This is a genomic window from Hyphobacterium indicum (assembly GCF_003129605.1).
GTDB classification, from domain to species: Bacteria; Pseudomonadota; Alphaproteobacteria; order Caulobacterales; family Maricaulaceae; genus Hyphobacterium; species Hyphobacterium indicum.
Genome location: NZ_QBDX01000004.1, coordinates 1 through 112,227, shown reverse-complemented (window position 1 = coordinate 112,227; position 112,227 = coordinate 1). Strand labels below are relative to the sequence as shown.

113 protein-coding genes and 3 tRNA genes (1 of these 116 only partly in view) are annotated in these 112,227 nt (G+C 61.9%); 83 read left to right on the top strand and 33 right to left on the bottom strand.

Annotated elements, in window-relative coordinates; all coding sequences use genetic code 11:
- Positions 1-696: the 5' portion of a hypothetical protein gene (locus DBR16_RS08470; RefSeq protein ID WP_125184539.1), read on the bottom strand. The gene continues 315 nt to the left of window position 1, outside the view; the window shows 696 of its 1,011 coding nt (coding positions 1-696); its start codon is at positions 694-696; the stop codon falls past the left edge of the window.
- 215 nt (positions 697-911) lie between these two features.
- On the opposite strand from DBR16_RS08470, the gene DBR16_RS08465 reads away from it, so the two are divergent.
- On the top strand, positions 912-2,606 hold the full coding sequence (locus tag DBR16_RS08465) for a sensor histidine kinase (protein ID WP_109260837.1): 1,695 nt from the start codon (positions 912-914) through the stop codon (positions 2,604-2,606).
- Here DBR16_RS08465 and DBR16_RS08460 read toward each other — a convergent pair.
- Together DBR16_RS08460 and DBR16_RS08455 are read right to left on the bottom strand one after the other, a co-directional pair.
- Positions 2,592-3,446 carry a hypothetical protein gene (locus tag DBR16_RS08460; RefSeq protein ID WP_109260836.1) on the bottom strand — a complete coding sequence of 285 codons (855 nt, stop codon included), beginning with the start codon at positions 3,444-3,446 and terminating at the stop codon, positions 2,592-2,594. The two genes, DBR16_RS08465 and DBR16_RS08460, sit on opposite strands and share 15 nt — an antisense overlap.
- A gap of 29 nt (positions 3,447-3,475) precedes the next feature.
- On the bottom strand, positions 3,476-5,041 hold the full coding sequence (locus DBR16_RS08455; protein WP_125184538.1) for a hypothetical protein: 1,566 nt from the start codon (positions 5,039-5,041) through the stop codon (positions 3,476-3,478).
- 56 nt (positions 5,042-5,097) lie between these two features.
- Between DBR16_RS08455 and DBR16_RS08450 the strand changes: the two genes are divergently transcribed.
- From DBR16_RS08450 to DBR16_RS08440, 3 genes are all read left to right on the top strand, one after another.
- Positions 5,098-5,433 carry a DUF1491 family protein gene (locus DBR16_RS08450; protein ID WP_233347687.1) on the top strand — a complete coding sequence of 112 codons (336 nt, stop codon included), beginning with the start codon at positions 5,098-5,100 and terminating at the stop codon, positions 5,431-5,433.
- 68 nt (positions 5,434-5,501) lie between these two features.
- Positions 5,502-7,091, top strand: a complete 1,590-nt coding sequence (locus tag DBR16_RS08445; RefSeq protein WP_109260833.1) for a peptide chain release factor 3 — start codon at positions 5,502-5,504, stop codon at positions 7,089-7,091.
- Positions 7,088-8,290 (top strand): mechanosensitive ion channel family protein, encoded by a 1,203-nt coding sequence (locus tag DBR16_RS08440; RefSeq protein WP_233347686.1) that lies wholly within the window; start codon positions 7,088-7,090, stop codon positions 8,288-8,290. The genes DBR16_RS08445 and DBR16_RS08440 overlap by 4 nt, the downstream gene beginning before the upstream one ends.
- A 3-nt stretch (positions 8,291-8,293) precedes the next feature.
- Here the strand turns inward: DBR16_RS08440 and DBR16_RS08435 are convergent, their stop codons facing one another.
- The gene (locus tag DBR16_RS08435) at positions 8,294-9,412 is read right to left on the bottom strand and encodes a DUF2336 domain-containing protein (RefSeq protein WP_233347685.1); all 1,119 of its coding nucleotides are present in this window, start codon (positions 9,410-9,412) and stop codon (positions 8,294-8,296) included.
- Positions 9,413-9,528: 116 nt separating this feature from the next.
- On the opposite strand from DBR16_RS08435, the gene DBR16_RS08430 reads away from it, so the two are divergent.
- Positions 9,529-10,353 (top strand): ion transporter, encoded by an 825-nt coding sequence (locus DBR16_RS08430; RefSeq protein ID WP_109260831.1) that lies wholly within the window; start codon positions 9,529-9,531, stop codon positions 10,351-10,353.
- Positions 10,354-10,614: 261 nt separating this feature from the next.
- On the opposite strand, the gene pbpC is transcribed toward DBR16_RS08430, so the two are convergent.
- Positions 10,615-12,567 carry a multimodular transpeptidase-transglycosylase PbpC gene (pbpC, locus tag DBR16_RS08425; RefSeq protein ID WP_109260830.1) on the bottom strand — a complete coding sequence of 651 codons (1,953 nt, stop codon included), beginning with the start codon at positions 12,565-12,567 and terminating at the stop codon, positions 10,615-10,617.
- Positions 12,568-12,622: 55 nt separating this feature from the next.
- Between pbpC and DBR16_RS08420 the strand changes: the two genes are divergently transcribed.
- From DBR16_RS08420 to DBR16_RS08390, 7 genes are all read left to right on the top strand, one after another.
- Positions 12,623-13,078: a YcgN family cysteine cluster protein gene (locus DBR16_RS08420; RefSeq protein WP_109260829.1), complete on the top strand. Its 456-nt coding sequence runs from the start codon at positions 12,623-12,625 to the stop codon at positions 13,076-13,078.
- A gap of 181 nt (positions 13,079-13,259) precedes the next feature.
- Positions 13,260-13,652, top strand: coding sequence for a hypothetical protein (locus DBR16_RS08415; protein WP_161539448.1), 393 nt, complete (start codon positions 13,260-13,262; stop codon positions 13,650-13,652).
- On the top strand, positions 13,594-14,856 hold the full coding sequence (locus tag DBR16_RS08410; protein ID WP_109260827.1) for a DNA-packaging protein: 1,263 nt from the start codon (positions 13,594-13,596) through the stop codon (positions 14,854-14,856). Before DBR16_RS08415 ends, DBR16_RS08410 begins: the two co-directional genes overlap by 59 nt.
- Before the next feature lie 11 nt (positions 14,857-14,867).
- The gene (locus DBR16_RS08405) at positions 14,868-16,019 is read left to right on the top strand and encodes a phage portal protein (protein WP_109260826.1); all 1,152 of its coding nucleotides are present in this window, start codon (positions 14,868-14,870) and stop codon (positions 16,017-16,019) included.
- On the top strand, positions 16,016-16,246 hold the full coding sequence (locus DBR16_RS08400; RefSeq protein ID WP_109260825.1) for a hypothetical protein: 231 nt from the start codon (positions 16,016-16,018) through the stop codon (positions 16,244-16,246). Before DBR16_RS08405 ends, DBR16_RS08400 begins: the two co-directional genes overlap by 4 nt.
- A gap of 26 nt (positions 16,247-16,272) precedes the next feature.
- Positions 16,273-16,725, top strand: a complete 453-nt coding sequence (locus tag DBR16_RS08395) for an HK97 family phage prohead protease (RefSeq protein WP_109260824.1) — start codon at positions 16,273-16,275, stop codon at positions 16,723-16,725.
- A gap of 24 nt (positions 16,726-16,749) precedes the next feature.
- Positions 16,750-17,967, top strand: a complete 1,218-nt coding sequence (locus tag DBR16_RS08390) for a phage major capsid protein (protein WP_109260823.1) — start codon at positions 16,750-16,752, stop codon at positions 17,965-17,967.
- Here DBR16_RS08390 and DBR16_RS08385 read toward each other — a convergent pair.
- Positions 17,964-18,395, bottom strand: coding sequence for a hypothetical protein (locus DBR16_RS08385; RefSeq protein WP_125184537.1), 432 nt, complete (start codon positions 18,393-18,395; stop codon positions 17,964-17,966). The two genes, DBR16_RS08390 and DBR16_RS08385, sit on opposite strands and share 4 nt — an antisense overlap.
- 32 nt (positions 18,396-18,427) lie before the next feature.
- On the opposite strand from DBR16_RS08385, the gene DBR16_RS08380 reads away from it, so the two are divergent.
- From DBR16_RS08380 to DBR16_RS08240, 29 genes are all read left to right on the top strand, one after another.
- Entirely contained in the window at positions 18,428-19,012 is a 585-nt protein-coding gene (locus DBR16_RS08380) for a head-tail connector protein (RefSeq protein ID WP_109260821.1), read from the top strand.
- Positions 19,009-19,419: a DUF3168 domain-containing protein gene (locus DBR16_RS08375; RefSeq protein WP_109260820.1), complete on the top strand. Its 411-nt coding sequence runs from the start codon at positions 19,009-19,011 to the stop codon at positions 19,417-19,419. Before DBR16_RS08380 ends, DBR16_RS08375 begins: the two co-directional genes overlap by 4 nt.
- 11 nt (positions 19,420-19,430) lie before the next feature.
- Complete coding sequence (locus DBR16_RS08370; protein ID WP_109260819.1) at positions 19,431-19,847, top strand: phage major tail protein, TP901-1 family; 417 nt, start codon at positions 19,431-19,433, stop codon at positions 19,845-19,847.
- Positions 19,848-20,129: a GTA-gp10 family protein gene (locus tag DBR16_RS08365; RefSeq protein ID WP_109260818.1), complete on the top strand. Its 282-nt coding sequence runs from the start codon at positions 19,848-19,850 to the stop codon at positions 20,127-20,129. It begins immediately after the preceding gene.
- On the top strand, positions 20,126-20,317 hold the full coding sequence (locus tag DBR16_RS08360) for a phage tail assembly chaperone (protein WP_233347684.1): 192 nt from the start codon (positions 20,126-20,128) through the stop codon (positions 20,315-20,317). The genes DBR16_RS08365 and DBR16_RS08360 overlap by 4 nt, the downstream gene beginning before the upstream one ends.
- Positions 20,307-20,840 carry a phage tail tape measure C-terminal domain-containing protein gene (locus DBR16_RS08355; protein ID WP_109260817.1) on the top strand — a complete coding sequence of 178 codons (534 nt, stop codon included), beginning with the start codon at positions 20,307-20,309 and terminating at the stop codon, positions 20,838-20,840. The genes DBR16_RS08360 and DBR16_RS08355 overlap by 11 nt, the downstream gene beginning before the upstream one ends.
- Complete coding sequence (locus DBR16_RS08350) at positions 20,837-21,466, top strand: DUF2460 domain-containing protein (protein ID WP_109260816.1); 630 nt, start codon at positions 20,837-20,839, stop codon at positions 21,464-21,466. The genes DBR16_RS08355 and DBR16_RS08350 overlap by 4 nt, the downstream gene beginning before the upstream one ends.
- A 3-nt stretch (positions 21,467-21,469) precedes the next feature.
- On the top strand, positions 21,470-22,357 hold the full coding sequence (locus DBR16_RS08345) for a DUF2163 domain-containing protein (RefSeq protein ID WP_109260815.1): 888 nt from the start codon (positions 21,470-21,472) through the stop codon (positions 22,355-22,357).
- Positions 22,354-22,791 carry an NlpC/P60 family protein gene (locus tag DBR16_RS08340; protein WP_109260814.1) on the top strand — a complete coding sequence of 146 codons (438 nt, stop codon included), beginning with the start codon at positions 22,354-22,356 and terminating at the stop codon, positions 22,789-22,791. The genes DBR16_RS08345 and DBR16_RS08340 overlap by 4 nt, the downstream gene beginning before the upstream one ends.
- A complete protein-coding gene (locus DBR16_RS08335; RefSeq protein ID WP_109260813.1) occupies positions 22,779-26,660 on the top strand; it encodes a baseplate multidomain protein megatron in 3,882 nt (1,293 codons plus the stop codon). The genes DBR16_RS08340 and DBR16_RS08335 overlap by 13 nt, the downstream gene beginning before the upstream one ends.
- A 42-nt stretch (positions 26,661-26,702) precedes the next feature.
- On the top strand, positions 26,703-27,569 hold the full coding sequence (locus tag DBR16_RS08330) for a DnaJ C-terminal domain-containing protein (protein ID WP_233347683.1): 867 nt from the start codon (positions 26,703-26,705) through the stop codon (positions 27,567-27,569).
- 51 nt (positions 27,570-27,620) lie between these two features.
- Complete coding sequence (locus DBR16_RS08325; protein ID WP_109260811.1) at positions 27,621-27,950, top strand: PepSY domain-containing protein; 330 nt, start codon at positions 27,621-27,623, stop codon at positions 27,948-27,950.
- Positions 27,951-27,958: 8 nt separating this feature from the next.
- The gene (locus DBR16_RS08320) at positions 27,959-28,633 is read left to right on the top strand and encodes a response regulator transcription factor (RefSeq protein ID WP_109260810.1); all 675 of its coding nucleotides are present in this window, start codon (positions 27,959-27,961) and stop codon (positions 28,631-28,633) included.
- On the top strand, positions 28,630-30,012 hold the full coding sequence (locus tag DBR16_RS08315) for a sensor histidine kinase (protein WP_109260809.1): 1,383 nt from the start codon (positions 28,630-28,632) through the stop codon (positions 30,010-30,012). Before DBR16_RS08320 ends, DBR16_RS08315 begins: the two co-directional genes overlap by 4 nt.
- A 54-nt stretch (positions 30,013-30,066) precedes the next feature.
- Positions 30,067-31,392, top strand: a complete 1,326-nt coding sequence (locus DBR16_RS08310) for a hypothetical protein (RefSeq protein ID WP_109260808.1) — start codon at positions 30,067-30,069, stop codon at positions 31,390-31,392.
- A 41-nt stretch (positions 31,393-31,433) separates the two neighbouring features.
- The gene (locus DBR16_RS08305) at positions 31,434-32,087 is read left to right on the top strand and encodes a DUF938 domain-containing protein (RefSeq protein WP_109260807.1); all 654 of its coding nucleotides are present in this window, start codon (positions 31,434-31,436) and stop codon (positions 32,085-32,087) included.
- Positions 32,084-33,019, top strand: coding sequence for a tetratricopeptide repeat protein (locus DBR16_RS08300; protein WP_109260806.1), 936 nt, complete (start codon positions 32,084-32,086; stop codon positions 33,017-33,019). Before DBR16_RS08305 ends, DBR16_RS08300 begins: the two co-directional genes overlap by 4 nt.
- Positions 33,016-33,459 carry a cytochrome c maturation protein CcmE gene (ccmE, locus tag DBR16_RS08295; RefSeq protein WP_109260805.1) on the top strand — a complete coding sequence of 148 codons (444 nt, stop codon included), beginning with the start codon at positions 33,016-33,018 and terminating at the stop codon, positions 33,457-33,459. Before DBR16_RS08300 ends, ccmE begins: the two co-directional genes overlap by 4 nt.
- Positions 33,456-35,384 carry a heme lyase CcmF/NrfE family subunit gene (locus DBR16_RS08290; RefSeq protein WP_109260804.1) on the top strand — a complete coding sequence of 643 codons (1,929 nt, stop codon included), beginning with the start codon at positions 33,456-33,458 and terminating at the stop codon, positions 35,382-35,384. The genes ccmE and DBR16_RS08290 overlap by 4 nt, the downstream gene beginning before the upstream one ends.
- Positions 35,381-35,731 (top strand): cytochrome c-type biogenesis protein, encoded by a 351-nt coding sequence (locus DBR16_RS08285; protein WP_109260803.1) that lies wholly within the window; start codon positions 35,381-35,383, stop codon positions 35,729-35,731. The genes DBR16_RS08290 and DBR16_RS08285 overlap by 4 nt, the downstream gene beginning before the upstream one ends.
- Positions 35,732-35,808: 77 nt before the next feature.
- On the top strand, positions 35,809-37,032 hold the full coding sequence (locus DBR16_RS08280; RefSeq protein WP_109260802.1) for a bifunctional alpha/beta hydrolase/OsmC family protein: 1,224 nt from the start codon (positions 35,809-35,811) through the stop codon (positions 37,030-37,032).
- 113 nt (positions 37,033-37,145) lie between these two features.
- Positions 37,146-38,627, top strand: a complete 1,482-nt coding sequence (locus DBR16_RS08275; RefSeq protein ID WP_109260801.1) for a Do family serine endopeptidase — start codon at positions 37,146-37,148, stop codon at positions 38,625-38,627.
- A 25-nt stretch (positions 38,628-38,652) separates the two neighbouring features.
- The gene (locus DBR16_RS08270) at positions 38,653-39,324 is read left to right on the top strand and encodes a response regulator transcription factor (protein WP_109260800.1); all 672 of its coding nucleotides are present in this window, start codon (positions 38,653-38,655) and stop codon (positions 39,322-39,324) included.
- Positions 39,325-39,341: 17 nt separating this feature from the next.
- A complete protein-coding gene (locus DBR16_RS08265; RefSeq protein WP_109260799.1) occupies positions 39,342-40,763 on the top strand; it encodes a sensor histidine kinase in 1,422 nt (473 codons plus the stop codon).
- Positions 40,764-40,794: 31 nt separating this feature from the next.
- Positions 40,795-43,731, top strand: coding sequence for a bifunctional [glutamine synthetase] adenylyltransferase/[glutamine synthetase]-adenylyl-L-tyrosine phosphorylase (locus DBR16_RS08260; RefSeq protein ID WP_109260798.1), 2,937 nt, complete (start codon positions 40,795-40,797; stop codon positions 43,729-43,731).
- Between the two features lies 1 nt (position 43,732).
- Entirely contained in the window at positions 43,733-44,248 is a 516-nt protein-coding gene (locus DBR16_RS08255; RefSeq protein WP_161539447.1) for an EF-hand domain-containing protein, read from the top strand.
- A gap of 41 nt (positions 44,249-44,289) precedes the next feature.
- Positions 44,290-44,913, top strand: a complete 624-nt coding sequence (locus DBR16_RS08250; protein ID WP_109260796.1) for an RNA polymerase sigma factor — start codon at positions 44,290-44,292, stop codon at positions 44,911-44,913.
- Entirely contained in the window at positions 44,913-45,326 is a 414-nt protein-coding gene (locus DBR16_RS08245) for a hypothetical protein (protein WP_109260795.1), read from the top strand. Before DBR16_RS08250 ends, DBR16_RS08245 begins: the two co-directional genes overlap by 1 nt.
- The gene (locus tag DBR16_RS08240) at positions 45,323-45,868 is read left to right on the top strand and encodes a periplasmic heavy metal sensor (protein WP_109260794.1); all 546 of its coding nucleotides are present in this window, start codon (positions 45,323-45,325) and stop codon (positions 45,866-45,868) included. The genes DBR16_RS08245 and DBR16_RS08240 overlap by 4 nt, the downstream gene beginning before the upstream one ends.
- Here DBR16_RS08240 and DBR16_RS08235 read toward each other — a convergent pair whose 3' ends face one another.
- From DBR16_RS08235 to DBR16_RS08225, 3 genes are read right to left on the bottom strand one after another with little or no spacing between them, the layout of a single operon-like run.
- A complete protein-coding gene (locus tag DBR16_RS08235; protein ID WP_109260793.1) occupies positions 45,869-48,448 on the bottom strand; it encodes a PAS domain-containing sensor histidine kinase in 2,580 nt (859 codons plus the stop codon). It abuts the gene before it with no gap.
- A gap of 59 nt (positions 48,449-48,507) precedes the next feature.
- The gene (locus DBR16_RS08230) at positions 48,508-49,017 is read right to left on the bottom strand and encodes a response regulator (RefSeq protein ID WP_109260792.1); all 510 of its coding nucleotides are present in this window, start codon (positions 49,015-49,017) and stop codon (positions 48,508-48,510) included.
- Between the two features lie 56 nt (positions 49,018-49,073).
- Entirely contained in the window at positions 49,074-49,622 is a 549-nt protein-coding gene (locus tag DBR16_RS08225) for a hypothetical protein (protein ID WP_109260791.1), read from the bottom strand.
- Between the two features lie 109 nt (positions 49,623-49,731).
- Here DBR16_RS08225 and dusA point away from each other — a divergent pair, with 109 nt between their 5' ends.
- Both dusA and DBR16_RS08215 read left to right on the top strand, forming a co-directional pair.
- Complete coding sequence (gene dusA, locus DBR16_RS08220) at positions 49,732-50,727, top strand: tRNA dihydrouridine(20/20a) synthase DusA (protein ID WP_109260790.1); 996 nt, start codon at positions 49,732-49,734, stop codon at positions 50,725-50,727.
- Positions 50,724-51,545 (top strand): sulfite exporter TauE/SafE family protein, encoded by an 822-nt coding sequence (locus tag DBR16_RS08215; protein ID WP_109260789.1) that lies wholly within the window; start codon positions 50,724-50,726, stop codon positions 51,543-51,545. Before dusA ends, DBR16_RS08215 begins: the two co-directional genes overlap by 4 nt.
- A 4-nt stretch (positions 51,546-51,549) precedes the next feature.
- Here the strand turns inward: DBR16_RS08215 and DBR16_RS08210 are convergent, their stop codons facing one another.
- Positions 51,550-51,741, bottom strand: a complete 192-nt coding sequence (locus DBR16_RS08210; RefSeq protein ID WP_109260788.1) for a DUF1289 domain-containing protein — start codon at positions 51,739-51,741, stop codon at positions 51,550-51,552.
- Positions 51,742-51,834: 93 nt separating this feature from the next.
- On the opposite strand from DBR16_RS08210, the gene DBR16_RS08205 reads away from it, so the two are divergent.
- Complete coding sequence (locus tag DBR16_RS08205) at positions 51,835-53,115, top strand: NupC/NupG family nucleoside CNT transporter (protein WP_109260787.1); 1,281 nt, start codon at positions 51,835-51,837, stop codon at positions 53,113-53,115.
- A gap of 9 nt (positions 53,116-53,124) precedes the next feature.
- Here the strand turns inward: DBR16_RS08205 and DBR16_RS14175 are convergent, their stop codons facing one another.
- Positions 53,125-53,847: an acyltransferase gene (locus DBR16_RS14175; RefSeq protein ID WP_109260786.1), complete on the bottom strand. Its 723-nt coding sequence runs from the start codon at positions 53,845-53,847 to the stop codon at positions 53,125-53,127.
- Positions 53,848-53,875: 28 nt separating this feature from the next.
- On the opposite strand from DBR16_RS14175, the gene DBR16_RS08195 reads away from it, so the two are divergent.
- From DBR16_RS08195 to DBR16_RS08185, 3 genes are all read left to right on the top strand, one after another.
- Entirely contained in the window at positions 53,876-54,121 is a 246-nt protein-coding gene (locus tag DBR16_RS08195) for a DUF3253 domain-containing protein (protein ID WP_109260785.1), read from the top strand.
- A complete protein-coding gene (locus DBR16_RS08190; protein WP_109260784.1) occupies positions 54,118-54,699 on the top strand; it encodes a uracil-DNA glycosylase family protein in 582 nt (193 codons plus the stop codon). The genes DBR16_RS08195 and DBR16_RS08190 overlap by 4 nt, the downstream gene beginning before the upstream one ends.
- A gap of 117 nt (positions 54,700-54,816) precedes the next feature.
- Positions 54,817-55,887 (top strand): Leu/Phe/Val dehydrogenase, encoded by a 1,071-nt coding sequence (locus DBR16_RS08185; RefSeq protein WP_109260783.1) that lies wholly within the window; start codon positions 54,817-54,819, stop codon positions 55,885-55,887.
- Here DBR16_RS08185 and DBR16_RS08180 read toward each other — a convergent pair.
- The 4 genes from DBR16_RS08180 to DBR16_RS08165 form a co-directional block, all read right to left on the bottom strand.
- Positions 55,884-56,918, bottom strand: coding sequence for an ABC transporter ATP-binding protein (locus DBR16_RS08180; RefSeq protein WP_109260782.1), 1,035 nt, complete (start codon positions 56,916-56,918; stop codon positions 55,884-55,886). The genes DBR16_RS08185 and DBR16_RS08180 overlap by 4 nt on opposite strands.
- A complete protein-coding gene (locus DBR16_RS08175; protein WP_109260781.1) occupies positions 56,915-58,522 on the bottom strand; it encodes an ABC transporter permease in 1,608 nt (535 codons plus the stop codon). Before DBR16_RS08175 ends, DBR16_RS08180 begins: the two co-directional genes overlap by 4 nt.
- Positions 58,523-58,529: 7 nt before the next feature.
- A complete protein-coding gene (locus DBR16_RS08170) occupies positions 58,530-59,549 on the bottom strand; it encodes an extracellular solute-binding protein (RefSeq protein ID WP_109260780.1) in 1,020 nt (339 codons plus the stop codon).
- A gap of 144 nt (positions 59,550-59,693) precedes the next feature.
- Positions 59,694-59,768: transfer RNA gene (locus tag DBR16_RS08165), tRNA-Val, on the bottom strand.
- A gap of 253 nt (positions 59,769-60,021) precedes the next feature.
- On the opposite strand from DBR16_RS08165, the gene DBR16_RS08160 reads away from it, so the two are divergent.
- Entirely contained in the window at positions 60,022-60,276 is a 255-nt protein-coding gene (locus DBR16_RS08160) for a phosphoglycolate phosphatase (protein WP_109260779.1), read from the top strand.
- Here the strand turns inward: DBR16_RS08160 and DBR16_RS08155 are convergent, their stop codons facing one another.
- Positions 60,277-60,957, bottom strand: a complete 681-nt coding sequence (locus tag DBR16_RS08155) for an HAD-IA family hydrolase (protein WP_109260778.1) — start codon at positions 60,955-60,957, stop codon at positions 60,277-60,279. It abuts the gene before it with no gap.
- 110 nt (positions 60,958-61,067) lie between these two features.
- Between DBR16_RS08155 and glmU the strand changes: the two genes are divergently transcribed.
- The 5 genes from glmU to DBR16_RS08130 are packed head-to-tail and all read left to right on the top strand — an operon-like array spanning position 61,068 to position 67,331.
- A complete protein-coding gene (gene glmU, locus DBR16_RS08150; protein WP_109260777.1) occupies positions 61,068-62,411 on the top strand; it encodes a bifunctional UDP-N-acetylglucosamine diphosphorylase/glucosamine-1-phosphate N-acetyltransferase GlmU in 1,344 nt (447 codons plus the stop codon).
- A gap of 2 nt (positions 62,412-62,413) precedes the next feature.
- Positions 62,414-63,883, top strand: a complete 1,470-nt coding sequence (locus tag DBR16_RS08145; RefSeq protein WP_109260776.1) for an NAD-dependent succinate-semialdehyde dehydrogenase — start codon at positions 62,414-62,416, stop codon at positions 63,881-63,883.
- Positions 63,880-64,581 carry a ribose-5-phosphate isomerase RpiA gene (rpiA, locus tag DBR16_RS08140; protein ID WP_109260775.1) on the top strand — a complete coding sequence of 234 codons (702 nt, stop codon included), beginning with the start codon at positions 63,880-63,882 and terminating at the stop codon, positions 64,579-64,581. Before DBR16_RS08145 ends, rpiA begins: the two co-directional genes overlap by 4 nt.
- A 12-nt stretch (positions 64,582-64,593) precedes the next feature.
- Complete coding sequence (gene gor / locus DBR16_RS08135) at positions 64,594-65,970, top strand: glutathione-disulfide reductase (protein ID WP_109260774.1); 1,377 nt, start codon at positions 64,594-64,596, stop codon at positions 65,968-65,970.
- Positions 65,967-67,331: a class II 3-deoxy-7-phosphoheptulonate synthase gene (locus tag DBR16_RS08130; protein WP_109261804.1), complete on the top strand. Its 1,365-nt coding sequence runs from the start codon at positions 65,967-65,969 to the stop codon at positions 67,329-67,331. The genes gor and DBR16_RS08130 overlap by 4 nt, the downstream gene beginning before the upstream one ends.
- Here DBR16_RS08130 and DBR16_RS08125 read toward each other — a convergent pair.
- The gene (locus DBR16_RS08125; protein WP_109260773.1) at positions 67,328-68,314 is read right to left on the bottom strand and encodes a LysM peptidoglycan-binding domain-containing protein; all 987 of its coding nucleotides are present in this window, start codon (positions 68,312-68,314) and stop codon (positions 67,328-67,330) included. The genes DBR16_RS08130 and DBR16_RS08125 overlap by 4 nt on opposite strands.
- A gap of 99 nt (positions 68,315-68,413) precedes the next feature.
- Between DBR16_RS08125 and DBR16_RS08120 the strand changes: the two genes are divergently transcribed.
- On the top strand, positions 68,414-68,968 hold the full coding sequence (locus tag DBR16_RS08120; protein ID WP_109260772.1) for an LOG family protein: 555 nt from the start codon (positions 68,414-68,416) through the stop codon (positions 68,966-68,968).
- On the opposite strand, the gene gltX is transcribed toward DBR16_RS08120, so the two are convergent.
- The 6 genes from gltX to DBR16_RS08090 all read right to left on the bottom strand — a co-directional run bounded on the left by gltX (position 68,965) and on the right by DBR16_RS08090 (position 75,179).
- The gene (gene gltX / locus DBR16_RS08115) at positions 68,965-70,296 is read right to left on the bottom strand and encodes a glutamate--tRNA ligase (protein WP_109260771.1); all 1,332 of its coding nucleotides are present in this window, start codon (positions 70,294-70,296) and stop codon (positions 68,965-68,967) included. The genes DBR16_RS08120 and gltX overlap by 4 nt on opposite strands.
- A gap of 777 nt (positions 70,297-71,073) precedes the next feature.
- Positions 71,074-71,469, bottom strand: coding sequence for an endonuclease domain-containing protein (locus DBR16_RS08110; protein WP_109260770.1), 396 nt, complete (start codon positions 71,467-71,469; stop codon positions 71,074-71,076).
- Between the two features lie 131 nt (positions 71,470-71,600).
- Entirely contained in the window at positions 71,601-71,990 is a 390-nt protein-coding gene (locus DBR16_RS08105; protein ID WP_109260769.1) for a hypothetical protein, read from the bottom strand.
- The gene (locus DBR16_RS08100) at positions 71,991-72,524 is read right to left on the bottom strand and encodes a hypothetical protein (protein ID WP_109260768.1); all 534 of its coding nucleotides are present in this window, start codon (positions 72,522-72,524) and stop codon (positions 71,991-71,993) included.
- Between the two features lie 41 nt (positions 72,525-72,565).
- Positions 72,566-74,212, bottom strand: a complete 1,647-nt coding sequence (locus DBR16_RS08095; RefSeq protein ID WP_109260767.1) for an NAD+ synthase — start codon at positions 74,210-74,212, stop codon at positions 72,566-72,568.
- A 43-nt stretch (positions 74,213-74,255) separates the two neighbouring features.
- A complete protein-coding gene (locus DBR16_RS08090) occupies positions 74,256-75,179 on the bottom strand; it encodes a Gfo/Idh/MocA family protein (protein WP_109260766.1) in 924 nt (307 codons plus the stop codon).
- 140 nt (positions 75,180-75,319) lie between these two features.
- Between DBR16_RS08090 and DBR16_RS08085 the strand changes: the two genes are divergently transcribed.
- The 3 genes from DBR16_RS08085 (at position 75,320) to DBR16_RS08075 (ending at position 78,258) form a co-directional block, all read left to right on the top strand.
- Positions 75,320-76,201, top strand: a complete 882-nt coding sequence (locus DBR16_RS08085; RefSeq protein ID WP_109260765.1) for a DUF3667 domain-containing protein — start codon at positions 75,320-75,322, stop codon at positions 76,199-76,201.
- A complete protein-coding gene (locus tag DBR16_RS08080; RefSeq protein WP_109260764.1) occupies positions 76,198-77,190 on the top strand; it encodes an NADP-dependent oxidoreductase in 993 nt (330 codons plus the stop codon). Before DBR16_RS08085 ends, DBR16_RS08080 begins: the two co-directional genes overlap by 4 nt.
- 75 nt (positions 77,191-77,265) lie before the next feature.
- Positions 77,266-78,258: a hypothetical protein gene (locus DBR16_RS08075; protein ID WP_109260763.1), complete on the top strand. Its 993-nt coding sequence runs from the start codon at positions 77,266-77,268 to the stop codon at positions 78,256-78,258.
- Here the strand turns inward: DBR16_RS08075 and DBR16_RS13995 are convergent.
- A complete protein-coding gene (locus tag DBR16_RS13995; RefSeq protein WP_161539446.1) occupies positions 78,245-78,406 on the bottom strand; it encodes a hypothetical protein in 162 nt (53 codons plus the stop codon). The two genes, DBR16_RS08075 and DBR16_RS13995, sit on opposite strands and share 14 nt — an antisense overlap.
- Positions 78,407-78,655: 249 nt before the next feature.
- On the opposite strand from DBR16_RS13995, the gene DBR16_RS08065 reads away from it, so the two are divergent.
- Both DBR16_RS08065 and DBR16_RS08060 read left to right on the top strand, forming a co-directional pair.
- The gene (locus DBR16_RS08065) at positions 78,656-78,922 is read left to right on the top strand and encodes an HU family DNA-binding protein (RefSeq protein WP_109260761.1); all 267 of its coding nucleotides are present in this window, start codon (positions 78,656-78,658) and stop codon (positions 78,920-78,922) included.
- A 104-nt stretch (positions 78,923-79,026) separates the two neighbouring features.
- Positions 79,027-80,853 (top strand): ABCB family ABC transporter ATP-binding protein/permease, encoded by a 1,827-nt coding sequence (locus DBR16_RS08060; protein WP_109260760.1) that lies wholly within the window; start codon positions 79,027-79,029, stop codon positions 80,851-80,853.
- A gap of 16 nt (positions 80,854-80,869) precedes the next feature.
- On the opposite strand, the gene DBR16_RS08055 is transcribed toward DBR16_RS08060, so the two are convergent.
- The 5 genes from DBR16_RS08055 to DBR16_RS08035 all read right to left on the bottom strand — a co-directional run bounded on the left by DBR16_RS08055 (position 80,870) and on the right by DBR16_RS08035 (position 87,956).
- A complete protein-coding gene (locus DBR16_RS08055; RefSeq protein ID WP_109260759.1) occupies positions 80,870-81,223 on the bottom strand; it encodes a lipoprotein in 354 nt (117 codons plus the stop codon).
- Positions 81,224-81,535: 312 nt separating this feature from the next.
- On the bottom strand, positions 81,536-83,410 hold the full coding sequence (locus DBR16_RS08050; RefSeq protein WP_109260758.1) for a vWA domain-containing protein: 1,875 nt from the start codon (positions 83,408-83,410) through the stop codon (positions 81,536-81,538).
- A 58-nt stretch (positions 83,411-83,468) separates the two neighbouring features.
- Positions 83,469-86,672: an efflux RND transporter permease subunit gene (locus tag DBR16_RS08045; protein WP_109260757.1), complete on the bottom strand. Its 3,204-nt coding sequence runs from the start codon at positions 86,670-86,672 to the stop codon at positions 83,469-83,471.
- Entirely contained in the window at positions 86,669-87,736 is a 1,068-nt protein-coding gene (locus DBR16_RS08040) for an efflux RND transporter periplasmic adaptor subunit (RefSeq protein ID WP_161539445.1), read from the bottom strand. The genes DBR16_RS08045 and DBR16_RS08040 overlap by 4 nt, the downstream gene beginning before the upstream one ends.
- 144 nt (positions 87,737-87,880) lie before the next feature.
- A tRNA-Asn gene (locus tag DBR16_RS08035) sits at positions 87,881-87,956 on the bottom strand.
- Positions 87,957-88,209: 253 nt separating this feature from the next.
- Here DBR16_RS08035 and DBR16_RS08030 point away from each other — a divergent pair.
- Positions 88,210-88,551 carry a DUF962 domain-containing protein gene (locus DBR16_RS08030; protein WP_109260755.1) on the top strand — a complete coding sequence of 114 codons (342 nt, stop codon included), beginning with the start codon at positions 88,210-88,212 and terminating at the stop codon, positions 88,549-88,551.
- Between the two features lie 32 nt (positions 88,552-88,583).
- On the opposite strand, the gene DBR16_RS08025 is transcribed toward DBR16_RS08030, so the two are convergent.
- Positions 88,584-88,657: transfer RNA gene (locus DBR16_RS08025), tRNA-Cys, on the bottom strand.
- 141 nt (positions 88,658-88,798) lie between these two features.
- On the opposite strand from DBR16_RS08025, the gene DBR16_RS08020 reads away from it, so the two are divergent.
- The 5 genes from DBR16_RS08020 (at position 88,799) to DBR16_RS08000 (ending at position 95,620) form a co-directional block, all read left to right on the top strand.
- Positions 88,799-89,452, top strand: coding sequence for a protein-L-isoaspartate O-methyltransferase family protein (locus DBR16_RS08020; RefSeq protein WP_233347682.1), 654 nt, complete (start codon positions 88,799-88,801; stop codon positions 89,450-89,452).
- A 144-nt stretch (positions 89,453-89,596) separates the two neighbouring features.
- A complete protein-coding gene (locus tag DBR16_RS08015; protein WP_109260754.1) occupies positions 89,597-90,943 on the top strand; it encodes a TolC family outer membrane protein in 1,347 nt (448 codons plus the stop codon).
- A 96-nt stretch (positions 90,944-91,039) separates the two neighbouring features.
- On the top strand, positions 91,040-91,675 hold the full coding sequence (locus DBR16_RS08010; protein ID WP_109260753.1) for a DUF2497 domain-containing protein: 636 nt from the start codon (positions 91,040-91,042) through the stop codon (positions 91,673-91,675).
- Between the two features lie 69 nt (positions 91,676-91,744).
- Complete coding sequence (locus tag DBR16_RS08005) at positions 91,745-94,468, top strand: valine--tRNA ligase (protein WP_109260752.1); 2,724 nt, start codon at positions 91,745-91,747, stop codon at positions 94,466-94,468.
- Positions 94,469-94,633: 165 nt separating this feature from the next.
- Positions 94,634-95,620 (top strand): DUF3137 domain-containing protein, encoded by a 987-nt coding sequence (locus DBR16_RS08000; RefSeq protein WP_233347680.1) that lies wholly within the window; start codon positions 94,634-94,636, stop codon positions 95,618-95,620.
- Here DBR16_RS08000 and DBR16_RS07995 read toward each other — a convergent pair.
- A complete protein-coding gene (locus DBR16_RS07995; RefSeq protein WP_109260751.1) occupies positions 95,617-96,405 on the bottom strand; it encodes an exodeoxyribonuclease III in 789 nt (262 codons plus the stop codon). The genes DBR16_RS08000 and DBR16_RS07995 overlap by 4 nt on opposite strands.
- A gap of 33 nt (positions 96,406-96,438) precedes the next feature.
- Here DBR16_RS07995 and DBR16_RS07990 point away from each other — a divergent pair, with 33 nt between their 5' ends.
- Together DBR16_RS07990 and DBR16_RS07985 are read left to right on the top strand one after the other, a co-directional pair.
- Positions 96,439-96,810: a hypothetical protein gene (locus tag DBR16_RS07990; protein ID WP_109260750.1), complete on the top strand. Its 372-nt coding sequence runs from the start codon at positions 96,439-96,441 to the stop codon at positions 96,808-96,810.
- A 30-nt stretch (positions 96,811-96,840) separates the two neighbouring features.
- Positions 96,841-97,194, top strand: coding sequence for a hypothetical protein (locus DBR16_RS07985; RefSeq protein ID WP_109260749.1), 354 nt, complete (start codon positions 96,841-96,843; stop codon positions 97,192-97,194).
- 28 nt (positions 97,195-97,222) lie between these two features.
- Here DBR16_RS07985 and DBR16_RS07980 read toward each other — a convergent pair whose 3' ends face one another.
- Together DBR16_RS07980 and DBR16_RS07975 are read right to left on the bottom strand one after the other, a co-directional pair.
- Positions 97,223-97,924, bottom strand: a complete 702-nt coding sequence (locus DBR16_RS07980; RefSeq protein WP_233347678.1) for a nitroreductase — start codon at positions 97,922-97,924, stop codon at positions 97,223-97,225.
- On the bottom strand, positions 97,894-98,223 hold the full coding sequence (locus DBR16_RS07975; RefSeq protein ID WP_109260748.1) for a HesB/IscA family protein: 330 nt from the start codon (positions 98,221-98,223) through the stop codon (positions 97,894-97,896). Before DBR16_RS07975 ends, DBR16_RS07980 begins: the two co-directional genes overlap by 31 nt.
- Before the next feature lie 83 nt (positions 98,224-98,306).
- Between DBR16_RS07975 and DBR16_RS07970 the strand changes: the two genes are divergently transcribed.
- The 16 genes from DBR16_RS07970 to DBR16_RS07895 all read left to right on the top strand — a co-directional run bounded on the left by DBR16_RS07970 (position 98,307) and on the right by DBR16_RS07895 (position 112,121).
- A complete protein-coding gene (locus DBR16_RS07970) occupies positions 98,307-99,497 on the top strand; it encodes a deoxyguanosinetriphosphate triphosphohydrolase (RefSeq protein ID WP_109261800.1) in 1,191 nt (396 codons plus the stop codon).
- A 73-nt stretch (positions 99,498-99,570) separates the two neighbouring features.
- Positions 99,571-100,380, top strand: a complete 810-nt coding sequence (locus tag DBR16_RS07965; RefSeq protein ID WP_109260747.1) for an SPOR domain-containing protein — start codon at positions 99,571-99,573, stop codon at positions 100,378-100,380.
- Positions 100,377-101,390 carry a beta-N-acetylhexosaminidase gene (gene nagZ, locus DBR16_RS07960; protein ID WP_109260746.1) on the top strand — a complete coding sequence of 338 codons (1,014 nt, stop codon included), beginning with the start codon at positions 100,377-100,379 and terminating at the stop codon, positions 101,388-101,390. The genes DBR16_RS07965 and nagZ overlap by 4 nt, the downstream gene beginning before the upstream one ends.
- Positions 101,387-102,190 carry a segregation and condensation protein A gene (locus DBR16_RS07955; protein WP_109260745.1) on the top strand — a complete coding sequence of 268 codons (804 nt, stop codon included), beginning with the start codon at positions 101,387-101,389 and terminating at the stop codon, positions 102,188-102,190. Before nagZ ends, DBR16_RS07955 begins: the two co-directional genes overlap by 4 nt.
- Complete coding sequence (gene scpB / locus DBR16_RS07950) at positions 102,187-102,957, top strand: SMC-Scp complex subunit ScpB (protein WP_109260744.1); 771 nt, start codon at positions 102,187-102,189, stop codon at positions 102,955-102,957. The genes DBR16_RS07955 and scpB overlap by 4 nt, the downstream gene beginning before the upstream one ends.
- A gap of 76 nt (positions 102,958-103,033) precedes the next feature.
- Complete coding sequence (locus DBR16_RS07945; protein WP_109260743.1) at positions 103,034-103,273, top strand: twin-arginine translocase TatA/TatE family subunit; 240 nt, start codon at positions 103,034-103,036, stop codon at positions 103,271-103,273.
- Between the two features lie 9 nt (positions 103,274-103,282).
- Complete coding sequence (gene tatB / locus DBR16_RS07940) at positions 103,283-103,738, top strand: Sec-independent protein translocase protein TatB (RefSeq protein WP_109260742.1); 456 nt, start codon at positions 103,283-103,285, stop codon at positions 103,736-103,738.
- Positions 103,735-104,550 (top strand): twin-arginine translocase subunit TatC, encoded by an 816-nt coding sequence (gene tatC, locus DBR16_RS07935; RefSeq protein WP_109260741.1) that lies wholly within the window; start codon positions 103,735-103,737, stop codon positions 104,548-104,550. Before tatB ends, tatC begins: the two co-directional genes overlap by 4 nt.
- A 102-nt stretch (positions 104,551-104,652) precedes the next feature.
- Positions 104,653-105,930, top strand: coding sequence for a serine--tRNA ligase (gene serS / locus DBR16_RS07930; protein ID WP_109260740.1), 1,278 nt, complete (start codon positions 104,653-104,655; stop codon positions 105,928-105,930).
- Positions 105,927-106,715, top strand: a complete 789-nt coding sequence (gene surE / locus DBR16_RS07925; protein ID WP_109260739.1) for a 5'/3'-nucleotidase SurE — start codon at positions 105,927-105,929, stop codon at positions 106,713-106,715. The genes serS and surE overlap by 4 nt, the downstream gene beginning before the upstream one ends.
- Positions 106,712-107,359, top strand: coding sequence for a protein-L-isoaspartate(D-aspartate) O-methyltransferase (locus DBR16_RS07920; protein WP_109260738.1), 648 nt, complete (start codon positions 106,712-106,714; stop codon positions 107,357-107,359). Before surE ends, DBR16_RS07920 begins: the two co-directional genes overlap by 4 nt.
- A gap of 76 nt (positions 107,360-107,435) precedes the next feature.
- Complete coding sequence (locus DBR16_RS07915) at positions 107,436-108,416, top strand: M23 family metallopeptidase (RefSeq protein ID WP_161539444.1); 981 nt, start codon at positions 107,436-107,438, stop codon at positions 108,414-108,416.
- Between the two features lie 83 nt (positions 108,417-108,499).
- A complete protein-coding gene (gene yajC, locus DBR16_RS07910; RefSeq protein ID WP_109260736.1) occupies positions 108,500-108,877 on the top strand; it encodes a preprotein translocase subunit YajC in 378 nt (125 codons plus the stop codon).
- Between the two features lie 6 nt (positions 108,878-108,883).
- Complete coding sequence (secD, locus tag DBR16_RS07905) at positions 108,884-110,467, top strand: protein translocase subunit SecD (RefSeq protein ID WP_109260735.1); 1,584 nt, start codon at positions 108,884-108,886, stop codon at positions 110,465-110,467.
- Positions 110,468-110,477: 10 nt separating this feature from the next.
- Positions 110,478-111,446, top strand: coding sequence for a protein translocase subunit SecF (secF, locus tag DBR16_RS07900; RefSeq protein WP_109260734.1), 969 nt, complete (start codon positions 110,478-110,480; stop codon positions 111,444-111,446).
- Between the two features lie 63 nt (positions 111,447-111,509).
- Entirely contained in the window at positions 111,510-112,121 is a 612-nt protein-coding gene (locus tag DBR16_RS07895; protein WP_109260733.1) for a urate hydroxylase PuuD, read from the top strand.
- Positions 112,122-112,227: the final 106 nt, after the last annotated feature.

Below are 112,227 nucleotides of genomic sequence, written 5' to 3'. Positions count from 1 at the left end.
CGGCCGCGGCGTGCTTTCGAGGAACAGGCCGGAGGCCGCGCCGATATCGGCTTCGCTGAAGAAGCTGGTTGTGAACAGATCATTGGCCAGCGGTGCCGAAACATCGTCAGCGGCGCGGAGGGCGGCCAGACGGTTCTGCCGGTCGCGGGCGATGGCATTCGCCCAGCGCTCGTTCTGGAGACTGTAGGCGGACTGACGGTATTGCTCACCAAGCTCCCTGATTTGGGAGGAATCCGCGTCAATGGCTTCGAGGACGGACTCGCTGGCCTGGTCGGCATAGCGGAAGGCGCCGGCATAGGCCGGATCATTGGCGAGGGCGGCAATGGCGGCGTCGCGGCCGTAATAATCGGCGACATCGCGCACATCATCCAGGAATTGCGGATGCTGCTCGGCGATCAGCGAGGAATAGGCCAGCCAGGCGCGGACCAGGCGTTCGCGCGCCAGATAGACGGAAATTTCGTCCATGGACTGATCAAGCACGGCACCCGAGGTGATCTCGCGGTCGCGGATATTGCCGAGGGTGCGGTGAAATCCGGCATACTGGCTGGCCGAGCGGAGCACGATGTCATTATTGACGTCCGGGGCGGTTTCTACCGCATCCAGCCGCAGCACGGGCTGTTCACCGGCCGGCGGCGTGCTGCCGTCATCCTGAAGAAGGGAGACCATGGCCATCGCAGAAAACAAGATATTAAGCACGATCGAACTCTCCTATGCCCACAGGCGGGATTTTCCCTATCTTGAACCGAGTAGGGCGCAAGCGCCAGTCACCCGCAGACATTCTTTCATCAAGGCTTGATGAAGTGTTGCGTTAACGATTTCCGGCCCCGGATTAACGTCTTGTTAAGTGGGGGCGACAAGGTTTGATGTGCGGCCATTTCCTGAGTCGCGACAACCGGAGGCCTTCGCCGATAATGCGTTTGATCAACCCGCTCCTCCGATATGGCGGACTATTGGCGCACCTGACATGGGTGGGCGTTCTTCTGGCTGTTGCGCCCCTGATCATCAACGCCTCGCCCGCCCCCATGCCGGTGGCCATGGCAGGGATCGCGGCGGGTCTGGCGCCCGGTCTGGCCGGGCTGCTGCTGGCGCGGCAACGCACGCCGGCCTTTGGCCGGCTGGTGCTGGCCTTGCTCTGGGTTTCACTGGCCGCTTCCATCACCGCGGCGTCCGGCGGCCTGTTCGGGCCCGCGGCGCTGGCTTTCCTGCTGCCGGTTGCGTCGGCCGCCTCCTATGCCGACCGGCGGACAGTGGTGGAATCGGCGGCGCTGGCCGGGCTGACGGCGCTGCTGTCGGGCGCGCTGCAGCTGGCCGGATTCCTGACCGCCCCGCCGGGCGCTCTGATGGTGTTCGCGCCGGGCTTTCTTGCCGCCGCCTCTTTCATTACTATTGCGTTCTCGCTCTCTGCCTTGCGTGGATTGCGGTCCCGCAGCCTGTTGCGCGCCCTTGCCGCAAAGCATCTCGTCCGCAGCCGTGCCTTCGAGCAGGCACCGCTGGCGCTGGTGGCTGAGAAAAATGGCGAGATCATTGCCTGTTCGCGGGTGACGCGCGATCTGATGCCGGGAATGCCGCCGCATATGGATGGCGTGCCGGTCTCCGACCTGGCCTTTGACGCTGACGATTCCGCCGCTTTCCGGCTGGCGGCTGACCAGACACCGGCCCGGGCCGAAATCCGCGGCGCAAGCGGGCGGCCCGAAGCGGTGCAACTCTTCCGCTCGGACGGCGGCGTGATTGCCATTGTCTCGACCGATGCCTTCGACAGCCCGGTCCGGGCGGCCAACGAACAACTGGTCATGGAGCGCGACACGGCGCTGGCCGAAACCCATGCCAAATCCGAATTCCTGGCCTCTGTCAGCCATGAGATCCGCACGCCGCTCAACGCCATCATCGGGTTTTCCGACGCGATGAAGTCGCGGTTGTTCGGGCCGGTGCCGGCGAAATATGCCGAATATGCCGAGCTGATCCATGAAAGCGGGCGGCATCTGCTCGAGCTGATCGGCGATGTGCTCGATCTGTCCAAGATCGAGGCCGACAGCTATTCGCTGAGCCATGAGGCCTTTGATGCCGGTGATGTCATCGAGCTGTGCACCCGCATGCTGTCGCAGCGCGCCGAGGACGCCGGCGTGACGATCGAGCTGGATGCCGCCGGGCCGATCCCGGTCCGTGCCGACCGCAAGGCCTTGCGCCAGATCCTGCTGAACCTGCTCTCCAACGCCATCAAGTTCACACCGCGTGATGGCGTGATCGTGGTGATGGCCAGTGCCCAGGGTGGCAATCTGACACTGGCGGTCGGGGATAGCGGGCCGGGCATTGCACCGGCGGAGCTGGCGCAGCTGGGTCAACGCTATATGCAGGCCTCGACAACGGAGCAGACGGTGGATCGCGGCTCGGGCCTCGGCCTGTCCCTGGTCAAGGCGCTTGCCGAAATGCATGGCGGCGAGATGACGATCAAGAGCGCGCTCGGCGAGGGCACAACCGTGTCCGTGACATTGCCGGTCATCCGGCAGGTTGACGGGGAAGACACCGGGCGGGAGGATTCGCTTGAAGTGCATTCGCGCATCCAGCGGGCCCAGCAGGCTGGGCAATCGCTGGCGTCATCGGCCGGCTGAGAGCACCGGCGAGGATCTGACAAAGGCGAGCGCGGCGGCAAAATCGCCAATCCCGACATATTGCGAGGTGACCAGATTTCCCTGGGCATCAAAGGCCTCGATCAGGGCCGCTTCACGCGGGTCCAGCCGCGCAAAGGCGGCCAGCGCCTCTTCGCTGAAGCGGAAATAGGCAAGGTCCTCATCCGACCAGCGTGACGCCGGGAAAAAGCTGGTCTTGCCTTCAGCAGGCGGCAGGTAATCTGTCCAGGCGGGCATGCCCGCAACGTCCAGCAAGCCGCCCAGGCTGGGATCATGCAGCGCCGGTGCGAGATCGGGATTGCGCACATGCAGGGTCACGGCAGCGATTTGCGAAGTCAGATTTGCCGCAATTGTGAGGGCATGGACCTGTTCTGTATTATAGAGCCCCACGCGCAGGGGATGCTCTGTGGCAGGCAGGATCTGCGAGATCACCCAGCTGTCATAGCCATAGGGCCGGCTGGCCTGCCAGGGATTGGGCGCGCCGGCATAATTCTGGAACCGCTCGCGCTGCCACCCGGCGAAAGCCGAGCGGATATCCGCAGCAATGGCGAGCGTGGCGTCGCTTGAGCAGGGCTGGTTGGCCGCATTGCGTGTGATCTGGTCATAGGTGTGGTCGATCCGGTCGGCGCGATAACCGGCGCGGAGCAGATCGCCGCGGGCCTGCAGATATGCCCCTTCCAGCGCCAGGCGCTGATTGTCCGAAAACAGGCTGCAGCGGTCATCCAGCGCGCGGGCGAGGGCGCGCTGCGCAAAGATGTCACGATCAGTCTGGGCGTCCGCTCCGGCACTCAGCAGTACCAGAGCCGCAATTGCGGTCCGCATGGGTCACTCCCGTTATTCGGGAGTGAAGACTACTTCCAACCTCTTGATTTGTCGTGAACGCGGCGGCGGCGCCAGGCCCCGCGCAGGACAAACAGCAGGGCCAGGAGGAACAGGATGGCGGCGATTTCGCGCATCGAGAACTCCGGCAGGCCGAACCGTTCGGCCAGGGTGGGCGTTCCGGCAATGGAATAATCATAGCCGGTGACGCCGCTTTCATTCCACAAGGCGGCCCGCCCGGACAGGGCTGACCAGTGAGCGGACCGGGACAGGATTTCGGACGCGCGATTGAATCCGTCTTCCTGCGGCGAGGTGAAGCCGGCAATCCAGCGCGTCGGATTGGCCGGGTCAGCAAACACGGTTGCGACGCCGGAAGGGCGGACCGCCGCGTCGGCATAGGCTGCCGAAGACAGGCGCAGACCGGTCCGCTGCCCGGATTGTTCGGCTGCGGCCCGAAGCGCCGTACGGAATTCCACGGGAGCGCCGTCCAGCAGGTTCCGGTCGGACATCGCCGCCGTGCCGATGAAGACCATGTTGCGGCTTTCCGGCGCCATTTCGCTGTCGGCCCCATACCATGAATAGATCCATGCCGTGCCGTGGGCGAGCGCCGTCCGGGCCATGATCGACATGGCGGCCAGCCGGCCGGTGCCATCGGGCTCGGTAATGATGACGGCTGTGCGCGCGCCGCGGCCATCACCGAAAGGCAGGCGGGCCTGCGAGTATTCGCGCAAAGTTGCGCCATCGGCTTCAAGGCGCGTGTGTTCTGTACCGATTGCTGCAGCCGTCAGGGCATCCGCGACCCTGAAGGAAGTGCCAGCCTGACGGATGGACCGGCTGGCAAATAGCCGCGCGGCGGTTTCCATGTCCTGCTGGTGGCGCCCGGCGATAACGAAATCCAGATCACCGCCGGTAAAGCGGATTTCAGCCCCGGCCAATCCGGCATCCACGTCATATCCGATACGGACGCCGGCGGCATCCGGTGTGTCCACGAATTCCGGTGCCCGGCCCATGCGCATGGCGACGCCCTGCGCAATCACCGCTTCCAGCATGACGTCATTCGGGCGGTCCTCGATATAGACTGCGCCCACGGGCGGAATGTCGGATGACAGCAGCGCTTCGATATCCCCCAGCGATGCCGGTGCGCGTGCGGTGTCATAGGCGATGCGGAGCCGCGAATGGGCTCCATCAACTGTCCAGCCTGCACCTTCATCATGTTCCAGGGCCAGGCTGACAATATTGGTGCCGTTGCGGAGCACGTGCTGTGGCAGCGCGATTTCCGCAGTAAAGGGTTCGCTGGCCGGTTCAATCCGGACAGCCCGGCTGTTGTTGACGATAACGATCAGGGCCGGGCTGTCAGCGCCCTGAGCGGTCAATCCCAGGTAAAGCCGGCCGTCCAGGGGGGTGATTGTCGGCGCAAGCGAGAATTGAACGAGACCGTCCCCGGTGTCGCCTGTAATACTTAAATTGTTGATTTGATGTATTATATTGCTCAGTGGCACTTCATGGACAGAGCCCGGTGCAGGCTCCTCAGCCGCGGCAATAGCGGCCTGCAGGCCGACGGCGATCGCGAAAACCCAACGCAAAACTCGTACTGTCATGATACGCTCCCCACCCATTCACACTTTATTAAGCAATTGGCTTGCCATCAATGGAAATGAATCGAATTCGTACAGAAATCTGGGTGCAGGCCCTGCTCAGACGCGCAGAGGTTGAAGGTGCGATGGGCGGTGTGGTGCGCAAAGGCGATGTTGATGCCGGCGCCGTGCTTCTGCGCGTGTCGCGTCTGGATGGTACCTCCAATTTCTATGTCCCGGCGCGGGATATGGATGGCCAGCAGATCTGGATTCAGCCGTTGGGGACGGATCCGGTGGAGGACAGCCGCCTGAATGCCTATTGCGAGCGGCGGCTGGAAGATGATCCCGATATCTGGGTGGTTGAAATCGAGGACCGCAAGGGCCGCCATTTCCTGACCGAGCCGGTCGAAGCCTGAGTTGAGGCTTGCCACATCCGTCCGGGCCTATTAGGTCCGCGCATCACAACACAAGACAAAGATCCGATATGAGCGCGACTTCATCGAGCGGTGAATGGGCCAAGAGGCGCACTTACGCTATCATTTCCCACCCGGACGCCGGCAAGACCACGCTGACCGAAAACCTGTTGCTGGCTGCCGGGTCGATCCGGATGGCCGGGCAGGTGCGGGCGCGCGGCGAAAACCGCCGGACGCGTTCGGACTGGATGAAGATCGAGCAGGATCGCGGGATTTCGGTCTCTGCGTCGGTGATGACCTATGAGCATCGCGGACTCACCTTCAACCTGCTGGATACGCCGGGGCACGAGGATTTCTCCGAGGACACCTACCGGACGCTGACGGCGGCCGACAGCGCCATCATGGTGCTGGATGCAGCGCGCGGTGTGGAGCCGCGGACGCTGAAGCTGGTGGAGGTGTGCCGGCTGCGCGACATTCCGATCCTGACCTTCATCAACAAGCTCGACCGCGAAGCGCTGGCACCGGAAGAATTGCTGGACGATATCCAGGACAAGCTGGCGCTGGATACCGCGCCGATGCAATGGCCAGCCGCTTCCGGAAAAAGGTTCGGCGGGGTCATGGACCTGATGACCGATGAATTCATCCCGTTCCGGCCGGATGAGAGTGAAATGTCTTCGGGCAAACGTGTTCCCGCGGCTGATGCGGAGAAGCTTCTCAGCCCGGACGTCTTCGCGGAATTGCAGGAAGGTACGGAAATGGCGCGCGAGCTGTGCCCGGACTTCAACCCGCAATCCTATCGGGAAGGGCATATGACGCCGGTCTATTTCGGATCGGCCTTGCGCCGCTTCGGAATTGTCGAATTGCTGGATGCGCTGGCGGACATTGCGCCGGGGCCACAGACCGAGAAAGCCATTGTCCGGAAGGTTGCGGGCGAAGTGACGCCGGACGGCAAGGAAGTGTCGGGCTTCGTGTTCAAGGTCCAGGCGAATATGGATCCGAACCACCGCGACCGAGTGGCCTTCCTGCGTCTGGCCTCCGGCCGGTTCAAACGCGGCATGAAACTGAAGACCGACAAGGGCAAGTCTCTAACGGTGTCATCTCCGATCATGTTTTTTGCGCAGGACCGGGAAATTGCGGACGAGGCCTTCGCGGGCGATGTCATCGGCATCCCCAATCACGGGCTCCTGCGTGTCGGGGACAGTCTGAGCGAGAGCGGGGAGATCCTGTTTGCAGGCATTCCCAATTTCGCGCCGGAGATTTTGCGCCGCGCCCGGCTGGCCGACCCCTTGAAAGCCAAGCATCTGAAAAAGGCGCTGGAATCGCTCGCCGAGGAAGGCGTGACCCAGCTCTTCCGGCCGGTGATTGGCGGCGATTTCATCGTCGGTGCCGTGGGACAGTTGCAGATCGAGGTGATGGCCGAGCGCGTGTCCGCCGAATACGGGCTGGATGTGACGTTCGAGGCCGCCCCCTATGAAACCGCGCGCTGGATCAGCGGGTCCGATGCCGATATTGAAAAGTTCGCGGACCGGCACAAGAGTGCGATTGCCGAGGATATTGACGGCGACCCGGTCTTCCTCGCGAAATCGTCATGGGAAGTCAGCTATTCAGAAGAAAAATGGCCGGACCTGAAATTCCTGCGAGCCAAGGAGCGGAACAGTTGAGCGCCTCATCCGGAACACTGATTGATACGGCACTGGGCAGAGCCAATGAATTCTGGGCACTGGTCGTCGATGTCTGGAATACGAGCTTTCTGGGGGCCAGTGTCGGGCAGGGCCTGCTGGCGATGGTGGCGGTCATTGCCGCACTTTTCCTGCGCGGCATCGTCTCCCGCTGGCTCGTTTTGGTCCTGCGGCGGCTCGTGAAGAAAACCACCAATCAAATCGACGATGCCATCGTCGAAGCCTTGGCCGGCCCTTTTCAACTGGTCCCGGTCATCATCGGACTGTTCATCGCCACCACCATTCTGGGGCTTGGCGGCCCGGAATCCGTCGGGTCGCGGCTGGTGCAGTCGCTGGTGGCGATCACGCTTTTCTGGGCCATGCACAATGCGGTGACGCCGGTGTCCCGCAGCCTCGATTTCGTCACACAGGCCCTGACGCCGGTGATGATCGACTGGATGACCAAGTCGCTGCAGATCCTGTTCATCATTGTTGGTGCGGCGGCGGTTCTGGAAATCTGGTCGATACCGGTCGGCCCGATTATTGCGGGTCTCGGCCTGTTCGGCGTTGCCGTCGGACTTGGCGCACAGGATTTGTTCAAGAATCTGATCGCCGGTGTCCTGATCCTGACCGAGCGCCGCTTCCTGCCGGGGGACTGGGTGCAGGTGGATGGCGTGGTCGAGGGCACGGTCGAGAAAATCAATTTCCGCTCGACCGTGGTCCGCCGGTTCGACAAGGGACCGGTCTATGTACCGAATTCAAAACTGTCCGATAATGCGGTCACCAATTTCTCGCGGATGACACACCGCCGGATCAGCTGGGCGATCGGGGTCGAATACAAGACGACCACCGAGCAGCTCGCCTATATCCGTGACAAGACACTGGAATACATTCTGACTCATCCGGAATTTGCCAAACCGCCGGAGGTGACCACCTTCATGCGGGTGGATGCGTTCGGTCCCTCGTCGATCGATTTCAAGCTCTATGCCTTCACCATCACGACCAACTGGACGGAATGGTTGCGGATCAAGGAAGCGCTGGCTTTCGAGCTGAAGAAAATCGTGGAAGAGGCCGGCACCAGCTTCGCCTTCCCGTCACAGACCATCTATGTCGACGACGGCTCCGAAGTTTTCCTGCCGCCGGAACACAAATCCGCCCCGCCGCGGCTTGAACAGCCCGAAAATGCCGGCGGTGAAAGCTAAGGCTCAGGCGGCTTCGGCGTTCTTGCGCATGGCCATGAAGCGCATGGCGCGCTGGGCTTCGCGTTCCGAGAGTTCATCGTAGATGCGGCCATATTCGCGCGCATCACGCAGCGCGTCGCCCTTGCCGGCATTGCGCATGACGGACAGGGTCACAAACAGTGTCCGGTCAATTCCACCCGCCTTGCAGAGCAGGCAGAGCGGGTCGATGCCCGGGCATTCCAGCGCCCGTTTTGCGGTGCCAAGATCGGTATCCGTCATGACTGCCAGGCCCGCCGCGCACCGCATCAGCTGGCCTTCGCGCAGCAGGCGGACGAGCAGGGCCCCGTCGAGCTGACGGCGCAGTTTCATGGCATTGACGTAGCGCTTGGCTTCATCGGCTGTCTTGTCGTTCGAGAGGCGGGCTTCGAGGCGCGCATGCGAGGCATCTATTGCCTGTTGCAGCTCGTCCGGATCCACGCCATCGAACTTTTCCAGAATCCGGTCGCGGAGACGGGCTTCCACCACGGTCAGCAAGTCATTCAGGAGATCGGTCGGCGTTTCCTTGCGGGCGACCAGCGGCGCGTGAAAATCCGGATTGGTCTCCGCGCGTTCGGTGATGTTTTCAAAGGCCGCCCGGGACAGTTGGGCGCCACTGTTTTTTACCAGCGAGACGACGGTATCGTCATTGCCGCGGCGGACGATGGTATCGGCGACGGCTTCGGGAATGGATTTGCGTGTGGTCAGAAGTTTCAGATGCGATTGCCCGGTGGATTCGGCGATGGCGACCAGATCGTCCTCGGTCAAGGTATTCGATTTTCTGAGAATGGGCGCTGCGACGTCAATGACATCGCGCGCCAGCTGCATGATCAGGCCATGTGGTGCATGCGCGCTGTCGGCAAAGCGCTCGGCCAGTTCGGCGCGGGCATCCTCGGCGGTGTCCTCCGCCAGCCGGGAGAGCACGCCATCATATTGGTCAAGTTCGGCCGATCCCTTCGCGGGGACATCATCGAAAAACAGGTCGGTGACCTCCCGCAGAAGCTCACGCCGTCTTTCACTGGATTTCTCGCGCGCAAGGTCGACAAGTTTGTGAAGATTGGATTGAACCGCCATGACGCCCGCCAGAATCTGTCTTGTGCAGATCATCCCGCCAATCGGTAAAGAAACCGTGGGCGCATGTGGTTAATGCGGCGCGCCGGTGCAGGATTGCGCAGGGCGCGCGTCGGAGATAATGAGGCGTCCGGGAATCGGGAGCGGACCAAATGACAAGCAATGTGCAATCAGGCTGGCGGGCCCGGCTGGTTACGTTTCTGGAAACGCCCTTCGTCCTGAATTTCATCACCGGGCTGATCCTGGTCAATGCGGTGACGCTGGGTCTTGAAACCTATCCGGTTGAAATCCCCGTTCTCGCAGATGCCCTGCCACTGGCCGACACGGTCATCGTCTCGGTTTTCGTGATCGAGTTGCTCTTGAAAATGGTGGCTTACGGGCCGCGCTTTTTCCGATCCGGCTGGAACTGGTTCGACCTGATCATTGTCTCGGTATCGCTGGTCCCCGATGCCGGGGCCTTCACGGTTCTGCGGGCGATGCGCATCCTGCGGGTCTTCCGCCTGTTCTCGGTCATGCCGGACATGCGCAAGGTCGTCGAGGCGCTGATGAAAGCCATTCCGGGCATGGGGGCGATCCTCGCCGTGCTGGCGCTGATGTTCTATGTCGCGGCGGTGATGGCGACCAAGCTGTTTGGCGGATCGTCCGAGATGTTCGGCACGCTCGGGGCCTCGGCCTTCACGCTCTTCCAGGTGATGACGCTGGAAGGCTGGGCCATGGATGTCGCCCGTCCGGTGATGGAGCAATATCCCTTCGCCTGGCTGTTCTTCCTTATCTTCATCGTGCTGACCAGCTTCGCCGTCCTCAACATGTTCATCGCGGTGATCGTGGACTCGCTGCAGTCCAAGCATTTCGACGAAGAGGAGGAGCGGGCGGCGCAATCGGAAGCCGAGGCGCAGGAAGACCGGCAGGTCATTCATGACGAGCTGAAGGCGATCCGTGCCGAGCTGGCGGCGCTGCGCGCGGAGATGAAGCGTTAGGGTCAGGACCTGTTAATTTGACTGGAATGGCGGCCGGGATGACGAGAGATGCGAGGAAAAGCCCGAAGAGCGGGGCCGCCCCCCGGTCGAGGGCTTTGACAAAGCAGATCGACGTCAGCATGGCCGTCCTTCGGACCGGGCTGATCTGCACGGGCTACTGTGTCGCAAACCCTTGAAAGGCATTGGCCTTCCGGCGGGTTTCCTCCTCGTATCCGCACAAATCCGCTCCGGCCATTGCAGCCAGATTAGCAGGTCCTGACCCTAGGGAATGGCCGCGACTTCGGCCTCGAAAGCGTTCAGCAATTCGGAATAGAAGGCGGCGAGTTCTTCTTCATGGGCGGAGCGCTCGCGCGGCGCCGGGGCCGCCAGCGGCCGCACCGGAAGGCCGTCATGGGCGGCGATCATGAAATCCCGCCAGATGCGCGCCGGCAGGCCGCCGCCGGTGACATCATTGGTGGGCGTGTCATCATCATTTCCGACCCAGACACCGGCGATGTAATCGGCCGAAAATCCGAGAAACCAGGCATCGCGGAAGGACTGGCTGGTGCCGGTCTTCCCCGCTGTTGGCCGCTCCGGCAGGCGCGCCGCCACGCCGGTGCCTGACAGCACAATATCCTGCATCATGGTGGACAGGGTCAGCGCATCGGCCTCTTCGACCACCTGTTCCGGTTCGGCCGGCGCGGGCTCCCAGAGGATGTCGCCGCGGGAATTGGTGACGCGCTCGAGCAGGCGGGCCGGGTGGCGTTCGCCGGAGTTGGCGATTGTGGCGTAGGCGGCGGTCAGTTCCTGCAGGGTGACCTCGACCGCGCCCAGCGACAGCGCGGGCAGGGCTGGCAATTCGGTCTCGATGCCGAGGCGTGCGGCCATGTCGACGACGGTTTCCGGGCCGATTTCATCGATGATCTGGGCCGAGACCGTATTGATTGATCGCCGCAGCGCTTCCTGCAATGTCACGCGGCCGCGATAGGTGCCGCCGAAATTCTGCGGCTGCCAGCCTTCCAGATCGACCGGCTCGTCATAATAGACGCTGAAAGGCGATGCGCCTTCCTCGATGGCGGCAAGATAGACGATGGGCTTGAAGGCCGAGCCCGGCTGGCGGCGGGCCCGTGCGGCGCGGTTATACTGGGATTGCAGATAATCGCGGCCGCCGACCATGGCGCGCACAGCCCCGTCCGGTGTCATGGCCAGCAAAGCGGCCTCGCCTGCGCCCTGCGCCTCGCTTTCCTCGTCCATGCGTGTGGTCAGGGTGCGATGTGCCGCTTCCTGCAGTGCGGGATCAATCGTTACCTGGATAATGGCGTCGGCGGGCAGCTCCCCCAATTCGGCTTCGGCGAGCTGAACGGCCTGGTCAAAGATGAAGCCGAACACGGCCGGGTCGCGATAGGTTTCCGGTTCGGGCGCAATCGGGGCGGCGGGATTGGCTTCGGCCCCGGCGCGTTCTTCGGCGGTGATGAAGCCGGCCTCCTCCATGGCGGCGAGCACGATGGCGGCGCGCTCGCGGGCAGCGGCGAGGTTGCTGGTCGGATCGAGGCGGCTGGGCGCTTTGGGCAGGGCGGCCAGCATCGCAGCTTCGGCCAGTGTGAGTTCGGCGGCAGACTTCTGGAAATAGCGCCGTGCTGCGGCTTCGATACCGTAGGCCCGGGCGCCGAAATAGATGCGGTTGAGATAAAGCTGCAGGATTTCGTCTTTCGACAGGCGGCGCTCCAGCTGCCAGGCCAGCCGCATTTCCTGGATTTTGCGCCGCATCGAGCGCTCCGGCGTCAGCACCAGATTCTTGACGAGCTGCATGGTGATGGTCGAGCCGCCCTGCACCGTGGCCCCGGCCCGCAGATTGGTGAAAACGGCCCGCAGCGTTCCGCGGAAATCGACACCGGAATGGTCGTAGAAGCGCCGGTCCTCGATCGCGATGAAGGCCTGGCGGACATGGTCGGGCAGGTCATCCAGCTCGACCGGTGAGCCATAGAGCGGGCCACGCACATCAATCACCGCGCCATTCATGTCCAAAAGGGTGATGCTGTGCTCGCGGCGCGTGTCGGCCAGGACGGACAGGTTTTCCGGCAGGGCCGGCATGTCCGAAAACGCCCACCGCCAGAACACGCCGCCAATAATGCCGGCGAGGATGACCGTGGCCGCAAAGCCTGCTGTCAGCGCCCATGCCAGACGTTCGCGCTTGCGGCGTTTTTCCTCTAGAAGGTCGGCTCTGAAAGCGGTCATCCGGATTTCCCCTGCCGGGTATCAGCCCGCACAAAGTGGCAAGGTTTAGGCGAATATGTCCAACGCCCCCTTCTGGAAAGTGAAAACACTGCAAGAGATGAGCTCTGCGGAATGGGAATCGCTGTGCGACGGGTGCGGTAAATGCTGTCTGGTCCAGCTTGAGGACGAGGACGGGGACCGCGTGCTGACCTCCCTGTCCTGCAAGCTCTATGATGGCGCGACGGGGAAATGCCGCGATTATGCCAACCGCTCGGCGCGGGTGCCCGATTGTGTGCGGCTGACACCGGACAATGTCGGACAACTGGCCTGGATGCCGAAAACCTGCGCTTACCGCCTGATCCATGAAGGCCGCGATCTGCCGGACTGGCATCCGCTGGTGACGGGTGATGCGCAATCCACCTTCAAGGCCGGCATGTCGGTCCGCGGGCAGGTGACCAGTGAAATGCGGGTGGATGAGGCTGATTACGAGGCCTTCATCCGCGACTGGCCGGGCGAAAACGGGGATAAATAGGACGCTATCCCGCCGGACGGATCCGGAAACCCTTATTCATTCAATGGGCTGAAATTTTTTCCGGCAAAACCATCCGGAGCGCGCGGTGGCCGGGCTATAAAACGGCATGGTCAGAGAAATGACGGCAAGGCGGCTCGACCGCGCGGCCTGGGAAGTGTTGGCCCGCCAGTATGAGGCCGGCGTGAGTGTCGATGCGCTGGCAACGTCAACCGGTCTCAGTGCATCACGTATCCGCCACAGGATTGCGGAATGCCGGCAGGATGATGCGGCTCTGCGTGCTGAATACTACCGTCAAGCGATGCACCGTGAATTGGTCCGGGCCGAATCCGAATTGCTGAAAGGCAGCGTCGAGTCCGCGGTCAAGCGGATGCGGGCGCTGAACATGCTCATGAAACTGGAAAAAGACTTGAAACGGGCGGCTGAACCGGAAAGCACGCCCGTGGCGGAGGCCGGGGAATTTGTGGACATCAGGGCGGAACTGGAATGCCGATTTAATCGTCTCCGGGCCGCCAGAGATGGAACGCGAATTTCTGGACTCGCTGACGAAGCCAGAGAAAACAGTCCTCAAACATGACTGGCCGTTCTGGGCCCATAGCGGACAACTACCGCCCGATGGAGACTGGAATATCTGGCTCTTCATGGGCGGGCGGGGTGCGGGCAAGACACGCGCCGGCGCGGAATGGATACGGGCGCAAGTCGCCAGCGGCTGCCGCCGCATCGGGCTCGTTGCGCCAACCCTGAATGACGCGCGCGAAGTGATGATTGGCGGGCCGTCGGGTCTCGCCCGCATTGGCCTGGAAGAGGAGCGGCCGCGCTTTGAAAGCTCGCGACGGCGGCTGATCTGGCCCAATGGCGCGGAAGGCTATGTGTTTTCGGCTGAGGATCCGGACAGTTTGCGCGGGCCCCAATTTGACACCGCCTGGGCCGATGAGTTTGCGGCGTGGAGCTATCCGCAGGCAACGCTGGATACGCTGCGCATGGGACTGCGTCTGGGGACAGAGCCGCGCCTGGTGATTACCACCACGCCGCGGCCCATTCCGGCGCTGAAAACCCTGGCCGGACAAGCCAATGTGGCCATTACTCATGCGCGGACAGAGAAGAATGCGGGCAATCTGGCCGCCGGTTTCGTGGCCGCCATGCAGGCGAGTTATGGCGGGTCGCTGCTCGGGCGGCAGGAACTGGACGGGATACTGATCGAGGACCCGGACGGGGCGCTTTGGACCCGCAAGGACATTGAAAACGCCTGCGGCGGCGAGGCGGCCGACCCGCACCGGATCATTGTCGCGGTTGACCCTCCCGCGACCGGACAGGTCCATGCGGATGAATGCGGCATCATCGTTGCGGGCGCGTCGGGCGAAGGCAGGGATCGAACAGCCATCATATTGGCCGATCGCTCCTTCGGCCCGGCCAAACCCGCGGCCTGGGCAGATGCCGTGGCGGCCACCTATGACGGGTTTGAAGCCGATTGCGTGGTCGCCGAATCCAATCAGGGCGGCGACATGGTTGCGGCCGTGCTGAAAGCCGCCCGCCCCGGCCTGCCGGTGAAGCTGGTTCATGCCAGCCGCGGCAAGCGGACCCGCGCCGAACCTGTGGCGGCGCTCTATGCCGCCGGCCGGGTGAAACATGCCGGGCGCTTTGCGGCGCTGGAAGACCAGATGTGCGCCTTCGGCGCGCCGGACACGAGCATCAAGAGCCCGGACCGTGTGGATGCGCTGGTCTGGGCGGTGAGCGAATTATTGCTGAACCGGCCGGGCGCACCCCGGCTGCGGCGTCTTTGAGGGACGACACAATGCTGAACCAGCTGGCCCGGACCTTCGGGCTGACCACAAAATCGTCTGCGGCAAAGCCTCTGATCGCCCTGTCTTTCGGGACGCGGGCGGCGTGGCCGGCGCGCGATTACGCCTCGCTGTCGAAGGAAGGCTTTGCGCGCAATCCGGTGGTGCATCGCTGTATCCGCCTGATTGCGGAAGCTGCCGCCTCGACACCGCTGACGATGCAGACGGGCGGCGGGGCGGCGCACCCGCTGTCATATCTGCTGGAGCAGGCCAATCCGGATCAGAGTTTCACCGAAATGCTGGAGGCGCATTACGGCTTTCTGCAGATTTCCGGCAATGCCTATCTCGAGCTGGCGGCGCTGGATGGCGTACCGCGCGAAATGTTCACCCTGCGCCCGGACCGGATGCGGATTCTGCCCGGCAAGCGCGGCTGGCCGGAAGGCTGGGAGTATTCGGCCAATGGAAGAAAAGTGACGTTTGCGCGCGACAGGGCCAGCGGGCGCTCGCCCATCCTTCACATGCGGCTGTTTCACCCGTCGGATGATCATTATGGCCTCAGCCCGCTGGAAGCGGCGGCGGCCTCTGTGGATGTGCACAATGCGGGCGGCGCCTGGGCCAAGGGATTGCTGGACAATGCGGCGCGGCCGTCCGGTGCGCTGATCTTCAATACCGGGGAAGGCGCGAACCTGACCGATGACCAGTTCGACCGGCTGAAGGCGGAATTGTCCGACGCCTATACCGGCCCGGCCAATGCCGGGCGGCCAATGTTGCTGGAGGGCGGGCTGGACTGGAAGCCGATGGCATTGTCGCCAGCGGATATGGATTTCATTGAGGCCCGGCGGGAAGCCGCGCGGGAAATTGCCCTGGCCTTTGGCGTGCCGCCCCTGCTGCTCGGCCTGCCGGGAGACAATACCTATGCCAATTACAAGGAAGCCAATCTGGCCTTCTGGCGGCAGACGGTGTTGCCGCTGGTGCGCAAGACAGCGCGGGCGCTGACCGGCTGGCTCTCCCCCTGGAGTGAAGCGCCGCTGGAGATCACAGCGGACACGTCTGCCATACCGGCGCTCTCATCGGAACGGGCTGCCGACTGGGCGCGGATCAGCGCTGCCGACTTCCTGACACCGGACGAAAAGCGCCGCCTGCTCGGCCTGCCGGAGGCCTCATGACGGGCTGGCGGCTGGAAAGATCGGTGACGCTGGGCGTGGTCTTCGCGCTCGCCATGCAGACCGGCGGGGCGCTGATCTGGGCGGGGGCGGCAGGCGAACGCCTCAATCGTCTGGAAGCCGAGGCCGAGCTGCATGAAGCGGCGAGTGAACGCCTGGCCCGGCTGGAAGAACAGATCGGTCAGGCGCGCGAAGCCCTGAGCCGCATCGAACGGCGTCTGGACGACTGACGCCGCCGGAATTTCTGGAGACAGTGATGGATGAATTCACCGCAGCGGGCGAGCCGCTGCGCATTGAAGGCCATGCGAGCCTTTTCGGGCTGGCGGATCTCAACCGGGATGTCGTGCGGCGTGGTGCGTTTACGCGTGGCCTGCAACGGCGCGGCTACAAAGGTGTGCGCATGCTGTTTCAGCATGATGCCGGCGAGCCCGTCGGTGTGTGGGACGAGATCCGTGAGGACGGGCAGGGCCTGTTCGTGCGCGGCCGGGTGCTGCGTGCCGGGCCGCGCGGGCGGGCGGCAGCGGAGCTGATCCGCCAGGGTGCGGTGGATGGTCTGTCCATCGGCTTTCGGACCGAGCGTTTTGCGCCGCGAACGGGCGGCGGGCGCGAGCTTCTTCAACTGGATTTGTGGGAGGTCTCAATCGTGACCTTCCCGATGTTGCCGCAGGCGCGCCTTCGCGTCGCGGCGCCCGCGGCAATTGCCGCATAACCATCGTCAATCAAGAGGATTTACATGACGAAGGAAACCAAGATGGCGGCGCCGTCGGCGGAAACCCGCGCGGCGCTGAGCGAAGTATTGTGCGCATTCGAGGCGTTCAAGGACGCCAATGACCGGCGCCTGGACGAGATCGAGGCGAAAGCGGCTGCTGATCCGCTGCTGGACGAGAAGGTCTCACGTATCGACGCGGCCCTGAACCGGGCCCAGGACCGGCTCGACCGGCTGGCGCTGGACGCCTCACGCCCCGGCCTCGACAGCAAGGGGGCTGACGAAACCAACGCTGCCTGGGACAGCTATATGCGCACGGGCGAGGCCGGCAAGCTGATCGAGGGCAAATCGCTTTCTGCCGGATCCAACAGTGATGGCGGTTATGTCGCTCCTGCGGAGACCGAAGCGCTGATCGACCGGCTGCTGACCTCGGCCTCGCCGATCCGGGCGATTGCCAGCGTCAAGCAGACCACGGCGCACACCTTCAAGAAGCCGGTCAGCCTGGGCGGAGCGGCCACCGGCTGGGTGTCGGAAACGGCGGCGCGTCCGGAAACGGACAGCCCGACGCTGGACCTGCTCGATTTCCCGACCGCAGAGCTCTACGCCATGCCGGCCGCGACCAGCCAGCTCCTGGATGATGCGCTGGTGGATATCGACCAGTGGCTGGCCGAAGAAGTGCAGGATGTCTTCGCCGCGCAGGAAAGCGATGCCTTCATCAATGGCAATGGCACGAACAAGCCGAAGGGCTTCCTCAGCTACACGAAGACGGCAGATGCCTCGGCGGTGTGGGGCGAGATCGGCTATGTTGCGACGGGCGTGGACGGTGATTTTGCCGCCAGTGATCCGGCGGATGATCTGATTGATCTCATCTATGCGCCGAAACCGGGCTATCGCGCCGCGGGCCGCTTTGTGATGAACCGGCGCACGGTCTCGGCGGTGCGCAAGTTCAAGGACTCCAATGGCGATTATATCTGGCAGCCCTCGCTGACCGAAGGCGGGCAGGCGACGCTGCTGGGTTATCCGGTGACGGAAGCCGAGGACATGCCGGATATCGGCTCGGACGCTTTTGCCATTGCCTTTGGTGATTTCCGCCGCGGTTATCTGGTGGTGGATCGTCAGGGTGTTCAGGTCCTGCGCGACCCGTATTCGGCCAAGCCCTACGTCCTGTTCTACACCACCAAGCGTGTCGGCGGCGGGGTGCAGGATTTCAATGCGATCAAGCTGTTGAAGTTCGGGCTGTCCTAATCACTGTCCGTGTTCCGGGGCGGGGCTTTGGCCTCGCTGCCGGGCGGTGGGTCATCTTTGGACCGTACACCCATGTCGATCAGGCGCTGGCGGAGCCCCGATCTCGGCTGTTCGACCGACCTGGCCGCCGCCGCCCGGTCGGCTCGCCGCCGCTTTGATTCTTCGACTGTTAGTAAGCCAAACCAGCGGGTCCGTATGCGGTCCTCGGTCCGGCCGAATAGGCGGTTGAGGCTGAAGCCGATGCCGAAAAAGACGACCAGAGTACCGATGGCGGCCCCCTCGAAGCCGATCCAGGGGAACCAGCCATAAAAAAGAATTCCTAAGGCGATTACCGGGATCGCCAGCACAAAGCCAAATATCTCGGCGAGTGCATGTGCCAGAAACGATAGTACCGCCTGTCGTGGACCATCCCTTCGGGAAGCTTGCACCGTAGAATCCGGATCATCTGAAAGAGGCAAAAATGACTCTCCAACTCGTCACGCCGCCGGCGGTCGAGCCCGTCACGCTGTCTGACGCGAAAGCGTTTCTGCGGATCGGGACCGGCCATGAAGACGACCTTGTATCGCAATTTATCGCGTCTACACGTATGCGTGTCGAGGCCGAAACGGGCCGGGCACTGATTTCGCGAACGTATCGCGAGACGCTGGATGCCTGGGACGTACCCGGACGCATTACCGATAGCGGGCGACAGTTTCGCCTGCCCCTGCCGCCGCTGATCTCGGTGATTTCGGTCACCACTTTCGCCGCTGATGATGTGGCCAGCGTATGGGATGCGGCGAACTATTTCGCCGATACCGCGTCCGATCCCGGGCGGATTGCTGTCCGGTCCGGTGATTTCCCCCGGCCCGGGCGCGCGGTGGCGGGCATCGAAATCCTGTTCGAGGCGGGCTATGGCGCGAGCGCCGATGATGTGCCGGAGGCCCTGCGCGAGGCCGTGATGCGGCTGACCGCTGATGCCTATCTGAACCGCGACGGCAATGGCGACCGGCCGCTGCCAATGGCTGTGCAGAGCCTGCTCGCGCCTTATCGGCGGGTGCGGCTATGAGCGCGGAGGCGGCGTTTCAGGACGCCTTGCTGGCGCGCCTGGCGGCGGATGCCGGCGTGAAAGCCGCTCTGGGCGATCCGGCGCGGATATTCGATGCCGCACCGGAGGGTGCGGCCTTTCCCTATCTCAGTGTGGGGCGTGGGGTCAGCGAGCCCGCCGGGGCCAGCAATACGCAGCTGATCGCGCACCGGCTGACCCTGCATCTGTGGACGCGGGACACCGGCCGGCGGGAGACCAAGGAGATGCTCGGCGCCATCCGCGCGGTTGTGGATGACGCCTCATTTGTCCTCGCCGGCGGGTTCACGCTGATTTCCTGCCGCATCGTCTATGCCGACGTCTTCCGCTCTGCCGACAACCGCCTGGCGCATGGCGTCTTGCGGGTGCAGGCCATCATTCAAGTCAATTGACGGAGTCTCTAATGACCGCACAACGCGGAAAAGACCTGCTGCTCAAGATCGGCGATGGGGGTTCGCCGCCAGATTTTACCAGCGTGGCGGGCTTGCGCGCCCGGACAATCACGCTGAATGCGCGAACGGTGGACGCCACCACGTCCGACAGTCCCGAGGGCTGGCGCGAGCTGATCGCCGGGGCGGGCGTGAAATCCTGCGCCGTGACCGGGGCGGGCCTGTTTGTCGATGCCGCCGCGGACGAGACGGTGCGGCAGGCCTTCTTCAACCAGACCACGCCGGACTGGCAATTGGTGATCCCGGATTTCGGTGTGATCGAGGGTCCGTTCCAGATTGCCGCCCTGGAATATGCCGGCCGCCATGATGGCGAAGCCACCTATTCCCTGTCGCTGGCCTCGGCCGGCGCGCTGACCTTCACGGCGGCCTAGATGAATCCGGCCCGCGGCGAGGTTTCGCTGACCATTGATGGCGAGGCGCGTACGCTCTGCCTGACGCTGGGCGCGCTGGCGGCCATCGAGGCCGGGCTGCGGTGTTCCGGATTTGCCGAGCTGGGCGCGCGCCTGAAACGCCTGTCCGCAGCCGACCTGATCCTGGTGGTCCAGGCCCTGCTGACCGGCGGGGAGGGCGTGGTGCTGGATCTGTCGACCGCGCGGATTGATCCGGCGGAGGCCGCCCGGGCTGTCGCCGAGAGCTTCGAACGGGCGCTGTGACCACGATCCCGTTTGATGACTGGCTGCGGTTTGCCGTGCTGCGCCTGGCCATTCCGCCTTCGGACTTCTGGCACCTGTCCCTGACGGAATGGCGGGTGCTGACGCAATCGGCCTCAGCCCCGCCCTTGCGGCGGGACGAGTTGTGCGCCCTCCTGAAATCCCATCCGGACAAGACCCATGACATATGACGACGACGAAGCGGAGCGTGTGGCGGAAAATGCTGCGCGGGCGGGTGCCGCATTGGAAGCCCTCGCCAATGGTCCGGCCCGTCGGGCGGCCGATGCGATGAGCGATGCCTTTGACCGTGCCGGGCAGAGCATCGAGACGGCGCTGACGCGGGCTGCGCGGTCGGGAGAGCTGAGCTTTTCCACCATGGTGGATGCGATCCTGCGCGATCTTTCCCGCATTGCCACGGAGCGCTTTGTCACCGCCCCCATTGACGGGCTGGTGGATCAACTGGCCAGCCGTCTGCCCTTCTTTGGCGCGCGGGCCGAGGGCGGTCCGGTTCAGGCGGGCGGGGCCTATCTTGTCGGTGAACGCGGTCCCGAGCTTTTCACGCCTTCCAGCGCCGGCCAGGTCGGCGGTGCGGCGCCGATCCATGTCACCATCAATCTTCAGGGCCGCGCGCCGGCGGAAGCGGTCACGCGTTCGGAAACGCAGATTGCAACGGCCCTGGCGCGCGCGGTCCGCAAGGGAGCCGCCAGACTATGAGCCCTCAAATCCATGACGTGCTGTTTCCGTTTTCCGTGGCACTGGGCGCGCGGGGCGGGCCGGAGCGGCGCACGGACATCGTGACGCTGGGTTCGGGCCGGGAGGAACGCAATACGCCCTGGGCGCATTCGCGGCGGCGCTGGAATGCTGCGCCGGGCATCAGGACATTGGCGGATGTCGCAGCGCTGACGGCGTTTTTCGAGGCGCGCCGGGGCCGGCTTTATGGCTTCCGCTTCCGCGATCCGATGGATCATGCCAGCGGTGAGCCGGTGTCACCTACCGACCAGCCTCTGGGCACGGGCGATGGCGACGCCCGTGTTTTCCAGTTGATCAAACGTTATGCGGATGAGGCTTCCGCCTATGACCGCCTCATCATGCGGCCGGTTTCCGGCAGTGTGCGGGTTGCGGCAGACGGCGTGGAACTGACCGCCGGGATTGATTTCACGGTGGATGTTGAAACCGGCGAAGTCACTTTCGCTGATTCACCGGCGGCCGGGACCGCCCTCACAGCCGGTTTCGAATTCGATGTCCCGGTGCGCTTTGATACCGATCGGCTGGATATCTCGCTGGACGCTTTCGAGGCGGGCGAGATTGCCGATTTGCCAATCTTGGAAATCCGCGCCTGAGCCATGCTGAATATTCCAACGGAATTGCAGGCCCGGCTGGATGCCGGGGCGACGACACTGGCCTGGTGCTGGCGTGTGGAGCGCCGCGACGGACACGTGTTCGGTTTCACCGACCATGATGGTGATCTGGTCTTTGATGGCGTCACCTATCGCGCGGCGACCGGTTTGAGCGGTGCCGATATCGACACCCGTCTGGGCCGCGAAAGCGGGTCTGGCGAAGTCAGTGGCGTGTTTGAGGATTCTGCCCTGACGGAAAGTGATCTCGCGAATGGGGTGTGGAGCGGTGCGCAGGTGCAGATCTACCGCACCGACTGGTCGGATGTCTCCTTGCGCGTCAAGGTCTGGACCGGTGAACTGAGCGAGGTCCGGCATGATGGCGTTTCGTTTCGTGCGGATCTGAACGGTCTGTCGCGGCGGCTGGAGCGCTCTATCGGACGGATATATTCGCGCCATTGCGACGCCAGTTTTGGCGATGCCCGCTGCGGTCTGGATGCCAGCCTGCCGGCCTATCGCGGTACGGGCATGGTGACCGGGCAGGGGCCGGCCGGCTTCGTCGTTTCCGGGCTTTCCGGTTTCGCTGATGGCTGGTTTTCATCCGGCTGGCTCGACTGGACCAGCGGCGCGGCGAGCGGCCAACGCCTGCGGGTGATTTCGCACCATGTCTCCGGAGACCAGGTTCTGATCGGGCTGGAGGGTGATACATCCGCGTCCGGAACAGGCGATGGCTTTGTCATCACTGCCGGGTGCGACAAGCGCCATGCGACCTGCCGGGACAAGTTTGCGAATATTCTCAACTTTCGCGGCTTTGCCTTCCTGCCCGGCAATGACGTGCTGATGGCTTCTCCCGCCTCAGACAAGCGCCGGGACGGCGGATCGCGCGGCCTGTCATGATCCGCAATGCGGTTGTGGCTGAAGCGCGGTGCTGGATCGGCACACCCTATCATCATCAGGCGAGTTGCCGCGGTACCGGGTGTGATTGTCTGGGGCTGGTGCGCGGTGTCTGGCGGGCGCTTTACGGGGCGGAGCCCGAAACACCACCGCCCTATCCGGTCCGGCACCCGGCGGGAGAGGCGCTGATGGTGCCGGCCCTCGGGCGCTGGCTGATCGAAATCCCCCGCGACAAGGCCATGGCCGGGGATGTTCTGGTCTTTTCTTGGCGCCATTCTCAACCGGCGCGCCATTGCGGCATTCAATCGGCCGGACACCACTTCATTCATGCGCACTCGCGGCGCGCTGTTGCCGAGACCCGGCTGACGCCCTGGTGGCGGCGTCATTGCCTGGCTGCCTTCTCGTTTCCGGAAAGTGACTCATCATGGGCCAGCTGATTCTGGGCTCGATCGGTTCTGCCGTGGGCCAGCAGGTTTTGCCGAAGGGATTGTCTGCCTTCGGGCTGCACCTGTCCGGACAGGCCCTTGGCGGGTTTGTCGGCGCACAGGCGGGCGGATGGCTCGACCAGGCGCTGTTCGGGCGGGACCGCGTGTCCGGTCCGCGGCTGGATGCCTTGCCCGTGCAAGCATCGACGGAAGGTGCCCCCATTCCTCTCGTTTTCGGCCGCAGCCGGATTGCCGGGCAGGTCATCTGGGCCTCGCGGTTTTCCGAGCACCGGAGCTCCGAAGGCGGCGGCAAGGGCGGACCGCGCATCAACCGGTTCAGCTATTCGGTGAGTTTTGCGGTCGGCCTGTGTGAAGGGGTAATCGACGGCATCGGCAATATCTGGGCGAATGGAGAGCTACTTGATCAGAGTGAGCTGGGATTTCGCCTCTACAGGGGCGATGAAATCCAAACGCCGGATCCGCTGATCGTGGCCATAGAAGGCACAGAAAATGCGCCGGCCTGGCGCGGGCTGGCCTATATTGTCTTCGAAGACCTGCCGCTCGAGGCTTTCGGCAATCGTATTCCCAACCTGTCTTTTGAAGTGTTCCGCTCCCCGCAAGCCCAGACTGGCGCGGCGCGGCTGGAGACCCGGATCGAGGGCGTCGATCTCATCCCGGCTTCGGGCGAATTTGCCTATGCAACATCATCTGTGCTGCGGGATGACGGGCCGGGCCGGCAAAGCTGGCTGAACATCAATAATGCGCGTGGCAAGCCGGATTTCCTTGCTGCCATTGACGATCTTGAAGCCCGTCTTCCGAATTGCCGGTCCGTGCTGATCGTGTCGGCCTGGTTCGGCACGGATTTGCGCTGCGGTGACTGCACCATCCGGCCCGGCGTTGAAACGCGTGAAACCATCACCCGGCCCTATAGCTGGTCGGTGGCCGGCGAAAACCGCAGTTCGGCCTATCTGATTTCCCGCATCGATGGACGCCCTGTCTATGGCGGCAGCCCGGCGGATGCCTCACTGATAGAGGCCATTACCGAATTGAAGGCGCGCGGATTTTCGGTCTCCCTTTACCCCTTTATCCTGATGGACATTGCGCCCGGCAATGGACTTGCCGATCCTTATGGCGGTGCAGTGCAGGCGGCGTTTCCATGGCGCGGGCGGATCACCTGCCACCCGGCCATCGGTGAAACGGCCAGTGTTGACGGGACGGGCGCAGCGCGCGATCAGGTCGAGGCCTTCTTCGGCACCGCCGCTGCGGCGGATTTCGCCGTCAGTGGTCAGACCGTCTCCTACACGGGACCTGCGGAATGGGGATTTAGGCGTTTCATCCTGCATCATGCGGCGCTGGCTGCTGCTGCCGGCGGTGTTGACGGCTTTCTGATCGGTTCGGAAATGCGCGGCCTGACCACGATCCGGGGCGAGAGCAACAGCTTTCCGGCGGTAGAGCAGTTGACGCATCTGGCCACCGAGGCGCGACAATTGCTCGGAGCGGGCACGCGTCTTTCCTATGCGGCGGACTGGTCGGAATATTCCGGCTATCAGCCCGCCGACGGGTCCGGCGATGTCTTCTTCCACCTGGATTCCTTGTGGAGCGCGCCGGAGATCGATGCCGTTGCGATTGACTGGTATGCGCCCCTGTCCGACTGGCGCGACGGCGACACGCATCTCGACCAGGCGGCGGCGCCTTCCATTCATGACCCGGACTATCTGGCCGGTAATGTCGAAGGCGGAGAGGGGTATGACTGGTTTTATGCCAGCGCCGCGGACCGCGATGCGCAGACCCGTACGCCGATCACCGACGAGGCTTATGCAAAGCCCTGGGTCTTCCGTTACAAGGATATCCGCAACTGGTGGGCCAATACCCATCATGACCGCCCGGGCGGCGGTGAATCCGCAGCGCCAACGGGCTGGGTGCCGGAATCCAAACCGGTCTGGTTTACCGAGCTGGGTTGCCCGGCGATCGACAAGGGTGCCAATCAGCCCAATGTCTTTGTGGATCCGAAAAGTTCGGAATCCTTTCAGCCCCATTTTTCCAGCGGGGCGCGCGATGATCTGATCCAGCGGCGCTATATCGAAGCGCTGATTGAATACTGGTCGGCGGATGGCGGCCATAATCCGGTGTCGTCCGTTTATGGCGGCCCGATGATTGCCCCGGACCTCATCCATGTCTGGACCTGGGATGCGCGGCCTTTTCCCGATTTTCCGGCGCGTGGCGATATCTGGTCGGATGGTGCGAACTGGCGGCTGGGGCATTGGCTGAACGGCCGGGCCGGGCTGGCGCCGCTGTCCCTGATCGTTGAGGAGCTGACACGCCGGTGCGGTCTAGATGCCGATTCCGGCGCTCTGGACGGGCTGGTTTCCGGTTTCGTGATCGACCGGCCGATGGCCGTGCGGGAAGCCTTGCAGCCGCTGATGACCGCCTTCGGCTTTACCCTGGCGGACCGGGCGGAGGGACCCGCTTTCATTCGCTTCGGGCCGGCGTCCGATGCGGTTCTGGAAAACGACTCGCTGTCATTGCCGCCCTCAGGCCGGGCCGTGGAGATGAGCCTCGTGCAAAACGGCGAACTGCCGCGCGATGTCCGTCTGCGTTATCAGCGCGATACGCCGGACTATCGCCCGTCCAGCGTCTATGCGCGGACAGAGACCGATGATCTGGAAGCGGTCGCCGATCTTAGCCTGCCCTTGCTGGCGGATGAAAGCACGGCTGAGGGCTGGGCGCGAGATATTCTCGGCGAAGCACAGGCCGGAGCGGTGCAGTGGCAATTTTCCCTGCCGCCTTCGCGGATCGCGCTGGAGGCGGGCGATGCGGTCACCATGGATGGCCGGGATATCACGCTGGATGCTGTGACCGGCCTTGGCGAAAGACAGGTTGAAGCGTCCCGTCATGTGGCACGGACACCGGGATTGGCAGGGGCGCTGCCCGGGCAAGCGGCGGATCTGGTTCAGCCGCCCCCGCAGCCGGTCCTCAATCTGATCGACCTTGCGCCGTTGCCGGGAGAACGGGTGGCGCGCGGGGGATTGCTCGCCGCGGCCTATTCGGCCCCCTGGCCGGGGCAGGTTCAGATCTGGAGCGCGGCAGACAATGTCTGGCAAGAGCGGCACGTGCTCGACACCCCGGCGATTTGCGGCACCGTCATTTCCGCGCCGGATGATCTGCCTGAGGGGCGCTGGATAGAACAACAGCCCCTGATGGTTGAGCTTTCAGGCGGCCAGCTGGTGTCAGACAGCGCATCGGCGGTCCTGGCGGGCGGGAACCGGCTCGCGATTCAGGGGACTGATGGCTGGTTCACGCTGCAATTCCGTGATGCAGAACTGACCGGTGACCGTCGCTATCGGCTGACCGGATTGCTGGCCGATAGCGCAACCGGTTTCTCCGGATTGCAAGCCGGTGCGCCCTTTGTGCTCGCCGATCGCGCAGTAGAGACGTTGGCGCTGCAGCCCCATGAGCGCGATCTGGACCTGACCTTCATGGCTTTGCCCGCCGGCGTGATGCCGGATGACAGCCTGCATGAAAGCCTTGTGGCCACCTATCGCGGACGGGATGTCCAACCCCTGCCACCCGCCCATCTGAAGGCGCGGCGCATTGCGGAGGGTTTCCGCCTGACCTGGATCCGGCGGGCCCGGTTTGGCGCGGATGACTGGGTCTCTGCCGAAGTCCCGCTGGGTGAGGACAGCGAGCGCTATCAGGTAGAGATTCAGACGAATGGCAGTGTGCATCATTTGGAAGCGGTCGAAGCGGCAGCGCTCGATATATCCATCGCAGACCTGGAAAGCTGGATCGGGTCTCCCTTGCCCGCCTTCGAGGTGGACGTCCGGCAGGTCTCCGCCCGGTACGGACCCGGAGCGGCGTCACGCCTGACAATTACACCATAGCCAGCTTGCCAATCCGCGCGCTTTCCGGCAGCTGTGAGGTTGATGAGCGATCCCTATAAAATTCTGGGCGTGTCCCGGTCCGCTTCAACTGAAGAAATCCGGTCGGCCTACCGCAAGCTGGCCAAGCAATTACACCCGGATGCGAATCCGGGGGATGCGGCCGCCGAGGACCGCTTCAAGAAGGTCAGCACCGCCTTCCGCCTGCTGTCGGATGCAAAGAGGCGTGCGCAATATGATCGCGGCGAAATTGATGCCAATGGCGAGGAGGTTGCGCCGCATCACCATTTCCGCTCTGCGCGCCGCGGCCGCCAAAGCGGCGAATTTACCGACATCTTTTCCGATCTTTTCAGCGATTTCGGCGCGGCGTCGCCGCGTGCGCAACGGGGCGGCGATCTGTCTGCCGCGCTTGAAATCGACTTCGTGACGGCGGCCCAGGGCGGCAATCAGCGCATTCATCTTCCCGATGGCCGCAAGGTAGATGTCAAAATCCCGGCCGGTGTCGAGGATGGCAAGGTGCTGCGGCTTGGCGGGCAGGGCCAGAAAGGCCAGCAGGGCGGTCCTTCGGGCGATCTTCTGATCACCCTGTCGATCAGGCCGCACCGCTGGTTGAGCCGAGACGGGGACATGATCCGCCTGGATCTGCCGGTCACCGTGCAGGAGGCCTCGCTGGGCGCCAAGGTGCGCGTCCCCACATTGCAGGGTGCGGTCGATGTGAAAATCCCCCCGAATTCGACATCCGGCACGCTGCTGCGACTCAAGGGGCGCGGGATCGCGCGGAAAGGAAAACCGGCGGGAGACCAGATTGTGCGGCTTATGGTCGATGTGCCGGACGATGCAGCTCTGCGGGAATTTCTGTCCGGCTGGACACCCCCGGCGGGATACAACCCTCGCAAAAATGTCAAAATCTGATTATTTGTTCATTCAGCGCGCGTTCAGTGACGAGAGGGCAGATTGCCGTTCATGAACAAGAGACACTTCATAACGGCTGGTTTGGCCCTGCTGCTTTCGGTTTCCGGAGCCATGCTGCCCATGACTGGCGCGCATGCGCAGGACATGCGGAATAATTATTCCGCCGGTCAGGCCCGTGATGCGCGCGATTCGGGCGATGTATTGCCGGCCCTGCAGGCGATCTCGATCGTGCGCGGGCGCTATCCGGGCTCGGAAGTGCTGAATGCGCAATTGCGTGGCGGCGCATCGCCGCAATGGGTTGTGACGATTTTGACCCGGGAAGGCCGCCGCGTTGACGTGATCGTTGATGCGCGTACCGGCCAGATCCTTGGCGAGCGATAGAGGAAGACATGCGTGTACTCGTCGTAGAAGATGATCCGGACCTCAACCGCCAGCTCAACCGGGCGCTGACGGATGCCGGCTATGCCGTTGATGTCGCAACCGATGGCGAAGAGGGCCACTTCCTGGGAGACACCGAACCCTATGATGCGGTCGTGCTGGACCTCGGACTGCCGCAGATTGATGGCGTCACCGTGCTGGAGCGCTGGCGGCAGGAAGGACGGGTGTTCCCGGTGCTCATCCTTACCGCCCGCGACCGCTGGAGCGAAAAAGTGGCCGGCTTTGATGCGGGCGCAGACGATTATCTGACAAAGCCTTTCCATACCGAAGAATTGCTGGCGCGATTGCGGGCCTTGACGCGCCGCGCCGCCGGGCATGCCTCGTCCAGCATTGATTGCGGCGCGCTCTCGGTCGATACGCGGGGCGCGCGGGTCTTTATCGACGGCGCACCGGTCAAGCTCACTTCGCACGAATTCCGTCTGATCAGCTATATGGCCCATCATCAGGACCGGGTGATTTCCCGCTCCGAACTGGTGGAGCACATCTATGATCAGGACTTCGACCGGGATTCCAACACGATCGAGGTCTTTGTCGGGCGCTTGCGCAAAAAGATCGGGCAGGATCGCATCGAGACCGTCCGTGGTCTCGGCTACCGGCTGATCGACCCGGACGCCAAGGCCGCGTGAAGACCCGTTCCAGATCGCTTTTCCGCCGTCTGGTGTTGACGGCCACCGTCTGGACGCTTGTTGCGCTGATCGCCGTCGCGCTGGCGCTGACCACGCTGTTCCGGAATTCCGTCGTGCGGACTCTGGACGACCGGCTGGAAGCGGTTGCCCTGACGGTTATCGCCACGGCGGAGCGGGCTCCTTCGGGACGTGTCGCACCTGCCCAGCCTCCACTCGACAGCCGGTATAACCGCGCTTTCCAGGGACTGTACTGGCAGATCAATGCCGTGGAAGATGGCCAGGCCGGTGAGGTGCTGGGTGAATCCCAGTCGCTGCTGGACGAGGTCATTCTTATTCCCCCGTCAGCCTTTGCAGACGCCATGGCTGATTTTGGCCAGCCAGTGCCATACAACACCAAGGGGCCGGACAACCAGTTGCTGCGGGTGGTGATACAGGCGGTCGAATTGCCGGGCGATGTCGGCCGTATTCTGGTCGCCGCCGCCGAGGACCGCCGCCCTGCGGATGCCGAAGTTCGCCGGTTCGCTGTCGTTTCAATCATCATTTTCCTGATATTCGGGATCGCTCTGGCGGCGGGGGTCATCGTGCAGGTCCGGATCGGCCTCGCCCCCGTCTTCAAGATGCGGGATGCCGTGGCCGAGGTGCGCGAGGGCCGGAGCGAGCGGGTGGAAGGGGATTTTCCGGTGGAACTCCAACCGCTTGGTGTGGAGCTCAATTCCCTGCTCGACCACTCACGCGAAGTGGTGGAACGTGCGCGCACCCATGTCGGAAATCTGGCCCATGCGCTGAAGACGCCGATTGCCGTATTGCTGAACGAAACCGCCGGTGATGACGGGGAGTTGTCGTCGCTTGTGCGCCGGCAAACCGAGACCATGTCGCGGCAGGTGGATCACCATTTGCGCCGCGCCCGGGCGGCGGCCCACGCCAAGGCGATCGGCGCGCGGTGCGAGGTTGCACCGGTCATTGATGACCTGACGCGCACGCTGAACAAGATCTATTCGCGGCAGTCCAAATCGATTTCCGCGTCCTACGAACCGGATCTGGTGTTTCGCGGGGAGCGGCAGGATCTGGAAGAGATGGTCGGAAATCTCTGTGACAACGCCTGCAAATGGGCAGCGGCCCGGGTGCGGGTGACGGCCGGTGCCAAGGCCGATGGGCAGATATTCCTGAAAGTTGAAGATGACGGTCCGGGCATGGATGCCGAACAGCGGCAAGCGGCGCTGAAACGCGGGGTCCGGCTGGACGAGGAAACTCCGGGGACGGGCCTGGGCCTGTCCATCGTTGTGGACCTGGCGCGGGTCTATGGCGGGGAGCTGAAGCTGGGTGTCTCCGACCTCGGCGGATTGTCGGCGGAACTGAACCTGCCCGGCCGCCAGCGCTAAAGGGCGATTAACGATATTCTTCTAGCATGCCCGGCTGAAAGGCCCGTGCACACTATGAAGCCGTTAACGGAAAAACAGCTGAAAAGCCTCTCCGCGTTATGGGCGGGATTGCCGGATCATGTCCGCAGGCAACTGCTTGTGGCGGCCGGCGATAAAGGGCGTCTGGCCGAAACGCTGAAAAGTCTGGACGCCCGGCGCAGCGGCGGTGATTGCCAGGGTGATCGCCACAAACTGTTATTCCGTGTGTTTGATGATGTTACGGGGCACGCGTCCGACCCTCCGACGCATTCGCGATTCACCGAAGAAACCCTGTCCGTGCTGGACGCTGAAGCCGGTCTGGAATCGCTGCAAATGCCCGCTGATCCAGGCGATCCGGACGCCATGCAATCCTGGCGCAATCAGGCGGCTGAACGTATCGAGGCGCTGATCGCGCAGGCAGAAACCGACAAATCCCTGAGGACCAGGCTGACGGAGGTCTTGGGCACGGATTACGCCTCGCTGATTGTGGATGCCGCCTGTCTGCTTTCCCATGACGCCCAGCTGACCGATGCGCTCAAGCCATTCGACAAGAAAATAACGGACTTCTTGCCAGAGAGCGTCACTCAGGCACGGGATGCATATGACCGGATATGTGCCGATGCGCCGGACGCCAGCCTGTGGTTCCTCAAGATTCTCACCGCGCGTCTGACCCGGACGGCCCAAATATTCCGCGTGGTCGAGAAAATCGGGCGGCGCAGCGATGATGCGCTCGTCTCCAAGACCGACCTCGCCGATGTCGGCGACCTGGTTCTTGCCAATGCCGACTTTTATGCAGGAAAATTCGATCAGCCTCCCGCCACTCTGGACGAAGCCGAGATGGCCGGGCGTGCCCTGGAAGAATTCGCCAAGATATCTGTCGGGATGACGCGAGAATTCGGTATCCGCAAGGATGGCCGCTGGGGGAAGACGCTTTTTGCGACACGCGCCAAGGCTTCGAGCGCGCTGGACGAGTTTTTCAAGCAGGTCGAGAAGGAATTTGTCCGGGCCATCCCGCATGTCGCCAAGGGGCATCGTGGCCTCGCCAGGCCGGGATCAATGCCAAAGGAAGAGCGAATTCTGAAAGCGGAAGCGGCTTTGCGGTTTCTGGCACTGGCATCGGAATGGTCATCGCAGGCCGCTGTGGGCAGCGCTCAGAAACATGCCGCTGACTATGTGCGCCAGGAGCTGGATGATGCGGCCCGTGCCTATCTCGAAATTCTGCGGGCGGCAGAGGGTGAGGATGCCGGCAAAGCGTCCGCTGCGCTCGACCTCATCGTGCGTTACATGCACGCCTTCAAGGACGATGAAAACGCTGATCTCATCCAGCGGCGGAGTGTCGCGGTTCGCGCAAACGCAGCCTGAATCGGCTTGCTTTGGCTGCCCGTCCTGCCTATCCCGCAGGTATGGATAAACGCCCCCCGGAAAAACCGATTGCGATGGAATTGCGGGAATCCGCCGATGAGAAGCTGTATTCTCCGAGCGCCGCCCGCAATTCTGCACTTATTGCGGATGTTTTGAGCCCCGTTCTTCCACCTGATGCGAGTGTGCTGGAGATCGGATCGGGCACGGGCGAGCACGGGGAGGCCGTCTGCAGCACAAGGCCGGATATTCAATGGACTCCAAGCGATCCGGATGAGTTGTCGCGGCGCAGTCAGGCAGCTCGCGCGCGGGAGACGAGCGGCCTGAAGGCACCGCTTGAGCTGGATGTATCGGCAGTCGGCTGGACACAGGGGCTTCCTGCATTTGATGCCCTTGTGTGCTGCAATGTGATTCATATTTCTCCCTGGGAGACCGCCGAAGGACTGGCCCGCGGCGCGGCTGACATTCTGGTGCCGGAGGGGCGGATTTTTCTTTATGGACCGTTTCTGGAGGGAGCAGACACTGCGCCGTCCAATCTGGAGTTTGACGCCAGCCTGAAGGCCAGAAATCCGCAATGGGGCGTCCGGGCGCTCCAGGATGTCACTCAGCTGTTTGAGCAGAACGGGTTTCACCTGGAAAAGCGGATCGCAATGCCGGCCAATAATCTGTCCCTGATTTTCAGGCGGGCGCAAAGATGATCCTGCTTGCCATCATACTGGCGGTGACCGCTTTCGTTTTCGCGGGTTTTGCCGTCTGGCCTGCCGCGCGCCTGCGGCCGCGCTGGCTGGCCCCTTCCATCCTTGCCGGGTTGGCGGGTGTGGCGGGCGCGACCTATTTCGCCGGGGCACAGCCGCAAGCGCCGGGCGTGCCCTATCAACAAGCGGCCGCCGAACGTATGGCCACAAATCCTGAAGCGCTCGGGCAAGCTGCCCAAATGGAGCGCTTGAGGGACATCCTTCGCACGGATGAAACCGATGCTGCGGCCTGGGCGCAACTGGGCCGCATGCTCGCACGGTCGGAGCGCGAACTGGAAGCCATCAATGCGTTCCAGCGGTCCTTGCGGCTGGAATTGAATGCGCGAACGCTGTCCGACCTCGGCCAGACTTTCATAAACCTGAATGATGGTCAGGTGACCGATGAAGCGCGGGCGGCTTTCGAGGAGGCGCAGCGTATGGACGCGGCCCTGCCGGAGCCCGGATTTTTCTTCGGCCTGCAGGCATTCCAGTCCGGTGATATCGATGCTGCGGAGACGATCTGGCTGGATCTGATCGCCCGTCTGGATGATCGTGACCCGTATAAAATCCTGATCTCCGAGCAGGTATTCCAGCTCTTGTCTCAGCCGCAGGTGAATGCCGAGGCCGTCGAAGCTGCTGCGGCATCAGAAGACTTTGATCCACGGCAGCGTATTGCCGATATGGTGCAGCGTCTGGAAGCGCGCGTCGCTGCCGGTGACGCCGGTTTTGCCGATCATCTGCGGCTTATCCGGGTGCGCGGAATGCTGGGCGATAATGAGGGCGGAATGGATGCCTTGCAGGCGGCGCGAGACCGGTTTGCCGAACGTGAGGGGGCCATGACCATTCTCGATTTGCTGGCAGCTGCGCTGCAAACGGATGAAGGACAAGGTGAATGAGAGCCCGGTCGCAAAGATTGATTATGGTCGCCATTGCCGGTGTGATTCTGGTAGCAGCCGTCGGGCTGGCGCTGATCGCACTGCGTGACGCGATCGTGCTGTTCTACAGCCCGAGCGAGGTTGCCGCGGAGCATCCCGGATTCGGAGAACGCATCCGCATCGGTGGCCTCGTGGAAGATGGCAGCGTCGAGCGCCCGGCCGAAGGCGGCGCGAATTTTGTCGTGACGGACGGGGCGGCCACGATCCGCGTCGTCTATGACGGATCCTTGCCGGATCTGTTCCGGGAAGGTCAGGGTGTCGTCGTGGAAGGGGCCTTCATACCGTCCGGCGATTTCGAGGCCAGTACGGTGCTGGCCAAGCATGATGAAACCTATATGCCGCCCGAAGTGGCCGAGGCGCTGCGTGAAAGCGGTGTCTGGCAGGGAGAGGGTGAACAATGATCGCCGAAATCGGGCGTTTTCTGGTCGCGCTGGCGTTCGCATTGTCCATCCTGCAATTGCTGTCCGGATGGCGGGCCGCATCCACTGGATCTGCGCCAGCCATGCGGATCGCGGCGCGTTCGGCCTATGGTGCGCTTGCGGCGGCCGTGATCGCTTTCGGGCTGTTGATCATCCTGTTCCTGCAATCGGATTTCTCGGTCGCCTATGTTGCCGGGCACAGTCATGTCGACAAACCGCTCTTCTACAAGATTGCGGCCGCTTGGGGCGGGCATGAAGGCTCGATGCTGCTCTGGTGTGTGATGCTGGTCGGTGTCGGCGCGGCGCTGGCCCGCTTTGCGCTCCGGCAGGACGAGCAGCTGAAAAACCGTGCTGTCTCGATCCAGGGCGGATTGCAGATTCTCTTCCTCGGCTTTCTGGCCTTCGCCTCCAACCCGTTTGACCGCTTGCTGGACGTTCCTGTGCAGGGGGCGGACCTCAATCCGATCCTGCAGGATCCGGCGCTCGCCATCCATCCGCCCACGCTCTACATCGGTTATGTCGGCCTGTCGGCGGCTTTTTCGCTGGCCGTGGCGGGGTTGATCGAAGGACGCGGCGGCCGTGCCATAGCAGCGGCATTGCGGCCATGGTCGCTCTTTGCCTGGACAGCTCTGACGGCCGGTATCGCGTTGGGGGCGTGGTGGGCCTATTACGAGCTGGGCTGGGGCGGCTGGTGGTTCTGGGATCCGGTGGAAAATGCCAGCTTCATGCCTTGGCTGGTCGCCGCGGCCCTGATCCATTCGGCCATCGCCACCGAGAAGTCGGGCAATTTTGCGGGCTGGACCGCTTTTCTCGCCATCATGGCGTTCACGATGTCGACCATGGGGGCCTTCCTGGTGCGTTCGGGTGTTCTGACATCGGTGCATGCGTTTGCGCTCGATCCCGAGCGCGGCCTGTGGATCCTGGGCATCATGACGATCCTCGCGGGCGGAGGGTTGACCCTGTTCGCATTCCGGTCGGGCAGGCTGGGTCATGGGGACGGGTTTGCGTTGACCAGCCGGGAAGCCTTTATTGGCGTCAACAATCTTCTGCTCGCCGCCGTCGCCGGAACCGTCCTGTTCGGAACGCTGTACCCGCTGGTCATGACGGCATTCGGCGTTAGCGGTGTGTCTGTCGGCGCAGCCTATTTCAATGCGACCGCAACCCCGTTTCTCGCTGCGCTCCTGATATTGCTGCCCATCGCCCCGTTCCTGCCCTGGAAAAAGGACGGTTTCAGCCGGCGTCTGGCCGTGCGCTCGACGCTGTGGATATTGCCGGGTGTGCTGGCTGGATTGTGGGCGTTTCTGATCGAAGCCTCGCCGGTGGCCATCGCTGCAGCGGCTTTTGCCGGCTGGACGCTGGCCGGCGTTGTAACGGATCTCTGGTACCATCGTGTTCTGCAGGGCGCGGCAGCCCGTTTTAGCCTGACAGGCCGGGTTCTGGCGCATGCCGGGGTTGTCGCCGTGGCGCTGGGTGCGGTGGCCGATTCCACGGGGCGGCCCGAGACCGTGCGGGCGCTGGCCGAGGGCGAGCAGATCGAAATCCCGGGTTTTACCCTGACGCTTGACGGAGTGCGGCGCGCGGATGGCCCCAATTACCTTGCCGACGAGGCGCGGATCGTTGTTGAAAACGGGCGCGTCTCGGAATTGCTTCCGCAGCGGCGTTATTATGCTGCGGCGGACACGACCACCCGGGAAGTTGCGATCCGGTCCGGCCTGGGCGGCGATCTCTACGTCTCTCTTGGCGAACCACGGGCCCGCGACAGTGGCGAAATCGCCTATGAAGTACGGGTAACGTTCAATCCGATGGTCTGGCTGCTCGGACTGGGCGCCATCATGATTGTGCTGGGCGGCACGTCGGCCTCTATTGGCCGCGCCATGAGCCGGCGGCAGAAGGGGATGGTGTCATGATCCAGATGCTGGCTGCCGTGCTGTTACTGCAATCTGCCGAGCTCACGCCGGCCCAGGAGATGGAGGCCGCGCATCTGATGCAGGAAATCCGCTGCGTGGTGTGCGATGGCCAGTCCATTGCCGATTCCGATGCCGCGCTGGCGCAGGATATGAGGCTCTTCGTGCGGACCCAGATTGCCGCCGGGGCCGAGCCCGATTCTGTCCGGATTGCCCTGGCACAGCGATATGGCGATGAAGTGCTGATGCGGCCGCGGCTGACGCGGCAGACCCTTCCTCTCTATCTCGCGCCGCTGGTGCTTTTGCTGGCTGGTGGCGTGCTGATCGGCCTGGCGTCGAGGAAGCGCTGACGAAGGCGTTATCGAGGATTGACTTGCAGCGTGCAGCAATAGCGCCCAAATCCTTCTTCAGGACCGAGGAGTTATTCATGCCGCAATCAAAAAAAGTCGAATTCAAGGGGGCGATGGGCGACACGCTGGCCGCAAGGCTGGAGCTGCCCCAGGGCAAACCCCGCGCCTATGCCCTGTTTGCGCATTGTTTCTCCTGTTCCAAGGATGTCCATGCGGCCTCGCGCATTGCGCGCAGGCTGGCCCAGGAAGGCATCGCCGTCCTGCGGTTTGATTTTACCGGTCTGGGTCAATCCGAAGGCGATTTTGCCAATACCAATTTTTCCTCGAATATCGATGACCTCGTCAAAGCGGCCGAACATCTTGCCAGCGACTATGAAGCGCCGGCCATACTGGTCGGTCACAGCCTGGGCGGCTCGGCTGTGATTGCCGCCGCCCACCGGATCCAGTCGGTCAAGGCGGTCGCCACGATTGGCGCGCCGGCGGATGCGGATCACATTGTTGGTCAATTTGGTGATTCCGTGGATGAAATCGAGGAAAACGGAAAAGCGACTGTATCGCTGGCCGGCCGGGCCTTCACGATCAAGAAGCAGTTCCTCGAGGACATTTCCGGCCATACGCTGGAAAATGCGGTGCGCGATCTGAAACGGCCCGTCCTGATCTGTCATTCTCCCATTGATGAGACAGTCGGTATCGAGAATGCGTCCCGCCTCTTCGTCGCGGCCAGACATCCCAAGAGCTTCCTGAGCCTCGACGATGCGGATCACCTTCTGACGCAGGAAGCGGATTCCCATCATGTGGCCGACGTCATCTCGGCCTGGGCCGAAAAGTACGCCGCTCCCGATCCGCTCCCGGCCCCTCCCAAAGCGGTGAAGGATGGCGTCGTTGTTCAGGAAACCGGGCTGGGACAATTCCAGAACTGGGTGGTCAATCAGGACTTCGCGATGCTGGCCGACGAGCCGGCCTCGGTGGGCGGCGATAATTCAGGCATGACACCCTATGGCTATGTGTCGGCAGGGCTGGCCGCCTGCACCTCCATGACGCTGCGCATGTATGCGCGCCATAAAAAGCTGCCTCTGGAGCGGGTGACGGTGACCGTCGTGCACAACAAGAGCCATGCCGACGATTGTGAAAGCTGCGAAAAAGGCAAGGATGCGAAGATTGATGTGTTCGAGAAAACCATCCGGCTGGAAGGCGATCTGGATGCTGATCAACGCCAGCGGTTGATGGAAATCGCGGACCGGTGTCCGGTTCACAAGACGCTGCATTCCGAGGTCAAGGTGCGTTCCAAACTTGCCGATTGAGTGAGGCGGTCTACCATTCGTAATGTTTTCGTAAGAAAGCGGACATCTCGAAGATATCCGTCGCGGCGCAGACTTTGTGCCGACCTATAAATCCGCAAGAGGACCGAAATCAGATGTTTTCAAGACTTCGCCTTGTATCGATGCTTCCCGCCACGGCTCTGGCCCTCACCCTGACCGCGCCGGTCTCGCTGGCACAGGATGAGCCCGCCCCGCGTTTTTCCGCGGCCGTCCCTGCCGGAGCCCCGATGTCCTTTGCCGATCTGATCGAAGAGGTCAGCCCGTCTGTGGTTTCGATCAATGCGAGAATCACGGCCCCCATGGGCATGCAGGGCGGTGTTGTCCCGAACATGGAGGGCATGCCGCCGCAATTCCGCGAATGGTTCGAGCGCCAGTTCCCGAATCAGCCGCAACAGCCGCGTGAAGGCCGTTCGCTCGGGTCCGGCTTCTTCATCTCGGCCGAAGGCCATATCGTCACCAATAATCACGTGGTCGAGAACGCCACAGAGATTACGGTGGCCCTGTCAGATGGCGAGGAATATCCGGCTGAAGTGATCGGTACCGATCCGCTGACCGACATTGCGCTGCTGCGCCTCGATACGGATGAGGAAATCGAGTTTTCGTTTGTGACCCTGGACCGCGATCCCACGATCCGCGTGGGTGACTGGGTTGTCGCCGTTGGTAATCCCTTCGGTCTTGGCGGAACGGCAACAGCGGGGATTGTCTCGGCCACAGGCCGAGAGCTTCCGACAAATGTTTATAACAACTTTCTTCAGATTGATGCGCCGATCAATCGCGGCAATTCCGGCGGCCCGACCTTCAGCCTTGATGGTGAGGTCGTGGGCGTGAATTCGCAGATATTTTCGCCGTCCGGCGGCAATGTCGGCATCGGCTTTGCCATTCCGTCCAATATCGCCGCGAATATTGTCGATCAGCTGCTGGCGGACGGGCGCGTTGCCCGCGGCTGGCTGGGTGTCCAGATCCAGAATGTGACCGATGATATCGCTGAAGGCCTCGGGCTGGACGAGCAGCGAGGCGCTTTCGTCTCCTCCATTGTCGCTGGCGGCCCGGCCGACCGTGCCGGATTTGAACGCATGGACGTCATCACCGCCGTGAATGGTGAGAGCGTTGAAAGCTCCGCGGATCTCACCCGCCGTGTGGGCAGTATCGGTGCCGGCACGGAAGTGACCTTCAACGTCATCCGCGAGAATGACGAGATTGTCCTGCGCGCGACATTGGGCGACCGGCCTGCCGAGACCGATCTGGATACCATGCAGCAAAGTGGTGTGATCGAACCGGAGACGGCTTTCTTCGGCATGCAGGTCCGTCCTGCTGATGATGAGATGGCGGCGCGCCCCGGTGTGGAATCCGATCGCGGCCTGGTTATCGTCGCGCTCCAGCCCGATAGCGAAGCCGCGCAGAAAGGCTTGCGTACAGGTGATGTGCTGCTCGAGGCCGGCGGTGAAACGCTGACGGACGTGGATGATTTGCAAGCGGCCATTGATGACGCCCGAGAAGATGGCCGCAGCGCTATTCTTGTTCTTGTTCAGAATGCGAGCGGCCAGCGCTATGTCGCGCTGACTCTGGACCGCGTCTGAGGCTATCAGCAGAAAGGTTGGGACAATGCGTATTCTGATCATCGAGGATGACCGCGAAGCGGCAAACTATATCCGCAAGGGCCTCAAGGAATGTGGCCATGTGGTCGATCATGCGGCCGACGGCGAGGAAGGCCTCGCCATGGGCCGCTCGGCAGAATACGACATTCTTGTCGTCGACCGCATGCTGCCGAAGCTGGACGGGCTCTCGGTCATTGAATCCCTCCGGGATGAGGGCGTGTCCTCACCAGTGCTGATCCTGTCCGCGCTGGGCGAGGTGGACCATCGCGTCGAAGGCCTCAAGGCCGGGGGCGATGATTATCTGGTCAAACCCTATGCCTTTGCCGAGCTGCTGGCCCGGGTCGAGGCCCTGGCACGGCGCCGTGATCCGGAAACCGTCCGGACCAAGCTGGTGGTCGGAGACCTGGAAATGGACCTTCTGGCCCGGACGGTTGTCCGCAGCGGCGAGGAAATTCTGCTTCAGCCGCGTGAATTCCGTCTGCTTGAATTTCTCATGAAGCATTCCGGTCAGGTGGTCACGCGGACCATGTTGCTGGAGAAGGTCTGGGATTACCATTTCGACCCCCAGACCAATGTGATTGATGTCCATATTTCGCGGCTGCGCTCGAAAATCGACAAGCCGTTTGATGAAGCATTGCTTCACACGGTACGCGGGGCAGGGTATCGCCTTCAGGCATAAGCCCGGAGCGCGAGATCATGGAACGGCGCCTGCCGTCATTCGTCAGAACGACCGCTTTCCGCCTGACTCTTCTGTCGGCGGCGCTGTTTGCCCTGTCGAGCTTTCTGATTCTGGCATTCGTCTACGCCGCATCGGCGGGAGCCGCCCTGCGTCGGACCGATGCCGTCATCGTCGATGAGTTTGTGGCTATCGAGCGCCGGTACGAAGACTCCGGCATTGATGGCGTCAATCGCTATATCCTGCAGCGCACGGTTGGCGGCAGCGACTTTCTCTACCTCCTGATCAATCCGAATGGGCGGCTATTGTCCGGTAATCTGAACGGTATGCCGGATGTCGAGCCCGACAGTGAGGGCTGGCTGGATTTTGTTTATGGGCGGGCGCCTGCGGGGGATGCCGACGAGGCGCGTGACAGCCGCCGGGCCCGGGCCCGGTTGTTGGAAATCGGCGATGGGTATTCGGTTTTTATCGGCGTTGATTTTGAAGACGAGGACCGGCTGATTGGCCGCATGTTGCGCGCGATCCTTATTGCCTCGGGACTGGTCATCGCGCTGGGTATCGCCTCCGGCGTTGTCGTCAGCCGCCGTTTTTCGCGCCGCCTCGATGCGATCAATACCGTGGCCCGGACTGTGAAGGGCGGCGATCTGTCGCCGCGTGCGCCGCGCAATGGTTCAGGCGATGAACTCGACGAGTTGTCCGCGAACTTCAACGCCATGCTGGAGCGCCTGGAAGAGTTGATGCACCGGATGCGCAATGTCGGGGATTCCATCGCCCATGATTTACGCTCTCCGCTGACCCGCATGCGCAATCGTATGGAAGATGCCCTGCGCGAGGGCGGCACACGGCAGAGCCGTCAGGCCGCGCTGGAACAGGCGCTTGCAGACTCTGATGAATTGCTGGGCGTCTTCAATGCGATCCTCAGTATTTCGCGTATCGAGGCGGGTGACCGGCGGGAGTCTTTCGAGCGGTTTGACCCTGCGCCGCTGGTGTCGGATATGGGCGAGCTCTACGAGCCGGTGTGCGAGGACAGCGGTCACAGCTTTGGCATGCAGGTCGAGCCAGGCCTGGAAATTTGCGGCGACCGGAGCCTGTTCTCACAGGCAATGGCCAACATGCTGGACAATGCGGTGAAATACACACCGGCCGGCGGTGCCATTCAGTTGCGGTTGCGCCGGTGCAGTGATGGACGGGCCGAGATTTCCGTGACCGATACCGGACCGGGAATACCCGAGGCGGACCGGTTGCGTGTCACGCAGAGATTTGTGCGGCTGGAAAAGTCGCGCAATCAGCCCGGTTCCGGTCTCGGGCTTAGCCTGGTCAAGGCGATTGCCGATGTTCATGGTGCTGAATTGCATCTCGAGGAAGGCGCTGGCGGCATTGACGGTCACGGGCCGGGCTTGCGCATAGCCATGATATTCCCGGCCAGCGAATTGAAGGCTTGAATTTCGGCGCGAAGCAGTAAGGCTTTCGTCCATGGCTCATGCTGACACCCTCTTTTCGCTCCGGGCGTTTGATGGACCTGCCGCCGATCTGGGCGAACGGCCGTGCCGGTATCCTGATGGATTGCCGGCTGCGGAAGCGCGGTTTCTTGATACTGTGTTTGCCAACTCCCCCTATCTGGCCCGGCTGGCCCGGAGCCGCGCTGCGCTGCTGGCGCAATTGGCGGAACAGGATGTGCAGACCATTATTGGCGGCCTGACGGCGGATATTGACGGTCTGGCAAGACAGGCCTCCGGCGAGGCCGCGCTCGCGGCCGGTCTGCGGCAGATCAAGGGCGATGCGCATTTCGCGCTGGGTCTGGCCGAAATCTCCGGCGCGATCGAGGTGATGGATGCCGCCGCTCTGCTGTCGGGATTTGCCGATGCCTGTATCCGGGGCGGGCTGGCCGGGCTCGTGCGTTTCGGTGCCGAAGCGGGAAAATATGACGCGTGGACCGATCCGGCCAATCCGTTACCGGGCGTGTTTGTGCTGGCGCTTGGAAAGCTGGGTGCGAGTGAGCTCAATTTCTCGAGCGATATCGATTTGGTGGCGCTTTATGATCCGGATCACCTCTCCGGGCCGGTCGCCGAGGATCCCGGCAAGCGTCTGCCGCGCCTGATCAAGGCGCTTGTCCGCTTGCTGGAGGAGAATACGCCGGATGGATATGTTTTCCGCGTGGATTTGCGGCTGCGGCCGGACCCGTCTGCCACGCCGCCCATCATGTCGATCACGGCGGCGATGAATTATTATGAATCGCTCGGGCAGAACTGGGAGCGCGCGGCTTATATCAAGGCCAGACCCTGTGCCGGAGATCAGGAAGCGGCGAAGGCATTTCTTGCGGACATGCGGCCCTTCATCTGGCGGCGGACGCTGGATTATGCCGCAGTTGAAGACATTCATTCGCTGGCGCGGCAGATCCAGTCGGTCGGTGACCGCGCACGCATCCGTCCCGGCGGTCATGACCTGAAGCTTGGCCGGGGTGGCATCCGGGAGATCGAATTCTTTGCTCAAGTGCCGCAGCTGGTGATGGGAGGGCGCATGCCGGAACTGCGGCTGACCTCGCCATACAAGGTGCTTTCGGCACTGGCCGCTGCCGACATTGTCGACACCGGGAGTGCCGAATCCCTGCAGGCCAATTACCGCTTTCTGCGGAAAGTGGAGCACCGTATCCAGATGGTGGCCGACGAGCAGACACAGACCTTGCCGGCCGATGATTCTCACCGGACAGCCATTGCCCATCTGGCCGGACTTGGATCGCTGGCCGAGCTGGACTCTGCTGTCGTCGAAACACTGCAGAGCGTACACGCTGCGTTTTCGCGTCAATTCTCGCATGAGGACAGTCTGGCGGATGAATGCGGCAGTCTGATCTTTACGGGCGTGGAGCCGACGAAGGAAACGCTGGAGACGCTGTCCGCGCTGGGGTTCCAGTTTCCCGACACGGCCTGGTCGCGGATGAATTCCTGGCTCGCCGGAAAAGCCCGTGCCCTGCGCACCAACCGTGCCCGTCAGGTTCTGACGCGAGTGGCACCGCGTCTCCTGCGGGCGATGTCGGACACAAGCGAGCCGGATTCGGCCTTCACACGTTTCGCAGCTTTCATTGAAGGCTTGCCGATGGGCGTCCAGCCTTTGACCATGCTGGAGAACGAGCCGGATCTGGCGCGTGAACTTGTTGCCATCATCGGGCTTGCCCCGCGCATGGCGACAACGCTGGCGCAACGGCCGGCTGTCATGGATGTCATGCTGGATGCCCGGTTTTCCCAGCCCTTGCGCAATGATGATCCCGATGAGCAGGCCAGGCGCATGGCGTTCCAGATGTCGGAAGCCAGGGATGCAGAGGACGCCATGAATCGCGGCCGCCGGCTGGTGCGGGAGGAGCGCTTCCGTATCGGATCGCAATTGCTGGTCGGGCGCGCGGATGCGGAATCCGCCGGCGAGGCGTTTGGACGGCTGGCAGACATTGCGATCCATGCCATGGCCGATGTTGCGCTGGAACAGGTTACTGACCGGTACGGCCCGCCTCCCGGTGAATTTGCGGTGCTGGGCCTGGGCAAGCTTGGCAGTCATGAACTGGCCGCGGATTCCGACCTCGACATCATGATGATCTATGATCCGGCCGATGGGCGGGAGAGTGATGCTCCGGCCTTTTTCACCCGCCTGACCCAGCGCCTGGTCAGCGCACTGTCATCTCCCACGGAAGAAGGCAGCATGTACGAAACCGACATGCAGCTGCGGCCATCCGGCAAGGCCGGGCCGGTCGCCGTGCGTCTGTCCAGCTTTGGTGAGTACTACCGCGAGAGCGCATGGACATGGGAAAGAATGGCACTGACCCGCGCGCGCGTAATCACCGGATCACCGGGAATGAGTGATCGAATAGCAGCCGATATTGAAATAGCGCTGACCTACAAGCTGGATCCGCGCCAGATCGTCGATGACGCGCTTGATATGCGCCGCCGTATGGAGCGTGAAAGGCGGGCAAAGGGCGCCTGGGACGTCAAGCGGCGGCCCGGCGGCATTCTGGACATAGAATTCATCGCCCAGACGGGACAGCTCCTTCTGGCGCAACAGGGCCAGTATCAACGCTGTGCCAATACGGCTGCCCAGATCACATCCCTGGAATCGGCAGGATTGCTTACTGCCGCCGAAGCACAGTCCTTGCGCCAGACCATGCGATTATGGCTCAACCTGTCGCAGATTATCCGGACCGCACACGGCAGCGGATTTGATCCCAATTCCGCGTCGAAAGCCTTTGCACAGCGATTGTCCGGGGTTGCGGAACAGGCCGACATCCATGCGCTCGGCGAGCTCGTGGAGACGCGTGCAGATGAAGTCCGCAGGATATTCGAAATCTGCCTCGGGAAAATGCAGGAGGATGCGACGGATTGCGCGCCGCGGTTCGTTGAATGGAGTGCGAGGCCACAATCTGGAGACTGACATGAAATCCTCCCTCATACTTGCCGGGATTGCCGGCACACTTGTTTTTGCCGCAGCTGCAGATGCGCAGCATCGCGGACATGGCGGTCAGGGCGGCCACGGTCCGGCCCGGGCGCTGATGATGCTTCAGGCGGCAGATGCCAATGGCGACAATTCCGTCACGCGTGCCGAGGTCGATGCGCTGCAGGCTGAAATGTTCGAATGGATGGACCGGAATGGTGATGGCGTATTGTCCGACGCTGACCGGTCGCCCATGCACCAGCGGCTCGCCGCCCTGCATGAGGCATCGGGTGAAGCGCGCGGCCGCCGTCACGGGCGCATGGGCCGCGGGCATCAGGATCGCGATGCCAATGGCGATGGCGAGGTTTCGCGCGAGGAATTTCTCGGCGGTGACAACCCGATGTTCGAGCGTCTGGATGCAAATGATGATAATGTGATCACGCCAGACGAACTCGATGCGGCCGTCGAATCCGGCCGTAATCGCCGTGAGAACCGCATCTTCTGGTGGCGTGACTAACCGACCGTGTGCTGTGCGGGGAGAAAGGGTGCTGATCACGTATGCCTAGACCCCCACACGGCACACATCCGGTTGATTACGAGGCTGATGCGGCGCTGATGCGCCGGATCGCTTCGGGCGACAAGACTGCCGGACGGGAATTGATGGAGCGGTCGCTGGGTCAGGTTCTGGCCATTGGCCGCCGGATATTACGTGACCCGGTCGAGGCCGAAGATGTTGCACAGGACACTTTCATTCGTGCCTGGAAGGCTGCGCCGGACTGGCAGCCGGGTCAGGCAAAGCTGGAAAGCTGGATGTGCCGGATTGCAACCAATCTCTGCCTGGACCGCTTGCGCAAGAAGCGTGAGGCCCTGATGGAATCGCCGCCAGAATTGCGGGATGGCGCCGTGACGGCAGTTGATGCTCTGATTGCAAGCGAGACCGGGCTGTGTGTCATGGCCGCCATTGCGGCGTTGCCGGAGCGGCAAAGACTGGCGCTGGAGCTCTGCCATTTTCAGGATTACAGCAATATCGAAGCCGCGGATAAGCTGGAAATCAGTGTGGACGCGCTTGAATCCCTGCTGGCAAGAGGCCGGCGGAAATTGAAGGCAAAGCTGATGCCACAGCGCGAAGAATTGATGTCCAGCCTGTCGGAAGCGGCAGGATCAACGCCGGAGGTGATGTGATGGACAGGAAACGATTTGAAGATCTGGCGGAAATCTGGGGCGGTGAGCTGTCGCGCTGGCCGGACGCGTTCCGTGCGGATGCGGACACTTTCCTGCGCGCGGAACCGGCTGCTGCCGACATTCTGTCGGACGCATCAGAACTCGACGATTTGCTGGAGACCGCCAGGCACGCCGATGGCAGTGAATTGCTCGCACACCGGATCATGCGGTCTTTCCCGAAGCCGGCTTTCGATGCTGACTGGCGGCGCCCGGCCATGGCGGCCGCGGCTGCGCTTGTGATCGGGATGGCGGGCGGATTTGCGGGCGGTGCCTTTGTTCCGGCACCGTTCAGCGATGAAACCTCGATTGAATATGCCGATGCCTTTGACGGTCTTGAAGAAGACTGGTCGGCGCTGGACTGGAGTGATGCATGACACGCGCTTTGCCCTGGATCATTGCCTTGCTGATTTCGCTGACGGCGAATGGTGTAATGACCGGCCTGGTCCTGCACCAGGTTGTCGGTGGCCCGCGTATCGGGACCATTTTGCCACATGAGGGTCACCGCCCGCCTCCCCGAGGTGAATGGCGGGGCGAGGGACGAGGCTTCAATATCCGCGCCTTCATGCACAATTTGCCGGCTGAACAGCGCGAGATTGCGCGGCAACGCTTCGAGCAGGATCGCGAACTCATCCGTCAGTTGATGATGGACGCCCGCGCCGCACAACTGGCGGCCGAGCAGGCCCTGTCGGCCACGCCATATGATGCAGCGGAAGCTGCCGATGCGCTCAATCAGTTACGTGAGCAGCGCTTTGCCATCGAGCGTGCATTTGAAGCCATTGTGCTGGATGTGGTGGCGGACATGCCACCAGAGCAGCGTCTGCAGGCGCTGGACGCCGGCCGGCGCGGTCCGCCAAGGCATGGCGGCGGCCGCCACGGGGCTGATCGGCCGGGGGCGCCGCCGGGTGGCGGTTTCTGATCAGGCGGCGTCAGTTTCGGTGTCCCGGAATCTGTAATCTGCTAAGTCATCGTCGTCGGCATTTCCGGTTTCGCCGCCGTCAAACGGCACGATAATGGTGACCGTGGTGCCTTCACCGAGTTCGCTGTCAATCTTCATTTCGCCGCCATGCATCTCGACCAGGGACTTGGACAGGGCGAGGCCAAGCCCGGTTCCCTGATGACTCTTGGAGTGCTGGCTCTCGATTTGCTCGAAGGGCCGGCCGAGGCGCGGCAGGTCTTCCTTGGGAATGCCGATGCCGGTGTCGGCGACCTGCAGGGCGAGGCGGCCCTGATACTCGAAGCTGCGGACAGTGACGCGGCCTTCCTCGGGGGTGAATTTCACGGCATTGGAGAGGAGGTTGAGAATGACCTGCTTGAAGGCGCGCGGATCGGCCGTCATGTCCGGTATGCTGTCGTCGAGCTCGATGATCAGGCGGATGGATTTCTCGTCGGCGCGGGCCTTCACGAGCCGCGTGCTCTGCTCGACAATATCGGCAAGGCTGACCGGCTCCTTCTGGAGCTGCATCTTGCCGGCCTCGATCTTGGACATGTCCAGGATATCATTGATCAGCGACAGCAAATGCTGGCCGGAGGTGTGGATGTCTTTCACATAGTCGACATAGCGATTATCGCCCAACGGGCCGAACATTTCGCGCAACATGATTTCCGAGAAGCCGTTGACGGCGTTGAGCGGCGTGCGCAATTCGTGGCTCATATTGGCGAGGAATTCGCTCTTTGACCGGTTGGCTTCCTCGGCACGGATCTTTTCCTGCTCGTATTTGTTGGCGAGCTCGGCGATGCGTTGCTGGTTGCGGCGCACGTCTTCCACCGTATTGCGCAAGCGTTGTTCGGAATCCTTGAGGGCGCGTTCCTGGTTTTTCAGATCAGTGATATCGGCTCCGACACTGACGAGGCCGCCATCACTGGTCGCGCGTTCGGAATAGTGAAGCCAGCGGCCATCCTTCAATTCCATTTCATAGGCTTCACCGGAATTGGTTCCGCCCTGCACCGAACGGATGGCCCGGCCAGCGCCAGCTTCGACATCGCTGTAGGACATTCCGGGCTTGAGACCATTTTCCGTAAAATCGAAGAAGTCGCGGAATTTGCGGTTCCACATCACCAGACGGCGCCGCGGATCCCACAGAACAAAGGATTCCGACATCGACTCAAGTGCGGCTCGCAACCGGTTTTCTGCCGCCGCGACCCTGGCCTGCGCGCCCTTGCGTTCGGTAATGTCGATGGCGACACCGACCAGCCTGTCAGTCGTGCCGTCCTGCATTTCGCCCCAGGGGCGGCCGCGCAAATGAAACCAGACCGGCAGGCTGCGGGCCTGGGCTTCGATGTCGATATCCCCGGCCTTGCTGGAGCCGCGAATGGCGGCGGCAATGCGTTGGCGGTCATTCTGGTTGAACAGGGACAGGAATTCAGATCCGGACAGCATCATGGCTTCATCCCGTCCGATGATCCGCGCAAAGGAATCCGTGAGGTAGACCGTGTCACGCTTGCGGTCCCAGTCCCAGACACCGCATCGCGCGCCCTCGATGGCCAGGCGGAAGCGTTTCTCGCTATCGCCCAGGGCCAGGCGGGCCGATTTGAGGCTGTTCATCTGTGTCGACAACGCGGCGGAAAGACCGATCGCGAAAATGACCGGCGCAACAAACAGCAGACCATAGAGAATGCGGGTCCGTGTCCATGCTCCCTGATTGATATTCGGCGTGCCGATAACGGCGACCGTCAATCCCTCAAAGGGGAGGGGGGCTGCCGCGAGCACCATTTCGCGTTCGCCGATCCGGACATCGGTCAGTGCTTCTCCGCTCTGTGCGATCTGGCGCACCGTGCCGTCAGGAAGGCCGAAACGCCGGGCCAGAGGTTCGGCAAACAGCCCATCCGAGCGCGGCGGCTGCATGGCCAGCGCGCGTCCATCCTCGCCGATCAATATCGCAACATGTGCCGGATCGGCCGTGGGCAGGAGCGCGGCCGGATCGAGCCGCAACAACACAGCGCCGACCTCACCCGACTGGGTCAGTACCGGAATGGCCGCCGCAATTTCCGGAAGGCCGTCAGCATTTGAAATCACGGATGTCAGACCAGACGGTGAAGTCAGGGCCGTACCGGTCAGTGATTGAAGCTCGCCCGGAACATCCTGACCTGGGGCCAGATAGACGGCTTCGCGTACAGCATTGATGGACCGGACCGGCTCAAGCCTCTGGTTCAAGATTGCCGGGAAATCCTCGGCCGGGATTTCACGTGCATCGGTGATCGCAACACTGACCGCGGTCAGTGTTTCGCGGAGGACGGCGGTCGCTCCATCGGCACGGTAGATCGCTTCGCGGGAATGCCTTTCCTGCGCATCGAACCGGGTGGCCACGCTTTCCTGATAAAGCTTGAAGCCGATCACGCCGCCGAACATGGCGGTGAAGAGAATGACGGAAAGGACGATCCAGACGACACCCCTGCCTTCGCCCGAGAAGCTGGCGGCCTGCGGCGTCGCGGTCTTGGTTCGCGGTGCAGGGCGAACTTTTCTGGCCTTTGCAGGCGGGGCTGAATCGCGGCGAATCATTCCGCCCAGATTAGAGACCCAACCGGCAGGCTGTCGACCGGCAATATCGAGCCAGAAAATCAGGCGACGTTGGGCTGTGCCGGGTCGTCGGACCGGCGCTCCGGTCCCTTGTACTTGTCTGGATCGTGACGGCGGCGGTCCGGGCCAAAGAATACCTTGGTGCGGACAAAGGGCCGCGCCCGGTCAATGACCGCGCCGATCTTGCGATAGAGATCGGTTGCCGTGATCGGTTTTGCACAGAATTCTGTTGCCCCTGCATCGCGCGCTGCAAGAACGCGGGTTTTTTCGGCATAGGCGGACAACATGATGATCGGCATGAACGGATTTTCCATGCGGTTTTCATCGCGCATGTATTTGATCAGTTCGAGCCCGTCCATTCCGTCCATCTGGAAATCGAGTATCGCGATGTCGATGGATTCATTCCTGAGAATCTCGAGCGCTTCCTGACCCGAACAGGCATCATAGATCTTGTGGACACCAAACCCGTTCAGCAAAGTGCGGACGATCTTCAGCATGTGCGCATTGTCGTCGATAATCAGGAATGAAAGTTTGCTCAGATCTGCAGGCATCTGTCCAACCGTAGCTCGTTGAAAGATCCATTTAGCACGAAACGGTTAGGCTGACGTTAAGCAGCGCGCGAAGCCGTATTTACACTATCTGATGGCCGTGACTTGATCCGCTTTATCGTATCCCGGGCAAACTCAACGAGGTTTCTGAGATCGTCAGGCATGTCGTCCGGCTTTTCAGCCTGCTCGGCGAGCTTTTCGGCCAGCTTCATCAGCGCCGGGGCGGCGGTGATCAAACGGGCCTGAAATTCGATCATTTGCGGATCACGATCGTATTCAGCGCCCGGAACCCGCCATCCACCCCAGTCCTGCTTATCGGTCACGACAATCGGGAAGGTGCCGGGAAAGGGATGATGGGCGCATTCATCTGCCGATTGCCACTTGTTTCTTGCCCGCATCAGACGCCAGCGGCCGGCTCCGGTATCGTCGCGCTCTTCTTCAGCCAGTTCCTCGGCCGAAAAATCGCGGCCAAGTCCGCAATCATAGGAAATTCGTACGGGCTCATCCATGCCCTTGACCCAATGCGGTTTGACCTGCTCGATCAGGGCCCAGGTGCCTACCGGGCGCACGAAAACGCGCTGATGCTTGTGAAAGACGGCTTTGGCCATGGCGGTCTGCTCCAGTCACTCGGAACAAGACTATTCGACCAGCCTTAGAACAGCGTTAAGCCGTCTGTACGGTTTGTTGATTTTGCCGGCGCGCGCTATGTGAGCGCAAATGACAACCGCAATCATTCCCGACCGCCGCTTTTGCGTGGCACCGATGATGGACTGGACGGACCGCCACTGCCGGTCGTTCCACCGTGTCCTGACCCGTCATGCCCTGCTTTATACGGAAATGGCGACCAGCGCCGCCATCATGCATGGCGATGTCGAGCGCCTGATCGGTTTTGATCCAGCCGAACAAGCTGTGGCATTGCAATTGGGCGGATCTGATCCCGACGAGCTGGCAAAGGCGGCGCGCACTGGCGCGGATCGCGGCTATTGCGAGGTCAATCTCAATGCCGGCTGCCCGTCTGACCGCGTGCAATCGGGGCGGTTCGGTGCCTGCCTGATGCGCGAACCGGAACTGGTGGCCGATTGCCTGCAGGCAATGAAGGAAGCCATTGCCATTCCGGTGACGCTGAAATGCCGTATCGGGGTGGATGACCAGGAGCCGCGCGACGCTCTGCCGGATTTGCTGTCCCATGTTCAGTCACGCGGCATACGGAGTGTTATCATCCATGCCCGCAAAGCGTGGCTGAAGGGATTGAGCCCCAAGGAAAACCGCAGCATTCCGCCGCTGGATTATGATCTCGTGCATGAGATGAAAGCCGCTTTTCCGGATATGGAGATCATTCTCAATGGCGGGCTGGAGACGCTGGAAAGCGGGTTGGCGGCACAGGGAAATCTTGACGGCATCATGCTCGGCCGGGCAGCCTATCACACGCCGTGGGAATTGGCGGGGGTGGATCATGCGGTTTATGGCGCAGGAAATCCGGTGACATCGCCGGACGCGGCAGTGGCAGCCTATCTGCCCTATATCCAGCGCCAGCTGGAGGCCGGCATGCGCCTGCATTCCATGACACGCCACATGCTGGGCCTGTTTCACGGGCGGCCGGGGGCACGGCAATGGCGGCGTATCCTGTCTGAAAATGCGGTCAGGGACGGTGCCGGCCTCGACGTGGTCCGTGAGGCTTTGGCGGCCACACAACCAGCCATGGCCTCTGCATGAGCGGCGAACTGATCGGGCTCGCCGGTGCGCTGGTCGCCACCGGATTGTTTGCGGGTCTGATCGCCGGAATGTTCGGCATCGGCGGCGGCGTTGTGATGGTGCCGGCCTTCTATTTCGTGCTGGGCGCGCTGGGCTATGAGGACGGGCCGCGTATGCATATGGCGGTGGGCACGTCGCTGGCGGTTATTGTCGCAACCTCGCTGCGCTCGGTTGCGGCACATGCCCGTCACAATGCCGTCGACTTCGATATCCTGAAGACCTGGACGCCGTGGATTGTCGCGGGGGCGCTGATTGGCGGTTTTGTGGCTGACATCATTCCCGGCCGGGGCCTGACCGGGCTGTTCGGGTTTGTGGCATTGCTGTTATCAGCGCAATTCTTCTTCGGCCGTCCCGACTGGCGGCTGGCCGAAACGATGCCGGGCGGATTTCTGCGTGCAGGACTGGGGGCGTTGATTGGCGGCCTGTCTTCGCTTCTCGGGATTGGCGGCGGTGTGTTTGGCGTTACCCTGATGACGCTTTGCGGCAAGTCCATCCGTCAAGCCGTTGCGACGGCTGCCGGTTTTGGTGTGGCCATCGGCGTACCGGGCGCACTCGGATTCATCATCTGGGGCTGGGACGAGCCGGGCCGGACGCCAACATCGCTCGGCTATGTCGATGGGCTCGGATTCCTGATTCTCGCCGCATCCGCCTTTTTTGTGGCCCCTGTGGGCGCAAAGCTGGCGCACACCCTGCCGGAAAAACTGCTGCGCCGGTTGTTTGCACTCGGACTGATCGCAACCGCTTTCAGCCTGCTGCGCGAGGCTTTCGCCGGCGGTTAAATCGTCAGGACGATCCGGCTTTCTTTTCCTGATATTGCTTTTTTCGCTCGGGTAATTCAGCGCCAATTGCCTGGCGTTCGGCATCTGAAAACCGTGTCCATTGCGCCAGTTCCGGCAAGGTACGGAAACAGCCCACGCAAATTTCCGCGTCCGGATCGACGAAGCAGACCTTGATGCAGGGTGTCCAGATACTCATTGGCCAATTGTCTAGCGCGGCCAGCCGTGCGCGCAAGCATTGCCCGCCGGCCGGAAGAGCGAATAGGTTGCGTCATCCGGTTGGGGGGATTCCATGGAAGATCTGGGTCTGCAGCTGCGCAGCTTTTTCGGCCTGTTCGCTTTCATCGCGATATGCTGGCTGTTGGGGCCGCGAAAAGCGATACCCGTGAAGCTCATTGCCGGCGCCTTGTTGCTGCAATTCCTGATCGCAATCATCCTCTATTCCTTTGCGCCGACCCGCGCCTTTCTGGGGTCGCTGACCGGTGTCGTCCAGGCACTCCAGGCGGCCACGATGGAGGGCGCGGACTTCGTGTTCGGCTATCTGTCAGGCAGCACTGCTCCCTTTGTGGTCGATGAGGCCAATGCCGGCCGCGCCTTTATCTTCGCCTTCCAGGCCCTGCCGATGGTTATTGTCCTGTCGGCGCTTTCCGCGCTTCTGTGGCGGTGGCGCATTCTGGAATTCGTGGTCCGCGGATTTGCCTTCGCCTTCCGCAAGACGCTGGGATTGTCCGGTGCAGCGAGCCTCGGGGCTTCAGCCAACATCTTTCTGGGCATGACCGAATCTCCCTTGCTGATCCGGCCGCGCATGCCGCAGATCAGCCGCAGCGATCTGTTCCTGATCATGACGGTGGGCTTTTCCACCGTCGCCGGATCGGTGATGGCGGTCTATGTCGGCCAGCTCAGTGGCGTCATCGACGGCGCGGCCGGTCATATTGTGACGGCCTCGCTGATCTCCATTCCGGCAGCCGTTCTGCTGGCCCGGCTGATGCATCCCGCCGACGCTGATGGCGACGAGGACAGATCGTCCGAAAAAATCCCGACCACCGTCTATCATTCATCAATGGACGCCCTGACGACGGGTGTGACCGACGGCGTAAAACTGTTCATCAATATCATCGCCATGTTGCTGGTGTTCATCGCGTTGGTCGCTCTGGTGAACATGATGCTCGGCGCCTTGCCGGACTTTGGCGGCGCGCCGCTTTCGGTGGACCGCATCCTGGGATGGGTCTTCGCGCCCATTGTCTGGCTGGCCGGCATACCCTGGTCCGAGGCGACGGACGCCGGAGCGGTGATGGGGCTGAAAACGGCGCTCAACGAGATCATTGCCTATGAACGCCTCGGCTCGCTAGGTGATGCGCTGTCGCCGCGCAGCTATCTGATCATGACTTATGCCGTGTGTGGCTTCGCCAATTTTTCCAGCGTGGGCATTCTGATTGGCGGCATGATCGCCATTGCGCCAAGCCGCCGCGAGGACATTCTCGGCCTCGCGCCGAAAGCCCTGATCTCCGGGACATTCGCCACCCTGATGACCGGTGCGGTGATCGGTGTGCTGCCACAAAGCCTGTTTGGCTAGGGGCGGACCCTAGTCGCCGCGGCGCGGAAAGAATTTCGACCTTAGCCAGCCGAGCGTGGAATTGCCCGCGAGCGCCTTGCGGTAGGAATCGTCCATGAATTTCGAGAGCGTCCGGCTTTCACCCACGAGGTCGAGCCGGGTTTGCATGGGTGTGTTTTCATCCAGCATTTTCACGATCCGGGCGGGTGCACCCGCGACGACCGCAAAGGCCGGGACATCCCGTGTCACCACGGATCGTGCGCCGATCACGGCATTGGCGCCAATCGTGACGCCCTTGCCGATGAAAGCGCCATCCCCGACCCAGACATTGTCACCCAGCGTCACAGGGCGGCCCTCGGGAGCCGGATCGACGCGGTTATAGAGCCCGTGCCAGTCGCTATCGGTCACCGTCGTGTTGGCGGCAAACAGGCAGGCATGGCCGATCGTGATGGATTTTGTTGCCTGGATGCGGGTGCCCGGTGCGATGAAGACCGCATCGCCGATCTCAATATTGCCACCCTGGTCCGACGGGGACCAGACGGTCAGCCGCACATTCTGATCAGCGGTGGCGACAATATGCACAGCCGTTCCGACGGAGATGTTCGGACCGAATACCTCGATATGCCAAGGCTGGGTCAGCTTGGCCGCCGGGCCGAGACGAACGAAATGCGGGGCAAGAAAATGCCGCGCCCAGGCGTTTTCAAAACTTTCCCAGGCGGCGTGCATCCAGTAGGGGCGGTGATCTCTTCGCATTCCGGTTTCCGCAGGCTAAAAAGCGCTCATGAATGATGACACGGTCGATACCGCCATCCTGTCTCTTGTAGAGGCGAGGGGCGTTGGCAAGTCAATCTGCCCGACTGAGGCCGCGCGGATTCTTGATCCTGAAAACTGGCGCAGCCGGCTGAATGCCGTGAAACAGGGTGCGATCCGTCTGGCCCATGCCGGCAAGGTCGATATCCTGCGAAAGGGCAAGCCTGTGGACCCGGCCAACTTCAAAGGGGTCTACCGCATTGCGATGAAAGCATGAGCGCACTTGCCGCATTACTGGATGACATCCGTGCCTGCCGGGCCTGTGAAGGCGAAATTCCCGAGCCCCGTCCGGTGCTCCAGGTCTCCGGCAAGGCCAGGATCCGGATAATCGGTCAGGCGCCGGGGACCCGCGTTCACGCGTCCGGCCGTCCGTTCACCGACCCCTCCGGCGAGCGGCTGCGGTCCTGGCTGAAAATCAGCGAGGCCGATTTCTACAATCCCGACATTCTGGCGATCACGCCGATGGGATTCTGCTTTCCGGGGCTGGACAGCAAGGGCGGTGACAAGCCGCCGCGGCCGAGATGTGCCCGTCTGTGGCAGGCCGCGCTGGATGAACAGCTGCCTGACGTCCGGATGACCTTCCTGATCGGCGGCTACGCGCAGAAATTTGTGCTGGGTGATGCCTTCAAGGGCACGGTCACGGATACGGTCGCAGCGTGGCGGGATTTTGCGCCGCAATATGTGCCCCTGCCACACCCTTCCTGGCGCAATAATGCATGGCTGAAACGTCATGGCTGGTTCGAGTCGGAATTGCTGCCGATGGTGCAGCGCAATATGGAATCTCTCCTGAAATAGGCGCGTGAACTGCTTGCCGTACAGGTCAAGGAAAGCTATCCCGGCGCCGCCTCGCGCCACTTCTCCCCCCCGGCTGGCGCGATACCGGAAAAGACCGGCCAGAAGACGGATTGATTCATGAGCGTTTTTGAACACCCTTCTTTCGACAATCACGAAAAGGTCCTGTTTGCAACGGACGAGAAAACCGGGCTGAAGGCGATCATTGGCGTGCATTCGACGGCGCGTGGGCCCTCCTGCGGCGGGTGTCGGTTCTGGACGTATGACAATTCGGCGGACGCCCTTCAGGATGCGCTGCGGCTCTCTCAAGGCATGAGCTATAAAAACGTCATGGCCGACTTGCCGATTGGTGGCGGCAAGAGCGTGATCATGAAGCCACAAGGCAATTTTGACCGCGATGCGCTGTTTCAGGCCTTTGGCCGTGCTGTGGAATCCCTGAACGGGAATTACATCACCGCCGAGGATGTCGGTGTCAGCCCTGACGACATGATGAGTGTCCACAAACAGACCAAATACGTTACCGGCCTGCCGGAAGGCAAGGCGGCATCGGGTGATCCGTCACCGACAACGGCGGACGGCGTCTTCAGAGGTATCCGCGCTTGCGTCAAGCGCGCCACCGGTTCGGAAGATCTCAATGGTCTCCGTGTCGCTGTCCAGGGCGCTGCCGGGCATGTCGGCAGCTATCTGTGCGAGCATCTGTCCCGGGCGGGCGCTGAATTGATCGTTGCCGACATGAATGTCGACGGCCTGAAAAAGCATGTGGACAATTTCGGCGCGGTTATTGTCGACAAGGACGCGATCTATGATCAGGAGGTGGATGTGTTCGCACCCTGCGCTTTGGGTTCGGTGATCAATCCGGAGACGATAGACCGTCTGAAGGTGAAGATTGTTGCAGGTGCTGCCAATAATCAGCTCGCCACACGGGATATGGGTGCCGCCCTGCAAAAGCGGCGCATCCTCTACGCCCCCGATTACGTGATCAATGCCGGCGGCATCATCAATGTGATGGGCGAAATCCGCGGTGATTTCGATCCGCAATGGGTGAAGGGCAAGCTGGCCGGCCTTGAGGCGACGCTTGGCGAAATTCTCGACCGCGCTGAAAATGAAGGCCGTCCGTCCAACGATATCGCGGACGAGATGGCGCGCGCCCGTCTGGAAGAGGCCGCTGCAGCAAAAGCGGCCGCCGCCTAGGCTGGCAATACCGAAATCGCGGTTTCATCAAGGGCGAGGCGCAAGGTCTCGCCCTTTTTTATGGGATGGGCGAGCGGGAGTTCCGCAATCCAGCGGCCCCCGTCGGAGGCGGTGGCACGAAGGCGCTGTCGGCCCTGGCTGATGCGGATGTCCTCGACCGTGAATTCGGCACCTGTTTCGGATTCCCGCAAGGCTTCCGGTCGGACGAGCAGGTTCACACTCGCGCCGTCTTGCATGTCCGGTATCGCAATATCACCGAACAGGGTGGCGATCCGGTTTTGGTCAACCGTCCCGGTCACGACGTTGATATCTCCGAGCAATCGGGCCGATGAAATCGAAACCGGACGGCAATAGACATCGGCTGGCGAACCCGACTGGATGATGCGGCCATCTTCCATCAAAAGCAGCGTATCAGCGGTTTCAAAGGCTTCATCGGCATCATGTGTCACGATCATGGCGGCGGCGCCGGCCTCGCGGATGACCTTCATGGTTTGCTCGCGCAAATCGGCGCGCAGCCGCCGGTCGAGGCTGGAAAAGGGCTCATCAAGAAGGATGATGTCGGGACGCGGCGCAAGGGCACGGGCGAGCGCGACGCGCTGCTGCTCGCCGCCCGACAATTCATGCGGATAGGATTGTGCCAGCGCACTGATCTCGGCCTGGCTGATCAGTTCCGCGACCCGTTCACGAGCGGCGTCTTTTGCAAGGCTGCCCTTCAAGCCGAAGGCGATGTTTTTCTCGACGGTGAGGTGAGGAAAAAGCGCATAGTCCTGAAAGACGACCCCCACGCGGCGCTGTTCGGCCGGCGTGATGTGTTTTCCATCATCCCATCTCTGTCCGCCGGAGATGATGCTTCCAGCTTCCAGCGCTTCCAGACCGGCAATGCTGCGCAATAGCGTCGATTTGCCAGCGCCGGAGGGGCCGAGCACGGCACAGACCTGGCCGCAATAGAGGTCCAGATCGACCCCTTTGAGAATTGGATTGCCGCCGAGCGACTTTTCTGCGCCGCGGACCGACAGGACGGGTTGGCTCATCGATCAGCTCCCCGTGTCAGGGAACGGGCGGCGAGAATCATTGCCGGAATGGTGGCCAGAACGATGATCAGGGACGGCAGCGCCGCCTGTCCCAACCGCTCATCCGAAGCATAATTGTGGGCGATCACAGCAAGCGTGTCGGTATTGAATGGGCGCAGAATCATGGTGGCGGGCAATTCCTTCATCACCTCAACGAACACCATCAGGGCGGCAATGCCAACGCCGCCGAGTATCAGTGGCCAGTGGATTTCAGCCGCGATCCGCCGGCGGCGGGCGCCGAGCGTTTTGGCGGCCTCATCCAGACGGTGCGTGACCTGTGCCAGCGCTGTCTCGGCGGGAGCGATCGCGACAGCTGCAAAGCGTGATAGATAAGCGAAGACAAGCGCGCCCGCAGTGGCCGTCAGGAGGACCGGAAAACGTCCGCCCCAGAGGCTATCGAGAAGGGCTTGGAGACCGGCAAACAGGACGAGCGCCCCCACCGCCGCGACCGCACCAGGTGCGGCATAGCCCAGGCTGGCCAGCCGTGCGGACAAGACACCGAATGCCGTGCCGCTGCGTATGGCATAGGCCGCGCCCAGTCCCAGCAGGGCGGCGAGGATGGCGGTTATGCTGGCCAGTGTGAGGGAATTGGTGAGCCCGTCCATCACGCCGCGGGCTGCTGGCTCGGTCAGCGCCAGATAGAGCAGCCGGCCTAGGGGGACGACCAGGCCGAACAGGATGGGCAGCAGGCAGGCCAGATTGGCCATGATGCTCTTTGTGCCGGTCAGCCGGAGAAGGTGTGGTTGACGCCGTCCGCCGCTGGTCTGGCCGAAACGGGCGCGGGCTCGGCTCTGCCGTTCGAGCGCGAAGGCCAGATAGGCAAACAGCGCGAGTACGACGGCCAAACGGGCGGCATCCGCAACCGATCCGGCCCCTGCCCAGGCACGGACCACGCCAACCGTCAAAGTGGGGGCGCCGAGATGCGCTACGGCCCCGAAGTCAGCTATGGACTCCATCGCCACAAGGGCGAGCCCCGCGGCCAGTGCGGGCCGGACGAGTGGCAGGGTGATGCCGGTCAGCGTCTGCCAGCGTGAGGCTCCGAGCGTACGCGCCGCGTTCTGCATATCCGGATGAAGTTCCGAGAAAGCCTGCCGCGCGATGAGATAGACATAGGGATAGAGGGTCACGGCGAAGACAAATCCCGCCCCAAGGGGGCCGCGCACAACCGGCAGGAGGTCGGCGAGGCCGGTCAGCCCGGCCTCCCGCAAGGGCGTCTGAAGCGGTCCGGCGGCCTGTGTCAGATCCAGCCAGCCATATGCCGCGACGTAGGCCGGTACCGCCAGGGGGAGGGCCAATGCCCATGCGAATATATGGCGTCCCGGAAAATCGAGACGGGCGATCATCCACCCTGCCATGGTGCCGATCCCGCCGGCCAGGATCATTGCGGTCGAGGTGACCACAAGTGTGTTCAGCACATAGCCCGTCAGACGTGTCTGCAGCAGATGGAGCAGATAATCGCCCCAGGGCGCGGTGAGAGCGATCCAGGCTACGGCCAGAATCGGTCCGGCCGCCACAAGGGCGGCCAGACTGCCAAAAACTGCGGGACCGGGTCCTGACGATCTCATTCAAATCCTAGGGCCAGCCGGCGCGGTCGAACACGCGGCGGGCGGCTTCGGCATTATCTCCCAGTGTCGACATGTTGAGCGTATCCGCCTGAAAGCCCATCAGTTCGCGGACGGCCGGGTTGTCGAATGCGGCGCCCTCGACCGCCGGGAATTCATTGGTGAGCTCGGCATAGGCCCGCTGCCCGGTTTCACTCAGGAGGAAGCGGATCAGCGCTTCCGCATTCTCGGGGTGAGGGGCGTTGGCGGCAATTCCTGCGCCGGAGATGTTAACATGAGTGCCGTATTCACCGGCCGGAAAGATCAAGCCGATGCCATTGGCGACACTCAGATCATCAGAGTTCTCCGAATTCGCAAGCCGCAGATAATAGTAATGATTTACGACCGCGACATCGCATTCACCTGCATGAATTGCTTGCAGCTGATCGGTGTCGCCCCCCTGAGGCGGACGGGCAAAATTGGCCACGACGCTGCGCGCCCAAGCTTCTGCCACCGCCTCGCCATGGTGAGCGATGATGGAGGCCAGCAGTGACTGGTTATAGGCATTGTCCGAACTGCGGATGCAGATCCGCCCCTGCCAGCGCGGATCGGCCAGATCCATATAGCTGGTGATTTCGGAAGGGTCGACGCGATCCTCGGCATAGGCAATGACACGTGTACGAAGCGCGAAACCGACCCAGTGACCATCGGGATCAATAAAGCGTTCCGGCACACCTTCCGCAATCGTGGAATAATCGGTCCGGGCGAACAGGCCGGCGTCCTCTGCGCGTTGAAGCCGCGAGGCATCGACGGTGATCACGACATCTGCGGGACTTCGGTCGCCATCCGTTCGGATGCGTTCGATCAAAAGATCGCCGCTGGCCTCGATCAGATTGACTTCAATGCCGGTCTCTTCGGTGAAGCGGGCATAGGCAACCTCATCCGAATCATAGTGGCGGGCGGAATAGACGTTGACGACTTCGGTATCAGCGGGCTGGCTGCAGGCCGCCGCCGTAAAAGCGACAATCGCTGACAAAATCAGGCGGGTCATGGATCACTCCGTAATCTCTGATCCTGTCCCTTACATTTTTGCGAATGTTTCGCAAGTAGTTGGCCTGCGGCGAATTGCAGCGTTGCGGTAAAAGAGTCCGGCCAGGCTGTCCAAATGGCGGTTAATACAGGCTTTAAGGCGGAATGGTGGGCGATGCTGGGATTGAACCAGCGACCCCTGCCGTGTGAAGGCAGTGCTCTCCCGCTGAGCTAATCGCCCATTCCAGAGCCGCGGCGTATAGGCCGCAGGCCCCTTGCTGGTCAAGCGTCACACACAATTGATCGGCGCATTTCTAAATTTTTCTAAATAATTGGCCGGAACGGCTTGACGCGGCGACATGAAATCGTCATAGAGCCCGCCAGCCTGTTAGCAGGTGGTGCGGAGAGGCAGTGTTTTTCACGCAGTCTCCGTTTTCCAAGAGGGGAGCGCACGTAACCCAGGCGGGAATGGCCCGCCGGTTCGGAGTATCGCTATGAGTAATGACCTCTGCACGCCGGAAGGCGCGCGTCGACTGAAGCAACGGATCGAAGCCTACTGGGCTGACCGGGGCTATGATGTGAATATTGAACTGGTGGATGCCGGTTTCATGCCGGCCATGCGGTCGGCACGGACCGATGTCCGCTCGAACATGGTCAATGGCATGCCGCGCCGTCAAAGCGCCGCCAATGATTCGACGCCCGATCGTCGGACCGCCAATGACCGGCTGCCGGAACTGCGCTCGGCCTGATCACCGGCCTTGCCAGAGCTTTTCCAGCGTTTCGGGCAAGCTTCTGAAATCATCGAGTACCGCATCTGCGCCCAGGGCGAGATGCGGTATTTCGCTATATCCGTGGGTCAGTATGACGCACGGAATGCCCGCAGCCTGTCCGCAGGCGGCGTCGGTAATGGAATCGCCGATCAGCGCCAGATTGGGTCCGGCATCACCGACCGCGCTCCAGAAATGGGCGGCATCGGGCTTTTTCGCCTCGGTCCGGTCGGGTCCGATGATGCGTTCGAAATAATGCGTCAGGCCGAGCGCTTCGATCAGGGCATCTGCCAGCTCGCTGGGCTTGTTGGTGCAGATTGACAGCCTCGCACCACGTGCATTCAGCTTGTCTAGTACCTCCAGACTTCCTTCGAAGGGGCGGCTGAGATCGGCAATGCCTGACCGGTAGACCTTGATGAAGTCGGCGACGCGGTGATCAACACCGGCCGAATCGATTTTCCGGTCCTGGGCTGCGTAAGCGCGTTCGATCAGTACACGGGCTCCGCGCCCGACCATGGCGCGGACATCCGCCAGCGCGACATTGTCCAGACCGTCTGCCGCCACGACTTCATTCAGAGCCCGCACCAGATCCGGCGCGGTATCCACCAGTGTGCCATCCAGGTCGAAGGCAATTCCGGCCCCCTCGAAACAGTCCGACATCATTTCTGATCCTCAAGTCTGCGATCTCCCCCAAACGGGCGGTCGCTTCCTGTATTTGAATGGTCTATAGCCCGATAGCCCATTTGCAATGTCGCAGGGATCAGGAGCCGCATATGACCGCACCGCGCGCCGCTATCATTCTCGCCGCCGGCCTTGGTACGAGAATGAAATCCGATCTGCCAAAATGTATGCACCAGGTCGGCGGACGGCCGATGCTGGAATGGTCGATAGATCTGGCGAGGAAAGCCGGTGCCGAGCGGGTGGTTACAGTCTATGGCAGGAAGTCGCCCCAGATTGGCGCGTTGGGCGAGGCGAACAATACGCTGACGGCGCTGCAGGACCCGCCCAAGGGAACCGGTCATGCGGTGCAATGTGCCGAGAGCGCGATGGCCGGCTTTTTGGGCAATGCTATCGTGCTGTATGGCGACACGCCCCTGATCACGCCGCAAGCGGTGGAGAAGGTTTTCGCCGCACTTGAATCGGGTGCCTCGGTGGCGGTGCTGGGCTTCACCCCGGAAGATGCCGGTGCCTATGGACGGCTGGTTGTGAAGGACGGCGTGCTCGACCGGATTGTGGAGTACAAGGATGCCAGCGAAGAAGAACGCGCCATCGGCTTTGTGAATTCCGGTGTGCTGGCGGCGCCGGCGCCTTTATTGTTCGAATTGCTGGGCGAAGTCACCAACGACAATGCCAATGGGGAATACTATCTCACGGACGTTGTCGGGCTGGCGCGCAAGCGTGGCCTGAAAGCCGTCGCTGTTGAAGGCGATGCGGCCGAAGTCCTCGGCGTCAACTCGCGAGCTGATCTGGCGGAAGCCGAGGCAAGCTGGCAGACCCGCCGCCGCGGCGAAGTCATGCGCGATGGCGTCACGCTGACCGCGCCGGAAACCGTTTTCCTTGCTCATGACACGGTCATTGGCCGCGATGTCATTATCGAGCCGAATGTGGTTTTCGGCCCTGGCGTGACGGTCGAGGATGGCGCGACAATTCATGCCTTTTCGCATCTTGAAGGGTGCGTGGTCCGCGCCGGGGCAGACATCGGTCCGTATGCACGGTTGCGGCCGGGCGCGGATATCGGAGCCGGCGCAAAGATCGGCAATTTTGTCGAAGTGAAGAAATCCACATTCGGCTCCGGTGCAAAAGCCAATCACCTTGCCTATATCGGGGATGCGGATGTCGGTGCGAATGCCAATATCGGTGCGGGAACCATCACCTGCAATTATGACGGTTTCGGCAAGCACAGAACCCGGATCGGCGAGGGGGCCTTTATCGGCTCGAATTCCTCGCTGGTGGCCCCGGTCAACATTGGCAAGGGGGCTTATACCGGTTCGGGGGGTGTGGTGACCGAGGATGTGCCTGATGATGCCCTGGCGTTGGGACGCGCCAAACAGGTCAACAAGGACGGCTGGGCGTCGCGTTTTCGCGCGGCGATGCAAAAACGCAAAGCGGAGCGGTAATCATGATATTGTCCGACCGGTTGAAGGACAAAAGCCTTTACAAGACCCAGTCCTACTACGGAGGTGAATGGCATTCCGGCCCAGATACATTTGCGGTCGATAATCCGGCCAACCGGTCGAAGCTGGCCGATGTCGTGGATGTCGGTGCTGATGGCGCAAAGGCTGCGATTTCGGCGGCGGCAGCCGGGTTCCGGGTGTGGCGCAAGACCTCGCCCTTCGAGCGCACGCGCATCCTGTTGAAATGGTATGAGCTGATCAATGAAAATGCCGATGATCTGGCAACACTGATCACGTCCGAAATGGGCAAGCCCTGGGCCGAAGCCAAGAGCGAGGTGGCCTATGGCTCGGCATTTATCGAATGGTCGGCGCAGGAAGCGGTGCGCATTCACGGGGAAACCGTCACCGTGCCGTTTCCCGGCACACGAGGCTGGACAATCCATCAGCCGGTCGGCGTTGTGTCCTGTATCACGCCGTGGAATTTCCCCTCGGCCATGATCACGAGGAAAGCCGCGCCAGCTCTGGCGGCGGGCTGTTCGATTGTCATAAAGCCGGCCCCGGAAACGCCGCTGACGGCGCTGGCGCTGGCCGAGCTGGCGGACCGGGCCGGATTTCCCGCCGGCGTCTTCAATGTCATCTGCGGCGATGCGGAAAGGCTCGGGCCGGTGATGACCGGATCGCCGGAGGTCCGGATGATCGGCTTCACGGGTTCGACGGAAGTGGGCAAGCTGATCATGCGGCAGGCCGCCGATGGCGTAAAACGCGTGGCGCTGGAGCTTGGCGGAAATGCGCCCTTCATCGTCATGGATGATGCGGATCTGGAGGCAGCGGCCACGGGCGTGGCACAAGCCAAATTCCGGTCCGGCGGGCAGACCTGTGTCTCCCCCAACCGGATTATTGTTCAAAGCGGTGTGGCCGATGCTTTCCTCGACCTGCTGGAAAAGAAGATCGCGAAGATCAAGGCGGGCGACGGTTTTGAAAGCGGCGTGGATATCGGCCCGCTGATTCATGACGAGGCGGTCGCGCGCGTTGATCAGCTTGTAAAGGATGCTGTGGCCGGGGGCGCCCGTATCCGGGTTGGCGGGCAGCCGCTGGCCGATGAGCTGGGCGGTTCGTTCTATGCGCCGACCCTTCTGGAAGGCGGCAATTTCGATCAGGCGATTGCGCGCAACGAGATTTTCGGTCCCGTGGCTTCGGTCTATCGCGCGGACGACGAAAAAGAGATCATCGAACTCGCCAATAACACGCCTTACGGGCTGGCCGCCTATCTCTACACACGGGATATCGGCCGCGTCCACCGCATGTCGGAGGGCCTCGATTACGGCATGGTCGGCGTGAATGCGCCGATGGTCGGCTCGGCCTCCACCCCGTTTGGCGGGATGAAGGAATCCGGCATTGGCCGCGAGGGTGGCAAGTGGGGAGTCGAGGAATTCACCGAGCTGAAATATGTCCTGCTCGCGGGTGTGAATTCGTGAGTGCCTCAGAGCAGAAGGCCAATGCGGCCGCCGCCGCGCTGCAATATGTCAGCGACGGGATGACGGTCGGCCTCGGCTCCGGCTCGACCGCCGAACTCTTTGTCCAGTCGCTCGGCGAACGTGTACGCGGCGGGCTCAACATTGTCGGCGTGCCGACATCGGAACAGACGGCACAGCTGGCGGAATCGGTGGGGATTGGCCTGAAGCCGATTGACCATGTGGACCGTATTCACGTGACCGTCGATGGCGCCGACGAGGTTGATGGGCGCTTTCAACTGATCAAGGGCGGCGGCGGATGCCTTTTGCGCGAAAAGATTATCGCGCACGCTTCGGATCTGATGGTCGTCATCATCGATGAAACCAAGCTCAAGGCTCAATTGGGCGCGTTTCCGCTGCCGGTGGAAGTGGATCCCTTCGCTTTCACCATTACCGCCAAGAAGATTTTTGATGCCTTGCGGGCGACCGGCATTTCGCATGGCGATGTGAATTTGCGGCGGCGCGGCGACGGGCTGGAGCCTTTCATCACGGATGGCGGGCACTACATTCTCGACTGTGCGTGCAAGGCCATTCCCGATCCGGCCGGGCTCGCGGACCGGCTGGTTCACATTCCCGGTGTTGTCGAACACGGTCTGTTTATCGGTCTGGCACGGGTGGTGATCGTCGGTGAAGATGGCGGCGCGCGGGTTATGGAATTGTAGGCGGAAATAGTTTTGACAGATTTTGACTTCGACCTGTTTGTGATCGGTGCCGGCTCCGGCGGCGTGCGCGCAGCGCGGATGGCCGCCCTGCGCGGCGCCCGGGTCGCGATTGCCGAGGAATATCGCGTTGGTGGAACCTGTGTGATCCGTGGCTGTGTGCCCAAGAAATTCCTTGTCTATGCCGCAGCCTATGGCAAGGCCTTCAAAGAAGCGGCGGGCTATGGCTGGAGCGTGGGCGAAGTCCGCCATGACTGGGCGAAGCTGTGTGCGAATCTGCATGATGAAGTCGACCGGCTATCGGGCATTTACTGGAAAAACCTGTCCAATTCCGGCGTCGAGATCTTTCAGGACCGGGCCGAGCTGGAAGATGCCCATACGGTCCGTCTGATTGCCGGCGGACGCACGATTTCTGCCAGGTATATTCTGATTGCGGTTGGCGGAGCCCCGGCCCGGCTCGGCATCGAGGGCGACGAGCTGGCGATCTCGTCCAATGAAGTCTTCCTGTTGAAGCAGCGCCCGCAGCGTATCGTCATTGCGGGCGGCGGCTACATTGCCTGTGAGTTTGCCCAGGTCTTTGCGGGGCTTGGCTCCGAGGTTTGCCAGATCTACCGGGGCGATACGGTCCTGCGCGGCTTTGACGATGATGTTCGCGCGCATATTCATGACGAGCTGAAGCGCTCGGGTGTAAGGGTCATGACCCATGCCAATATCACGCGGATCGAGGAAGCCGGTGACGGGGCGCGCCGTGTTTATACCGATACCGGCGAGGAACTGACCGCAGATGTTGTGATCCAGGCGGTCGGCCGGGTGGCGCACACCCAGGGGCTGGGGCTGGACAAGGCCGGTGTCGAGACGGCCGCAGACGGGGCCATCATTGTCGACAAATTCTCGAAAACCAATGTCGATAATATCTATGCGGTCGGCGATGTGACCAACCGGATCAATCTGACTCCGGTGGCCATCCGCGAAGGCGCGGCCTTTGCCGCGACCGTCTTCGGTGACGACCCTACCGCCTTTGACCATGCCGATGTCGCCAGCGCGGTCTTCACCCAGCCGCCAGTCGGCGTGGTCGGCCTGACCGAGCACGAAGCGCGCAAGGCCTATGGCGCGGTGGACATCTACAAGGCCACCTTCAAGCCGATGAAAAATGCCCTGTCCGGGTCGGAAAGCCGGATGCTGGTGAAGCTGGTGGTCAAGCAGGACGATCAACGCGTTGTCGGCGTCCATATGGCCGGCGATGACAGCCCGGAAATCATCCAGGCGGTCGGTATTGCCGTGAAAGCCGGTTTGACCAAGCAGCAATTTGATGCGACCTGCGCGGTGCATCCGACTGTCGCCGAGGAATTGGTGACGCTGAAAGACAAATGGACACCGCCGGAAATTACATGAGCTGGACACCTGCCTCCTGGAGGGACAAGCCCGCCGCCCAACTGCCGGATTATCCCGATGCCGACGCGCTCAAGCGGGTCGAGGCCGAGCTGGCGGCGAAACCGCCACTGGTCTTTGCCGGTGAAGCCCGCCGCTTGCGGCGTCAGCTGGCAGATGTGGCCGCCGGCAAGGCGTTCCTGTTGCAGGGCGGGGATTGCGCGGAGAGCTTCAAGGAGTTTTCGGCGGACAATGTGCGCGACACTTTCCGCGTCATTCTGCAGATGGCGGTCATCCTGACCTTTGCGGCGGCCAAGCCGGTGGTCAAGGTCGGCCGCATTGCCGGACAATTCACCAAGCCGCGCTCCAATCCGATCGAGACCCAGAATGGTGTTGAACTGCCGAGCTATCGCGGTGACAGCGTCAATGACATGGCGTTCGAGCCTGAGGCACGGCGGCCGGATCCGCAGCGCCTGATCCGCTCGTATGAGCAATCAGCGGCCACCATCAATCTGTTGCGGGCCTTTGCATCCGGCGGTTTTGCCGATCTCGGCAATGTCCATCAGTGGACGCTGGAGTTTGTAAAGGATTCGCCTGCCAGCGACCGCTATACCGAGCTGGCCGGGCGGATTTCCGAAGCCCTAGCTTTCATGCGCGCTTGCGGCGTGACGGGGGATGCCGCGCGCAGCCTGGAAAGCGTGGACTTCTACACCAGTCACGAAGCCCTGCACCTGCCCTTCGAGGAAGCGCTGACACGGCGGGATTCAACCGGCGATGCCTGGCTGGCAACCTCCGCCCATATGCTGTGGATCGGCGAACGCTCGCGGCAACCCGATGGGGCTCATGTCGAATTTGCCAGCGGGGTGATGAATCCGATCGGCATCAAGTGCGGTCCAACCATGGAGCCGGACGACCTTTTCCCGGTTCTGGACAAGCTGAATCCCGACAATGAAGCCGGGCGGATCATACTGATCAGCCGCATGGGCGCGGATCGTGTGCGGGAACGCCTGCCGCATCTGGTCAAGGCGGTCGAGGGCGAGGGCCGGTCGGTGATCTGGTCCTGTGATCCGATGCACGGCAATACGGTGAAGACCGATAGCGGCTACAAGACCCGCGATTTCGACCGTGTTCTGAAGGAGCTGGAAGGCTTCATGCAGGCGGTGGCCGGTGAGGGGGCCTATCCGGGTGGAGTGCATTTCGAGATGACCGGCCGGGATGTAACCGAATGCGTCGGCGGTGCCAAGGCCCTGACCGAAGCGGATCTTTCTTCCCGCTATCACACGCATTGCGATCCGCGCCTGAATGCGGATCAGGCGCTGGACATGGCGTTCCGGATTGCCGAAGCGCTGACGGCGGCCCGTACGGGGACGTCCCGCGCCGCCTAACCGCCTTCTGCTTCGTCTTCGGGAATGTCGCCCTGGCTCGGCGTGGAAAAGACCTGGCCCGGATAGATCAGGTCGGGATCGCGGATCTGGTCCTGATTGGCCCGGTAGATCACCGTATAGCGCAAACCTTCCCCATAAACACGGCGGGCAATCCGCCACAGGCTGTTGCCGGGCTGCACGATAACACGGCCTTCGCCAAGCTGGACATCTTCCGGAGCGACGCGTTCGAAGGGCAGGGCGATCACCGCCTCGACCTCGCCGTCCACGGACAGCATGTCGATCTGCAGATCGTAGATTCCCGGGGCAAGGGTTTCCGCGGCGCGCAAGGACCAGCGGCCCTCGGGATTGGCACTGGTTTCGCCGACAATCGCCCCGTTGGCGAAAATGCGGACGCGGCTGCCGGGGGTGGCGCGGCCGGCGAAAATGACGGCTCCGCTGTCATCGTAATCGACGGTCTCAAGGGCCAGCGGGCCGGTGGCCACGCCGGTCATCGGACCCTGACGGACCTCACTGGCCTCGCCGGGGCGGGTGATCACAACGAGCGGAATTTCGTCTCTGGAGGCGGGTATGGACACCAGGACCGTCTGTTCGGACCGGATGACCTCGCCACGGCCGGACTCCATTTCCAGTGATAGTTCGATGGAACCGGCGGGCAGGGGATCGTTGAGGATGATCACCCATTCGCCGCGATCATCAATTTCTGTCTCGGCAATGGATTGGCCATCGGCAAGAATGCGCAGCGTCCATTCCGGAACGCCGCGGCCGGCAATTACGGCGGTTCCCGCCGGATCGATACGCACAATATCGAAAGACGGGGCCGGCGTGGTGACCAGAACGTCATTATCGACAGCGGGATTGGCCGGAGTGGCGAGTTCGCTTTGCTGCACAGGGGCGGGCGTGCGTGTCAGCACAAAAACGGCAGCTGCGCCGATTGCGAGAGCGCCCAGAATGGCGGCGAGAATGAGGGACCGCATGGCGGTCATGCCGAACTCCTTTTTTACTGGTGTATCACGGCCATCGATGGTCGCAACATGTGACAACGCGGCTTATGATCTCTTTGTCAGTCAAAAGGGCATGAAGAAATGGCGAAAGTGCGGTCGATTGGTGTTTTTTGCGGTTCGGCAACCGGCCGGAGCCCGGCCTATGTCAAAGCGGCCCGCGCTGCCGGTCAAGTCATCGCCGACCGCAAGGCCCGGCTGGTCTATGGCGGCGGCGATGTCGGCCTGATGGGCCAGGCCGCCCATGCCGCGCTGGAAGCGGGCGGGCAGGTGCTGGGTGTGATTCCGGAATTCATGATCGCCACGGAAGGCCTGTATGAAGCGGCCGAAACCCGCATCGTGACCACCATGTCGATTCGCAAGAACATGCTGATCGAGGAGAGCGACGCCTTTCTCATCATGCCGGGCGGAGTCGGCACGCTGGAAGAAGTGTTCGATGTGTTGTCCCGCCAGCGCCTGTCGCAACATGACAAGCCGGTCGCGTTTCTGGAGGTCGAGGGCTTCTGGGAGCCCTTCTTCAAACTGCTCTACCGCACCGAGAAAGAGGGCTTCACGCCGGACGGTTTCCACGATCATGTCAGCGTGCATGATGATGCCGGTGAGGCGATTGACCGCCTGCTGCGCGAAATCAGCGACTAGGCTTTCAGACGGTCCAGCGCCCGGTCGCGGCCGATCAGCGGCAGGAGTTCGGACATGTCCGGCCCGTGCTGTTCGCCGGTCAGGGCCATGCGCAATGGCATGAAGAGTGCCTTGCCCTTGCGGCCGGTGATCTCTTTCAGACTGCCGGTCCAGATTCCCCAGCTTTCGGCGGTCAGCTCGCCTTCAGGCAGAGCGGCAGCGGCCTGGGCTATGTAATCGGCTTCCTCGATGACCGGCGTGACCGGGCCTTCGATCAGCGTGTGCCAGGTCCTGGCGTCCGAGAGGCGTTCCAGATTGGGCGCGACCGCATGCCAGAAGGCTTCCCCGCCATCGGCGTCCATCGCCGCCAGGCGGTCCCGGACATCGGCATAATCAAGCTGGTGCAGGACGCGGGCATTGATGCGCTTCAATTCCTCGGGATCAAATCGCGCCGGTGCGCGCGAGAATTTGTCGAAGGAGAACTGGTCGATCAGGGTCTGGATATCAGTGAACGCCTCGATCGGATCTGACGTGCCGATCTTGGCGAGCAGGGACAGGATCGCCATCGGCTCGAAGCCTTCGACTTCACGCAGATCCTCGATCGCCAGCGTGCCGAGGCGCTTGGACAACTTGCCGCCATCGGCCCCGACCAGCAGCGCCTGGTGGCCGAAGTCCGGCACCTTGCCGCCCAGGGCTTCAAAGATCTCGATCTGGGCCCCGGAATTGGTGGTGTGGTCCTCGCCGCGGATAATGGTGGTGATGCCTGCCTCGATGTCATCGACCACGCTGGGCAGGGTATAGAGATAGGAACCGTCCTCGCGGATCAGGATCGGATCGGACAGCGAGGAGGTTTCAATTGTCGTCTCGCCACGGACCAGATCATTCCAGCTCACCGGCTTGCCGGAGAGTTTGAAACGCCAGTGTGGCTTGCGGCCTTCGGCCTCATAAGCGGATTTCTGCTCGTCCGTCAGGCTCAGCGCGGCGCGGTCATAGACGGGCGGCTTGCCCTGGGCGCGCTGGATCTTGCGTTTGCGGTCGAGCTCCTCGCCGGTTTCATAGGCCGGATAGAGCAGGCCCATATCCTTCAGCTTCTGCGCGGCGGCGGCGTATGTGTCGAAACGGTCCGACTGATTGAAGCTCTCGTCCCAGATCAGGCCCAGCCAGGTCAGGTCATTGCGGATTCCGTCCTCGAAGGCCCGGGTCGAGCGCTCCAGATCCGTATCATCGATACGCAGAAGGAAAGTCCCGCCGGTCTGGCGCGCATACAGCACATTGGTCAGCGCGGTGCGGACATTGCCGACGTGCAGCTTGCCGGTCGGGCTCGGGGCAAAACGGACTTTGGTGGTCATGGAATTTACCTGCTGAAACAGAAGCGCGCGGCTTAGCGCCGATGCGTCTTTGCGGCAAGGGTGAGGGGCGGTTGGACGCGTTTTCCTCTCTTCATTCCGGGGCGCGTTTTTTCCCTCTCCCATTTTCAAGAAGAGAGGGTGCCCAAACTCGACCTGCCTCATGGTGAGGCGCTTCTCGCAGAGAAGCCTCGAACCACGCATGCTCCTTCGAGGCTCGCTGTCGCGAGCACCTCAGGATGAGGTGGGAGGGAATGTGGGGAGGACACCGGATCCACATCTGCCATGCCGAACATCCCCGCCGGTCAGCGCCGCGAGGCTTTGAGGATGAGAGAGGGCGCGGGAGGAACTCGCAAGCCGTCTATGGATGTGTATGTGGGTGGCCTGCCAGGCCTCCCGCGCGGAATGTCTTACAACTGCCGGACCGTCTTTCAGGCACACCGGTATTTCGTCCTACCCGCCGGATTGCATGGGCTTTCCCCAACCGGGCAACCGGTTTCCACCGTTTCGTTGGCCAAGCCAGGAGGGCCTGACGATGGACCTTTCCACCCTTCAATCCTGCAAGGCGATATCCGCCCGCTTCCCTTTCAGGAGGCGTCGCACCCGCAGCCGCTCTTTCATGAACCGGATCGTTAGCCCGGCCCACTCGAGGCATTCCCCTCATCCCCCGATATACAGACGACCTGCAGACCGCCTCTCACGGGATGAGGTGCGGCGCATTATAGGGGCGGTTGGGGAGGGGTGGATAAGTTGGCGGACGGAGGCGGCTAATCGGGACCGCTAGCGGTTTTCCCTCTCCCCGCTTGCGGGGAGAGGGTAGGGTGAGGGGTTGTTTTCCAGAAACCGCACTGCTTCCAGAAGTGTCTCGGTAACGCCCTCGATATTGTTCAGAATGTCATGGTTCCAGAAGCGTAGCACGCGCCAGCCTTCGCATTGCAGCCAGCGTGAGCGATTATCATCATAGGGCTGACGGTCCGCATGCTGGCCGCCGTCCGCTTCGATGACAAGCTTCAGCTCCGCGCATGCAAAATCAGCGATATAGCGGCCAATCGGGAATTGCCGTTTGAATTTGTATCCGGCCAGTCGCCGATTGCGCAGCAGATACCAGAGCTTGCCCTCTGCATCGGTCTGTTCGCGCCTGAGTTTGCGGGCTCTATCACGGTTCGGATGTCGCACCCCCTCACCCTACCCTCTCCCCCTGAAGGGGGCGAGGGAAATAATCGCAAAGGTTGTGTTTCATGTCTTCTGTCGAACACCAACATCCCCGCCGGCGAATGCCGCGAGGCATGGGAATTGGAGCTGTGCTGCTAATCCATAATGAATGCGCTGGAGAGCGCATCACAGAACCGATTGATCGCCAGTTGTTCTTCTTCGCCCTCTGCACTCAACGCTTCGAGTTTAAGGACATACAGTCGGATGATGGCCATATGGTTTGTCCAGGCAATATCAACTTCAGAGCCCGGGAAATCGTAAGCGGTGCTTCCGATGGTCCACTCAAGAACGTGCGAGTTCATAGCGTCGAATGCGGCGCGAAATCGATCTGCGGTTAGCTCTGCCTCATGTCGACGGTAGTCAGCTTCCACGCCGGACTCGATTTCTCCACAAACCGGCCCGGGAGGAGGAGGCCAGTTTTCAGCGTCTTGGGCGATGGCTGGTTCAGCTGCCAATACCAGCAACGAAAATAACAACCTGACCATTCAATCAATCCCTGTCTCGGGAGGGAGCGTGATTTCACCGTCAATCCGCGTGAATGCAAAATTATCGGGAGTGCATCTTTGCCACGGCTCTTCGCTGAAATAGCCACTTTGAAAGCGACTTCGCCGCTGAATGAACCTGTCGTTTGAAAACGACCACCTGCCCGTTTCTTGATAAGACCGAAGGGTCGTGGAATTTTGTTCCAGCTCGACCAAATGAAGGCCTAGATTGGCAGTGCGCCCAGTGCAGGCCCCTTCAAAGCGCCTTGCCCAGATCAATTCTCGTGTCTGATAAAAATCATGCGCGTCGAGATCCGGGATTGGCGATAGGATCGCTTGGTCCGCTTCGCACGTAACGGCATATACGCAAACACCGACATTGTTGATATCGTATCGTTCTACATAATTGACGGCTTCAGCTTGCACGGTTGCAGCATCAAGAGTTCGCCAGCTGTCATAGCGACCATAGTAATCTACCGCGAAAACTACGGTCGGAATTCCAATGAGGATGGAGAATGCTATCGCGAGCCATTTCATGAAAGTGGATCAAACATCCAATTTTGGCGATAAAACGGCCTCTACCTCACCGAACGAAACTTGTTCGTAATCGGATAGCGGCGGTCGCGGCCGAAATTCTTGCGCCCGATCTTGGCGCCCGGCGGGGCCTGGCGGCGTTTGTATTCGGCGCGGTAGAGCATGTTCTCGATGCGCGCGATCAGCGCCGGATCATGCCCCTGCGCGGCGATTTCCTTCGGCCCGTGCTCGTTCTCGACCAGGCCGGTGAGGATTTCATCGAGCACGTCATAATCGGGCAGGCTGTCCTGATCGGTCTGATCGGGCTTGAGTTCGGCGGACGGGGCCTTGGTGATGATGCGTTCCGGGATCACCGTGCCGGCCGGGGCGAGGCCCGGTGAGGCGTTTTGCTGATTGCGCCAGCGGGCGAGCTGATAGACTTCGGATTTGTAGATGTCTTTCAGCGCGTTATAGCCGCCATTCATATCGCCATAGAGGGTGGCATAACCCACCGCCATTTCCGACTTGTTGCCGGTGGATAAAACCATCGGGCCGAACTTGTTGGACAGGGCCATTAACACCACGCCGCGCATGCGCGACTGGATATTCTCCTCGGTCGTGTCGGGTGTTTGCCCCGCGAAAATACCGGTCAATATGCCGCCCATGGCCGCAATGGCGGGCTCGACATCAATGATGTCATAGCGCACGCCGAGCGCCTCGGCGCAGGCCTTCGCATCCTCGAGGCTGTGATCAGAGGTGTATTTCGACGGCATCATCACGGCCCAGACCCGGTCCGGCCCGAGCGCATCCGCCGCCAGCGCCGCGGATATCGCGCTGTCGATACCGCCGGACATGCCCAACACGACGCCGGGAAAGCCGTTCTTGTTGACATAGTCGGCCAGCGCCAGACAGGTGGCTTTCCAGTCGGCCTCCAGACCGGTCAGGACTTTTGATTTCTGTTCGCTGGTGCCGGTCCAGACGCCATCCGCTTTTGTCCAGTCCGAATATGCCAGGTGTTCGGTAAAGGCGGGCAGGCGCTGGATTTCTCCGCCGCCCGGATTCCAGGCGAAGGAGGCTCCGTCAAAGACCAGCTCGTCCTGTCCGCCGACCTGGTTGACAAAAACCAGCGGCACATCAAGGTCCGCCCATTTCCCGAAGGCATCCCGGCGTTCGGATTCAATCGTGCGCCGCCAGGGTGACCCATTGATGGAGATGAAGAAATCCGCGCCCTGTGTGGCGAGCGCGCGCGGCACGTCTTCCAGCCAGATATCCTCGCAGATGGGCAGGCCGAGCCTGAGGCCGCGCCAATCCACCGGGGCGGGAATGTGGCCGGGTGCGAAAACGCGTTTCTCGTCAAAGACGGCATAATTGGGCAGGTCGTGCTTGTAACGTGTGGCCTTGATCTCGCCGTCGTCAATCAGCACCACCGCATTGTAGAGCTTGCCGTCCTCACGCCAGGGCGTGCCGATCAGCGCGGCGATGCCGGGCTCTTTCGCGAAGGTTTCGATGGCCGCATGGCAGGCTTCGACCGCGGCGGGCTTAAGCACGAGATCCTCGGGCGGATAGCCGAGAATGAAAAGCTCTGGAAAGGCAATCAGGTCCGCGCCATTGGCGGCGGCTTCGGCGCGCGCCGCCCGCGCCTTGTCCAGATTGGCAGAAATATCGCCGACCGTCGGGTTCAGCTGGGCGGAGGCTATACGCAGCTTTGTCATGGGCGCGATCTAGACCCGGTGCGCCGGGCATTCAAGCGCGAAGTCAGAGCGCGGCCGCCCGGTCAATGTCGCGAGCGACCGCGAGTGCGGCCAGGCCGGCTTCGGCGGGCACGGCCACCGGTGTGCCATCCAGCACGGACTCGATGAAGGCGTTGACGTTGGCGCCAAGGGAATCCTTCGCCTTCGGGTCTTCCGCAAAGTCGGCGTTCAGATCAAAACCGGTCTCGTTGATGAAGGTCTTGGCAACAAAATCGACTTCCAGAAATCCGCCTGCATAGTCGATGCGCATGACCCGGTCGAGCGCCTCGGCGGCCCGGCTGGATTCCAGCAGGGCCTCGAAGCCGTCCTCGAAGACCATGCGCACATCGGCCGCATCGGGCAGGCTGGTGAATATCCTGGTGGCGTTCGCTTCAAGGCGGGCGAGCGGCGCCCGCGCCAGCGCCATGACCAGGTCGAGATCATGGATCATCAGATCGACCGTGACCGAGACATCCAGATTGCGGGTCGAGCGCAGGCCCATGCGGCGTGCGGAAATGCGGCGCGGGGCTTCGTCGATGTCGAACACGCCCATGGCGTTGAACACAAAGCGCTCCTGATGGCCGACCTGAAGGACGAGATTGCGCTCGCGGGCGATGCGGATCAGCTCCCCGCCGCGGGCCGCGGTGTCCGCCAGCGGTTTTTCGGCAAGCACGTGGCGTCCCGCCTGCAGGGCCGCTTTCACACCGGTGTAATGATGCACGGCCGGGCTGGCGACGGTGACCGCGTCACAATCGGAGATCAGGGCCTCAAGGTCGGTATAGGCGCGCGTTTCCAGCTGAGCGGCCAGCGCCTCGGCGCGGCCTGCATCGGTGTCATAGACGCCCGCCAGGTGGACGCGGTCCGACGCGGCGTATTTGCGCGCATGGTGTCCGCCGAAAACGCCAGCGCCGATGACGCCCGCCTTCATCTGGGTATCGTGAATGCTCATGCGCGCTGACTAGCAGGCAAGTCCTTACCGGCAAGGAAATGCCGCAGTGGCGGGCTTCACCAATTGTTGCCGGACTTTTCCGTGCTTCGCCTCTTGTGAGAATCGGCGTGCAGGCTAGGTTAGTCGAAGAGGGAGACCCAATGAGCGATCCGAACCAACCGGATGATGCGCGCCCGTCACGCGCGGATGTCGATGATGTGGCTGATGCCGCGATTGGTGTGGACACGCGCATTTTCCGGACAATCTGGGATACATTCCTCCGCACACCGCGCGTCGTGGAAGCGGCCTATGCCGGTGACCGCGAAAAATATGTGCCGATCATTCGTTTTTTCCTGGTGCTGTTCGGGCTGCAATTTGCTTTGATGGCATTTGCAGATATGCCGACAGGCATGTCGCTCGAGGCGCTCGAGGCGTCACCGGAGACCAGCGCCGCAATTGAAATATGGCTGGAAGCCGGTCCGGATTGCCAGGCGCGATTGACGCCGCTCGACGCCAGTGATCCCGGTTATGCTGCCAACCGCGCCGAAGCGATGCAGGCCTGCCGGGCCGAGGTCGACCTCACACTCGACCGGATGTCGTCGTTGACCTCCATGCCGCTGGCTTTCTTGTCCACTCTACCCTTTCTGTTGTTGTTGAAGTTTTATTATTGGCGGCGTTCGTTTTTCGGACATGCTCTGGCTTATCTGGCAGCCACCAATGCGTCCTACATAATGGTTTTGCCATTTTTTCTGATCGTTGCGTTCGCTTCCGGAACCGCGCTTTTCTGGGCAGGGTTTGTCGTCTCGATCATCTGGTATTTCGTGGCCATGGGGCGCCTGCTGCATCGTTTTTATTCCCAAAACCTGTTAATCGTTGCGCTTCAACTTCTTGGCCAGCTCGCGGCATTGCCGATCATGTTCGTCATTCTTGCCGTTGTTCAATTATGGCTCACGCATCTGGCGCTGGGCATAGGCCATGATCTTTCACTAATTGATCTGATGGCACTTGATGCCGGAAATAACCCAGAGGACCTCGCCGTATGATATCCCGTGAAATCCACCTGACTGCCTATCCCAAGACCGAGCCGACCGCCGAGCATTTCAAAATGGCGGAGACCGACATCGGCTCACCCGGCGAGGGGCAGGTGCTGGTGGCCAACCGTTTCCTGTCGGTCGATCCCTATATGCGGGGCCGCATGAGCGGTGTGCGCACCTATATCGACCCGTTCACTCTGGACGCGCCCATGGACGGCGGCGCCGTCGGACAGGTGGTGGAAAGCCATCACCCCGGCTTCAAGGAAGGCGACTGGGTCAATTCCATGAATGGCTGGCGCGAGGCCTATATCTCCGACGGCAAGGGGCTGAACAAGCTCGATACCACCCACATCGCGCCCGAGGATTATCTGGGCATTGCCGGGCTGACCGGCATGACCGCCTATGTCGGGCTGAAGCGGATGATCGATCTGCAGGCCGGCGAGAGCATCTGGGTTTCCGCCGGGGCGGGCGCCGTCGGTTCCGCCGCGATCCAGTTTTCAAAAGCCATGGGCGCGAAAGTCGTGGCCACGGCGGGCGGTCAGGACAAGGCCGACTACTGTCTCTCCATCGGGGCCGATGCGGCGGTGGATTACAAGGCGGCCGAACGTCTGGACAAGGCGGTAGCCAAGGCCATTGGCGGCGGTGTGGATGCCTATTTCGAGAATGTCGGTGGCACACACTGGACGGCGGCGCTGGAAGTGCTGAAGCCGAAAGGCCGGATTGCCGCCTGCGGCATGATCCAGCGCTATAATGACCCGGGCGCAAAAATCACTGACAACCTCACCTATATCGTCGGCAAGTCATTGCGGATACAGGGCTTTATTGTTTCGGACCATTTCGACCTGCTGCCTGCCTTTATCGGCGATCTCGGCAAGTGGATGGCCGAGGGCAAGGTGAAACCGCGCAACACCATTGTCGAGGGTATCGAGAATATGCCTGAAGCCTTCATGGGGCTGTTCTCCGGCGCCAATACCGGAAAGATGCTGGTGAAGGTTTAGGCATCAGACTGCCATTGCATCCAGAACAGGCGTTATGTGCATCGTGTGAGTGGAAAGCACACGAGGTGATTGGACATGACACGAATTTTTCTGGCGTTCTTTGCCTTTTTGCTGGCGTCGAGTCCCGTTCTGGGCGAGGCCGAAATCCATTTCGACGATCTGCGGCTGTTTGCCGAAGCGTTGGAAGCGATTGATGCCGGCGAAGCGCCGCTGACAGCCTTCGAGCGCTATGTTGATGAAGCAAGTCCGGCCTTTCACGCTTTCGCAGAGCGATACGGCACGACAGCGGAGTCGATTGCCGCGGCATTCGAGGCACGGCCGAATTACTACCGCACTCTGCCAAGCTTGGAAGCCTATATCATGTCGCGGGAAGGAGAGCTGAATGCGGCCATTGAAAGACTGTCATCCACTGCGCCTGCCGGGCAGGTTGCGCCGATCTTTTTCCTCGTTGCCGACCAGACAGCAGGCGGGACGCCGGTACGCGTCAACGGGCCCGACGGTCCTGCGGTCCATATCGCCATTGCCATCGATGCCATCGCTTTAACAGATGAGACCGACCTATCGGAATTCCCCAATGGTACTGGTGGAAGGGCGCGCGCCAGCGACCTGCCGCAAGTGGCAGTGCATGAAGACGCACACGTCCTGCAGATGTGGTCGCAGGGCGGAATCGAGAATTACCTATCCATCTACAATCCGGACAACGGGAACATGCTGGCGGTCGCGGTGCGCGAAGGCTGCGCGGAATATGTGACTTATCTGGCGTCCGGCTGGCGTCTCGGTGATCGGCACATTTACGGAGAAGCCAATGAGTTGGCGCTCTGGTCAGAGTTCGAGGCTGTGATGGATGCGCCACCTTTTTCCGCGCCGGGCTGGTTTTCCGGACGTCATCCGGACCACACGGATTGGCCGGCGCAGATCGGCTATTGGATGGGTTTCCGGATTTGTGAGCATCATCATCAGAGCGCCGCAAACCCGGATGCGGCGATCCACGATCTCTTCACCTTGCACTCGCCGGAAGAACTCCGACCGCTGGCCGAAGCCTATGGCGCGTCGCTTAGCGGGAATTGATGTTGGCGCGCCGCGCCACGACACCGAGCACATAGCCACCGGCGATGGCACCGGCGAGTTCCGGCCAGGGGCCATCGAGGCCAAGGGCTTTCAGCAAGGCGAATCCGGCGATGGCGGCGAGAATCGGCGCGGGAATCAGCCGAATCATCTGCATCGCACGGGCGGGATCGAAGTGTGGGTCATTGCGGTTCATAATGATTTGTTAACCGCAAAAGCCGTGCCGGACTGCAAAAAACCGTGAAAAAGCGCCGGAATCCCTTGCTGCAACAGCGAAATCCAGAGGTTTGGCCTTGCTTTATGGTTCGCCTGCGTCCTCAATTGGGCCGTCAACAGTTCTGTTGCGCCCTGCAGGCATTCGCCGAAGGGCACTAATTCAACACTCTGGGGGAGACCCAAAATGAATAAATCAGATCTCGCCAAGGCCGTCGCTGACTCCACCGGCATGTCCAAGGCACAAGCCGGTGAAGCCGTCGACGCCACGATCGAAGCCATCGTTGGTGCCGTCAAAGGCAAGGACAATGTCCAGCTCGCCGGTTTCGGCACCTTCTATGCCAAGCATCGTGAAGCCCGCCAGGTTCGCAATCCGCGTACCGGCGAGACCATGATGTCCAAAGCCAAGACGTCGGCGGCTTTCCGCCCGGCGGCTGGCCTGAAAGATATCTAGGCCGGTTTCCAACTCCGGTTGAAGAAACGCCGTCCGGACATCTCCGGGCGGCGTTTTCTTTTGGCACTCTGGCTATTGGCCGGCTTTCACCCTATCTGACGCAAATGGCCGACACTGACACACCGCCTCCGCAGGGTGATTTTGGCAAGGCGCTAGGGCGGCTCTTCCAGCTCCTCCTGTCCGACGAGATGCGCCGCTGGCGGCCGCGCATGGCGTTGGCGCTGGGTCTGACACTGATCGCCAAGATATTCGCCGTGATGGCCCCTGTGGCCTTTGGCGAGGGCGTGAATGCGATCACCCAACGGACCGCCGATACAGCGATCTGGGGTTTCATCCTCGCCTTCACCCTCTATGCCGGTGCCCGCTTTCTGAGCGTGGGCGCGCCGCAATTGCGCGATGCCTTCTTTGCACCGGTCAGCCAGGATGCCCAGCGCCTGACCGCGGTGCGCGCCTTCGGCCATGTGCAGCGCCTGTCGATCGGCTATCACCAGACCAAGCGCACCGGGGCGCTCAGCCGGATCATTGATCGCGGGGCGCGGGCGATTGATTTCTTCCTGCGCTTCTTTGTCTTCAATATCGGCCCGACCGTGGTGGAATTGCTGCTGGCGGCTTCGGTCATGGGCATTGCCTATGGCTGGGAGTTTCCCGTCATCGCGATTGTGACCGTGGCCGCCTATGCGCTGTCGACCCTGGCGGTGACGGAATGGCGGGTGAAGCTGCGCCGCGACATGAATGAGGCCGACAATGAGGCCAGCGCGCGGGCCGTCGATGCTTTGATGAATTTCGAAACGGTCAAATCCTTTGCCGCCGAGCGCCGCGAAACCGACCGGTATGACGAGGCGTTGACGCGTTATGCGCATGCCGCATCGCGGTCGATGAGTTCGCTCGCCTTTCTCAACGGCCTGCAGGCGCTGGTCATGAATCTCGGCCTGCTGGCGATGGCGGTCACTGCCGGGTGGAAAGCCTGGAATGGTGTGCTGCAAGCCGGCGATATTGCCGCCGTGACACTGATCCTGATGAATATCTATCAGCCGTTGAATATTCTTGGCTGGGCGTATCGTGAAATCCGCCAGGCGGCCGTCGATATGGAGCGCCTGTTCGAAACCCTCGCCATCCAGCCCGATGTCGCGGATGCGCCGGGTGCGATCGCGCTGGAAGACCGGGGCGGGGCGGTTGAATTCCGCGATGTCAGTTTTGCCCATGATGGCCGCGACCGGTCGATTGATGGGCTCAGCTTTGCGCTGGCTCCGGGCAGTTTCACCGGTGTTTGCGGGCCGTCCGGTGCCGGAAAATCCACACTGCTGAAGCTCCTGTTCCGCTTCTATGATCCGGCGTCAGGCCAGATCCTGATCGATGGACAGGATGTCAGATCGGTGACCCAGGACTCGCTACGCGCACGGCTGGGTCTGGTGCCGCAGGATGTGGTCCTGTTCAATGATACGCTGCGGGCGAATATCCAGTATGGCGATCCCGCGGCCGATGACGCCGCGCTGATGGAAGCGGCGGAACGGGCGCGCCTGGGTGATTTCATCCGGAACCTGCCCGATGGTCTGGAGACGCGGGTGGGCGAGCGCGGCCTGAAACTCTCCGGCGGTGAAAAACAGCGCGTCGGCGTGGCGCGGGCGATCCTTAAGAATCCGCGTCTGCTCATCCTGGATGAAGCCACCTCCGCGCTCGATTCGGAAACCGAGCGGGAGGTGCAGGTGGCACTCGCCGAAGCGGCGAAGGGAAGGACAACGCTGGCGGTGGCGCACCGCCTGTCGACGATTGCCGGGGCGGACCAGATCCTGGTGCTGGACGCCGGCCGGATTGCCGAGCGCGGCACGCATGCGGAACTGCTGGCCCGAGACGGGCTCTATGCCCAGATGTGGCGGCGTCAGGCCGAAGCGGCATCGGAATCGGGCGCTGCTGCATCCGTCCCGCCGGGCTGAGTGTTGCCCGGCCCGATCAGTCGTGGACTGTATATCGGACGCCACCGCCTGCCCGGACCTGCATGCGCTGACGGGCTTCCGCACCGGCACGGCCAGCGAGGACGTCCCAGCAGCCCGCTGAAACGGTGAAGCGGTAGGACCGCCCGCTCTGGATCGCCATGCCTTGCGGCAAGCGATTGAGGCCATAGGTAGAGTGATTGCAATTGGAAATAAGGACTGCGGTCACGGGCAGCCGGGACCGGTTGACGACTTCGATAATGCCGGTCGGCTCGCCGGGCCGGATCAGCGGTCCCCCGGAGATATAGCTGGCGCAGCCTGAAAGGCTGAGCAAAAAGAGGGCGGCACCTATGCTGCGAAGAAAGCGGTTCATTATTGACTCCCGTGACCGGGCAAGCGCTCAGATGCGCGCCTGCCACTATTGCCCCCGGAAAATGTCCTGAACAGCATCAGACTGACTATAACCCGTTCGGGGGAGGTCTGGCACAGCACAGGTGCCATGAAATGGATGCATTCGTTCCGCGATGGCTGACGTGCTATTCGGCATCGGTGCCTGTTCACTGATTTCTAAGTCAGTCTAAAGACGCCAACCGTCTGCTTGCCGACCCTTCGAATCGCGAAACCGGGTTCCGACCCTGTTTTTTCGGGTACAGCTTTTTCGCTGAAGCCGCTGGGACCCGCCCGGCTAGTCCAGCCCGACCGTTGTCACTTCCTCTGAAAGAATGGTGGCGCTGACTTCGCGGTCACCGCCGACAATACGATAAGCGCCAGCTGGCAAGGTGATGGGATCGCCGCCGGTCAGGCCCGAGGCGACGGTCTCGCCCTCCGCATTGATGACGTCAAACCGGGTTGCGACTGCGCGGGTCATGGCCTCGGCGAGACCGCCGGCATCCACGGCGCTGAAATAGCTGCCATCGCCAGCCGCGGCCCAGCTTTCAAATGTCTGTTCCAGTTCCGCATCATCAATGGCAAAACCGACGATATTGACCCTTATATCCCAGCCGAGATCCCGAAGCGCGGCTATTTCACTGGCGGCGTCTCCGTCGCAGGTTTCCTCGCCATCGGTGAGGACGACCAGAATGCGCTGGCCGGATGCGCCGGCCAGATCGGAGCGCACCCGGGCGATGGACGCGCCGATGGGGGTACGGGCCAGATTCATGGCATTCACTCCCGCGATGGTGGACGTTACTGCTGCGGCATTGAGCGGGCCGAGCGGAATTTCCAGATCGGTGCGGCAACTGTCGGCTTCGCGATGCCCGAATACGCGCAGGGCGAACCCTGTGCCTTCGGGGATGGTCCCGGTCACCAGATCGGTCAGCGTCGCCTTGGCAATCTCGATCCGCCGTTCGCCATCAATGCGTTGCAGCATGGAGCCGGACGCATCCAGAATGATCTCGACCGCATCGCCCGAGCCAAGGGCCGCCCGGTTCTGGGTGACCACCAATTCGCCCGGCGGGTTGGGGGCAGGGGTGACGCTGAGGGGTTCTGTGTCCATCACCTCGCCGCCGCGCGTCCGGTAGACCAGCGAATAATCACCCACATCTTCGGGCGCGGCGAGCTCGACCACTGGCTCGCTCGGATCAATATAACTGTAGTCGTAACTGTTGCCTTCGGCATCGGCGATGAAAATCATGTCACCGGCATTGCCGGCCCCTTCCCATGCCACATTGAAAAGGAAACGGGCATGGACTTCGCCGGGGCCGTCAATTTCGACGCTGGCTTCAACGATTTCGATGGGTGAGCGGCCTATCACCCGTCCATTGGAGACATAGACCACATCGAATTCGCCACGGGTTTCGCCAACCCGCAGCATGGCGGTGTTGTCCGTGGTGTTCGACACATAGGTATAGGTGCCGATGCCATTGCGCGCTTCGCCGCCCCGGTCGCTGAAAGTCAGCAGGTCTCCGGAATTTTCCGGACCCTCGAATGTGACCTCGATGCGCCCGCCCGCATGGATGGATGCGGGTGCCGTGACCGTTGCGGAGATACGGCCGACTGTTACCGGTGCCCGCGCCAGAATGGTGCTGCCAGTGCGATAGACAACATCATACTCACCAGCATCGGCCGGTGCGCGCAGACTGCGGGAGCCGTCAGCTGTATTCCCGACATAGCCATAGGCGGAACCGCGAATGGACTCACCATCGCGTTCGGCCCATGTGACCAGATCGCCGCGGCTGATCGGGCCGGTCCAGCTCACCTCGATCGATTCTCCGGCACCGGCAGTTGCAGGCGCCGTGATGGTTGCTTCTGCCATGACGACGCGCAGCGGCTGACTGGCGACGACCTCGCCACCATGCGTGAAGACCAGGAGATAATCGCCGGGCTGTTCGGGAGCTTCGATGTTTTCCGGATTCGTCTGAAGGTAGGAATAGGCTACGCGCCGGGCGCCCTCTTCCAGAGGGCGGATTTCGATCATGTTCCCGGAGTCGTCAGCGGCCGTCCATTCGACCTCGATGCTTTGCCGGATATGGGCCTCATCCGGTGCCTGGATGGCATAGTCCTGTGCGGATGCCGCGACGGAAAAAACGGCAAACAGAATGGTCGTGATCAGCGCGCGCATGACAATCTCCCCTGTTAGCGGGAAAAGATTGTCACCAGAAATGGCAAGTTGCCAATGGTTAACTGGCGGGGGCCGTCTCAATCTTGCCGGGATCCGTGCGTGCGGCCTCCTCGTCGGCAAGGTTGAAGAAGCGGGCGATCCGCAGCGGCACGCCGAGGAAAACCGGTGTCAGGACGAGCGTCAACAAGGTGGCAAAGCCCAACCCCCAGACCACGGCGCTGGAGAGCTGCACCCACCATTCCGATGACGGGCCGCCTATGCCGATGACGCCGGTGCCGAAATTGGCATTGATCTGGAACACCATGGGCAGAAGGCCGAAAATCGTCGTGACCGTGGTCAGCATGACCGGCCGCAGACGCTGGGCCGCCGTACGGATGATGGCGTCGTCGACGCCGAAGCCCGTCTCCCGCAAGCGGTGGAAGGTGTCGATCAGCACGATATTGTTGTTCACGACAATGCCCGCCAACGTCACCACGCCGGTGCCCACAAACAGCACCGAGATGTAGGGAAAGGAGAGCTGGATACCGATCATCACGCCGATGACCGAGAGCACGACCGCCTGCAGGGTCAGGAAGACATGCCAGAAATTGTTGAACTGCCAGAGCAGGATGACGGCCATCATGAACAATGAAGCCAGCATGGCGACGGCGAAGAATTGTCCGGCCTCGGCGGTTTCCTCGTCCGCGCCGCGGAAGCGGATGCCAACATCCGTAGAGATGCGGCCGGCTGCCTGCTCCGCCTCGATCCATGTCCGCAATTCATCGCGCAGGAGATTTGCCGCAAATCCGTCATCGGCATTGGCGCGGATCTCGATCACCCGCATGCCATCCCGGCGATTGATGGAATCGACGCGCTGCCGGGCTTCCCGCGTGACAAAATTGCTCATCGGCACAGCGCCCTCCGGCGTGTTCACCCGCAACTGGTCCAGCGCATCAATGCCGCGATACTCCGCCGGGAAGCGGACCCGGATATCAACTTCCTCGTCCGCATCATCGGGGCGATAGCGGCCGACAAGGGCACCATTGGTCACCAGCTGAACGGCGGCCCCGATCTGTGCCACATCGGCGCCGAACCGCCCGGCCTCCTCACGATCCACCTGCAGCCGCCATTCCAGGCCGGGCAGCGGCAATGTGTCCTCGATATCGACAAGGCCCTGCGTTTCATCGAGCCGGGCGCGGACGGCGCGGGCGGCTTCATCCAGGGCGACGAAATTATTGGACCGTAATTCGACCTGCACATCCTTGCCGACCGGCGGGCCGTTCTCGAAGGGACGGACTTCCGTCACAAGTCCGGGGATATCAGCGACGGCGGCGCGGATATCGGCCAGAATCTCGCGGCCGTCACGACGTTGACCGTGCGGATAGAATTCAATGAAAATCCGGGCCACGGCGTCGGCCGGCGCGCCGGATACGCCGTCATTGAAACTGCCGGACTGGGCGGCGCTTCCGGCCGTGGTGAAATAGCCGCGAATGCCGTCAATCTCGTCAAGGCGCTGTTCGACCTGGACGGCGAGCTGGTATTGCTCGGCCGGTGACAGGTTGCCGCGCGCGCGGACGAAGACATAGACCTGCTCCGGCTCGGTATCGAGGAAGAATTCGGTGCGGTGCGGGGTTGCGCCAAACCAGACGATGGTTCCGGCGACGATGGCCATCGTGACCCCGGCCACCGCCAGCGGGCGCTTGACCAACGAAGAAATCATACGCGCATACATGCCGGTCAAGCCGGGCAACTCGGTCGGGCGGGCGGCGCTTTCCGCGGACAGCATGGCCAGCGTGCCGGGATCGCCCTTCATCGGCTGTTTGCCGATGACGGACCCCAGAGCGGGCAGGAAAACCAGCGCCATGACCAGGGCCGATGACAGAACGAAAATCAGCGTGGTCGGCAGATAGGCCATGTATTGGCCGGGAATGGTGTTCCAGAACAGGAAGGGCAGGAAGGCGGCGAGCGTGGTGCCGGTCGAGGAGACGATCGGCCAGAACATGCGCTTGCCGGCAAGCGCATAGCTTTCGCGCCGCGGCGTGCCTTCTGCCAGCTTCCGGTCGGCGTATTCGACCACGACAATCGCGCCGTCCACCAACAGGCCGACGGCGAGCACCATGGCGAACATCACCATGAAGTTCACCGAATAGCCGAATATGTTCAGGAGCAGGAAGGAGAACATGAAGCTGGAGGGGATGGCGATCCCGACCAGCAGCGCCGAACGCAGGCCGAGTGCTGCGACGACGATGATCATCACCAGAACAATGGCGAGAATGATGGAGCTGGTCAGGCTGTTGAGCGAATCCTGGACATAGGTCGAGACATCCAGCGAGAAGGCGTGCCCGACCGATTCCGGCCAGCTGAAGGAAATCCCGGCCACGGCCTCACGGACTTCTGCCGTCATGTCGATCACATTGGCGCCGGGACGGCGCACGACCTGAAGGGAAAAGGCCGGGCGGCCATTATAGCGCGCGAAGCCGTCGCGATCCTTGAAGGTGCGACGCACTTCAGCCAGATCCGCTAGCGTCACGACGACATCACCATTGCGCGCGACCGGCAGGTTGAGTGCATCCTGCGCGGTTTCGAACAGGCCGGGCACTTTCACCTGGAAGCGCGCATCACCCGTATCCAGCGCCCCGGCCGCCACCAGCTGGTTATTGGCCTGAACGGCGTTGATGACCTGTCCGAAAGTGACGCCATAGGATTCCAGACGCGCCGGATCGACCACGACTTCCAGCAATTCATCGCGGGCGCCGGCCAGATTGGCTTCCAGAACCGAGGGCAGGGCTTCCAGCTCGTCCTGCAGGTTGCGGGCGAGACGGTAGAGCGCGCGTTCCGGCACATCACCGTAGAGCTGGACCACAATGGCCGGGGCCAGCGCGGCATTGACCTCTCTGAGCACGGGTTCGCGGGCATCATCGGGAAATTCGCGGCGGGCGAGGTCGATCGCCTCGCGGACATCGAGAATGGCCTGATCGGCGTCGAAGGTGACATCGAATTCCAGCACCATGGAGCCCGCGCCGAGCTGGCCGGTGGTGTTGAGCTCCTCCAGGCCTTCAATGGCCCGCAATTCGGTTTCGGCCGGACGCAGGATCAGGCGTTCGGCATCTTCGGGTGACAGGCCTTCCAGCGGCACGATGACGCCGACAAAGGGGATCGGCACATCCGGATCGGCCTCTTTCGGTGCGGTGAGGTAGGAGACCAGCCCCGCCATCAGCAGTACGCCGAAAATGACCAGGATCATGCGGACGCGATTGACGGCAAAATCGACGATCGAGGTCATGGCGCGGCCACCGATTCCACGATGGCGCCGTCCTCCACGAAGTCCTGGCCCTGGACAATGACCCTGGCCGGATCCGGCAGGCCGGCCACCCAGCTGCCGCCGGGCGCGTCGGACAGCCATTCGACTTCGACGAATCGCACACGGTCATTGCTGTCGATGATGCGGACGCCGATATGCCCGTCTTCGTTGAGCGCAAGAACGGTGGTCGGCACGAGGTGTGCCCGCTGCGCCGGCAGGGGGATGATGATTTCGGTGGTAATGCCGGACCGCAAGACGCCGTCCGGGTTGGCAATCGATAATTCGGTCCGGAACGTTCTTGTGGCCGGATCGGCTTGATGCGCGATGCGCCGAAGTGTTCCGGTCACGGTTTCTCCGGTAATCAGCTGGGCTTCACCCGTCATCCCCGGTTCCAGCACGCCGACATCGCTTTCCGAGACCTGAGCCACCGCCAGCAATGGATCGAGCTCCAGCACCACGCCGCAGGACGCGCCCGGAGCGAGATAGTCACCGATTTCCGCATCGCGCCGGTCAAACCAGCCGCCGAACGGTGCCCGGATATAGATATTGGCCAATTCCTGCTGCGCCGCTTCGAGACGGGCGCGGGCGCCGTCCCGGGCGGCTTCGAGGGCGGCGACGGAATTCTGGGACCGGTACCCCCGGTCGCTGAGTGTCACCGCGCCTTCATATTCCTGCTGGGCGGCGCGCAGATCGGCGCGGGCCTGGTCAAGCGCAGCCTGGCGGGCATCGACTTCCAGCCGGCAAAGAAGATCACCTTCCTCGACGCGGGCGCCTTCCGGTGCGGGCGCTTCAACGACCCGGCCCCCGGTTTCGGCGCGCACAGAGACCTCGCGCAGGGCCTCTGTCCGGCCCCGCAGCACCAGATAGCCGGGCTGTTCCTCGGCGGTGAAGGTTTCATAGACAACGCGGGGCGCGCGCGACGGGGCCTGGCCATCCTGCGCGGCCTGACCGGCATCGCGATTATTGAAAACCGTTCCGAAGAGAAAGAAGCTTCCGACCAGAATGACAATGACGATGGCTGCGATATACCGGCCGTTGAAGCGCATAGTGGATATCCGTCTGATTCGCCCGCAGGCCATGTTGCAGGTGCGAGATAGGCCGAATCCGACTCAGAATCGAGAGGCAAGCCCGGAATTGACGCGTCTTTTTCGGAATTGATCAGAATTTCTGCACGATACGGAGGTCATTGCTGGCTCCCTGGGACGGGCTCGAACCGCCGACCCGGTGATTAACAGTCACCTGCTCTACCAACTGAGCTACCAGGGAAAAGCCTTAGCAATGAGGCGGGGGCTATACCACCGGATTTGATCCGGCGGCAAGCCTTGATGCGCCATCAAATGCACAAAGAAAATCGGGAGCCAGTGAGGCTCCCGACAAGGCATTGGGTGGATGGTGGGGTGTCTTCACGGGAAGACAGGTAAACTTTCTCCCAAGAGGGTAAATATGAAGTTAACGGGTTTGCGAAATGGTCGAAAACGATTCAGTCTGCTTGAATAAGTCTTACCGGAGGGGGATTTCCATGCGTGAATACACAACATATAGCGATTTCTTTCCCTACTACCTACAAGAGCACGCCAAGCTGGAAACGCGGCTGTTCCATTATACGGGCTCGATCCTGGCCATCAGCGTGCTGGTTTATGCCCTGGCAACGCAAAACTGGTGGCTTTTGCTGGCGGTGCCCCTGTCCGGCTATTTTTTTGCCTGGGTGAGTCACGCCTTCATCGAAAAGAACAAGCCTGCGACATTCACCTATCCGCTATGGTCGCTGCGCGGCGATTATCACATGCTGTTCTTGGCCCTGACGGGAAAGCTTGACCGCGCACTGCAGCGCGCCGGCGTGGCGCCGCCGGCAGCGGAATAGGCCGGTTCGCGCTTGTGTCTGGCCGGGATGGTTGGAGGCTCCGCCCGGAATCGAACCGGGGTACACGGATTTGCAATCCGCTGCGTCACCACTCCGCCACGGAGCCATCCTTGCGGTGAGCCGGGTTTGTAACCGAGGCCATTCGTCCCGGCAACGTGTTCTCGCACGATCGCCGTCATCAGGTGTTGCCGCAGGCTTTCAACGCGCGATATAAGCGCCACGCCTTGGTAAATCAGAGGGGGCCCACGTGCCGGATTTTTCCCGTGAACGCGATGCGATGGTCGATAGCCAGATTCATACGGCGGATGTCACAGACCGTCGGCTTCTGAAAGCGCTGCGGACCTTGCCGCGTCATGCCTTCATCCCGAAGAGCAAGGCGGCAATCGCCTATGCTGATTGTGAAGTGGAGGCGGCTCCGGGCCGCTGGATGATGCGCCCGCGCGATCTGGGCCTGCTGATTCATGCTGCGCAGGTGCAGCCGGACGAGCTGGTGCTCAACATTGCCAGCGGCCGTGGCTATGCGGCGGCTGTGTTGTCGCGGATGGCGGAAACGGTTGTCGGCGTCGAAGCCGACGAGTCGCTGGTCAGGAAATCGTCCGATGCGCTCGCCGATGCCGGCTGCGACAATACGGCGATCATTGGCGGCGATCCGGTGAAGGGCGCGCCGGGGCAGGGGCCGTATGACGTGATCTTTGTCGAGGGCGCTGTCGAGGATGTGCCGCGGGCCTGGTTTGACCAGTTGAAGGATGGCGGCCGGCTGGCCGTCGTCGTGCGCAAGGGCATGTCCGGAAAAGCGACGATATTCACGCGGTCCGGCGACAGTATCGGTCACCGTATCGTATTTGATTCGACGCCGCGATTGATTCCCGGTTTCGAGAAAGAGGCCGGTTTCGTCTTCTGATGCGGCAAGACGCCGCTTGAAAAGACGGTTACGTTAATTAAGTGAACGATGTTCACATCGTTGGCCGTGTCCGGAACCTTACAAAGCCGACACTATGCCTGCGGGTATTAACGTATAAACTGCGGCGAAATTCGAGGGACGCACATGTTTACCAGACTTCTCATTTCCGGCGCGATCGCGGCCGCAGTGCTGACGCTCCCGGCGCAAGCCCAGACTTTCGAGGAAACACTCGAGCTGACCTACCGGTCCAACCCGACCCTGCAGGCGGAGCGCGCCGGGGTTCGTGCCGTTGAAGAATCGATAACGCAGGCGCGCGCCGGCTGGCTGCCCAATGTCTCGGCGACGGCCGGAATCAGCAGCACCTATACAGAAAGTTCGGGCGGGTTTTTCAACCAGTCGAACACGGTGACACCACAGAGCTATCGCATTGATGCCAGTCAGGCGATCTGGCGCGGCGGCGAGATCAATGGCGCGATCAGCCAGGCGCAGGCCAATGTCCAGGCATCGCGCGAACAGTTGCGATCCAGCGAGCAGACGGTGCTGTTGCAGGCAGCCACAGCCTATCTGGATGTCCGCCGTGATGTCTCGATCGCTGAAATCCGCCGCAATAATGTCGAAGTGCTGCTGGCTCAGCTGGATGCCGCCGAGGACCGTTTCGAAGTCGGAGAGATCACACGGACAGATGTGTCCCAGGCCGAAGCCCGGCTTTCCGGCGCCCGCGCCCAGTTTGCCGCCGCGCTGTCGCAGCTGGCGGCCAGCCGGGCGCGTTATGCCGCGCTCGTCGGGCAATACCCGGCCACACTGGCCCCCGAGCCGCCGCTGCCGCAATTGCCGGACGAACTGGAAGATGCGCTCGAGATTGCGCTGGATTTCAGCCCCGTCTTGCGGGCCGCAGCCTTTACCGAGGATTCGGCTCGTGCCGCCATCCGGACGGCCCGCGGCGCTTACATGCCGGATGTGTCCCTGTCCGCGTCTGCCAGCCGGGGGCTGGACCAGCAGCTTTCAGGGGATCAGACCGACCGGGTCTCGGTCGCCGCGCAGGTCTCCGTGCCGCTTTTTACGGGCGGGCTCAACCGCTCGCGCGTGCGGCAGGCCAACTTCAATGCCGATCAGGCCCGGATGCGGGTGACCGCTGCCCGCCGGCAGGTCACCGAGGTGGTGACAACGGCGTTCAACAATCTTGTCGCCAGCCGGTCGGTGATCGCCTCCAGCGAGCAGTCCGTCGAAGCCAATGAAATTGCGCTGGATGGTGTCCAGCAGGAAGCCTTTGTCGGTTTGCGCACGACGCTGGATGTCCTCAATGCCGAGCAGGAATTGCTGGATGCCCGCCTGACACTCGTCAGTGCGGAACGTGATTCGTATGTCGCCGGCCTGACATTGTTGCAGGCGATGGGACTGCTGACAGCGGAAACGCTGGGCATTACCGGTGAGCCGGAACCCTATGTCAGCACGTCTTCCAGCGGTGACGCCGGCTTCATGCCGTGGAATTAATCCGCGGATAACTGGGCTTTACGGCTGGACAGCACCCCTCCAGACCGGTTTTAATTCGCCCATCAGGGGAAGCGACGGAAGAGGGATCGCCCGCTCATGCCAACAGAAGCTGCAGAAAACGAACCGTCCATGGAAGAAATCCTCGCCTCGATCCGCCGGATCATAGACGAGGACGAGGACGGTGGCGAAGCCGAGGCGGCTGCCGAATCACCCGCCGCCGACGAACCGGCAGAAGAGGCGACGCCAGAGCCCGCGCCCGAACCGGCCGCCGAAGCTCCGTCGGAGCCGGAACCGGTGGCTGAAGCCCCGGCAGAGCCGGAACCGGCAGATGATGAAGTGCTCGAGCTCACCGACAAGATTGATGAAGTCGGCGGCGGTACCGACCCGCTGGCGCTTGATGATGATCTGATGATTGTCGACCGCGAGGAGGACGAGCCCGCTCCGCAGCCCGAACCTGAACCCGTCGCCGAAGCGGCTCCGGAAGCTGCGCCGCAACCGGCTGCGGAAGAGGATGATTCGCTGGTCGGGGCACCGGCCGCGACAGCCGCCGCCGGCGCGTTTGACGCCCTGGCTGAAAATCTCCGTGTGGCCTCGGCCGATGGCCTGACCCTTGAAGGCATTGTGCGCGAAATGATGCGTCCGATGCTGAAAGACTGGCTCGATACGAATTTGCCACGGATCGTCGAGGAGAAGGTCGAAGCCGAAATCGAACGAATTTCGCGTCGACGCTAAGCGCTTAACTGAAACAGAAAAGAATAGGGCGTCGACGAAATCGTCGGCGCCCTTTATGTATCCGCCGCCATGCTAGAAAAAACATTCGAACCGAACGCCGCTGAACCGCGCCTCTATGCGCAATGGGAAGATGCCGGAACCTTCCAGCCGAAGGATGACCCGCAGGCGGAAACCTATTCCATCGTCATTCCGCCCCCCAATGTGACGGGCAGCCTGCATATCGGGCATGCGCTGAACAATACGCTGCAGGACGTGCTGATCCGCTATCACCGCATGCTGGGCAAGGCCGTGCTGTGGCAGCCGGGCACCGATCATGCCGGAATTGCCACGCAGATGGTGGTCGAGCGCCAGCTGGCCGCGGAAGGCAATATCTCGCGCCGGGATATGGGCCGGGAGGCCTTCATAAAGCGCGTCTGGGAATGGAAAGAGGAATCCGGCGGAACCATCCTCAACCAGCTCCGCCGGCTGGGCGCATCCTGTGACTGGAGCCGCGAGCGCTTTACCATGGATGAGGGCCTGTCAAAGGCGGTGCTCAAGGTTTTCGTGGAGCTCTATGAGCAGGGGCTGATCTATCGCGACAAACGGCTGGTGAACTGGGATCCGCATTTCCAGACGGCGATTTCCGACCTGGAAGTGGAAAACCGCGAAGTCGACGGGCATTTCTGGCGCTTCCGCTATCCGCTGGCCGACGGCTCGACCTACAAATTCCCGATTGCCTTTGACGAGGACGGCCAGGCCACCGAGTGGGAGGAGCGCGACTATATCGTGGTCGCGACCACGCGTCCGGAAACCGTTCTGGGCGATACCGGTGTAGCCGTGCATCCGGAGGATGAGCGTTATGCCGGCCTCGTGGGCAAGACCATCCGCCTGCCGATTGCGGACGTTGAGATCCCGATCGTGGCCGATGAACATGCCGATCCGGAGCAGGGCTCGGGCGCGGTGAAGATCACACCGGCGCATGATTTCAATGACTTCATGGTGGGTGAGCGCCAGGGCTTGCCGATGGTGAATCTGTTCGACCGTGAGGCGCGGCTAATCTCCGAGATCACCGATGAAAAGGTCGACGGTCTGGACCGGATCCCCGCCGAGTGGCGCGGCCTCGATCGGTTCGAGGCGCGTGAAAAACTCGTCGCCCGGATGGACGAACTCGGCCTGTTGGACGGGATCGAGGACCGCAAGGTGCAACAGCCCTTTGGCGACCGCTCCGGCGTGGTGGTGGAGCCCTTCCTGACGGATCAGTGGTTCGTGAAGGCCGATGTGCTGGCCAGGGATGCGATTGCCGCGGTCGAGGACGGGCGAACGGATTTCCATCCGAAGAACTGGGAAAAGACCTATTTTGAATGGATGCGCAATATCCAGCCCTGGTGCATTTCGCGTCAGCTCTGGTGGGGGCACCGCATTCCGGCCTGGTATGATGAAGACGGCAATGTCTTTGTCGCCGAAAGCGAGGCAGAGGCCGTTGCCAAAGCCGGTGGCAGGGCGCTGACCCAGGACGAAGACGTCCTCGACACCTGGTTTTCCTCAGCGCTGTGGCCGTTCTCGACGCTGGGTTGGCCGGAGGAAACCGATGAGCTGAAGCGCTTCTATCCGACGAGCGTGCTGGTCACGGCGTTCGACATCATCTTCTTCTGGGTCGCCCGGATGATGATGCAGGGCCTTCACTTTATGAAAGAGGTGCCGTTCCCGGATATCTATATCCATGCGCTGGTGCGCGACGAGCACGGCGCGAAAATGTCCAAATCCAAGGGCAATGTGATTGACCCCTTGGAGCTGGTCGATGAGTTCGGGGCGGATGCGGTGCGCTTCACGCTGGCCGCGCTGGCGGCGCAGGGCCGCGACATTCGCATGTCGAAGGACCGGGTCGAGGGCTATCGCAATTTCGGCACCAAGCTGTGGAATGCGGCGCGCTTCTGTTTGATGAATGATTGCCTGCCGGACCCGGAATTCGACCCGAAGTCGGTGAAGCAGACCGTCAATCAATGGCTGCTGGGCGAAGCCGAAGCCGCCACCAGCGCGGTGGCGCAAGGGCTTGAAACCTATCGCTTCAACGAGGCGGCCAGCGCGGCCTATCGCTTTGTCTGGAATGTGTTCTGCGACTGGCATCTGGAATTTGCCAAACCGCTTTTCAATGGCGAGGACGAGGCCGCGAAAGCCGAGACCCGCGCGACAACCGCCTATGTGCTGGAAGTGGCGTTGAAACTCCTGCACCCCTTCATGCCCTTCATCACTGAGGAGCTATGGGCGAAGACCGCCGGGCCCGAGGGCCGGGACAGCCTGCTGATCGTGGCCGACTGGCCGCAGCCGCAAGGCCTTGCCAATGCGGCGGCACAGGACGAGATGAACTGGCTGGTCAGCCTGATCACCGAAATCCGCAAGCTGCGCTCGGAAATGAATATCCCCGCCAAGGCCCGGCCGGCCGGGCTGGCCATTTCCGGCGATGCGGCGCTTGCCGAACGCCTGAAGCGCCATTCCGCCCTGATCTGTCAGCTGGCACGGCTGGACAGCATTGCGCTGGCGGACACGGCCCCCGAAGGCTCGGCGCAGATTGTGGTGAGCGAGACCACCTATGCGCTGCCGCTGGAAGGGGTGATCGATTTCGACGCCGAGCGGACGCGGCTGGACAAGGAAATCGAGAAGACGGCGGGCGAGATTTCGCGGCTGGAAAAGAAGCTCTCCAATGAGCGCTTTGTTGCCAACGCCCCTGCGGATGTGGTCGCCGCCGAACGCGCCAAGATGGCGGATTATGCCGCGCAGAAGGATGCACTTGAAGCGGCCCGCGCGCGTCTGGGGTGAGTCATTCAAGTCGTCATTCCGGGGCGCGCTTTCAGCGCGAACCCGGAACCCATGGCGATGCGGTGATGTCACGGCATGGGTCCCGGACCAGGCGGAGCCTGTCCGGCATGACGGGATGTTTGAATTTGCAATTGCACCCGACGCCGGAGCCGCTAGCTTCGCTTCATGACTGATTCCCAACGCCTTTCACCGGAAATGGAAACCATCTGGAAGGAGGAGCTGTCGCCCTTCCTGTCCGAGCGCGAAGACCGCCGCAAGGATGCGGTCAAGCGCCTCGTTCTGGGCGTCGGCGGCGGTCTGGTCATCGGCGGCATTGCCGCCATATTCTTTGTATCGAACGCCGCCGAGCCGCTCGGCTTCTTCGCCTTTATCGTGGCGGTCATGGGCGGGAGTTTTCTGGGCAGCACCAAATTCATGGCCTTGCGCAAGGAAGTGAAGGTGGGGCTTTTGAACCGCCTCGCCGAAGCTTCTGACATGCAGTATGCGCTGAAACCGGCGGCCCCCGCGCGCTTCCAGGTGTTCCGCGAACACGGGCTGATCCCGTCCTCGCAGCGCGAGAGTTTCGAGGACCATTTCATTGGCGAACGCCATGGTTCCGTCTTCGAGCTCTATGAAGCCAAGCTGGAACAGCGGCGGCAAACCGACAAGAAAACCACCTGGGTCACGGTCTTCCGCGGGCTCCTGATCCGCATCGAGTTTCCGCGCACGGTCGAGGGGGTGACGGTTATCACCCGCGATGCCGGGATATTCAATGCGCTGGAAGGCTGGGGCCGGAAGACATTCGGCAGCACCAAGCTGGAACGGGTCGGGCTGGTCGATCCGAAATTCGAGAAGATTTTCGAGGTCTATTCCACCGATCAGGTGATGTCGCGCTATCTTCTGACGCCGACTTTCATGGAACGGCTTCTGGCCCTTGAGACGGCCGTGAAAGGCAAGAAGGTCCGCGCGGCCTTTGACGAGCGTCATGGCGGCGGCGAGCTGCTGATCGCGGTCGAGACCGGAAATCTGTTCGAACCGGGCAGCCTGTTCAAACCGCTGGATGATGAAAACCGTATCCGCACGCTGCTGAGCGAGATCGAACTGGTGACGGGCATGCTGGACCTGATGGTCCGCCCGCCCGAGCTCGGCGAGAATGTTCTGGCCGAAAACTAGAAGTCGAATGTCCCCACGACCGGCACGTGATCGGAGGCCTTGGGCTTGCCGCGAACGTCCTTGTGGATTTCGACAGACTTGAGGTGATCGGCCGCCTGCGGCGAGCACAGCAGATGGTCAATGCGGATACCATGATCTTTCTGCCAGGCTCCGGCCTGATAATCCCAGAAGGTGTATTGATGCGCGCGGCCATCGCATTGTTCGAAAGCGCTGGTGAAGCCCAGCCACAGAAGTGAGCGGAAGGCCTCGCGGGATTCCGGGCGGGTCAGCGCATCGCCCTCCCAGGCGGCCGGGTCATGGACATCATGGTCGCCTGGAATGACATTGTAATCCCCCGCCAGGACGAGTTTTTCCTCATAGGTGAGGAGGTCTGCCGCGCGCGCTCCGAGGCGTTTCATCCAGCCCAGCTTGTAATCGAATTTCGGCCCCGGCGCGGGATTGCCATTGGGCAGATAGATGGACGCGACGCGCACCACGCCGTCTTCGGTCGAGATCACGGCTTCCAGATAGCGGGCCTGCTCATCCCCGTCATCGCCGGGCAGGCCGGTGACGGTTTCGTCGATGGGGAATTTCGAGAGGATGGCCACGCCATTGTAGGATTTCTGGCCGTGAGTTTCGACATTATAGCCCAGATCCTCGATCTCCAGGCGCGGGAAATTCTCGTCGAGACACTTGATTTCCTGCAGGCAGACAATGTCCGGCGCAGCTTCACGCAGCCAGTCGAGCACATTCTCGAGCCGCGCCTTGACGGAGTTGACGTTCCAGGTGGCGATGGTGATGGTCATGGGTGGTCTTTCTTGCGGGCAGGGGAATCTCTCATGAGCGACACAGGTGTAGCACCGGAGCGGCGGCGGATCACGGCCTGGAAAGGCGTTCGCCTGCTATTTGCCAGCCTCGTCGCTGTGGCGGTCGGTCTGTTCGGGCTCGCCATGTGGGCGCCAAATATCATGACCTTTGGGCCAGTGATGGACGGGCGGGACCTCGGATGGGCATTCAGAGCGGTGATGCTGGTGATGTTTGCCGGGCCGTTTGCCGCGGGCGCGGGCCTGCTTGTCGGCTGGATAACGTTCTTCTTCCGCCCGGTGACAGGCATTCGCATTGTCATCATTCCGCCCCTGCTTTGGGGGCTGAGTGTGCTGGCTATCTTCGCAAATGCGCTGGGCCGTTGCGATGGCGACTGGGTGTGTTGATGGTGGCATTGTCAGATCGGGGGATTGCTGATGCCTGACGACCGTCCATCGCCCCGGCAACGGATTACTGTCTGGGCCATATTGCTGATGATGCTTGTCAGCCTGTTTGACCTTGGAGTTTTCGTCGGAAGCTTTGTCTTATGGCTTCCTACAACAATGATTTCACTGGGCACCCAGATCGGGGGGCTGCCGGACATTCTTGTAAACTGGATTCTGGCCGGTCCGCTGTTCGCGTTAATTGGTCTGGCTGCCGGTTGGCTGACCTTCTTTTTCCGACCGCGAAACGGGCTTCTGATTGGTTTTCTGGTCCCTTTACTCTGGCTGATCCCATTGGTTGTGCTTGTCGCAATGGGCGAGGGCCGCTGCGCCGGCGGCATTTGCTAAGCCCAACTACCCTCGGCAGGACCGCCCGCTAGAACCCCCGGAAACGCGCGATTTCATCCACGCTCGCCCGCTCCGTCCGCATCGTGTTCAGGGGCGCAGCGGGGTCGGCATAGCCCAGGGCGAGGCCGCAATAGACCTGCTCATCTTCGGGCAGGTCGAGAGCTTTGCCGAGCGTCTTCGTAAAGCGCGTCCAGGCTTCCTGCATGCAGGTGGCGAGGCCATGGCCTTCGGCGGCGAGCGTGACGGCATAGATGAACATGCCGAGATGGGCCCATTGATTTGGATTCATCCGGGGATCGATGGTGAAGAACATGCCCACCGGGGCACCAAAGAAGTCGAAATTCCTCAGGACCTGACCCATCCGCCCGGCCTTGTCCTCGCGCGGGATGGCGAGGATGTCATACATATGTTCACCGACCGCATACCGGCGCGCGCGATATGGATCCCAGAGTTTTTCCGGATAGACCGGAAAGGCGTTTTCATCGTTGAACGGATCGGCTTCGAGCCTTGCTTTCACCGCATCAATGATGGCTTGCCGGGCTTCGCCGGTGACGACATGGACTTTCCACGGTTGCAGATTGCCGCCGGACGGGGCCCAGCGGGCATCTTCCAGGATTGCGCGTACCGCAGCTTCGCTGACCGGCGTGTCGAGAAAGCCGCGCGTGGAAATGCGGTTGCGGATGGCCTCGTTGATGTCCATCAGATCGAGAAGCTGACGCCGCAGCCGCACGCTGCCGTGGCGTGAGGGTTCTCGATCTTGAAGGTGGCGCCGATCAGGTCATCGGCGAAGTCGATCGTACAATCGGCGAGGAAGGGCAGGGAGGCGCTGTCAATCGCGACCTTTGCGCCATCGCGTTCGAGCACGGTGTCGTCATCGGCCGCAGCCGCATCGAGATCGAATTTATACGAAAAACCGGAACATCCGCCGCCCTCCACGGAGATGCGCATCACACCGGCCTTCTCGGATTCGAGGATGGCGTTGATGCGTCTGGCGGCGCGCTCGGTCAATTCGATCTGGGGGGCGGTCATGGGACGGCTCCGGCTTTCGTTTCTGTCTGACCTGATATATGGACCGCCGGAGCCGGAACGCAAACCCGTTTGAGGACAAGCCGATGAGTGTGGGCGCGACAGACCGCAGCCGGGCGATATATGCCTGCCACCCGTCGCGTTCCCGCGGGCGGGTATTTGCGCAGGCCGACAGCGCTTCGCGGACCGCCTTCCAGCGGGATCGCGACCGCATCATTCACACCACGGCCTTCCGGCGGCTGAAAGAGAAAACGCAGGTCTTCGTCGCCCATGAAGGCGATCATTACCGCACCCGCCTGACCCATTCGCTGGAAGTGGCGCAGATTGCCCGGACGATTGCCCGCGCCCTGAATGCCGATGAGGACCTCACCGAGGCGCTGGCGCTGGCGCATGATCTGGGACATCCGCCCTTCGGTCATGCCGGGGAGCGGGCGCTCTCGGCCTGTATGGCGGATTTTGGCGGCTTTGATCACAACGCCCATACACTTCGCATCATCACCAAATCCGAAGTCCGCTATGCCGAGTTTGAAGGTCTGAACCTGACCTGGGAAAGTGTTGAAGGCATCGTCAAGCATAATGGCCCGCTGGTCACCAAAGCGAAGGGCGAGGATCAGCTCAATTGGGGCATTACTGATTATCCGCATTGGCGCGAGCTGGAGCTGTCCACTTTCGCCTCGCTGGAGGCCCAGATTGCCGCGCTGTCCGATGATATTGCCTATAATAATCACGATATTGATGACGGGCTGCGCGCCGGGCTTCTGGATCTGGAGGCATTGGCGGCCCTGCCGCTGGTGGGGGAGACACTGGCGGCGGTCCGGAAGCGCTATCCGTCAACGCCTGAAGATATTCTGGTATTGGAAATGGTTCGCGAGTTGATCGGGCGCATGGTCACGGATGTCCTTGATGAGACAAAGGTGCGTCTGGAGCGGCTGAAGCCGGACAGCGCTGATGCCATCCGCCTGGCTGGCCGGGAAACGGCAGCGTTTTCCAATGATATGCTGATCGGGCTGGCCGAAGTGCGCCGCCATCTCTTTGCCAACATGTACCGGCATTACAAGGTGAACCGCGTGATGGCGCAGGCCGAACGCGTCGTGACGGATCTCTTCACCCGCTTTCATTCCGACCCCGGATTACTGCCGACACGATTCCGCAGCGGGGCGGGTGAGGCCGGCAGTGTGGAACTGGCGCGCCGGGTGTGCGACTATATTGCCGGGATGACTGACCGGTACGCTCTGGAAGAGCATCGCCGGTTATTCACAGTTCAAGCCTACTTCTGACCCCCGAAAACACCTCGTCTTGGTGTTATTCTGCAAGAGGTCAGGTGATTCGGCCCCGCAGGAACGGAACGCTATGAGCGATCGCGATACCCAATCCCCCCTCGGCGAGTACGACGAGGATGAAGAAACCTTCGACGCGCGCGAGGATTCGCGGCGCGGCCCTCTGCTGCTGACAACGGCGGCAGCGGTCTTCGTCCTGTTCATTGCCGTGGTGTGGAGTGCCTATCAGCAAGGCGTGCGGGACCGTGACGAACCTTCGCGGATCCTCGCCGATTCCACACCCTATCGTGAAGTCCCGGCCGATCCCGGCGGAACAGAAACGCCGGATCTCGACATCGAGGCTTATGACCGGATTTCCGGTGATACGTCAGGGGATGGTGGAACAACGCCGCGGGCCGGGCCGGAAGAGCCGGTGGAGGATGGCGGACGTCCGGCACTGCGTCTCGAGGAAACCACGCCGGATCAGACCGCTTCCGACCCGCAGGCAGATACCACAACGCAATCGGAGCCAGCGACCAGCGCTCCGGCCCCCGAGCCCGCCGAGCCGGTGCGGGCAGAGCCGGAACCCACGACACCGCCGCCGGCCCGCGAAACCACAACCGCCGCATTAGCCATTCCTTCTCCGGCCTCTGATGGTGACTGGGTGGTCCAGATCGGTTCCTTCCGCACAGAAGACGAGGCGGAAAGTGCCTGGGTGAATTTCATCACCGGCTATTCCGACATCGCAGCAGGTGCCGCGCCGGATATCCAGTCGGCAGAAATCGAAGGACGCGGCACCTATCACCGGCTTCGCATTGCGGCCTTTTCCGGGCGCGATGAAGCGTCTGCCTTCTGTGCCGCGCTGCAAGTGCGCGGGCAGGATTGCTACGCCACGCGCAGATGAGTGCACGCGCCGCGATTTTCGGCCTTTCCGGGCGGGTGCTGACCGACAATGAAGCCGCGTTTTTCCGCGATGCGGATCCGTGGGGATTCATTCTCTTTGCCCGCAATGTCGAAACGCCGGAACAGCTGGCAAAGCTGTGTGTGTCGCTGCGCGATGCGGTGGGGCGCGAAGCCCCGGTTTTCATCGATCAGGAAGGCGGGCGGGTGCAGCGGCTACGGCCGCCACACTGGCGTGATGCGCCGCCTGCCGCGCTGTTTGGCAAGCTCTATGCGGAGGATGCCGGGGCGGCGAAAGAGGCGGTCTGGCTGAATCATCGCCTGATTGCCCATGAGCTGCGCAGCGGCGGTATCGATGCCGATTGTGCGCCCTGTCTGGATATCGCGATTGAGGGGGCGGATGCCGTGATCGGAGACCGGGCCTATGGACCGGATGCCGGCGTCATTGCCGCGCTGGGACAATCGGCGATGGACGGGCTGATGGCCGGCGGCGTGGCCCCGGTGATCAAGCATGTGCCGGGGCATGGACGGGCTGATGCGGACAGTCACTTCCATCTGCCGCGCGTGCGGGAGTCACTGGAGCGTCTGACCGAAACCGATTTTGTGCCCTTTGCGGCGCTCAAGCATGCCCCGATGGGGATGACGGCTCATATCGTCTATGACGCCCTGGATGCCCGTGCGCCTGCCACAATGTCGGAAGCGGCGATAGCGCATATCCGCGGGGATATCGGCTTTGACGGCCTGTTGATGACAGATGATCTTTCGATGAAAGCGCTGTCGGGCTCGTTTGAAGAGCGCACACGGCGTTCAATCGATGCCGGATGTGATGTCGTCCTGCACTGTAATGGCGACCGCAAGGAAATGATCGCCATCGCAGATGCCGCGCCCCTGCTATCCGGGCCGGCTCTGGCGCGTGCCGAAGCAGCCGAGGATGCGCGCACACAGCTTGATGAGTTCGATGTACGATCCGGCCTGGCAAAGCTGGACTCCCTGATGGCCGGGGTGGCGTCATGACCGACGAGTTCGAGGAAGACCTGCCATTTGAAGCTGCCGAAGACGCCGATCACGAGGCGCTGATCGTCGATCTTGATGGCTATGAAGGCCCGCTTCACCTGCTGCTCGCCCTGGCGCGCAAGAAGAAGATCGACCTGACGCGTTTGTCGATCCTGGAACTGGCCGAGCAATATCTCGCCTTTGTCCATGCCGCCCGGCAACGCCTGGATCTGGCCGCCGAATATCTCGTCATGGCCAGCTGGCTCGCCTATCTGAAATCGCGCCTCCTTCTGCCGAAGCCGGCCAAGGATGATGAGGAGATTGCGCCCGAACAGATGGCGGCATCGCTGGCCTTCCGCTTGCGCCGGCTGGATGCGATGCGCGCAGCAGGTCAGGCGATTTACGCCGGACACCTGTTGCGGCGGGACGTTTTTCCGCGCGGCATGCCGGAAGGTGTACGGACGCTGCGCGCCTCGAAATATGAAGCCAGCCTTTATGATCTCCTGAGCGCCTATGCGAAGCGCCGTCAGGCGGCGATCCGCACCAATTACCGGCCGGAATTGCCGAAAGTGTATGCGCCGGATGCGGCCCGCACGCGGCTGGAGCGCATACTGCCGGAAATCCGTCACTGGAAGACGCTGGACAGCCTGCTTCCGACGGATGCGGAGCTGGGCCCGGACGCGCCACCGCGCCGGTCCGTGCTGGCCAGCTCGACACTGGCCGCGCTGGAAGTCACCAAGGACGGCCATGCGGAATTGCGTCAGGCGAAAGCCTATGATCCCATCGAGGTCAGAGGCAAGGAGGACGCGCCCAAGCCATGACGGACAAGCCCGATCCCATCCATGATGCTATCGAGAAGCTTCGCGAGCGCGCATCCCGGCAAGGCCAGGCTGCGACCGGCAGCGATGAAAAGGGCCCGCGTCTGGCCGTCAATGCCGAGAAAGACCGTTTGCGGCGGATGGAAGCCCTGCTGTTTGCGGCCTCCGAGCCGCTGGATATCGAGACATTGCAGACAAGGCTGCCGGCTGAAAGCGATGTCGAGGCGTTGCTGGCGGTCTTGCAGGCCGAATATGCCGATCGCGGCGTGAATCTGACTGAGGTGGGCGGACGCTGGCGGATTGAAACCGCGCCGGACCTTCGCGGTCTGCTGGAAGAGATCCGCGAGGAGCCGCGCAAATTGTCGGATGCCGGGCTCGAGACGCTGGCAATCATCGCCTATCACCAGCCGGTGACGCGCGCCGACATCGAGGAAATCCGCGGCGTGGCCGTGTCCAAGGGCACGCTGGATCTTTTGTTCGAGCTGGGCTGGATCCGCCCGCGTGGCCGCCGCCGTACGCCGGGACGTCCGGTGACTTATGGCACGACGGCGGATTTCCTTCAGTATTTCGGACTCGCCACGATTGCCGATCTGCCGGGACAGGCCGACCTGAAGGCTGCGGGGCTTCTCGATGCGCGCCTGCCGCCCGGGTTTGAAATCCCCGATCCCGGCCTGTCCGAGGGTCTGGAGGGGGAAGACCCGCTGGATCCGGAAGACGATGCGCATCTTTTCCATGTCGATTTCATGGAAGAAGATGACAGCGAGACCTGATTTCCTGACCATGCAAATGGACGCGGGCGGATCGCTGGTCTAATCCTTTTCACGAATATTCCCGCGGGAGGAAAATATGGCACCGGGCATCTGGCAAATTCTGATTATCGTTGTCCTTGTCGCGCTGCTTTTCGGCGCGGGGCGCATTTCGGGGCTGATGGGTGAAGTTGCCAAGGGCATCACCAGCTTCCGCAAGGGCCTCAAGGAAGGCGATGAGGGCAGTGACGAGGAGGAGGGTAATAGCTCGGCCTCGATCAGTGAAAGCGCGCAAGCCCCTGAATCGGCCTCGAAAGAGGAAGAAAAGACGCGGAACTAGGGTCCGGTCATGAATCCCGGCATTGGCGCACCTGAACTTATTGTCCTTGCGGTCCTGGCCCTGATTGTGGTCGGCCCCAAAGACCTGCCGATGATGTTCCGGCGGGTTGGCCGGTTTGTCGGGCAGGCGCGTCAGATGGCCCGCGATTTCCAGCGCAGCTTCGACGATATGGGCCGCGAGGCGGAAATGTCCGAATTGCGCCGCGAGATCGAGGCGCTCAAGTCCGGCAATCCGGTGGCAAAAGCGAAACGTGATCTCGATGAGGTGACGCGCGACCTGGCATCGCTGGAACACGAGACGGTGGTCGAGCGCAAGCTGGCGGCGGCGGAGAAAGACCACACCAGCGGCGGCAGCAAGACGCCACCATCGAAGGATGATCTGCCGCTTTCCGAACCGTTGCAGCCGACTGTCGAGCCGTATCAAAGTCCGAAAAAGAAGACCAAGAAGCCAGCGGCTGAAGAATGAGCAATAAAATCGGCACGGATATCGAAGACGATGAGGTCGAGGCCAGCCGCGCGCCGTTGATGGATCATCTGACGGAGTTGCGGACCCGCCTGATCCGGCTGGTGATCGTATTGATGATCGGCTTTGTCGTCTGTTTCGTCTTTGCCGAGCAGATCTATAATTTCCTGCTCGTGCCGTTCGAGGATGCCGCGGCGCGCGTGCGTCAGGGCGATCTGTCGCTGGAATTGATCTTTACCGCGCCGCTGGAATTTTTCTTCGTCAAGGTGAAGCTCGCCTTTTTCGGCGCTCTGATCCTCGCCTTTCCCTGGCTGGCCTATGAAATCTTCGCCTTCGTGTCGCCCGGGCTCTACAAGAATGAGCGCGGCGCGTTTGCGCCCTTCCTGATTGGCGCGCCGGCGCTTTTCGTCGGCGGCATGTCCTTCGTCTATTATTTCGTTTTGCCTTTCGTGATGCGGTTTGCGCTGAGCCAGGAGCAGCTGGGCGGCGAGAATGCGGTAACGATCCAGCTGCTCACACGGGTCTCGGACTATCTCAATCTGGTGACGACGCTGATCCTCGCCTTCGGGCTCAGCTTCCAGCTTCCGGTCTTGCTGATGCTGCTAGGCGGAGCGGGGATCGTGTCCTCCAAGCAGTTGATCAAATTCTGGAAATTCGCACTGGTCGGGATTTTTGCCTTTGCCGCTTTCGTGACGCCGCCCGACCCGATCAGCCAGCTCATTCTTGGCTCGGTCCTGATGGGGCTTTACGGGATTTCGATCCTGGGTGTGCGCCTGGTCGAAAAGCGCGGCGAACCGGCCAGCGAAGACGCGTAAGCCCTGCGGGCGGAGTTCTGCCCTGACGTTACGGGATGAAGTGTTGCCAGCCCGACACCTGCTCGCTATCACCCGCGCAGACACAGAGATTCAGGGCCGGTTATGCATGACATCCGTTTGATCCGCGAAAATCCCGAAGCTTTCGACGCCGGGCTGGCGAAGCGTTTCCTTGCGCCGCAATCGGATGAAATCCTGCGCCTGGACCGCAAGCGCCGGGAAGCCGTCGGCCGCCAGCAGGAGGCCGAGACCGAGCGCAATGCGTTGTCCAAGCAGATCGGCCAGGCGAAGGCCAAGGGCGATGAAGGCGAGTTCAACCGGCTTCGCGGAGAGGTGGATCGTCTGAAATCGGTGCTGGACGAGTCTGGCGCGGATGCGGCGAAATTTGAAGAAGCCCTCAATCAGCATCTTGCCGGATTGCCGAACATTCCGATGGACGATGTGCCGGTCGGCGAAGACGAAACGGATAACGAAGAGGTGCGCGGCTGGGGTGAGCCGAAAGCGTTCGGGTTCGCGCCCAGGGATCATGTCGATCTGGGTGAAGGCCTGGGGCAGCTTGATTTCGAACGCGCGGCTGCGATGTCCGGTGCGCGCTTTGCCGTTCTGCAGGGCGGGCTGGCCCGTCTGGAACGCGCGCTGGCGCAATTCATGCTGGATCTGCACACGTCGGAACACGGTTTCACCGAGGTGAGCCCGCCCTATATGGTGCGGGATGAGGCCATGTTCGGCACAGGCCAGCTTCCCAAGTTCGCCGACGACCTTTTCCGCACGGAGGATGGCCGCTGGTTGATCCCGACCGCCGAAGTGCCGCTGACCAATCTGTTCCGGGACGCCATCCACAATGAGGCGGACTTTCCGGCGCGCCTGACCGCCTATACGCCTTGCTTCCGGGCCGAGGCCGGCTCTGCGGGCAGGGATACGCGTGGTCTGATCCGCATGCACCAATTCCACAAGGTGGAGATGGTGTGTGTGACGCGCCCAGAAAACTCCGAGGACGAACTCGAGCGCATGACGAATTGCGCCGAGGAGATTCTGCGCCGTCTGGAATTGCCTTACCGGGTCATGCTGCTGTCCTCCGGCGATATGGGATTTGGCGCGCGCAAGACCTATGATCTGGAAGTCTGGCTGCCGAGCCAGAACACGTATCGCGAGATTTCCTCCTGCTCCAATTGCGGAGACTTCCAGGCGCGCCGCATGAATGCCCGTTTCCGCCGCGAGGGCGAGAAGAAGCCGGAATTCCTGCACACGCTGAACGGCTCCGGCGTGGCCGTCGGGCGTGCCATGCTGGCGGTGATGGAAAACCACCAGAATGAAGACGGATCGATCACCATTCCGGACGTGCTGCGCCCCTATATGGGCGGACTTGAGGTTCTGGGTGCATGAAAAATCCCAGAATCCTGCTGACCAATGATGACGGTATCCGTGCGCGCGGCCTGCAATCGCTGCAGAAAATTGCGTCCGAATTATCCGATGATGTGTGGATCGCGGCGCCTGCCGAGGAGCAATCCGGTGCGGGGCGTTCGCTGACGTTGCATGACCCGTTGCGCGTCCGGAAGGTCGCTGACCGGTCGTTTGCGATTTCCGGTACACCGACGGATGCGGTGTTGATGGGCGTGCAGGATCTGATCACGGACAAGAAGCCCGATCTGGTATTGTCCGGGGTGAATCGCGGCGGCAATGTTGCCGAGGATGTCACCTTTTCCGGCACGGTCGCCGGGGCGATGCAGGGCATGCAGCTGGGCATTCCGTCGATCGCGCTCAGCCAGGTCTATTCCTTCCTGCCCAATGCACATATCCGCTGGGAGGTCTGCGAGACCTTCGGTGCGCCCATCATTCGGCGGCTTCTGGAAGAAGGCTGGCCCGAGGATGTGCTGATCAACATCAATTTCCCTGACTGCGAGCTTGCCGACATCAAGGAAGTGGAGGTCACAAAGCAGGGCCGACGGGACCAGGCCATTGTCCATGCCGAAAAACGTACCGATCCGCGCGGCGTTGACTATTACTGGATCGGTTTCAAGGGCGCTCCGCAAAGCCCGATGGAAGGCGATGATCTGCACGCCGTCATGGGGGGACGGATCTCGGTGACCCCCTTGCATGTCGATCTGACCCATATGGAAACCCATCACCGCCTGAAAGGTGTTCTGGGTGGCGCCCCGCCGCGCAAATGACCGCTCCTGATCCCCGCGTCATCCAGCTTGTCATGAGCCTGCGCGGGTCCGGTGTGACGGACCGGCTTGTGCTGGCAGCGATAGAACGCACGCCGCGCGATATTTTTGTGCCCGACCGGTTTCTCGATCATGCCTTCGACGATAGAGCGCTGCCGATTGATTGCGGGCAGACCATCAGCCAGCCGCTGATTGTCGGTCTGATGACACAGCTGCTCCAGGTCGATGACCGCTGCAAGGTGCTGGAAATCGGGACTGGCTCGGGTTATCAGGCGGCAATCCTGGCGCGCCTGGCACGCCGTGTTTACACGATCGAGCGGTACCGCACGCTGGCCAAGGAGGCCGAGGCACGCTTTGCCGCGCTGCGCCTGACCAATATTACCCCCCGGATAGGGGATGGCACGAAAGGCTGGCCGGAACAGGCCCCTTTCGACCGGATCATCGTAACCGCCGGTGCGCCGGTGCGGCCCGACACGCTGCTGGCCCAGCTGAAGCCGGGCGGGATCGCCGTGATTCCGGTCAATAATGACCGTGGCTCACAGACGCTTGTCCGCTACATCAAAACCGATTCTGACACGCTGGACGAAGAGGCCGTAATGGATGTCCGCTTCGTGCCCCTGGTCGAAGGTGAAACAAAAGCCCTTTGATTCCTGGCTATGGCTAACGGCTGATTAACGCCTCTTGGGCTTACTGTCGGCGGTTTGCCAAAGTGAAATCCGAGCTGTGCTGTCTGTGCGTCTGATCCTTCCGATATTATTGCTTGCCCTGGTGGCAGGCTGCGCGACCCCGTCGCCGCGTGATCCGGCGCGGATCGATTACCGGCGCGCCAATACCGATGGTCCGACGGCAGATGTCCTGCGCAATCCGGCGCAATGCAATCCCGGCGGCCGCTATGTGGTCCGGTCCGGTGACACGCTGTCAGAGATTGCGGAAGATTGCGGACTGCAGACATCCGACCTCGCCCAAGCCAACGGGCTCTACCCGCCCTATCAGTTGCTGGCCGGGCAGGAGTTGATATTCCCGCGCCCGTCCTCGCACACGGTGCGGCGTGGAGAAAATCTCTACCGCATCGGATTACGCTATAATATCAATTATCTGGACCTTGCGGCTCATAATGGCATTTCTGCGCCATACGCCATCGAGGTCGGACAGGAAATCCGGATTCCGAATGGACAGGTACGCACGGTTTCGCTGGAACCGCCGGCCGTCCGCGACAGGCCGCGCCGGCCGGTGACGCCGGATACGCCGGTGACGGTCGAGAGCGCTGATCCGCCGCCCCGACGCGAGCCGCCAGCCAGCAGCCCGCCGCCCGCCGCCTCCGCCCCGGTCAGCTTCCAGTGGCCGATCCAGGGCGAGATTCTCTCGACCTTCGGTCCCAAACCGGATGGCCGCCGCAATGACGGTATAAATATCGCAGCCGATGAAGGTGACAGTGTGCGGGCCGCCGCCGGTGGCACGGTTGTCTATGCCGGCGGTGAATTGCAGGGCTATGGCGAGCTGGTCCTGATCCGCCACGAGGGTGGCTGGGTGACTGCCTATGCACACAATTCGCGCCTTCTGGTGGCCGAGGGTGACCGGGTGGAACAGGGACAACTGATTGCCGAGGCCGGCTCGACGGGGTCGGTCGACACGTCCCAGGTCCATTTCGAGATCCGCCGTGGGGTGACTCCGGAAGATCCGATGCGGCATTTACAGGGAAGTTAACCGCCAACCCTTGTTGCATGGCGGGCGCGTCCCGATATATTCCCGCGACCTTCAAATAAACGGCTCGCAATAGAGGCATATTCATGTTTGACGCTATCTCGATCGCATCCACCGCTGGCGCTCCCGGCGGTATCACCGGCGCCTTTATCCAGTTTGCACCGCTGTTGCTGATATTCGTTGTCTTCTATTTCCTGCTGATCCGTCCGCAACAACAGCGGATGAAAGCCCATCGCGAAATGGTTGCGGCTGTCGCCAAGGGTGATGAGGTTGTCACCGCAGGCGGCATTGTCGGCAAGGTGGTCAAGGTCGATGATGCCGAGTTGCAGGTTGAAATCGCAACCGGGGTGAAAGTCCGCCTCATGCGGTCCACGGTTTCCGAAGTGCGGTCGCGCACTCAGCCGAAAGCGGCCAATGACAGCAAGTCCGACAAGAAACCGGCCAATAAAACCATTTCGGAGTAAGAGCTTATGCTCTATTTCGCCCACTGGAAGATCGCGCTGATCCTGGCGGTTTCGTTGCTCGGCATCTGGTTTGCGGCACCGAATTTTTCGCCCCTGCCAGGACAGACCGTCAATCTGGGACTCGACCTTCAGGGCGGGTCCCACCTCGTTTTCGAGGTCGATCTGCCAGGGGTTCGCGCGGAGCGTCTGGACGGTTTGTCTCAGGAAGCCACGGTTCTTTTCCGCCAGCAGCCGACCATTCCGACGGCAGCAAACGCTGTGATCGGTGACGAGGTCGTGATCCGCGTTGCGCGCGCCGAAGACATGGACGAGGCGTTCAGCCGGCTACAATCGCTGTCCCGGCCAGTCGGTGACGGCTCCATGGGGCTGACTGGCGTGGCTGCACGCACGGTTGATTTTGACCGCGATAATGCGGAGCGGACGATTCGCATGTCTCTGACAGATGCGGCAATGATCGATATCCGGGACCGTACGATCGCCCAGTCCATTGAAGTGATCCGCCGCCGGATCGATGCATCGGGGACCACCGAACCGACGATTGCGCGCCAGGGCGATGAGCGGATTCTGGTCCAGGTGCCGGGTGAGAGCAATCCGCAACGGATTATCGAGCTGGTCGGCACGACGGCGCGCATGACTTTCCATCTGGTGCGGGCTGATGTTGCCGTGGGCGCGGACGGCCAGGGGCGGACTCCGCCGGGCGTCATGATCCTGCAGCAGGATGATCTGTCCGAGCCCTATATTGCCGTCGAGCGGCGAGCCATGGTGTCGGGGGAAAACCTGACCTATGCGGGCTCGACCTTCCAGGACGGCCAGCCGGTCGTCGAATTCCGCTTTGATACCACCGGCGCGGCGGCCTTTGGCCGTGTCACATCCCAGAATGTCGGACGGCGGTTTGCTGTCGTGCTGGACGATATCGTGATTTCCTCACCCGTTATTCTCGGGCCGATTCTGGGGGGATCCGGCGTGATCCAGGGCAATTTCACATTCGAAAGCGCCTATGATCTGGCGGTGCTGCTGCAGGCCGGTGCACTGCCGGCCGAATTGACGGTTGTTGAACAGCGCTCGGTCGGTCCGGGCCTGGGGCAGGACTCGATCAACAAGGGCACAATTGCGGTCGTGATCGGCTTCATCGCGGTGATGGTGTTCATGCTGGCGGCGTATTCGGTATTCGGCGTATTCTCGAATCTGGCGCTGATGCTGAACGTCATGCTCATTCTGGGGGCATTGTCCGGATTGCAGGCGACCCTGACGCTGCCCGGGATCGCGGGGATTATCCTGACCATCGGTATGGCTGTGGACGCGAATGTGCTGATCTATGAGCGCATACGCGAGGAGGCCAAAAACGGGCGATCGCCCGCGAATGCGATCGAGAAGGGCTATTCCGAAGCGCTTTCCGCCATTCTGGATGCCAATATCACCACGCTGATCGCTGCCGGTGTGCTCTACATGCTGGGCGCCGGTCCGGTGCGCGGGTTCGCCGTGACGCTGGGCATTGGTATCATCACTTCGGTTTTCACTGCTTTCGTCTTCTCCCGCCTGCTGGTTGCGATGTGGGTGAAGGGGCTGAAGCCCAAGAAACTCCCCATTTAGGAGACGGCCCATGTCCCTCGCACTGACCAATTATTTCCCCGACTCGACGTCGATTCCCTTTATCAAGGCGCGCTTTGCGGCCTTCGGGTTTTCCGTCCTGATGATTCTGGCGTCCATCGCGGCGTTCTTCTCCATGGGGCTGAATTTCGGGATCGACTTTACCGGCGGTGTGACGCTGGAAGTGCGGACCGAGGCAGAGATCGACGCGGCGCGCATTGATGAGATGCGGGGCGTGCTGAACAATCTGGGGCTGGGCGCGATCGAATTGCAGGGCCTGTCGGAACTGACCGAGGGGTCGGAATGTTATGGCAATCACTGTGCGTTGATCCGTGTGCAGCCACAGGAGGGTGAGGGGCTGGAAGCCGAAGTAGCCCAGCAGGAAGCCAATCTCGCCGTTCAGGCAGCACTCACCGAGCTTTATCCGGACATTGAATACCGCTCTGTTCAGGTGCTGGGTCCGAAGGTTTCCGGCGAACTGGTTCAGGCGGGTATCATGTCCATCGTCACCGCGCTGGTGTTGATGCTGGTCTATATCTGGTTCCGCTTCGAATGGCAGTACTCTGTCGGCGCGGTCGTGGCACTGATCCATGACGTGATCATTACCATCGGCATGTTTTCGGTAACGCAGCTGGAGTTCAACCTCTCCACCATTGCGGCCATTCTGACGATTGTCGGTTATTCCATGAACGATACGGTCGTTGTTTATGACCGCATCCGCGAGAAAATCCGGAAATTCAAGAAAAAGAGCCTGGATGAGGTTTTGAATCTGGCCATCAACAAGACGCTTTCGCGAACGATCCTGACCTCCCTCACCACGCTGGTGGCGCTATTTTCGCTCTGGCTGTTGGGCGGGGCGGCCCTGCAGGGTTTCGCCTTTGCGATGATTTTCGGCATTGTGGTTGGAACCTATTCCTCCATCTTCGTCGCGGCGCCGATATTGATGCTGACCAATGTCAAACGGGAAGCCAGCGAAGCCTGATTTCGCTTTTCAAGCGAGCCTGATATGGTCCTCCCCGAAACGAGAATCGGGGAGGATTCCTAAATGGCTGCAATTCTGACAAATCTGCGCACAACCATTCATATCTCGCTGGCACTGGCGATCATCTTTCTGGTGGGCTATGCGCTGGCGTATGACAGTATCGGCTTCGGCGGCGCCTTCTGGATGGCGGTCGCGCGCTGGACCCATGTCGTGGCCGGCATCATGTGGATCGGTCTGCTCTGGTATTTCAACTTCGTGCAGATCCCGACCATGCCGTCCATCCCTGACGAGATGAAGCCGGCCATTGGCAAGCATATCGCGCCCAAGGCCCTGTTCTGGTTCCGCTGGGGAGCTGCTTTCACTGTCCTGACCGGCCTGATCGTTGCGCATCTTCGCGGCTATATGGTGGAGGTCTTGTCACTGGGGGCGCTGGCGGAAGCCTATACGCCGCAATATTCCTTCATCGGCATCGGCATGTGGCTGGCCATTATCATGGCGATCAATGTCTGGTTCGTGATCTGGCCCAACCAGAAAATCGCACTGGGGCTGGTAGAAGCGGATGCCGAGGCAAAACCCAAGGCGGCGCGCACAGCGATGCTGTTCTCGCGCACGAATACGCTGCTGTCCCTTCCGATGCTGGTGGCCATGGCGGGTGCACAGACGCTGTTCGGCTAAGCCGCAAAAAGAGATGCCCCGGATCAACCGGGGCATGACGAAACTAATCGCGTCATCGCCCGGCTTGTCCGGGCGATCTCGTTTCGGTTGCAGCTACTGACCGGAC

Bases quoted from the DNA above. Each gene is read 5' to 3' on its own strand.
- DBR16_RS08465 (WP_109260837.1), top strand. From the start codon at position 912: ATGCGTTTGATCAACCCGCTCCTCCGATATGGCGGACTATTGGCGCAC.
- DBR16_RS08460 (WP_109260836.1), bottom strand. From the start codon at position 3,446: ATGCGGACCGCAATTGCGGCTCTGGTACTGCTGAGTGCCGGAGCGGAC.
- DBR16_RS08455 (WP_125184538.1), bottom strand. From the start codon at position 5,041: ATGACAGTACGAGTTTTGCGTTGGGTTTTCGCGATCGCCGTCGGCCTG.
- DBR16_RS08450 (WP_233347687.1), top strand. From the start codon at position 5,098: ATGAATCGAATTCGTACAGAAATCTGGGTGCAGGCCCTGCTCAGACGC.
- DBR16_RS08445 (WP_109260833.1), top strand. From the start codon at position 5,502: ATGAGCGCGACTTCATCGAGCGGTGAATGGGCCAAGAGGCGCACTTAC.
- DBR16_RS08435 (WP_233347685.1), bottom strand. From the start codon at position 9,412: ATGATCTGCACAAGACAGATTCTGGCGGGCGTCATGGCGGTTCAATCC.
- DBR16_RS08430 (WP_109260831.1), top strand. From the start codon at position 9,529: ATGACAAGCAATGTGCAATCAGGCTGGCGGGCCCGGCTGGTTACGTTT.
- pbpC (WP_109260830.1), bottom strand. From the start codon at position 12,567: ATGACCGCTTTCAGAGCCGACCTTCTAGAGGAAAAACGCCGCAAGCGC.
- DBR16_RS08420 (WP_109260829.1), top strand. From the start codon at position 12,623: ATGTCCAACGCCCCCTTCTGGAAAGTGAAAACACTGCAAGAGATGAGC.
- DBR16_RS08410 (WP_109260827.1), top strand. From the start codon at position 13,594: ATGGAACGCGAATTTCTGGACTCGCTGACGAAGCCAGAGAAAACAGTC.
- DBR16_RS08405 (WP_109260826.1), top strand. From the start codon at position 14,868: ATGCTGAACCAGCTGGCCCGGACCTTCGGGCTGACCACAAAATCGTCT.
- DBR16_RS08400 (WP_109260825.1), top strand. From the start codon at position 16,016: ATGACGGGCTGGCGGCTGGAAAGATCGGTGACGCTGGGCGTGGTCTTC.
- DBR16_RS08395 (WP_109260824.1), top strand. From the start codon at position 16,273: ATGGATGAATTCACCGCAGCGGGCGAGCCGCTGCGCATTGAAGGCCAT.
- DBR16_RS08390 (WP_109260823.1), top strand. From the start codon at position 16,750: ATGACGAAGGAAACCAAGATGGCGGCGCCGTCGGCGGAAACCCGCGCG.
- DBR16_RS08380 (WP_109260821.1), top strand. From the start codon at position 18,428: ATGACTCTCCAACTCGTCACGCCGCCGGCGGTCGAGCCCGTCACGCTG.
- DBR16_RS08375 (WP_109260820.1), top strand. From the start codon at position 19,009: ATGAGCGCGGAGGCGGCGTTTCAGGACGCCTTGCTGGCGCGCCTGGCG.
- DBR16_RS08370 (WP_109260819.1), top strand. From the start codon at position 19,431: ATGACCGCACAACGCGGAAAAGACCTGCTGCTCAAGATCGGCGATGGG.
- DBR16_RS08365 (WP_109260818.1), top strand. From the start codon at position 19,848: ATGAATCCGGCCCGCGGCGAGGTTTCGCTGACCATTGATGGCGAGGCG.
- DBR16_RS08355 (WP_109260817.1), top strand. From the start codon at position 20,307: ATGACATATGACGACGACGAAGCGGAGCGTGTGGCGGAAAATGCTGCG.
- DBR16_RS08350 (WP_109260816.1), top strand. From the start codon at position 20,837: ATGAGCCCTCAAATCCATGACGTGCTGTTTCCGTTTTCCGTGGCACTG.
- DBR16_RS08345 (WP_109260815.1), top strand. From the start codon at position 21,470: ATGCTGAATATTCCAACGGAATTGCAGGCCCGGCTGGATGCCGGGGCG.
- DBR16_RS08340 (WP_109260814.1), top strand. From the start codon at position 22,354: ATGATCCGCAATGCGGTTGTGGCTGAAGCGCGGTGCTGGATCGGCACA.
- DBR16_RS08335 (WP_109260813.1), top strand. From the start codon at position 22,779: ATGGGCCAGCTGATTCTGGGCTCGATCGGTTCTGCCGTGGGCCAGCAG.
- DBR16_RS08330 (WP_233347683.1), top strand. From the start codon at position 26,703: ATGAGCGATCCCTATAAAATTCTGGGCGTGTCCCGGTCCGCTTCAACT.
- DBR16_RS08325 (WP_109260811.1), top strand. From the start codon at position 27,621: ATGAACAAGAGACACTTCATAACGGCTGGTTTGGCCCTGCTGCTTTCG.
- DBR16_RS08320 (WP_109260810.1), top strand. From the start codon at position 27,959: ATGCGTGTACTCGTCGTAGAAGATGATCCGGACCTCAACCGCCAGCTC.
- DBR16_RS08310 (WP_109260808.1), top strand. From the start codon at position 30,067: ATGAAGCCGTTAACGGAAAAACAGCTGAAAAGCCTCTCCGCGTTATGG.
- DBR16_RS08305 (WP_109260807.1), top strand. From the start codon at position 31,434: ATGGATAAACGCCCCCCGGAAAAACCGATTGCGATGGAATTGCGGGAA.
- DBR16_RS08300 (WP_109260806.1), top strand. From the start codon at position 32,084: ATGATCCTGCTTGCCATCATACTGGCGGTGACCGCTTTCGTTTTCGCG.
- ccmE (WP_109260805.1), top strand. From the start codon at position 33,016: ATGAGAGCCCGGTCGCAAAGATTGATTATGGTCGCCATTGCCGGTGTG.
- DBR16_RS08290 (WP_109260804.1), top strand. From the start codon at position 33,456: ATGATCGCCGAAATCGGGCGTTTTCTGGTCGCGCTGGCGTTCGCATTG.
- DBR16_RS08285 (WP_109260803.1), top strand. From the start codon at position 35,381: ATGATCCAGATGCTGGCTGCCGTGCTGTTACTGCAATCTGCCGAGCTC.
- DBR16_RS08280 (WP_109260802.1), top strand. From the start codon at position 35,809: ATGCCGCAATCAAAAAAAGTCGAATTCAAGGGGGCGATGGGCGACACG.
- DBR16_RS08275 (WP_109260801.1), top strand. From the start codon at position 37,146: ATGTTTTCAAGACTTCGCCTTGTATCGATGCTTCCCGCCACGGCTCTG.
- DBR16_RS08270 (WP_109260800.1), top strand. From the start codon at position 38,653: ATGCGTATTCTGATCATCGAGGATGACCGCGAAGCGGCAAACTATATC.
- DBR16_RS08265 (WP_109260799.1), top strand. From the start codon at position 39,342: ATGGAACGGCGCCTGCCGTCATTCGTCAGAACGACCGCTTTCCGCCTG.
- DBR16_RS08260 (WP_109260798.1), top strand. From the start codon at position 40,795: ATGGCTCATGCTGACACCCTCTTTTCGCTCCGGGCGTTTGATGGACCT.
- DBR16_RS08255 (WP_161539447.1), top strand. From the start codon at position 43,733: ATGAAATCCTCCCTCATACTTGCCGGGATTGCCGGCACACTTGTTTTT.
- DBR16_RS08250 (WP_109260796.1), top strand. From the start codon at position 44,290: ATGCCTAGACCCCCACACGGCACACATCCGGTTGATTACGAGGCTGAT.
- DBR16_RS08245 (WP_109260795.1), top strand. From the start codon at position 44,913: ATGGACAGGAAACGATTTGAAGATCTGGCGGAAATCTGGGGCGGTGAG.
- DBR16_RS08240 (WP_109260794.1), top strand. From the start codon at position 45,323: ATGACACGCGCTTTGCCCTGGATCATTGCCTTGCTGATTTCGCTGACG.
- DBR16_RS08235 (WP_109260793.1), bottom strand. From the start codon at position 48,448: ATGATTCGCCGCGATTCAGCCCCGCCTGCAAAGGCCAGAAAAGTTCGC.
- DBR16_RS08230 (WP_109260792.1), bottom strand. From the start codon at position 49,017: ATGCCTGCAGATCTGAGCAAACTTTCATTCCTGATTATCGACGACAAT.
- DBR16_RS08225 (WP_109260791.1), bottom strand. From the start codon at position 49,622: ATGGCCAAAGCCGTCTTTCACAAGCATCAGCGCGTTTTCGTGCGCCCG.
- dusA (WP_109260790.1), top strand. From the start codon at position 49,732: ATGACAACCGCAATCATTCCCGACCGCCGCTTTTGCGTGGCACCGATG.
- DBR16_RS08215 (WP_109260789.1), top strand. From the start codon at position 50,724: ATGAGCGGCGAACTGATCGGGCTCGCCGGTGCGCTGGTCGCCACCGGA.
- DBR16_RS08210 (WP_109260788.1), bottom strand. From the start codon at position 51,741: ATGAGTATCTGGACACCCTGCATCAAGGTCTGCTTCGTCGATCCGGAC.
- DBR16_RS08205 (WP_109260787.1), top strand. From the start codon at position 51,835: ATGGAAGATCTGGGTCTGCAGCTGCGCAGCTTTTTCGGCCTGTTCGCT.
- DBR16_RS14175 (WP_109260786.1), bottom strand. From the start codon at position 53,847: ATGCGAAGAGATCACCGCCCCTACTGGATGCACGCCGCCTGGGAAAGT.
- DBR16_RS08195 (WP_109260785.1), top strand. From the start codon at position 53,876: ATGAATGATGACACGGTCGATACCGCCATCCTGTCTCTTGTAGAGGCG.
- DBR16_RS08190 (WP_109260784.1), top strand. From the start codon at position 54,118: ATGAGCGCACTTGCCGCATTACTGGATGACATCCGTGCCTGCCGGGCC.
- DBR16_RS08185 (WP_109260783.1), top strand. From the start codon at position 54,817: ATGAGCGTTTTTGAACACCCTTCTTTCGACAATCACGAAAAGGTCCTG.
- DBR16_RS08180 (WP_109260782.1), bottom strand. From the start codon at position 56,918: ATGAGCCAACCCGTCCTGTCGGTCCGCGGCGCAGAAAAGTCGCTCGGC.
- DBR16_RS08175 (WP_109260781.1), bottom strand. From the start codon at position 58,522: ATGAGATCGTCAGGACCCGGTCCCGCAGTTTTTGGCAGTCTGGCCGCC.
- DBR16_RS08170 (WP_109260780.1), bottom strand. From the start codon at position 59,549: ATGACCCGCCTGATTTTGTCAGCGATTGTCGCTTTTACGGCGGCGGCC.
- DBR16_RS08160 (WP_109260779.1), top strand. From the start codon at position 60,022: ATGAGTAATGACCTCTGCACGCCGGAAGGCGCGCGTCGACTGAAGCAA.
- DBR16_RS08155 (WP_109260778.1), bottom strand. From the start codon at position 60,957: ATGATGTCGGACTGTTTCGAGGGGGCCGGAATTGCCTTCGACCTGGAT.
- glmU (WP_109260777.1), top strand. From the start codon at position 61,068: ATGACCGCACCGCGCGCCGCTATCATTCTCGCCGCCGGCCTTGGTACG.
- DBR16_RS08145 (WP_109260776.1), top strand. From the start codon at position 62,414: ATGATATTGTCCGACCGGTTGAAGGACAAAAGCCTTTACAAGACCCAG.
- DBR16_RS08130 (WP_109261804.1), top strand. From the start codon at position 65,967: ATGAGCTGGACACCTGCCTCCTGGAGGGACAAGCCCGCCGCCCAACTG.
- DBR16_RS08125 (WP_109260773.1), bottom strand. From the start codon at position 68,314: ATGACCGCCATGCGGTCCCTCATTCTCGCCGCCATTCTGGGCGCTCTC.
- DBR16_RS08120 (WP_109260772.1), top strand. From the start codon at position 68,414: ATGGCGAAAGTGCGGTCGATTGGTGTTTTTTGCGGTTCGGCAACCGGC.
- gltX (WP_109260771.1), bottom strand. From the start codon at position 70,296: ATGACCACCAAAGTCCGTTTTGCCCCGAGCCCGACCGGCAAGCTGCAC.
- DBR16_RS08105 (WP_109260769.1), bottom strand. From the start codon at position 71,990: ATGGTCAGGTTGTTATTTTCGTTGCTGGTATTGGCAGCTGAACCAGCC.
- DBR16_RS08100 (WP_109260768.1), bottom strand. From the start codon at position 72,524: ATGAAATGGCTCGCGATAGCATTCTCCATCCTCATTGGAATTCCGACC.
- DBR16_RS08095 (WP_109260767.1), bottom strand. From the start codon at position 74,212: ATGACAAAGCTGCGTATAGCCTCCGCCCAGCTGAACCCGACGGTCGGC.
- DBR16_RS08090 (WP_109260766.1), bottom strand. From the start codon at position 75,179: ATGAGCATTCACGATACCCAGATGAAGGCGGGCGTCATCGGCGCTGGC.
- DBR16_RS08085 (WP_109260765.1), top strand. From the start codon at position 75,320: ATGAGCGATCCGAACCAACCGGATGATGCGCGCCCGTCACGCGCGGAT.
- DBR16_RS08080 (WP_109260764.1), top strand. From the start codon at position 76,198: ATGATATCCCGTGAAATCCACCTGACTGCCTATCCCAAGACCGAGCCG.
- DBR16_RS08075 (WP_109260763.1), top strand. From the start codon at position 77,266: ATGACACGAATTTTTCTGGCGTTCTTTGCCTTTTTGCTGGCGTCGAGT.
- DBR16_RS13995 (WP_161539446.1), bottom strand. From the start codon at position 78,406: ATGATTCGGCTGATTCCCGCGCCGATTCTCGCCGCCATCGCCGGATTC.
- DBR16_RS08065 (WP_109260761.1), top strand. From the start codon at position 78,656: ATGAATAAATCAGATCTCGCCAAGGCCGTCGCTGACTCCACCGGCATG.
- DBR16_RS08060 (WP_109260760.1), top strand. From the start codon at position 79,027: ATGGCCGACACTGACACACCGCCTCCGCAGGGTGATTTTGGCAAGGCG.
- DBR16_RS08055 (WP_109260759.1), bottom strand. From the start codon at position 81,223: ATGAACCGCTTTCTTCGCAGCATAGGTGCCGCCCTCTTTTTGCTCAGC.
- DBR16_RS08050 (WP_109260758.1), bottom strand. From the start codon at position 83,410: ATGCGCGCGCTGATCACGACCATTCTGTTTGCCGTTTTTTCCGTCGCG.
- DBR16_RS08045 (WP_109260757.1), bottom strand. From the start codon at position 86,672: ATGACCTCGATCGTCGATTTTGCCGTCAATCGCGTCCGCATGATCCTG.
- DBR16_RS08040 (WP_161539445.1), bottom strand. From the start codon at position 87,736: ATGCGCTTCAACGGCCGGTATATCGCAGCCATCGTCATTGTCATTCTG.
- DBR16_RS08030 (WP_109260755.1), top strand. From the start codon at position 88,210: ATGCGTGAATACACAACATATAGCGATTTCTTTCCCTACTACCTACAA.
- DBR16_RS08015 (WP_109260754.1), top strand. From the start codon at position 89,597: ATGTTTACCAGACTTCTCATTTCCGGCGCGATCGCGGCCGCAGTGCTG.
- DBR16_RS08010 (WP_109260753.1), top strand. From the start codon at position 91,040: ATGCCAACAGAAGCTGCAGAAAACGAACCGTCCATGGAAGAAATCCTC.
- DBR16_RS08005 (WP_109260752.1), top strand. From the start codon at position 91,745: ATGCTAGAAAAAACATTCGAACCGAACGCCGCTGAACCGCGCCTCTAT.
- DBR16_RS08000 (WP_233347680.1), top strand. From the start codon at position 94,634: ATGACTGATTCCCAACGCCTTTCACCGGAAATGGAAACCATCTGGAAG.
- DBR16_RS07995 (WP_109260751.1), bottom strand. From the start codon at position 96,405: ATGACCATCACCATCGCCACCTGGAACGTCAACTCCGTCAAGGCGCGG.
- DBR16_RS07990 (WP_109260750.1), top strand. From the start codon at position 96,439: ATGAGCGACACAGGTGTAGCACCGGAGCGGCGGCGGATCACGGCCTGG.
- DBR16_RS07985 (WP_109260749.1), top strand. From the start codon at position 96,841: ATGCCTGACGACCGTCCATCGCCCCGGCAACGGATTACTGTCTGGGCC.
- DBR16_RS07975 (WP_109260748.1), bottom strand. From the start codon at position 98,223: ATGACCGCCCCCCAGATCGAATTGACCGAGCGCGCCGCCAGACGCATC.
- DBR16_RS07970 (WP_109261800.1), top strand. From the start codon at position 98,307: ATGAGTGTGGGCGCGACAGACCGCAGCCGGGCGATATATGCCTGCCAC.
- DBR16_RS07965 (WP_109260747.1), top strand. From the start codon at position 99,571: ATGAGCGATCGCGATACCCAATCCCCCCTCGGCGAGTACGACGAGGAT.
- nagZ (WP_109260746.1), top strand. From the start codon at position 100,377: ATGAGTGCACGCGCCGCGATTTTCGGCCTTTCCGGGCGGGTGCTGACC.
- DBR16_RS07955 (WP_109260745.1), top strand. From the start codon at position 101,387: ATGACCGACGAGTTCGAGGAAGACCTGCCATTTGAAGCTGCCGAAGAC.
- scpB (WP_109260744.1), top strand. From the start codon at position 102,187: ATGACGGACAAGCCCGATCCCATCCATGATGCTATCGAGAAGCTTCGC.
- DBR16_RS07945 (WP_109260743.1), top strand. From the start codon at position 103,034: ATGGCACCGGGCATCTGGCAAATTCTGATTATCGTTGTCCTTGTCGCG.
- tatB (WP_109260742.1), top strand. From the start codon at position 103,283: ATGAATCCCGGCATTGGCGCACCTGAACTTATTGTCCTTGCGGTCCTG.
- tatC (WP_109260741.1), top strand. From the start codon at position 103,735: ATGAGCAATAAAATCGGCACGGATATCGAAGACGATGAGGTCGAGGCC.
- serS (WP_109260740.1), top strand. From the start codon at position 104,653: ATGCATGACATCCGTTTGATCCGCGAAAATCCCGAAGCTTTCGACGCC.
- surE (WP_109260739.1), top strand. From the start codon at position 105,927: ATGAAAAATCCCAGAATCCTGCTGACCAATGATGACGGTATCCGTGCG.
- DBR16_RS07920 (WP_109260738.1), top strand. From the start codon at position 106,712: ATGACCGCTCCTGATCCCCGCGTCATCCAGCTTGTCATGAGCCTGCGC.
- yajC (WP_109260736.1), top strand. From the start codon at position 108,500: ATGTTTGACGCTATCTCGATCGCATCCACCGCTGGCGCTCCCGGCGGT.
- secD (WP_109260735.1), top strand. From the start codon at position 108,884: ATGCTCTATTTCGCCCACTGGAAGATCGCGCTGATCCTGGCGGTTTCG.
- secF (WP_109260734.1), top strand. From the start codon at position 110,478: ATGTCCCTCGCACTGACCAATTATTTCCCCGACTCGACGTCGATTCCC.
- DBR16_RS07895 (WP_109260733.1), top strand. From the start codon at position 111,510: ATGGCTGCAATTCTGACAAATCTGCGCACAACCATTCATATCTCGCTG.